The organism is Nonomuraea sp. NPDC004702 (genome assembly GCF_053601695.1).
In genome coordinates, this window is the sequence record NZ_JBSGCE010000011.1 from 1 (window position 1) to 112079 (window position 112079).

General features: G+C 72.0%; 103 protein-coding genes (1 of these 103 running past the window's edge). 54 read left to right on the plus strand and 49 right to left on the minus strand.

Features of this window, described 5'->3' with window-relative positions; translation table 11 throughout:
- The 9 genes from ACWEJ6_RS16110 to ACWEJ6_RS16150 all read left to right on the plus strand — a co-directional run.
- The coding region (locus ACWEJ6_RS16110; protein ID WP_452424330.1) for a hypothetical protein at positions 1 to 184 on the plus strand (184 nt) is incomplete at its 5' end.
- A complete protein-coding gene (locus ACWEJ6_RS16115; RefSeq protein ID WP_452424332.1) occupies positions 142 to 1047 on the plus strand; it encodes a TIGR04222 domain-containing membrane protein in 906 nt (301 codons plus the stop codon). The genes ACWEJ6_RS16110 and ACWEJ6_RS16115, both read left to right, overlap by 43 nt.
- A 1-nt stretch (position 1048) precedes the next feature.
- Entirely contained in the window at positions 1049 to 1888 is an 840-nt protein-coding gene (locus ACWEJ6_RS16120) for a DUF692 domain-containing protein (protein WP_452424334.1), read from the plus strand.
- A 19-nt stretch (positions 1889 to 1907) separates the two neighbouring features.
- Complete coding sequence (locus tag ACWEJ6_RS16125) at positions 1908 to 2279, plus strand: hypothetical protein (RefSeq protein WP_452424336.1); 372 nt, start codon at positions 1908 to 1910, stop codon at positions 2277 to 2279.
- A gap of 36 nt (positions 2280 to 2315) precedes the next feature.
- Positions 2316 to 3194 (plus strand): DUF7064 domain-containing protein, encoded by an 879-nt coding sequence (locus tag ACWEJ6_RS16130; RefSeq protein ID WP_452424338.1) that lies wholly within the window; start codon positions 2316 to 2318, stop codon positions 3192 to 3194.
- Between the two features lie 27 nt (positions 3195 to 3221).
- Positions 3222 to 4049 (plus strand): amidohydrolase family protein, encoded by an 828-nt coding sequence (locus tag ACWEJ6_RS16135; RefSeq protein ID WP_452424340.1) that lies wholly within the window; start codon positions 3222 to 3224, stop codon positions 4047 to 4049.
- 25 nt (positions 4050 to 4074) lie between these two features.
- Complete coding sequence (locus ACWEJ6_RS16140) at positions 4075 to 4623, plus strand: hypothetical protein (protein WP_452424342.1); 549 nt, start codon at positions 4075 to 4077, stop codon at positions 4621 to 4623.
- A 55-nt stretch (positions 4624 to 4678) separates the two neighbouring features.
- A complete protein-coding gene (locus tag ACWEJ6_RS16145; RefSeq protein WP_357974621.1) occupies positions 4679 to 5440 on the plus strand; it encodes an isoprenyl transferase in 762 nt (253 codons plus the stop codon).
- A 207-nt stretch (positions 5441 to 5647) separates the two neighbouring features.
- On the plus strand, positions 5648 to 6967 hold the full coding sequence (locus ACWEJ6_RS16150; RefSeq protein WP_352352966.1) for a PhoH family protein: 1320 nt from the start codon (positions 5648 to 5650) through the stop codon (positions 6965 to 6967).
- Between the two features lie 12 nt (positions 6968 to 6979).
- Here the strand turns inward: ACWEJ6_RS16150 and ACWEJ6_RS16155 are convergent, their stop codons facing one another.
- Genes ACWEJ6_RS16155 through ACWEJ6_RS16165 form a run of 3 tightly spaced genes read right to left on the minus strand, consistent with a single transcriptional unit; the run spans position 6980 to position 9620 of the window.
- Positions 6980 to 7513: a hypothetical protein gene (locus ACWEJ6_RS16155; protein ID WP_452424344.1), complete on the minus strand. Its 534-nt coding sequence runs from the start codon at positions 7511 to 7513 to the stop codon at positions 6980 to 6982.
- A 20-nt stretch (positions 7514 to 7533) separates the two neighbouring features.
- Complete coding sequence (locus ACWEJ6_RS16160; RefSeq protein ID WP_358294469.1) at positions 7534 to 8949, minus strand: HAMP domain-containing sensor histidine kinase; 1416 nt, start codon at positions 8947 to 8949, stop codon at positions 7534 to 7536.
- Positions 8946 to 9620: a response regulator transcription factor gene (locus tag ACWEJ6_RS16165; protein ID WP_125636689.1), complete on the minus strand. Its 675-nt coding sequence runs from the start codon at positions 9618 to 9620 to the stop codon at positions 8946 to 8948. Before ACWEJ6_RS16165 ends, ACWEJ6_RS16160 begins: the two co-directional genes overlap by 4 nt.
- 371 nt (positions 9621 to 9991) lie before the next feature.
- Between ACWEJ6_RS16165 and ACWEJ6_RS16170 the strand changes: the two genes are divergently transcribed.
- Together ACWEJ6_RS16170 and ACWEJ6_RS16175 are read left to right on the plus strand one after the other, a co-directional pair.
- The gene (locus ACWEJ6_RS16170; protein ID WP_452424347.1) at positions 9992 to 10600 is read left to right on the plus strand and encodes an aggregation-promoting factor C-terminal-like domain-containing protein; all 609 of its coding nucleotides are present in this window, start codon (positions 9992 to 9994) and stop codon (positions 10598 to 10600) included.
- Between the two features lie 72 nt (positions 10601 to 10672).
- Positions 10673 to 12673 (plus strand): glycosyltransferase family 2 protein, encoded by a 2001-nt coding sequence (locus tag ACWEJ6_RS16175; protein ID WP_452424349.1) that lies wholly within the window; start codon positions 10673 to 10675, stop codon positions 12671 to 12673.
- Here the strand turns inward: ACWEJ6_RS16175 and ACWEJ6_RS16180 are convergent.
- The 9 genes from ACWEJ6_RS16180 to ACWEJ6_RS16220 form a co-directional block, all read right to left on the minus strand.
- Positions 12663 to 13814 (minus strand): alpha/beta hydrolase family protein, encoded by a 1152-nt coding sequence (locus ACWEJ6_RS16180; RefSeq protein WP_452424351.1) that lies wholly within the window; start codon positions 13812 to 13814, stop codon positions 12663 to 12665. The two genes, ACWEJ6_RS16175 and ACWEJ6_RS16180, sit on opposite strands and share 11 nt — an antisense overlap.
- On the minus strand, positions 13814 to 14815 hold the full coding sequence (locus tag ACWEJ6_RS16185; RefSeq protein WP_452424353.1) for an alpha/beta fold hydrolase: 1002 nt from the start codon (positions 14813 to 14815) through the stop codon (positions 13814 to 13816). Before ACWEJ6_RS16185 ends, ACWEJ6_RS16180 begins: the two co-directional genes overlap by 1 nt.
- Positions 14812 to 16086 carry an MFS transporter gene (locus ACWEJ6_RS16190; protein ID WP_352352960.1) on the minus strand — a complete coding sequence of 425 codons (1275 nt, stop codon included), beginning with the start codon at positions 16084 to 16086 and terminating at the stop codon, positions 14812 to 14814. Before ACWEJ6_RS16190 ends, ACWEJ6_RS16185 begins: the two co-directional genes overlap by 4 nt.
- Before the next feature lie 31 nt (positions 16087 to 16117).
- Positions 16118 to 18076: a helix-turn-helix domain-containing protein gene (locus tag ACWEJ6_RS16195; RefSeq protein WP_452424355.1), complete on the minus strand. Its 1959-nt coding sequence runs from the start codon at positions 18074 to 18076 to the stop codon at positions 16118 to 16120.
- 242 nt (positions 18077 to 18318) lie between these two features.
- Positions 18319 to 19071, minus strand: a complete 753-nt coding sequence (locus ACWEJ6_RS16200; RefSeq protein WP_397161308.1) for a 3-hydroxybutyrate dehydrogenase — start codon at positions 19069 to 19071, stop codon at positions 18319 to 18321.
- Positions 19072 to 19146: 75 nt separating this feature from the next.
- Positions 19147 to 20544 (minus strand): class II fumarate hydratase, encoded by a 1398-nt coding sequence (locus tag ACWEJ6_RS16205; RefSeq protein ID WP_452424357.1) that lies wholly within the window; start codon positions 20542 to 20544, stop codon positions 19147 to 19149.
- Positions 20545 to 20632: 88 nt separating this feature from the next.
- Positions 20633 to 22354, minus strand: a complete 1722-nt coding sequence (locus ACWEJ6_RS16210) for a protein kinase domain-containing protein (RefSeq protein ID WP_452424359.1) — start codon at positions 22352 to 22354, stop codon at positions 20633 to 20635.
- A gap of 35 nt (positions 22355 to 22389) precedes the next feature.
- Positions 22390 to 23499, minus strand: a complete 1110-nt coding sequence (locus ACWEJ6_RS16215; RefSeq protein WP_387677091.1) for a serine/threonine-protein kinase — start codon at positions 23497 to 23499, stop codon at positions 22390 to 22392.
- Between the two features lie 70 nt (positions 23500 to 23569).
- Positions 23570 to 24178, minus strand: a complete 609-nt coding sequence (locus tag ACWEJ6_RS16220) for a superoxide dismutase (protein WP_352330694.1) — start codon at positions 24176 to 24178, stop codon at positions 23570 to 23572.
- Between the two features lie 340 nt (positions 24179 to 24518).
- On the opposite strand from ACWEJ6_RS16220, the gene ACWEJ6_RS16225 reads away from it, so the two are divergent.
- Both ACWEJ6_RS16225 and ACWEJ6_RS16230 read left to right on the plus strand, forming a co-directional pair.
- Positions 24519 to 25190: a CHAP domain-containing protein gene (locus tag ACWEJ6_RS16225; RefSeq protein ID WP_452424361.1), complete on the plus strand. Its 672-nt coding sequence runs from the start codon at positions 24519 to 24521 to the stop codon at positions 25188 to 25190.
- Between the two features lie 463 nt (positions 25191 to 25653).
- Complete coding sequence (locus tag ACWEJ6_RS16230; protein WP_358294619.1) at positions 25654 to 25842, plus strand: DUF5999 family protein; 189 nt, start codon at positions 25654 to 25656, stop codon at positions 25840 to 25842.
- A 79-nt stretch (positions 25843 to 25921) separates the two neighbouring features.
- Here ACWEJ6_RS16230 and ACWEJ6_RS16235 read toward each other — a convergent pair whose 3' ends face one another.
- Complete coding sequence (locus ACWEJ6_RS16235; RefSeq protein ID WP_452424363.1) at positions 25922 to 27571, minus strand: fumarate hydratase; 1650 nt, start codon at positions 27569 to 27571, stop codon at positions 25922 to 25924.
- 31 nt (positions 27572 to 27602) lie between these two features.
- Positions 27603 to 28469, minus strand: coding sequence for a DMT family transporter (locus tag ACWEJ6_RS16240; protein ID WP_387677100.1), 867 nt, complete (start codon positions 28467 to 28469; stop codon positions 27603 to 27605).
- 68 nt (positions 28470 to 28537) lie between these two features.
- Here ACWEJ6_RS16240 and pdxR point away from each other — a divergent pair, with 68 nt between their 5' ends.
- Together pdxR and ACWEJ6_RS16250 are read left to right on the plus strand one after the other, a co-directional pair.
- Positions 28538 to 29914, plus strand: coding sequence for a MocR-like pyridoxine biosynthesis transcription factor PdxR (gene pdxR / locus ACWEJ6_RS16245; protein WP_387677102.1), 1377 nt, complete (start codon positions 28538 to 28540; stop codon positions 29912 to 29914).
- A gap of 25 nt (positions 29915 to 29939) precedes the next feature.
- Positions 29940 to 30878, plus strand: coding sequence for a Gfo/Idh/MocA family protein (locus ACWEJ6_RS16250; protein WP_452424366.1), 939 nt, complete (start codon positions 29940 to 29942; stop codon positions 30876 to 30878).
- Positions 30879 to 30891: 13 nt separating this feature from the next.
- Here ACWEJ6_RS16250 and ACWEJ6_RS16255 read toward each other — a convergent pair whose 3' ends face one another.
- Positions 30892 to 32055, minus strand: a complete 1164-nt coding sequence (locus tag ACWEJ6_RS16255) for an MFS transporter (RefSeq protein WP_358294453.1) — start codon at positions 32053 to 32055, stop codon at positions 30892 to 30894.
- A 105-nt stretch (positions 32056 to 32160) separates the two neighbouring features.
- Between ACWEJ6_RS16255 and ACWEJ6_RS16260 the strand changes: the two genes are divergently transcribed.
- On the plus strand, positions 32161 to 32775 hold the full coding sequence (locus ACWEJ6_RS16260; protein ID WP_452424368.1) for a TetR/AcrR family transcriptional regulator: 615 nt from the start codon (positions 32161 to 32163) through the stop codon (positions 32773 to 32775).
- Here the strand turns inward: ACWEJ6_RS16260 and ACWEJ6_RS16265 are convergent.
- Positions 32750 to 33412 (minus strand): DUF998 domain-containing protein, encoded by a 663-nt coding sequence (locus tag ACWEJ6_RS16265; RefSeq protein WP_452424370.1) that lies wholly within the window; start codon positions 33410 to 33412, stop codon positions 32750 to 32752. The two genes, ACWEJ6_RS16260 and ACWEJ6_RS16265, sit on opposite strands and share 26 nt — an antisense overlap.
- Before the next feature lie 249 nt (positions 33413 to 33661).
- On the opposite strand from ACWEJ6_RS16265, the gene ACWEJ6_RS16270 reads away from it, so the two are divergent.
- Positions 33662 to 34312, plus strand: coding sequence for a DUF1707 SHOCT-like domain-containing protein (locus ACWEJ6_RS16270; protein WP_387677115.1), 651 nt, complete (start codon positions 33662 to 33664; stop codon positions 34310 to 34312).
- Positions 34313 to 34318: 6 nt separating this feature from the next.
- Here the strand turns inward: ACWEJ6_RS16270 and glpX are convergent, their stop codons facing one another.
- Positions 34319 to 35353 carry a class II fructose-bisphosphatase gene (gene glpX, locus ACWEJ6_RS16275; protein ID WP_352325444.1) on the minus strand — a complete coding sequence of 345 codons (1035 nt, stop codon included), beginning with the start codon at positions 35351 to 35353 and terminating at the stop codon, positions 34319 to 34321.
- Between the two features lie 248 nt (positions 35354 to 35601).
- On the opposite strand from glpX, the gene ACWEJ6_RS16280 reads away from it, so the two are divergent.
- From ACWEJ6_RS16280 to ACWEJ6_RS16290, 3 genes are read left to right on the plus strand one after another with little or no spacing between them, the layout of a single operon-like run.
- Positions 35602 to 36210: a TetR/AcrR family transcriptional regulator gene (locus ACWEJ6_RS16280; RefSeq protein WP_387677121.1), complete on the plus strand. Its 609-nt coding sequence runs from the start codon at positions 35602 to 35604 to the stop codon at positions 36208 to 36210.
- Positions 36211 to 36221: 11 nt separating this feature from the next.
- Positions 36222 to 36752, plus strand: coding sequence for a DUF4245 domain-containing protein (locus ACWEJ6_RS16285; protein ID WP_452424373.1), 531 nt, complete (start codon positions 36222 to 36224; stop codon positions 36750 to 36752).
- A gap of 36 nt (positions 36753 to 36788) precedes the next feature.
- Complete coding sequence (locus ACWEJ6_RS16290) at positions 36789 to 37016, plus strand: exodeoxyribonuclease VII small subunit (RefSeq protein ID WP_352325447.1); 228 nt, start codon at positions 36789 to 36791, stop codon at positions 37014 to 37016.
- Between the two features lie 4 nt (positions 37017 to 37020).
- On the opposite strand, the gene ACWEJ6_RS16295 is transcribed toward ACWEJ6_RS16290, so the two are convergent.
- Entirely contained in the window at positions 37021 to 37434 is a 414-nt protein-coding gene (locus tag ACWEJ6_RS16295) for a nitroreductase family deazaflavin-dependent oxidoreductase (RefSeq protein WP_387677126.1), read from the minus strand.
- Between the two features lie 83 nt (positions 37435 to 37517).
- Here ACWEJ6_RS16295 and ACWEJ6_RS16300 point away from each other — a divergent pair, with 83 nt between their 5' ends.
- A complete protein-coding gene (locus tag ACWEJ6_RS16300; RefSeq protein WP_452424375.1) occupies positions 37518 to 38141 on the plus strand; it encodes a TetR/AcrR family transcriptional regulator in 624 nt (207 codons plus the stop codon).
- Here the strand turns inward: ACWEJ6_RS16300 and xseA are convergent.
- Both xseA and ACWEJ6_RS16310 read right to left on the minus strand, forming a co-directional pair.
- Positions 38119 to 39321: an exodeoxyribonuclease VII large subunit gene (gene xseA, locus ACWEJ6_RS16305; protein WP_452424377.1), complete on the minus strand. Its 1203-nt coding sequence runs from the start codon at positions 39319 to 39321 to the stop codon at positions 38119 to 38121. The two genes, ACWEJ6_RS16300 and xseA, sit on opposite strands and share 23 nt — an antisense overlap.
- A 26-nt stretch (positions 39322 to 39347) precedes the next feature.
- The gene (locus ACWEJ6_RS16310; RefSeq protein ID WP_452424379.1) at positions 39348 to 40421 is read right to left on the minus strand and encodes a hypothetical protein; all 1074 of its coding nucleotides are present in this window, start codon (positions 40419 to 40421) and stop codon (positions 39348 to 39350) included.
- Positions 40422 to 40521: 100 nt separating this feature from the next.
- Between ACWEJ6_RS16310 and ACWEJ6_RS16315 the strand changes: the two genes are divergently transcribed.
- Positions 40522 to 41487 (plus strand): 4-hydroxy-3-methylbut-2-enyl diphosphate reductase, encoded by a 966-nt coding sequence (locus ACWEJ6_RS16315; RefSeq protein ID WP_387677138.1) that lies wholly within the window; start codon positions 40522 to 40524, stop codon positions 41485 to 41487.
- Here ACWEJ6_RS16315 and ACWEJ6_RS16320 read toward each other — a convergent pair.
- Together ACWEJ6_RS16320 and ACWEJ6_RS16325 are read right to left on the minus strand one after the other, a co-directional pair.
- Entirely contained in the window at positions 41484 to 41993 is a 510-nt protein-coding gene (locus tag ACWEJ6_RS16320; protein WP_358294442.1) for a DUF6542 domain-containing protein, read from the minus strand. The genes ACWEJ6_RS16315 and ACWEJ6_RS16320 overlap by 4 nt on opposite strands.
- 14 nt (positions 41994 to 42007) lie before the next feature.
- Positions 42008 to 43264 carry a DNA recombination protein RmuC gene (locus ACWEJ6_RS16325; RefSeq protein ID WP_387677142.1) on the minus strand — a complete coding sequence of 419 codons (1257 nt, stop codon included), beginning with the start codon at positions 43262 to 43264 and terminating at the stop codon, positions 42008 to 42010.
- A gap of 95 nt (positions 43265 to 43359) precedes the next feature.
- On the opposite strand from ACWEJ6_RS16325, the gene ACWEJ6_RS16330 reads away from it, so the two are divergent.
- Both ACWEJ6_RS16330 and ychF read left to right on the plus strand, forming a co-directional pair.
- Positions 43360 to 44085, plus strand: a complete 726-nt coding sequence (locus ACWEJ6_RS16330; protein ID WP_452424382.1) for a hypothetical protein — start codon at positions 43360 to 43362, stop codon at positions 44083 to 44085.
- Between the two features lie 11 nt (positions 44086 to 44096).
- On the plus strand, positions 44097 to 45173 hold the full coding sequence (gene ychF, locus ACWEJ6_RS16335; RefSeq protein WP_352352936.1) for a redox-regulated ATPase YchF: 1077 nt from the start codon (positions 44097 to 44099) through the stop codon (positions 45171 to 45173).
- Between the two features lie 14 nt (positions 45174 to 45187).
- On the opposite strand, the gene ACWEJ6_RS16340 is transcribed toward ychF, so the two are convergent.
- Positions 45188 to 45487: a hypothetical protein gene (locus ACWEJ6_RS16340; protein ID WP_452424384.1), complete on the minus strand. Its 300-nt coding sequence runs from the start codon at positions 45485 to 45487 to the stop codon at positions 45188 to 45190.
- Between the two features lie 197 nt (positions 45488 to 45684).
- Here ACWEJ6_RS16340 and ACWEJ6_RS16345 point away from each other — a divergent pair, with 197 nt between their 5' ends.
- The 10 genes from ACWEJ6_RS16345 (at position 45685) to ACWEJ6_RS16390 (ending at position 62171) form a co-directional block, all read left to right on the plus strand.
- Positions 45685 to 45984 (plus strand): hypothetical protein, encoded by a 300-nt coding sequence (locus tag ACWEJ6_RS16345; protein ID WP_352352934.1) that lies wholly within the window; start codon positions 45685 to 45687, stop codon positions 45982 to 45984.
- Between the two features lie 623 nt (positions 45985 to 46607).
- Complete coding sequence (locus ACWEJ6_RS16350) at positions 46608 to 47360, plus strand: conjugal transfer protein (protein ID WP_352352933.1); 753 nt, start codon at positions 46608 to 46610, stop codon at positions 47358 to 47360.
- Between the two features lie 81 nt (positions 47361 to 47441).
- Positions 47442 to 47687, plus strand: a complete 246-nt coding sequence (locus ACWEJ6_RS16355; RefSeq protein WP_352325464.1) for a hypothetical protein — start codon at positions 47442 to 47444, stop codon at positions 47685 to 47687.
- Positions 47688 to 47742: 55 nt separating this feature from the next.
- The gene (locus ACWEJ6_RS16360; protein ID WP_452424387.1) at positions 47743 to 51189 is read left to right on the plus strand and encodes a TcpE family conjugal transfer membrane protein; all 3447 of its coding nucleotides are present in this window, start codon (positions 47743 to 47745) and stop codon (positions 51187 to 51189) included.
- A 47-nt stretch (positions 51190 to 51236) separates the two neighbouring features.
- The gene (locus ACWEJ6_RS16365; RefSeq protein ID WP_387677154.1) at positions 51237 to 53714 is read left to right on the plus strand and encodes an ATP-binding protein; all 2478 of its coding nucleotides are present in this window, start codon (positions 51237 to 51239) and stop codon (positions 53712 to 53714) included.
- Positions 53711 to 56020: a type IV secretion system protein gene (locus ACWEJ6_RS16370; protein ID WP_452424389.1), complete on the plus strand. Its 2310-nt coding sequence runs from the start codon at positions 53711 to 53713 to the stop codon at positions 56018 to 56020. The genes ACWEJ6_RS16365 and ACWEJ6_RS16370 overlap by 4 nt, the downstream gene beginning before the upstream one ends.
- A gap of 2 nt (positions 56021 to 56022) precedes the next feature.
- Positions 56023 to 56646 (plus strand): hypothetical protein, encoded by a 624-nt coding sequence (locus ACWEJ6_RS16375; protein WP_352352929.1) that lies wholly within the window; start codon positions 56023 to 56025, stop codon positions 56644 to 56646.
- Positions 56647 to 56648: 2 nt separating this feature from the next.
- The gene (locus ACWEJ6_RS16380; RefSeq protein WP_452424391.1) at positions 56649 to 57746 is read left to right on the plus strand and encodes a C40 family peptidase; all 1098 of its coding nucleotides are present in this window, start codon (positions 56649 to 56651) and stop codon (positions 57744 to 57746) included.
- Positions 57747 to 57759: 13 nt separating this feature from the next.
- Positions 57760 to 58152 carry a (deoxy)nucleoside triphosphate pyrophosphohydrolase gene (locus ACWEJ6_RS16385; RefSeq protein WP_358294435.1) on the plus strand — a complete coding sequence of 131 codons (393 nt, stop codon included), beginning with the start codon at positions 57760 to 57762 and terminating at the stop codon, positions 58150 to 58152.
- 2609 nt (positions 58153 to 60761) lie between these two features.
- On the plus strand, positions 60762 to 62171 hold the full coding sequence (locus tag ACWEJ6_RS16390) for a hypothetical protein (protein ID WP_452424394.1): 1410 nt from the start codon (positions 60762 to 60764) through the stop codon (positions 62169 to 62171).
- Between the two features lie 54 nt (positions 62172 to 62225).
- On the opposite strand, the gene ACWEJ6_RS16395 is transcribed toward ACWEJ6_RS16390, so the two are convergent.
- The 7 genes from ACWEJ6_RS16395 to ACWEJ6_RS16425 form a co-directional block, all read right to left on the minus strand.
- Positions 62226 to 62978 (minus strand): succinate dehydrogenase/fumarate reductase iron-sulfur subunit, encoded by a 753-nt coding sequence (locus ACWEJ6_RS16395; RefSeq protein ID WP_352324162.1) that lies wholly within the window; start codon positions 62976 to 62978, stop codon positions 62226 to 62228.
- The gene (locus ACWEJ6_RS16400) at positions 62975 to 64861 is read right to left on the minus strand and encodes a fumarate reductase/succinate dehydrogenase flavoprotein subunit (protein ID WP_358294433.1); all 1887 of its coding nucleotides are present in this window, start codon (positions 64859 to 64861) and stop codon (positions 62975 to 62977) included. The genes ACWEJ6_RS16395 and ACWEJ6_RS16400 overlap by 4 nt, the downstream gene beginning before the upstream one ends.
- Before the next feature lie 13 nt (positions 64862 to 64874).
- Positions 64875 to 65660 (minus strand): hypothetical protein, encoded by a 786-nt coding sequence (locus ACWEJ6_RS16405; protein ID WP_352324159.1) that lies wholly within the window; start codon positions 65658 to 65660, stop codon positions 64875 to 64877.
- A gap of 195 nt (positions 65661 to 65855) precedes the next feature.
- Positions 65856 to 66305: a response regulator gene (locus ACWEJ6_RS16410; RefSeq protein ID WP_352352922.1), complete on the minus strand. Its 450-nt coding sequence runs from the start codon at positions 66303 to 66305 to the stop codon at positions 65856 to 65858.
- Positions 66302 to 67444, minus strand: coding sequence for a sensor histidine kinase (locus ACWEJ6_RS16415; protein ID WP_452424397.1), 1143 nt, complete (start codon positions 67442 to 67444; stop codon positions 66302 to 66304). Before ACWEJ6_RS16415 ends, ACWEJ6_RS16410 begins: the two co-directional genes overlap by 4 nt.
- Positions 67441 to 68580 (minus strand): PP2C family protein-serine/threonine phosphatase, encoded by a 1140-nt coding sequence (locus ACWEJ6_RS16420; protein ID WP_452424399.1) that lies wholly within the window; start codon positions 68578 to 68580, stop codon positions 67441 to 67443. The genes ACWEJ6_RS16415 and ACWEJ6_RS16420 overlap by 4 nt, the downstream gene beginning before the upstream one ends.
- 31 nt (positions 68581 to 68611) lie before the next feature.
- Positions 68612 to 69541 (minus strand): LysR family transcriptional regulator, encoded by a 930-nt coding sequence (locus ACWEJ6_RS16425; protein WP_452424401.1) that lies wholly within the window; start codon positions 69539 to 69541, stop codon positions 68612 to 68614.
- Between the two features lie 132 nt (positions 69542 to 69673).
- Here ACWEJ6_RS16425 and ACWEJ6_RS16430 point away from each other — a divergent pair, with 132 nt between their 5' ends.
- From ACWEJ6_RS16430 to ACWEJ6_RS16450, 5 genes are all read left to right on the plus strand, one after another.
- Complete coding sequence (locus tag ACWEJ6_RS16430) at positions 69674 to 70432, plus strand: succinate dehydrogenase cytochrome b subunit (protein WP_352352918.1); 759 nt, start codon at positions 69674 to 69676, stop codon at positions 70430 to 70432.
- Positions 70429 to 72354: a fumarate reductase/succinate dehydrogenase flavoprotein subunit gene (locus tag ACWEJ6_RS16435; protein WP_352352917.1), complete on the plus strand. Its 1926-nt coding sequence runs from the start codon at positions 70429 to 70431 to the stop codon at positions 72352 to 72354. The genes ACWEJ6_RS16430 and ACWEJ6_RS16435 overlap by 4 nt, the downstream gene beginning before the upstream one ends.
- Positions 72351 to 73091, plus strand: coding sequence for a succinate dehydrogenase/fumarate reductase iron-sulfur subunit (locus tag ACWEJ6_RS16440; RefSeq protein WP_352352916.1), 741 nt, complete (start codon positions 72351 to 72353; stop codon positions 73089 to 73091). Before ACWEJ6_RS16435 ends, ACWEJ6_RS16440 begins: the two co-directional genes overlap by 4 nt.
- Before the next feature lie 135 nt (positions 73092 to 73226).
- Positions 73227 to 73757 (plus strand): RNA polymerase sigma factor, encoded by a 531-nt coding sequence (locus tag ACWEJ6_RS16445; protein ID WP_452424404.1) that lies wholly within the window; start codon positions 73227 to 73229, stop codon positions 73755 to 73757.
- The gene (locus tag ACWEJ6_RS16450; RefSeq protein ID WP_452424405.1) at positions 73754 to 74893 is read left to right on the plus strand and encodes a CU044_5270 family protein; all 1140 of its coding nucleotides are present in this window, start codon (positions 73754 to 73756) and stop codon (positions 74891 to 74893) included. Before ACWEJ6_RS16445 ends, ACWEJ6_RS16450 begins: the two co-directional genes overlap by 4 nt.
- Positions 74894 to 74914: 21 nt before the next feature.
- On the opposite strand, the gene ACWEJ6_RS16455 is transcribed toward ACWEJ6_RS16450, so the two are convergent.
- The gene (locus ACWEJ6_RS16455) at positions 74915 to 75853 is read right to left on the minus strand and encodes an anti-sigma factor RsbA family regulatory protein (RefSeq protein WP_452424407.1); all 939 of its coding nucleotides are present in this window, start codon (positions 75851 to 75853) and stop codon (positions 74915 to 74917) included.
- A gap of 266 nt (positions 75854 to 76119) precedes the next feature.
- Here ACWEJ6_RS16455 and ACWEJ6_RS16460 point away from each other — a divergent pair, with 266 nt between their 5' ends.
- Complete coding sequence (locus tag ACWEJ6_RS16460; RefSeq protein ID WP_387677191.1) at positions 76120 to 77307, plus strand: RtcB family protein; 1188 nt, start codon at positions 76120 to 76122, stop codon at positions 77305 to 77307.
- A 53-nt stretch (positions 77308 to 77360) separates the two neighbouring features.
- On the opposite strand, the gene ACWEJ6_RS16465 is transcribed toward ACWEJ6_RS16460, so the two are convergent.
- Positions 77361 to 77750: a VOC family protein gene (locus ACWEJ6_RS16465; protein WP_358294425.1), complete on the minus strand. Its 390-nt coding sequence runs from the start codon at positions 77748 to 77750 to the stop codon at positions 77361 to 77363.
- Between the two features lie 72 nt (positions 77751 to 77822).
- Between ACWEJ6_RS16465 and ACWEJ6_RS16470 the strand changes: the two genes are divergently transcribed.
- Together ACWEJ6_RS16470 and ACWEJ6_RS16475 are read left to right on the plus strand one after the other, a co-directional pair.
- Positions 77823 to 78503 (plus strand): phosphotransferase, encoded by a 681-nt coding sequence (locus ACWEJ6_RS16470; protein WP_452424410.1) that lies wholly within the window; start codon positions 77823 to 77825, stop codon positions 78501 to 78503.
- 159 nt (positions 78504 to 78662) lie between these two features.
- Positions 78663 to 79082, plus strand: coding sequence for a spore-associated protein A (locus tag ACWEJ6_RS16475; protein WP_452424412.1), 420 nt, complete (start codon positions 78663 to 78665; stop codon positions 79080 to 79082).
- A 54-nt stretch (positions 79083 to 79136) separates the two neighbouring features.
- Here ACWEJ6_RS16475 and ACWEJ6_RS16480 read toward each other — a convergent pair whose 3' ends face one another.
- From ACWEJ6_RS16480 to ACWEJ6_RS16500, 5 genes are read right to left on the minus strand one after another with little or no spacing between them, the layout of a single operon-like run.
- Positions 79137 to 79757 carry a phosphotransferase gene (locus ACWEJ6_RS16480; RefSeq protein ID WP_352352909.1) on the minus strand — a complete coding sequence of 207 codons (621 nt, stop codon included), beginning with the start codon at positions 79755 to 79757 and terminating at the stop codon, positions 79137 to 79139.
- A 48-nt stretch (positions 79758 to 79805) separates the two neighbouring features.
- Entirely contained in the window at positions 79806 to 80486 is a 681-nt protein-coding gene (gene narI, locus ACWEJ6_RS16485) for a respiratory nitrate reductase subunit gamma (RefSeq protein ID WP_452424414.1), read from the minus strand.
- Positions 80483 to 81037: a nitrate reductase molybdenum cofactor assembly chaperone gene (gene narJ, locus ACWEJ6_RS16490; protein ID WP_452424416.1), complete on the minus strand. Its 555-nt coding sequence runs from the start codon at positions 81035 to 81037 to the stop codon at positions 80483 to 80485. Before narJ ends, narI begins: the two co-directional genes overlap by 4 nt.
- Positions 81034 to 82635, minus strand: coding sequence for a nitrate reductase subunit beta (narH, locus tag ACWEJ6_RS16495; RefSeq protein WP_452424418.1), 1602 nt, complete (start codon positions 82633 to 82635; stop codon positions 81034 to 81036). Before narH ends, narJ begins: the two co-directional genes overlap by 4 nt.
- Complete coding sequence (locus tag ACWEJ6_RS16500; protein ID WP_452424420.1) at positions 82635 to 86147, minus strand: nitrate reductase subunit alpha; 3513 nt, start codon at positions 86145 to 86147, stop codon at positions 82635 to 82637. Before ACWEJ6_RS16500 ends, narH begins: the two co-directional genes overlap by 1 nt.
- Before the next feature lie 45 nt (positions 86148 to 86192).
- Here ACWEJ6_RS16500 and ACWEJ6_RS16505 point away from each other — a divergent pair, with 45 nt between their 5' ends.
- The 3 genes from ACWEJ6_RS16505 to ACWEJ6_RS16515 are packed head-to-tail and all read left to right on the plus strand — an operon-like array spanning position 86193 to position 90869.
- Positions 86193 to 87368: a nitrate/nitrite transporter gene (locus tag ACWEJ6_RS16505; RefSeq protein ID WP_397218513.1), complete on the plus strand. Its 1176-nt coding sequence runs from the start codon at positions 86193 to 86195 to the stop codon at positions 87366 to 87368.
- A gap of 55 nt (positions 87369 to 87423) precedes the next feature.
- On the plus strand, positions 87424 to 89112 hold the full coding sequence (locus ACWEJ6_RS16510; protein ID WP_387677210.1) for an ABC transporter ATP-binding protein: 1689 nt from the start codon (positions 87424 to 87426) through the stop codon (positions 89110 to 89112).
- Between the two features lie 2 nt (positions 89113 to 89114).
- On the plus strand, positions 89115 to 90869 hold the full coding sequence (locus ACWEJ6_RS16515) for an ABC transporter ATP-binding protein (protein ID WP_452424423.1): 1755 nt from the start codon (positions 89115 to 89117) through the stop codon (positions 90867 to 90869).
- Here the strand turns inward: ACWEJ6_RS16515 and ACWEJ6_RS16520 are convergent.
- The gene (locus tag ACWEJ6_RS16520) at positions 90866 to 91741 is read right to left on the minus strand and encodes an MBL fold metallo-hydrolase (RefSeq protein WP_452424425.1); all 876 of its coding nucleotides are present in this window, start codon (positions 91739 to 91741) and stop codon (positions 90866 to 90868) included. The genes ACWEJ6_RS16515 and ACWEJ6_RS16520 overlap by 4 nt on opposite strands.
- Positions 91742 to 91805: 64 nt before the next feature.
- Between ACWEJ6_RS16520 and ACWEJ6_RS16525 the strand changes: the two genes are divergently transcribed.
- Both ACWEJ6_RS16525 and ACWEJ6_RS16530 read left to right on the plus strand, forming a co-directional pair.
- Positions 91806 to 92234 (plus strand): MarR family winged helix-turn-helix transcriptional regulator, encoded by a 429-nt coding sequence (locus ACWEJ6_RS16525; RefSeq protein ID WP_452424427.1) that lies wholly within the window; start codon positions 91806 to 91808, stop codon positions 92232 to 92234.
- Positions 92235 to 92282: 48 nt separating this feature from the next.
- Positions 92283 to 93146: an ABC transporter permease subunit gene (locus ACWEJ6_RS16530; protein WP_358294413.1), complete on the plus strand. Its 864-nt coding sequence runs from the start codon at positions 92283 to 92285 to the stop codon at positions 93144 to 93146.
- Here the strand turns inward: ACWEJ6_RS16530 and ACWEJ6_RS16535 are convergent.
- On the minus strand, positions 93143 to 95209 hold the full coding sequence (locus ACWEJ6_RS16535) for a prolyl oligopeptidase family serine peptidase (RefSeq protein WP_452424429.1): 2067 nt from the start codon (positions 95207 to 95209) through the stop codon (positions 93143 to 93145). The genes ACWEJ6_RS16530 and ACWEJ6_RS16535 overlap by 4 nt on opposite strands.
- Positions 95210 to 95253: 44 nt before the next feature.
- Between ACWEJ6_RS16535 and mshB the strand changes: the two genes are divergently transcribed.
- The 3 genes from mshB to ACWEJ6_RS16550 are packed head-to-tail and all read left to right on the plus strand — an operon-like array spanning position 95254 to position 97126.
- A complete protein-coding gene (mshB, locus tag ACWEJ6_RS16540; RefSeq protein WP_352325601.1) occupies positions 95254 to 96183 on the plus strand; it encodes an N-acetyl-1-D-myo-inositol-2-amino-2-deoxy-alpha-D-glucopyranoside deacetylase in 930 nt (309 codons plus the stop codon).
- 11 nt (positions 96184 to 96194) lie between these two features.
- Positions 96195 to 96614: a DUF6113 family protein gene (locus tag ACWEJ6_RS16545; protein ID WP_358294410.1), complete on the plus strand. Its 420-nt coding sequence runs from the start codon at positions 96195 to 96197 to the stop codon at positions 96612 to 96614.
- A 17-nt stretch (positions 96615 to 96631) separates the two neighbouring features.
- Positions 96632 to 97126, plus strand: a complete 495-nt coding sequence (locus tag ACWEJ6_RS16550) for a flavin reductase family protein (RefSeq protein WP_352325598.1) — start codon at positions 96632 to 96634, stop codon at positions 97124 to 97126.
- Between the two features lie 8 nt (positions 97127 to 97134).
- On the opposite strand, the gene ACWEJ6_RS16555 is transcribed toward ACWEJ6_RS16550, so the two are convergent.
- Positions 97135 to 97746 (minus strand): TetR/AcrR family transcriptional regulator, encoded by a 612-nt coding sequence (locus ACWEJ6_RS16555; protein ID WP_452424431.1) that lies wholly within the window; start codon positions 97744 to 97746, stop codon positions 97135 to 97137.
- A 53-nt stretch (positions 97747 to 97799) separates the two neighbouring features.
- Here ACWEJ6_RS16555 and ACWEJ6_RS16560 point away from each other — a divergent pair, with 53 nt between their 5' ends.
- Positions 97800 to 98141 (plus strand): hypothetical protein, encoded by a 342-nt coding sequence (locus ACWEJ6_RS16560; RefSeq protein WP_452424433.1) that lies wholly within the window; start codon positions 97800 to 97802, stop codon positions 98139 to 98141.
- Between the two features lie 15 nt (positions 98142 to 98156).
- Here the strand turns inward: ACWEJ6_RS16560 and ACWEJ6_RS16565 are convergent, their stop codons facing one another.
- The gene (locus tag ACWEJ6_RS16565; protein WP_452424435.1) at positions 98157 to 98435 is read right to left on the minus strand and encodes a hypothetical protein; all 279 of its coding nucleotides are present in this window, start codon (positions 98433 to 98435) and stop codon (positions 98157 to 98159) included.
- A 59-nt stretch (positions 98436 to 98494) separates the two neighbouring features.
- Here ACWEJ6_RS16565 and ACWEJ6_RS16570 point away from each other — a divergent pair, with 59 nt between their 5' ends.
- Positions 98495 to 98749, plus strand: coding sequence for a hypothetical protein (locus ACWEJ6_RS16570; RefSeq protein ID WP_452424437.1), 255 nt, complete (start codon positions 98495 to 98497; stop codon positions 98747 to 98749).
- A 27-nt stretch (positions 98750 to 98776) separates the two neighbouring features.
- Here the strand turns inward: ACWEJ6_RS16570 and ACWEJ6_RS16575 are convergent, their stop codons facing one another.
- The gene (locus ACWEJ6_RS16575) at positions 98777 to 99259 is read right to left on the minus strand and encodes a VOC family protein (RefSeq protein ID WP_452424439.1); all 483 of its coding nucleotides are present in this window, start codon (positions 99257 to 99259) and stop codon (positions 98777 to 98779) included.
- A gap of 52 nt (positions 99260 to 99311) precedes the next feature.
- On the opposite strand from ACWEJ6_RS16575, the gene ACWEJ6_RS16580 reads away from it, so the two are divergent.
- A complete protein-coding gene (locus tag ACWEJ6_RS16580; protein ID WP_452424441.1) occupies positions 99312 to 99974 on the plus strand; it encodes a TetR/AcrR family transcriptional regulator in 663 nt (220 codons plus the stop codon).
- A gap of 199 nt (positions 99975 to 100173) precedes the next feature.
- Here the strand turns inward: ACWEJ6_RS16580 and ACWEJ6_RS16585 are convergent, their stop codons facing one another.
- A complete protein-coding gene (locus ACWEJ6_RS16585) occupies positions 100174 to 101160 on the minus strand; it encodes a hypothetical protein (RefSeq protein ID WP_452424443.1) in 987 nt (328 codons plus the stop codon).
- Between the two features lie 75 nt (positions 101161 to 101235).
- Between ACWEJ6_RS16585 and ACWEJ6_RS16590 the strand changes: the two genes are divergently transcribed.
- Positions 101236 to 101658, plus strand: a complete 423-nt coding sequence (locus ACWEJ6_RS16590) for a hypothetical protein (RefSeq protein ID WP_387677249.1) — start codon at positions 101236 to 101238, stop codon at positions 101656 to 101658.
- A 15-nt stretch (positions 101659 to 101673) separates the two neighbouring features.
- Here ACWEJ6_RS16590 and ACWEJ6_RS16595 read toward each other — a convergent pair whose 3' ends face one another.
- The 6 genes from ACWEJ6_RS16595 to ACWEJ6_RS16620 form a co-directional block, all read right to left on the minus strand.
- The gene (locus ACWEJ6_RS16595; protein ID WP_452424445.1) at positions 101674 to 102525 is read right to left on the minus strand and encodes a hypothetical protein; all 852 of its coding nucleotides are present in this window, start codon (positions 102523 to 102525) and stop codon (positions 101674 to 101676) included.
- A 224-nt stretch (positions 102526 to 102749) separates the two neighbouring features.
- The gene (locus ACWEJ6_RS16600; RefSeq protein ID WP_452424447.1) at positions 102750 to 105236 is read right to left on the minus strand and encodes a penicillin acylase family protein; all 2487 of its coding nucleotides are present in this window, start codon (positions 105234 to 105236) and stop codon (positions 102750 to 102752) included.
- A 119-nt stretch (positions 105237 to 105355) separates the two neighbouring features.
- A complete protein-coding gene (locus ACWEJ6_RS16605; protein ID WP_452424449.1) occupies positions 105356 to 106666 on the minus strand; it encodes a CysS/YqeB C-terminal domain-containing protein in 1311 nt (436 codons plus the stop codon).
- 16 nt (positions 106667 to 106682) lie between these two features.
- On the minus strand, positions 106683 to 108527 hold the full coding sequence (locus tag ACWEJ6_RS16610) for a sigma factor-like helix-turn-helix DNA-binding protein (RefSeq protein ID WP_352352886.1): 1845 nt from the start codon (positions 108525 to 108527) through the stop codon (positions 106683 to 106685).
- Positions 108528 to 108575: 48 nt separating this feature from the next.
- Positions 108576 to 110396, minus strand: a complete 1821-nt coding sequence (locus ACWEJ6_RS16615) for a UvrD-helicase domain-containing protein (protein WP_452424451.1) — start codon at positions 110394 to 110396, stop codon at positions 108576 to 108578.
- Between the two features lie 6 nt (positions 110397 to 110402).
- Positions 110403 to 112079, minus strand: partial view of a hypothetical protein gene (locus ACWEJ6_RS16620; RefSeq protein ID WP_452424453.1) — the 3' portion only. Its footprint extends 513 nt past the window's final position; 1677 of the gene's 2190 nt are visible here — the last part of the coding sequence; its start codon lies beyond the right edge, outside the window — the gene reads right to left on this strand; it ends in the stop codon at positions 110403 to 110405.

Genomic DNA, 112079 nt, shown 5'->3' on the forward strand with positions numbered 1-112079 from the left:
GGCACCCCTGATCGGCATGGCGATCCTGATCTTCGTGATCGTCAACGCCAACATCCTGGCCCAGCGGGTGGCGGAACCTTTATGCCTTGCTTATACGTCTTCTCGGTACGCGGCCCGACGGGCCGCACGAGGGGAGGGCGTATGGATCTGTTCCTTCTCATCCTCGCGGTGGCGCTGGCCGTGACGGCCGGGGTCACCGTTCTGGCGGTCCGGCGCGAGCACGCCGCCATCCGGGGGGCCGCCGTCGAGCCCCGGCCGCATGATCTCGGCCCCTACGAGCTGGCCTTCCTGGCGGGCGGATCCAGGCGCGTGGCCGACACCGCCGTCGGGCTGCTGGCGGCGTCAGGGGCCGTACGCGTGTCCCGCGACGGACGGGTGCACCGGGTGGCCGGCGCCCGGAGCACCGGCGAGCCGGTCGAGGACGCCGTCCTGGACGAGGTCGAGCGCAACCCCGGCGCGTGGGCGAGCACGATCAGGGAGCGCGTGAGCCAGGGCGAGACCCTGGACGCCCTCAGGTACCGGCTGGGCAGGATCGGCGCGGTCCACCCCACCGGCTCCTTCACCCAGGTGGACCGGCTGATCGTCCGGTTACGGGTGCTGGCGGTGCTGGCGCTCGCCGGGGCGGCCGTGGAGGCGCTGTCGGTGGCCGTCGAAGGCACGTCGCCGCTTCCCCTGGCCGCGCTCGGCGTCCTGGCCGGGACGGTCGTGGGCGCGCCGAGCGCCATCGCCGGACACCGGCGTACGTTCCCCACTGATCTCACCGCTTCCGGGCAGGCCGCGCTCGACCGGGCCAAGCTGGACCACCCGCCGGGCACCTCCAGTGGCCCGGTGGCCGTCGCGCTGTACGGCCTCGGCGAGCTGAACGACGCCAACCTCGTCCTCGCGCTCGACGGCTCCCCGGCCCGTACGGTCGCCACCAGGCGGCGGCGCGGCGGCGACCAGTCGCACAGCGCCGGCGCGGGCGGTTGCGGCACGGCGGGGTGCGGCGGCGGGAGCGGCTGCGGAGGCGGCGGCTGCGGGGGCGGCTGCGGCGGCGGGGGGAGCTGACATGCCGGACCTGCCGGACCTTGGGGTGGGCATCGGGTGGCGGCCGGAGCTCGACCTGACGATCGAGCGGATGGCGGGCGTCGGGTTCGTCGAGGTGGTCGCCGAGAACATCGACCCCGGCGACCTGCCCGAGTCGCTGCGCGTGCTGCGGGCCAGGGGCGTGCCGGTGATCCCGCACGGCGTCTCGCTGGGCGTGGGCGGCGCCGAGCCGCCGGACCCGGCCCGGCTCGCCCATCTCGCGGCCTGCGCGCGGGCCCTGGACTCGCCGCTGGTCAGCGAGCACCTGGCGTTCGTCCGCGGGGGCGGCGTGGAGGCGGGGCACCTGCTTCCGGTGCCGCGGACGCGGGAGTCGCTGGAGATCGTCGTGGAGAACGTGCGGCTGGCCCAGGAGGCGCTGCCCGTGCCGCTGGCCCTGGAGAACGTGGCGGCGATCTTCGGCTGGCCGGACGACGAGCTGACCGAGGCCCGCTTCCTGGCCGAGGTCGTGGAGCGTACCGGGGTGGGGCTGCTGGTGGACGTCGCCAACCTGTACGCCGCCCAGGTCAACCTCGGGCTGTCGGCCGTGGCCGCGCTGGACGCGCTGCCGCTGGAGCACCTGGCGTACGTGCACGTGGCCGGCGGGCACGAGCACCACGGGATCTGGCACGACACGCACACCGCCGCCGTGCCGCCGGCGGTCCTCGGCCTGCTGACCGAGCTGTGCGCCCGGACCAGGCCGCCCGGGGTGCTGCTGGAGTGGGACGACGACTACCCGGGCGACGCCGCGCTCGCCGGCGAGCTGACCCGCATCCGAGCCGCCATGTCCTCAGTGGAGCAGACCGTGGGCGGACGCGGTGAGTGAGGAGGCGCGGGCTCGGCGTGTGGACGCGGTGAGTGACGGGGCGCGGGCGCGGCTGGCGGAGGCGCAGGGGCGGGTCGTCGCGTGCCTGGTGGCCGGGGCGGATCCGCCGGTCGGCTTCGACGCCGGACGGCTGCGCGTGCAGGCGTCCGCGCTGCTCGCCAAGCGGCGCGGTGTGGTGGCCAGGCTCCGCCCGGACGCCGCCCGTGCCGCCGGGCCCGCCCTGGCGACGGAGTTCGCCGCCTACACGGCGGCCCGTGCCGTCCCGCCGTCCGGTTACCGTGCCGACGCCGACGACTTCGCCGCCTGGCTGCGCGCCCGCGGCCTCATGCCGGCCGCGAGGCCGCGCGGGTGGGCCCGCCTGCTCTTCGTGTTCCGGCGTGATCGCCGCTAGGCTTGCTCGTAGCAAGCGCTTGGGAGGCGGTACGGCATGCGCATCGTCAACATGGGCGACTGGCCCCTCGGCGAGCAGGACGAGCAACTCCACCCGCCGGGCGACGACCCGCTGTGGAACGAGTCCTACTACCTCGACTTCGTCGCCGACGACGGCGAGCTGGGCGGATACGTCCGCATCGGGCTGTACCCCAACTGGCAGCGCACCTGGTTCTGGGCCCGGCTCGTCCGGCGCGGCGGCGGCCTGGTGGAGATCACCGACCACGAGGCCCCGCCGACCGGCCTGACGATCTCCGCCGACGCCTACGAGGCCGACCTGGCCGCGACCGAGCCCCTGCGCACCGCGCGGCTGCGCCTGGCCGCCCCCGGCCTGTCGCTCGACCTCGAATGGCACACCCGCGGTGGCGTGTACGGCTACCAGCTCACCCCCCGATACGAGGTCCCCTGCGAGGTGACCGGGACGGTCGACGGCCGCCCCTTCCACGGCCACGGCGAGCGCGACCACAGCTGGGGCGTCAGGGACTGGTGGTCGCTGTCCTGGACGTGGAGCAGCGGCCGCCTCTCCGACGGCACCCACCTGCACGGCACGCAGGTCAACCTGGGCATGCCGCTGCCGTGGCCGGCGTTCACGGTGCCGCCCGGCGGCGGGATCGAGCACGCGGACGGCTTCGCGGCCGGCACCCGGTTCGACGGCGACCGCCCGGCGCGGACGCGGCTGAGCTTCCCGGGCCGCGCGGTGACCGTGCGGCCGGTCGCGTTCGCCCCCGTGAGGCTGGTCTCGCCCGACGGGGCGGTGGCCGAGTTCCCGAGGGCGCTGTGCGAGCTGGAGTCCGACGACGGCGGCACCGGCTTCGGCTGGACCGAGTGGCACCAGCCGCCGGGCTGGCGTCAGCACGGCTGGCACCCCTTGCTCTGAAATATCGAGACATCCTAGGTTTGGGGGGTGATTGTCGATGCGCACCAGCATTTCTGGGACCTCGAAACCGGCGACTACCCCTGGCTCACCCCCGAGGCGGGCGTGCTCTATCGGACGTACGCGCCGCACGACCTGGCCCCTGAGCTGGCGCAGGCCGGTGTGAACCGGACGGTGCTGGTCCAGGCCGCCGACTCCTGCGCCGAGACCGACGCCCTGCTGGCCCTGGCCGACGCCCACGAGTTCGTCGGCGCGGTGGTCGGATGGATCCCGCTGCTGCGCCCGGACGAGGCCGCCGAGGCGATCGCCCGGTACGCCGCCCGTCCGAAGTTCCGCGGCGTCCGGCACCTGATCCACGACGAGCCCGACCCCGACTGGCTGGTCCGCGACGAGGTGCTGGAGTCGCTGGGCCTGCTCGCGGCGGCCGGGCTGACGTTCGACGTGGTCTCGCTGCTGCCCAGGCACCTCGACCACGTGGTCACGCTGGCCGGGCGGCACCCGTCCCTGAAGATCGTCATCGACCATCTGTCCAAGCCGCGCATCAGGGACCACGAGTGGGAGCCGTGGGCCGGCGGGCTGGCCCGCGCCTCCCGCTTCCCCAACGTGTACGCCAAGGTCTCCGGCCTGGTCACCGAGGCCGACCACCGGAACTGGACGGTGGAGGACCTGCGGCCGTACGTGGAGCACGCCGTCGAGCTGTTCGGCCCGGACCGGCTGATGGCCGGCAGCGACTGGCCGGTGGCCCTGCAGGCGGCCGACTACCGGACGGTCTGGGAGGTCACCGGCGCGCTGCTCGGCGGAACCGACCGGGACCTGGTGCTCGGGGAGACAGCCAGGGGTTTCTACGGGTTTAGCTGACTTGGGGCCGGAAACGGGGAAGGGCGTGGGGGGACTACGCTGTGTCGATGGATCGTACCTGACCGTCACGCCAGTCGCGTGCACGGACACCGTCGGCACGCCGTACGAGATCACCCTTGAGCTCCATCGCGACGGCACGCCGTACGGCAGCGTGGGGGAGCGGTGCGGCTGGCTGCTCGCGCGCCTGGCGCGCGGGGTCGACGAGGCGCGGCAGGGAAGGGGGGCGGCCCGGCGGTGGAACGACCCCGACGACCGCTTCCCCGACGAGGAGCCGGAGAGCGAGCTGTTCTCCTTCCGCTACCGCACCCGCTCGGGGCTGGTGGGCGGCGGCGAGTTGCGCTGCCAGCTGCGCACCATCCCCATCTGGCAGCCCGCGCCGGGTCAGTGGCGGCTGACCCGCAGGGCCTACGTCGAGGCGTGGGGGGCCTCCGGCGTGGGCATGAGGGCCGTCCTGACGTCGGCGGAGTTGTCCGAGTTCGTCCGCGAACTGGTCCATGAAGCCGAGGGGTGTCTCGGTGGAAGAGATCTCGCCAGGAATCCCATTGGGGGAGCAGGCACGGGCGAAACGCGGTGATAATTGCCTGTTGGGTCATTCGACCAAAGGCACAGCACCGCTGGGGAGGCACTCCGTGGGCCTGCGCGACCTGGTCTACCGGCTGTACGAACACAGGCTGGAGACCAAGCTGTCCAAGGACAGCGTTCCCCGGCATGTCGGGGTCATCATCGACGGCAACCGCCGCTGGGCGCGCGCCATGGGCATGCGCGACGTGGCGACCGGCCACCGCAAGGGCGCGGACAAGATCTCGGAGCTCCTCGGCTGGTGCCGGGAGACGGGCGTCGAGGTCGTCACCGTCTGGATGTTGTCCAACGACAACCTCAACCGGCCGCGCGAGGAGCTGGAGCCGCTGCTGCGCATCATCGAGGACGTGGTCCAGGAGCTCGTGGACGAGGGGTGGCGGATCAGCCCGGTGGGCGCGCTCGACCTCCTCCCCGACCGCACGGCCAATGTCCTGAAAAATGCAAAAGAAGCGTCATCACACCGTCCGGGCCTGATTGTGAACGTTGCAGTTGGGTATGGAGGAAGACGTGAGATTGCCGATGCGGTGCGCTCACTCCTCCAGGAGCATGCGAGTAAGGGCGCCAGCATCGAGGACCTCGTGGAGGTCCTCGATGTCGAACACATCGCGGAGCATCTCTACACTCGCGGCCAACCCGACCCGGACCTCCTCATCCGTACGTCGGGCGAGCAGCGTCTGTCCGGATTCATGTTGTGGCAGAGCGCTCACTCCGAGTTCTACTTCCACGAGGCTTACTGGCCGGACTTCCGCAGGGTCGATTTCCTGCGGGCGCTGCGCGATTACGCTGCGAGACACCGGCGTTACGGTTCTTGATGCGACATTCGGGTATCCAGGACGTAACGTTGAAAGTGTCCGGCCACAGGCCGGGCATCCCGGAGAGGGCCCGCCTTTGCACCGACATCTGCTGAGGGGGGCCGGAGTCCGGCTCCGCCGGCAGGTTGCGGTCGGGGACGCGGGTCCGGTCCGGTTCCCACCTCGTCTGCAGGGTGCCCGCACCTATGGGCGCCCGGGGGAGAACGTGTGGCAGTGTCCTCGAGCAACCCTACTCACCAGCCGGCCAAGCGCACGTACGTGCTCGACACCTCGGTCCTGCTGGCCGACCCGGCGGCATTGACGCGCTTCGCCGAGCACGACGTCGTCCTTCCCATCGTGGTCATCACGGAGCTGGAAGGTAAGCGGCACCATCCCGAGCTCGGCTACTTCGCGAGGAAGGCCCTGCGCTACCTCGACGACCTGCGGGTTCAGCACGGCAGGCTCGACGAGCCGATGCCGACAGGGGATGGAACGATCAGGGTTGAGCTCAACCACAGCGATCCGTCCATCCTGCCCGTCGGGTTCCGCCTGGGCGACAACGACACGCGCATCCTGACCGTCGCGCGCTCGCTCGCGGCCGAGGGCTGCGACGTCGTGCTGGTCTCCAAAGACCTGCCCATGCGGGTCAAGGCGGCCTCGATCGGCCTGGCGGCCGAGGAGTACCGCGCCGAGCTGGTGGTCGAGTCCGGCTGGACCGGGATGGCCGAGCTGCAGGTGACGGCCGAGGACGTCGAGACCCTCTTCGACAAGGGCGTGGCCGACCTGGAGGAGGGCAGGCAACTGCCCGCGCACACCGGCCTGCGGCTGTTGTCGGCCAAGGGATCGGCGCTCGGCAGGGTGGCGCCGGACAAGTCCGTCCGCCTGGTCCGCGGCGACCGCGAGGTCTTCGGCCTGCACGGCCGCTCGGCCGAGCAGCGCATCGCGCTGGACCTGCTGATGGACCCGGAGATCGGCATCGTCTCGCTGGGCGGCCGGGCCGGCACCGGCAAGTCGGCGCTGGCGCTCTGCGCGGGCCTGGAGGCGGTCCTGGAGCGCCGCCAGCACCGCAAGGTGGTCGTCTTCCGCCCCCTGTACGCCGTCGGCGGCCAGGAGCTCGGCTACCTGCCGGGCACCGAGGGCGAGAAGATGGGCCCGTGGGCGCAGGCGGTCTACGACACGCTCGGCGCGATCACCTCGCCCGAGGTGATCGAGGAGGTGCTCGACCGGGGCATGCTGGAGGTGCTCCCGCTGACGCACATCCGCGGCCGGTCGCTGCACGACGCGTTCGTGATCGTGGACGAGGCCCAGTCGCTGGAGCGCGGGGTGCTGCTCACGGTGCTGAGCCGGATCGGCGCCAACTCCCGGGTGGTGCTCACGCACGACGTCGCCCAGCGCGACAACCTGCGGGTCGGCCGGCACGACGGCGTGGTGGCGGTGGTGGAGAAGCTGAAGGGCCACCCGCTCTTCGCGCACGTCACGCTCACCAGGTCCGAGCGTTCGCCGATCGCCGCCCTGGTGACGGAGATGCTGGAGGACATCACGATGTGAGCCGCGGCGGGCTCACCTGAGCTCGCGGCAGGTGTACGGCCGCCCCTCCGCCTTGGCGGGGCGGCCGTCGTTCTCCCGGACGATCTTCACTTGCTCGAACGCGAAGTCCTGCTGCGCGGTGCAGACGATCTGGGCCTTGCCGAGCCTGCTCAGCGGCCGGTCGCCCTTGAAGTACACGGTCAGCGTGGAGGTGCGCGGGAGCTGCATCTCGTCGCGCTGCACGGGGTCGAGCGAGTCCTTCATGCCGACGTACTCCAGGCCGTGCAGCTCGGTGGTGCGGTCGCCGAGCGGCTGGTCGGAGGCGGCGAAGAGGGCGCCGAGCAGGCTGCCCACGGTGCCGCTCTCGACGTCGGCGGGTTCGAGCGTGAGCTGCTTGTTCTTGATCAGGTAGATGGTCTTCGAGGGCGGCGGGAGCTTGATGGTGGGCGCGGCGCCCTTGGTCTGGACGTCGGTCGGCGAGATGCCGCAGGCCGCTACAGCCAGCAGGGCCGCGGCGGCGACGAGGACCCGGCGCCCGATCATCGGTGTGGTCGTCGGTGCCTTCATCGGTGCCTTCATCGGTGCCTTCATCGGTGCGGCAGCCAGACCGTGAACAGGGTGCCCGGCTGCTGGGCGCGTACGGAGATCGTGCCGCCGTGCAGGTGCACGTTGGCGCGGGCGATGGCCAGGCCGAGGCCGCTGCCCTGGCTGCGGGCCCGGCCCGCGCCCGCCTTGAAGAACCGGTCGAAGACGTGCGGCAGCGCCTCGGCGGGGATGCCCTTGCCGTGGTCGCGCACCTTCACCTCCAGGCCGTTCTCGGTGCCGCGCGCGGTGACCTCCACCGGGGGCAGGCCGTGCTTGAGCGCGTTGCCGACCAGGTTGGCCACGATGACGTCGAACCTCCTCGGGTCGAGATTGACGGTCAGGCCCTGGGAGGCGGTCACGTCCACCTCGTCGCTCCAGCCGCGCACCTCCAGGCAGTCCAGGATGGCGTCGGCGACGTTCACGGGCTCGACGTTGAGCGTCGCGGTGCCGGCGTCGAACCTGCTGACCTCGATCAGGTGCTCGACCAGCTCGCGCAGGCGCCCGATCTCGCGCAGCACCAGCCGCACGGCCTCCGCGGGCGCGTCGGGCAGCCGGCCGGCCTCCTCCGAGAGCATGTCGGCCACGGCCGTCATGGCGGTGAGCGGCGTGCGCAGCTCGTGCGAGACGTCGGCCACGAACCTGCGGGACATGGCCTCCAGCGAGCGCAGCTCCGACACGCTCAGCTCCAGCGCCGCCGCCGCGTCGTTGAACCTGGCGGTCAGCTCGGCCAGCTCGTCCTGGCCGTGCACCGGCAGGCGGGTGTCCAGCCGGCCCTGGCCGAGCGCCTGCGCCGCCGCGCTGAGCCGCCGTACGGGCAGCAGCACCTGCCGGGCCGACAGCAGCGCCACCACCAGCGCGATCAGCACGATCACCGCGCCGCCCTGGGTGAGCGTGTTGCGCAGCGTCGTGAGCTGGCTCTCCTCGTCGTGCAGCGGGAAGAACACGAACGCCCGCAGCCCGGTGGCCTCGGGAGCGACGCCGGGCTCGAAGCGGTGGACCTCGGCGCCGACGATGAGCCACAGCTCGTTGCCGATCACCTTGCGCTGGGTGACGACGTTCTGCTTGGCCCGGCCGTAAAGCTCGTTGGGGACGTCCTTCATGGTCATCGGGCCGTCGGCGGACAGCAGGTTGCCGTACTCGACCAGGACGCTGCGGCCGGGGCTGGACAGCGTCCGGACGACCTGGTCGAGCTCCTTCATGGACGGCGCCGCCTCGCCCGGCCTGAGCTTGCCCACGGGGAAGGTGATCCGGCCGAGCTCGCGGGTCACCAGGTCGAGGGAGGTGGTCTCGGCCCTGGTCACGAGCGCGGTCTTGGCCAGCTCGAAGCCGATGGTGGCGACCAGCGTCGACGCGGTGACCGCGACGAGGGTGAAGGTGATGACCAGGCGCGCCCGCAGCCCGGTGGGCAGCGGGATCACGGAGGGCTGAACCGGTAGCCGAACCCGCGCACGGTGTGGATGAAGACGGGCTCGGCCGGCCTCGGCTCGATCTTGGCGCGGACGCGCTGGACGCAGGCGTCCACCAGCCGCGAGTCGGCGACGTGCGTGTGGTCCCAGACGACCCGCAGCAGGTAGCGGCGGTTGAGCACCTGGCCGGGATGCCGGACCAGCTCCAGCAGCAGCCGCAGCTCGGTCGGCGTCAGGTGGATCTCCTTGCTGGCCAGCGTCACCTTGAGCGCCCCCCGGTCGATCACGAGGTCGCCGAAGGTGATGCGGTCGGAGGTCGCGGACTCGGCCCTGCGCAGGATGGCCCGGATGCGGGCGTCGAGCACCCGCGGCTCGACCGGCTTGACCACGTAGTCGTCGGCGCCCGCCTCCAGGCCGACCACCACGTCCAGGTCGTCGCCGCGGGCGGTGAGCAGGATGACGGGGAGCTGGTCGAGCTTGCGGATGCGGCGGCAGACCTCGACGCCGTCGATGCCGGGCAGCATGACGTCGAGGATCGCGATCTCGGGGCGGCGGGCGCGGATGTGGTCCAGAGCCTCCTCGCCCGTCGCGTAGGACGTGACGGAATGTCCCTGTCGCGTCAACGCCAGCTCCAGGGCTGTGCGGACGGAGGGATCGTCTTCTACAAGGAGGATGCCGGCCACGCGCACATTATTATTCCATGTCCCCTATACCCGGGTTGTGTCATCAAACTGTGACCGGGTGCGGATCAGATCCTGAAGATGGGGCGGAAGCCTGAAAGCGGCCTCCCTTCGGTGCGGGCGCTCGAAGGGAGGCGCCAAACACCTGTGACGAAATTCACAATTTTTCGTGAAAAAGGTTGTTACCTGCTGGTTGGCCAAGAGAACGTCAACCGAATCCCGCGTTCCGGTTGCGGACCACCCCCCATGACAGGGCAAGCTCATGGATCGTGAGCCCCGGTCCGCAGTTGAGTGAGCGCCCCCCGAAGGATGACCTTCGCTCGGCGCGCCGCCGGCCTTCGCGTTTCACCCCCAAGCGCATCGCCGTCGCCGTCGTGTCCTTGGTGGTGGTCGTGGGCGGTGGCGGTTACGTCGCCTACCGCGCCGTCGACAACGCGAACAAGCCGCCGGTCGACCCGTTCACGGCCGAGCAGCTCGGCGCGCTCGCCGGAGGCAACCTGTTCGCCCCCGACCCCGAGACCGACGCGCTGAAGAACGCCGCCGAGCAGGCGTACCGGGCCGACCAGCTCAAGAAGGGCCGCGGCGGCACCGCCAAGAAGCTCGACTGGGTCGTGCCGAAGAAGGCGCCGGGCGGCAGCGGCTTCCCGCCGGCCAACTTCCCGCCGGGCAGCAACCCCTCGCCGGGCAGCAACAAGGCCGTCGCCAGGTCGATGCTCGCCGCCAAGGGCTGGGGCGCCGACCAGTGGGGCTGCCTGGAACTGCTCTGGCAGAAGGAGAGCGGCTGGAACGAGCGGGCGATGAACCGCTACTCCGGCGCGTACGGCATCCCGCAGGCACTGCCCGGCAGCAAGATGGCCAGCGCGGGCGGCGACTGGCAGACCAATGCGGCCACCCAGATCGCGTGGGGCCTCGGCTACATCAAGGGCCGTTACGGCACGCCCTGTGGCGCATGGGGGCACTCGCAGTCCACAGGATGGTACTAACAGGTCAAACTCTTCTTCTGTAATCGGCAAGCCGTCTCACCCGATCGTGTATGAGCGGCGCACGCTGGCCGCATGGGTGTGAAGGTCAGTGTGATCGTCAATGTCCACAACCCGGGTGACACCGCGGACGCGTGCATCCGCTCCGCGCTGGAGCAGACGTTGCCCGCCGCCGACTACGAAGTGATCTTCGTGGACGACGGGTCCACGGACGGCATCGGGGAACGACTGGACACCATCGCCGGTCTCCGCGAGAACGTCCGCGTGCTGCACCTGCCGCACACCGGATCGCCCTCTCGCGGCCGCAACATGGGCGTGGCCGCGGCGGAGGGCGACTACGTCTACTTCCTCGACCAGACCGACCGGCTGGCCCGCGACGCGCTGGCCCGCATGCACGAGCGCGCGGTCGAGACCGACGCCGACGTGCTGATCGGGCGGCTGGCCCGCGACTACGGGCCGCCGATGGTGGCGTTCGAGCGCAGCAGCGCCCGCGCCGACATCCTGCGCGAGCGGCTGATGACGCTGCTCGTCCCGCAGCAGCTCTACCGCCGGGCCTTCCTGGAGGAGCACGAGCTGGGCTTCGGGATGCCCGGCGGCCGGCTGGCCGAGCAGGCGTTCGTGATGCGGGCCTACCTCGCGGCCAAGGTGATCGCCGTCCTGGCCGAGGAGGTCTGCTGCCAGCTCGGGCCGCGGCCCGAGGCGCCCGAGGAGGACCCCCGGGTGATCGTGGCCGGGCTGCGCACGCTGCTCACCGACATCGACACCTACGTCGGCGCCGGCCGCCAGCGCGACCGCATGTACGCCTACTGGTTCCGCTCGGCCGTGCTCAGGCCGCTGCTGACCGCCAGGTTCGCCGACTCCTCCGTGGACCGGGGCATGCACTTCCGGGTCGTCCAGGAGCTCGTCGGCGAGCGTTTCCCCGAGCGGATCGACCGCTACCTGCCCGTCCAGCTACGGGCGGTGGCCGCGTTCGTCCGGCGCGGACGCCTGGACCAGATCGTCATGTTCGCCAACTCCACCCGGCGCGCGGGCCTGCGCGCCGAGCTCACCGAGATGCGCTGGGACGCCCACATCCTGGTGCTCGGCCTGACCGTGGAGGTCATGTCCGGCGACGGCCTGCCCGACCGCTACCGCGTGGACGGCGAGCGCCTGCACTGGATCCCGCCGCGCTCGGCCGACACCAAGCTGCTGTCGGACGACGTCACCGACATCACGGCCGACGTCGAGCGGGCCCGCATCGACGTCTACGTGCGGCACAGCACGACCGGCGTGGTGCACTTCCTGCCGGTCACCCAGCACGTCGAACGTCTCCCCGACGGCCGCCGCCGGGTCCGCGTGCAGATCAGGGGCGAGGCCCGCCTGGACGTGACCAGCGCCGCGATGGGCCAGCCGCTCAGCCCCGGGCAGTGGGAGGTGCACGTCCGCATGTTCAGCGGCGCCAACCAGGCCAGGAGCCGGGTCGGCCGGGCCGAGGGGCCGCTCAACTGCCTGGGCGTGCTGGCCCAGCGGCCCAGGATGCGGCTGGTGGTGCCGTGCTGGTCGGACAAGGGGGAGCTGGGCCTGGCGGTCGAGCCGCGCTCGTTCTCGGAGTCGATCGCGCTGGTGTCGCCGGGGGTGACCGTCCGCCAGCTCGACGGCCACGTGTACGTCGTGCTGCCGGTCCCGTACGTGCCGCCGAGCGGCGGGCCGCCCCTGGAGCTGGTGCTGCGCAGCACCGGCCGCCGGGAACGCGAGGTGTGCGCGCCCGCGCTGGTCGAGGCCGGGGTGCCGGGCAAGCTCGCCGGCCAGCTCGTCGCCAAGATCCCGGTCAGGCGGCACATGCCGAGCGAGGAGCAGCTCGGGCCGGGCGCCTGGCTGTCGTCGCTGCGCTCGTCCGACGAGGAGATCGGGCTGCGGTTCGGCCTCCAGGTGCGCCGCGGCCGGGTCGAGACGCGCCCGGCCGTCGCGGTGGACCCCCAGCGGCGCTCGCCCATGGGCCGGGACACCGCGCTCCACCGCCTCGGCAGGCGCCTGCCCGGGGCGCGGCACATCGTGCGCTGGGCGCGCGCGGGCAGGCATCGCTACCTCAAGGAGTGACCCAGCCCTCCAGCTCCTGGAAGGCGTCCCTGAAGGCCGGGAGCATGGGCCTGAGCCGGTCGGGATAGACGTCGACGAGGCTGTCGAGGTGGTTGCCGCCCTCGATCCGGTGGTAGCGGAACGGGCGGTGCGGGCCGACCATCCTGGCGTAGACGTCGGAGTCGCGGGAGATCGGCAGCAGCGAGTCGAGCGTCCCGTGGATCGTGATCAGCGGCTTGGTGATCCTGCCGGTCAGCCCGATCCTGGCCAGCGCGGCGTACGGCCGGCGCGCGTCGTAGTCGTAGTCGGCCGCCGCGCCCGCGTAGGACGGGTCCAGCTCCTTCTGGTAGAGCTGCTGGGTGAGCTCCCAGTAGTACTGCCGGTGGAAGGGCCACAGGAACTCAGACCCCGGCGCGAAGCCGGCCGCCCGCACGCCCGCCTCGTCCGGGTACGCCTTCAGCGCGGGCGGCAGGAAGTTCAGCAGATTGTCGCCCTTGACCCGGAAGAGCGTGCCCTCCCAGTCCACGCCGCCGTCGTAGAGCCAGCCGCGGTTCTCCAGCTGCCACCTGACCAGGTAGCCGCCGTTGGACAGGCCGGCCATGAACGTACGGGCCGGCGGGCGGCCGTAGCGCTGCCTGACCACGGACCTGGCGGCCACGGCGACCTGGGTGACGCGGTCGTTCCACTCGGCGATGGCGTCGCCGGGGCGGCGGCCGTCCTCGTGGAAGGTGACGCCCACGTTGCCCTTGTCGGTGGCGGCGAACGCGTAGCCCTTGGACAGCACCCAGTCGGAGATCGTGTAGTCGTTGGCGTACTGCTCCCGGTTGCCCGGGGTGCCGCTGACGACCAGGCCGCCGTTCCACCGGTCGGGCAGCCTGATCACGAACTGGGAGTCGTGGTTCCAGCCGTGCGTGGCGTTGCCGGTGGAGGTGTCGGGGAAGTAGCCGTCGAGCTGGATGCCGGGCACGCCGGTCGGGTTGACGGTGGCCTTGGAGTGCAGGCCGGCCCAGTCGGCCGGGTCGGTGTGGCCGGTGAGCGTGGTGCCGGCCGTGGTCAGGTCGTCGAGGGTGGCGCTGATCAGCTTCTCCGCGCCGGGCACGGTCAGCTCGCCCGCGGCGGGGGCGGTGAGCAGGCTCGCGACCAGGGTGAGGGCGACGAGCATCAGACCTCCTCCAGGTGCTCGGCCAGCAGGCGGCCGAACTCGGCGGGCCGCTCCAGGTGGGGGCTGTGGCCGCAGTCGTCCAGCACGACCTCGCGGTAGCGGCCGTAGCGGTCGAGCACCGCCCTGGTCTGGGTCACCATCGGCTGGGCCGGGGTGCCGGGGGAGCCGGGCACGACGCCGATCGCGCCCAGGTGGGCCAGGTCGAACAGCGAGGTGTCGGAGACGATCACGTCGTCGGCGCCCCTGATCCACAGGACGGGCGGCCTCGGGCCGATCTCGTGCAGATCGTCCAGGCGGAAGTGGATGGGGGCGCACGCGTTGAGCACGCCGTGCTTGCCGGGGGCCACGCCGGGCCAGGCCGGGGAGCCGGCGGCGTCGCCCGGGTAGTTGGCCTCGCCCACGCGGGTGGTGAGCATGGACCGCAGGTAGAAGTCCTCGTCGGAAATCCGCGGGTGCTTGACGTAGCCGGTGCGGAGCACGTTGCGGGGGGACGTGGGAGATTCATCCGACATGTCGCCCGCCTTGAGCCGGGCCACGAAGTCCGGGTTCGCCGCTCCGGCGCCCGATCCCGCGCCGTCGGGGTGGGTGAGCGTGCCGTCCGGGCCTTCGGTGCCGCCGAAGCCGTACGGGGAGATCGGGTTGACCAGCGTGACGCTCCTGACCAGCTCCGGACGGTCGCGCAGGAGCTGCAGGACGACGCCGCCGCCGAGGCTCCAGCCGACCAGGTGCACGCCGTCGAGCCCGAGGGCCTCGACCAGCTCGGCCAGGTCGTCGGACCAGTCGCGCAGGCCCCTGGTGGCGTCCACCGGCTCGGGGTCGGTGTCGCCGAAGCCGCGCAGGTCGGGGGCGAGCGGGCGGTAGCGGGCGGGCAGCGCGGCCATGCTGTCGCGCCAGAAGGCGCCGGAGGAGACGTTGCCGTGCACGAACAGCACGGGCTCGCCGGACGTCCGGCCCTCGACGGTCAGGACGTGCTGCGTGAGGCGGGGGGTGGTGACCTTCATCGCGCGTGGATCCTCTCGGCCAGGTCGCGTCCCTGGGTCTCGCGGGCGGTGTAGACGGCGACCAGCGTGAGCACCGCCGCCAGGCCAAGGTAGACCGAGATGGGCACGCTGCTGGAGTAGCTCTTGAGCAGCGCCACCGCGATCAGCGGGGCCAGCGCGCCGGCCACGATCGCCGAGAGCTGGGCGCCGATCGACACGCCGGTGTAGCGCGTCCTGGTGCCGAACAGCTCGGAGAAGAAGGCCGCCTGCGGGCCGTACATCATGCCGTGGAAGAGCAGGCCGACGGTGACCGCGAGGGTGATCGCCAGGAAGTTGCCGGTGTCCACCAGCGGGAAGAAGGCGAAGATCCACACGCCGATCCCGGCGGCCCCGGCCAGGTAGATCGGACGGCGGCCGACCCGGTCCGACAGCGCGCCCCACATCGGGATCGTGACGAAGTGGATCGCCGAGGCGACCAGCACCGCGGTCAGCACCGTCGAGTTGTCGATCTTGGCGTTCTTCGCGTACGTGATGACGAACACCGTCAGCAGGTAGAACGAGATGTTCTCGGCCAGCCGGGCGCCGATGGCGGTGAGCACGTCCTTCCAGTGGTGCCGCAGCACGCCCACGATCGGCGCGGTCGGCTCCGGCTCGGCCTGCTGGAACACCGGCGACTCGCTGATCGTCAGCCGGATCCACAGCCCGACCATCACCAGCACCCCCGACAGCAGGAACGGGATCCGCCAGCCCCACGACAGGAACGCCTCGTCGGACTGCCAGGCGGCCAGCACCGCCAGCACGCCCGTGGCCAGCAGGTTCCCGCCGGGCGCGCCCGCCTGCGGCCAGGAGGCCCAGAACCCGCGGCGCTTCGTGTCGCCGTGCTCGGACACGATCAGCACCGCGCCGCCCCACTCGCCGCCGAGCGCGAAGCCCTGCACGAGCCGCAGCGCGGTCAGCAGCAGCGCCGCCGACGAGCCGAGCGTGGCGTACGTCGGCAGGCAGCCGATCAGGAACGTGGCGGCGCCCATCATCAGCAGGCTGACCACCAGCAGGGTCTTGCGGCCCACCCGGTCGCCGAAGTGGCCGAAGACCAGGCCGCCGAGCGGGCGGGCGACGAATCCGACGGCGTAGGTGAGGAACGACAGCAGCGTGCCGGTCAGCGGATCGGACTCGGGGAAGAAGAGTTTGTTGAACACGAGAGCGGCTGCCGAGCCGTACAGGAAGAAGTCGTACCACTCGATGGTGGTGCCGATCAGGCTCGCGGCGACGATCCTCTTGATGGAAGTGGCCATGCCGGTCACGGTAAAGAGTGACCGGCGTCACTTATATGGGGCCGGGACCCACAGTCTGCGGGGAGGATGTGTGGCCGAGCCGGTGCAGGCGGAGGGCGAGCTGGATCTCCAGCGCGCGCTCGGGCTCCAGCCAGCCGTCGCCCAGCAGCTTGCCGATCCGGTCGAGGCGCTGGGTGACGGTGTTGACGTGGATGTGCATGGCCTCGGCCGTACGGGAGGGTGAGCCGCCCGTGCCGAAGTAGGCCGACAGGGTGTCGGTGAGCGCGGTGCCGCGGCGGGCGTCGTAGTCGATCACCGCGCCGACCACGCGGCCGACGAAGCCGCGCACGTCGCGGCCGTCGCCCACGAGCAGCCCGACGAAGCCCAGCTCGGCGGGGCTCGCGCCGTCGCCGGCCCGGCCGAGCGCGAGCAGCGCCTCGGCGCACCGCCGCGCCTCCTGGTACGCCTCCGCGACGTCCCGCGCGCCCGCCGATCCGCTGGTCGCGCCGCCTCCTGAGCCGCCCGCCGAGCCGCCTGCCGATCCGCCCGGCGGGCCGCCGGGTGAGGCTTCGGGGAGGCGGGCGGGGGAGGCGCCCGCCGTCGCCGGGCTGTGCAGGGACGCGCTCAGCTCGGCCGCCACCCGCTGGGCCAGACCGCCCGCGTCCACGCCCGGCAGCAGCAGCACCACCTCGTCGCCGCGCCCCGCCGCCAGCCCGTGCCGGACCGTGGCGTGCGAGGAGGCCCAGAACGCCGCCCGCTCCCGCTGGCCGCCGTGCCTGGCCACCACCACGACGTGCGGCGCGCGCAGGTCCACGCCGAGCCGCCGGGCCCGGTCGGCCAGGCCCGGCGAGTCCGGCCGCGAGATCAGGTCCTCCAGCAGCTCGCCCCTGACCCGGCCCTCGGCCTCGGCCACGCTCCGCCTGAACAGCAGCAGCAGCGCGCACACCAGCGCCGCCCGCTCCAGGATGCGCTCGTCGGCGTCGTCGCTGCGCAGGACGAGCGTGCACAACGGCTCGCCGCCGACGTCCACCGACGCGATCAGCTGGTCGCCCCTGCGCACGGTACGCCCCAACGCCCTGGACGCCTGCGCCGCCTCGAACACCCCCGCGTCCAGCTCGCCCACGTCGCCGGTGATCGGCCGGCCCAGGTCGTCGAGCACGGCCAGCGACCCGCCGAGCACCTCGGTCACCACGGCGGCGACGTCCTCGATGCCGCCGCCGCGCAGCACCAGCGAGGTCATCCGGTCGTGGGCCAGCGCGGCCCGCTCGACGGCCTCGCCGTGCGCCCTGGCGGTGCGGTGGGCCTGGGAGAGCTCCTCCAGGGCGTTCCTGGTCTCCTGGAGCAGCCGGGCGTTGTCGATGGCGACGGCGGCGTGCGCGGCCAGGCTCGCCAGCAGCGAGACCTCCTCCTGGTGGAAGGGCCTGGCGCTGCGGTTGGCCGCCATCAGCACGCCGATCACCCGCTGGCCCAGCCGCAGCGGCACCCCCAGGATCGCGACCAGGCCCTCCTCCTTGACGGCCTCGTCGATGTGACCCTTGTGCCGGAACCTGGCGTCGGCGAAGTAGTCGGCGGTCGCGTACGGGGTGGCCGTCTGCGCGACCAGCCCGCCCAGCCCGGCGCCCATGGCCAGCCTGAGCGCCCGGAACTTGGCCGAGATCGACCCGTCGGTGACCCGCATGTACGTGTCGCCCTGCTCGGGGTCGTGCAACGTCATGTACGCGATGTCGGTCGCGAGCAACTGCCTGGCCCGGTGGACGATGGCTTCGAGCACGGCGTCGAGGTCGCGCAGCGCGGCCAGGTCGCCGGCGGTGTCGTAGAGCGCCGACAGCTCGGCCTCGCGCCTGGCCCGCCGCCTGAGCAGCGCCCTGACCTTCAGCGCCTCGACCTTGGCCTGCTCCAGCTCCTCGATCGTGGCCGGATCGGCGCCCTGCGCCCTGGCCTCCACGATCGGCCCCTCGAACTCGACCGCCGACGCCTCCCGCGCCAGAAGCTCCAGGAAACGCGTGCTCATGGCCTCACTCCGTGAGGCGGGCTCGGTCGCCAGACGCCGGTGGCTTCCCCCGCTCTGGTCGCTCCGCTCCCGCCGCTCCTCCAGCCACCGGCACTCCCTAGCCTGCTCATGGCCTCACTCCGTGAGGCGGGCTCGGTCGCCAGACGCCGGTGGCTTCCCCCGCTCTGGTCGCTCCGCTCCCGCCGCTCCTCCAGCCACCGGCACCCCCTCGCCTGCTCATGGCCTCACTCCGTGCGGGCTCACTAATGGGCCGTCCAGCCGCCGTCTACGGGGAGGGAGGTGCCGGTGATGAAGGAGCCGTGCGGGCCGCAGAGGTAGGCGACCAGTTCGGCGACCTCCTCGGGCTCGATCAGCCGCTTGATCGCGGCCGGCTGGAGCATGATGTTCTCGACGACCTCGTCGCTGCCGATGCCGTGCACCCGGGCCTGGTCGTCGATCTGCGCCTCGACCAGCGCGGTGCGCACGTACGCCGGGCACACGCAGTTGGACGTCACCCCGTGGGCCGCCCCCTCCAGCGCGACGACCTTGGAGAACCCCTCCAGCGCGTGCTTGGCCGTCGTGTACGCCGACTTGTACGGCGAGGCCCGCAACCCGTGCACCGACGACATGTTCACGAACCGTCCCCACCCCCGGGCGTACATGCCGGGCAGCACCCGCCGCGCGATCAGGAACGGCGCCTCCACCATCACCCGCATCATGGCGGAGAACACCTCCGGCGGGAAGTCCTCGACCGGCGCCACGTGCTGGAACCCGGCGTTGTTCACCACGATGTCCACCGGCTCGTCGGGCAGCGACGCCGCGAAGGCCGGATCGCTCAGATCGGCCACCACCGCGACCCCGCCGACCTCCGCGGCCACCTTCCCGGCCGCCTCGCCCTGCCTGTCGACCACCAGGACCTTGGCCCCCGCGGCGGCCAGTCGCCGGGCGCAGGCGGCGCCGATGCCGCCCCCAGCCCCCGTCACCAGCGCGGTCCGCCCAGTCAGCTCCTTCGCCATACTCCGAACCCTAGGCGCTCGCCGCGCCGGGACGCATGGGTGCGGCCGACATAGATCCGAGCCGACCTATGTGGATCACCCCTCCGTCGGCGGCCGGGTCATGGACAGCACGTCGAGGGCGGCGTCGAGCTGCTCCTCGGTCAGGGTGCCGTCGGCGACGTGGCCGCGCTCGACGACGACCTCCCTGATGGTCCTGCGCTCGGCCAGCGCCTGCTTGGCTATCTTGGCCGCCTCCTCGTAGCCGACGTGCCTGTTGAGCGGGGTGACGATCGAGGGGGAGGACTCGGCGTACTCGCGCAGGCGCTCGGCGTTGGCCGTGATGCCGGCCACGCAGCGGTCGGCCAGCAGCCTGGACACGTTCGCCAGCAGCCTGATCGACTCCAGGATGTTGCGGGCGATGACCGGGAGCTGCACGTTCAGCTCGAAGCTGCCCGAGGCCCCGGCGAAGGTGATCGCCGCGTCGTTGCCGATGACCTGCGCCGCGACCATGGCCGTGGCCTCGGGAATCACCGGGTTGACCTTGCCCGGCATGATGGACGAGCCCGGCTGGAGGTCCGGCAGGTTGATCTCGCCGAGCCCGGCGCGCGGGCCCGAGCCCATCCAGCGCAGGTCGTTCGCGATCTTGTTGAGCGACACGGCCACCACCTTGAGCTGCCCGGACAGCTCCACGATGGAGTCCTGGGCGCTCTGGGCCTCGAAATGGTCGGCGGCCTCGCGGAAGGGGATGCCGGTCGCCTCGGCCAGCTTCGCGATCGCCCGCTGCGCGAAGCCGGGCGGCGTGTTGATGCCCGTGCCGACCGCCGTCCCGCCCAGGGGCAGCTCCAGTACGTGGTTCAGCGCCGTGCGCACGCGGGTGCCGCCGTGGTCGATCTGGGCGGCGTACCCGCCGAACTCCTGCCCGAGGGTCACCGGCGTGGCGTCCATCAGGTGGGTCCGGCCCGACTTGACCACCTGCGCGAACTCGGCTTCCTTGGCGTGCAGCGTCTCGGCCAGGTGGGCGAGCGAGGGCAGCAGGTGGAAGGTCACCTCGATCGCGGCCGCCACGTGGATCGAGGTCGGGAAGACGTCGTTGGACGACTGGGAGGCGTTCACGTGGTCGTTGGGGTGCACCGGCCGTCCCAGCCGCTCCTCGGCCAGCGTCGCGATCACCTCGTTGGCGTTCATGTTGGACGAGGTGCCCGAGCCGGTCTGGAAGACGTCGATGGGGAAGTGGGCGTCGTGCTCGTTGTCGGCGACGTCCGCGGCGGCCTGCGCGACGGCCTCGGCCAGATCTTTGTCGATCACGCCCAGCTCGCCGTTGACCTCGGCGGCGACCGCCTTGATCAGGCCGAGCGCGGCGATGTGGGACGGTTCGAGCGGCCGTCCCGAGACCGGGAAGTTCTCCACCGCCCGCTGGGTCTGGGCCCGCCACCGCGCTCCCGCCGGCACCCGGACCTCGCCCATCGAGTCATGTTCGATTCTGAACTCGCTCATGACTCCAGTCTGTCCCACGGCCGGGCGATCAGTCCGGGGCCGGCCCGCCCCGGGCGGGGACGGGCCGTCGTACCGGAGACGGGCTCGCTCAGCTGGAGATGAGCGCCACGATGAGGACGGCGATCACGACCGCGGCGGCCGCCGCCACGGCCATCAGCACGAGCATGCCGTTGCGGTTGCCCGCCTGCGGCTTCTCGGGCGGCCCGGCGATGGCGAACAGGTCGGTCCCGAGGCCCTGGCCCTGGTGCGGGCCGGCGGCGGGCGGCACCGGCTGCCCGGGCCGGTTCTGCCCGGGGCCGCCCGGCACCGGGCCGCCCTGCTGCGGGCCCCCCGGACCCTGCTGTCCAGGACCGTGCTGCCCCGGACCCTGCTGTCCCGGGCCCTGCTGCCGCGCGGCGTGCGGCGGTTGCTGCGCCGGCGGGTAGACCTGCTGGCCGGGGGAGCCGCTCCGCGGCGTGGCGATGTGCCTGGTCGTGACGGTCCCCTCGTCGTCGGGGCGCTGCGGCGGACGGTCGCCGCCCTGCTCGGGCCCCGGCGGGAACGGCCCCTTGGGACGCATGACGCTGACAGTCCGGTCGGGGTCGAAGCCGCCCTCGTCGCCGGCGTCCCCGGTCTGCGGGGGCTGCGCCGGGCGCGCGGCCTGCGGCGGCCGGCCGGGTGCGGTGCTCTGGGGCATCGTCGGCGCCCGCAGCGGGCTCCGGGCGGGCTCCTGCGGCCCTGAAGGCCCCTGCGGCGCCGCCGCACGGCCTCCGGCCGCGCCGGACGGCACGGGTCCCGCCCCCTGAGCCCCTGAAGGCCGCCCCCCGGCGGGACGCGTCGGCTGCGGGGCCGAGACGGGCGGCGCGCCCGCCCCGTACGCCTCCTGAGCCCCTGAAGGGCGCCCCTGAGGGCCGGCGGGACGCCGTGGGCCGGAGTCGGTGAAGGGGTCGGGCAACGCGGCCTCCTGGGCCATCAGGGCTTCCGCCGTGAGCGCCGGCATCTCGCTCGTGGGCGTGTCGGCGACCATCCGCATGAGGGTCTCCGCCTTGGCGGCGCTGAGCCGCTGCCGGTAGTCCTTGTTGAGCAGCCCGTTCAGCACCGGCCGCAGCCGACCGGCCTGCGTGGGCGGGTCGGCGCTCTCGCTGAGCAGCGCCGCCAGCGTCTCGGCGATCGTGGCCCGCTCGTACGCCGGCCGCCCCTCGACCGCGAAGTACAGCGTCGCCCCCAGCGACCAGATGTCGGACTCGGGCCCGGTGTACTCGCCCCTGGCGCGTTCCGGGGCCGTGTAACCGGGCGAGCCGATCACCATGCCCGTCTTGGTGAGCCGCGAGTCGCCCTCGGCCTTGGCGATGCCGAAGTCCGTCAGGACCACCCGGCCGCTCTCGGTGATGAGCACGTTGCCCGGCTTGACGTCGCGGTGCGTGATGCCCTGGGAGTGCGCGGCGCGCAGCGCGCCGAGCAGGTCGACGCCGATCTCGGCCACGAGCCGCGGCGGCAGCGGGCCCTCCTCCTCGATCACCTGCTCCAGGGAGCGCGCCTCGATGAGCTCCATGATGATCCAGGGGCTGTCGTCCTGGATGAGCACGTCGTGGATGGCGGCGACGGACGGGTGGTTGATCCGCGAGGCGATGCGGCCCTCGCGGACCATGCGCTCGCGTAGCTCGGCCCGCTGGTCCTCGGTGAGCCCCTGGTCCTGGCGGATCTCTTTGACCGCCACCTCGCGCCCGAGCGCGCGGTCGCGGGCGCGCCACACGGTCCCCATCGTGCCCCGGCCGAGCGGGGCGATGAGCTCGTAGCGCTCCGCGAGCAGGCGTGTCTGCTGTTCCGGCATGAGAAGAAGATATCGATTCTCGCTTGGGAAGTGCTTTACCCTCGCTTGCGAAGTTCTCTTGGCCAGAACCGCCGAGGAAGGAACAACTTTATCACCGCAGCCTTGAAACGGACATAAGTGGACGGACTTGGACGTGGTTCGACCCGCTTGCGGTGGACGCCCTCACCCGGCCTGCGCTCCTGGCGCGGCGGCGGGACCGACAGCGCGGCGGCGGTGGCCTCCGCCCTGTGCAGCCCGCGGTGCGCGGGCCTGCGCGCGAAGGGGGGTGAGGTGACCACGGGAACCGGGCGCACGGGCCGGCGCGGGGCCAGCGGCTCCTCCGCCGAGCCGCCCGCGGCCACCCGGGCCAGCATGAGCGAGGCCCGCACGGAGTCGAGCCGGGTCTGTGGATCGATCCTGAGCAGCGCGTCGAGCACGGGCGCCAGCGGGCCCGCCTTGCTCATCGGGATCGGCTCGCCGCTGGTCAGCGCGGCCAGCGCGGCGGCGGCCGTACGGCGGCCGTGCAGCCCCCGGCCCTCGACGGCGGTGTAGAGGGTCGCGCCGAGCGACCACAGATCGCCCGCGGGGCTGGCCTTGGAGCCGAGAACCCGTTCGGGGGCGATGTACCCCGCCGAGCCGAGCACGATGCCGGCCTGGGTGATGGAGACGTCGCCTTCGAGCGCGGCCAGGCCGAAGTCGGTGAGCACGGCGCGGTCCTCGGTCACCAGGACGTTGCTGGGCTTCACGTCGCGGTGGAGGATGCCCTTGGCGTGGACGGCCCGCAGCGCGCCGAGGATCTGCCGGCCGATCTCGGCGGCCCGGCGCGGATGGAGCGGTCCGTGCTCCTGGATGAGCTGCTCCAGGGACTTGGCCCGGAGCAGCTCCATCACGATCCAGGGACGGTCGTCCTCGGTCACGACGTCGAAGACGGTGATGACCGACGGATGGGCCACCATCGCGGTCGCCCTGCCCTCGCGCTCGGTGCGGGCGCACAACTCCGCGCGCAGCTCCTCGTCGAGGACGGTGGGCAGCCGTACTTCCTTCACCGCCACGTCGCGGTCGAGCAACTCGTCATGCGCCCGCCAAACGGTGCCCATGCCGCCGCGACCAACCGGCTCCACAAGCCGATAGCGCGCGGCGAGAAGGTAACCGGAGGGCGCACGCATGCCAGGCAGCTTACCTATTTGTGTAAACCGACCAGTAGAGGCGGGGCCGATAAATTGTTGCGAACTTAAGTCAACCCGCCTGACTCGTTACGTCAGCGAACCTCCGGGCCACATCTGCCCAGTTGACGAGGCCCCACAGTTTCTCGACGTAGTCCGGACGCACGTTGCGGTACTGCAGATAGTAAGCGTGCTCCCACGCGTCGAACACGAGAAGCGGTGTGGTGTTCATTCCGACGTTGCCGTGGTGGTCGTAGATCTGCTCGACCACCAGCCGGCGGCTCAGCGGCTCCCAGGCCAGCACGCCCCAGCCGGAGCCCTGGACCGACGCCGTGGCCGTGGTGAGCTGCTTCTGGAACGCCTCGAACGTGCCGAAATGCTCGTCGATGGCGGCCCTGAGCGCGCCGTCGGGGCGGTCGCCGCCGTCCGGGGAGAGGTTCTCCCAGAAGATCGAGTGCAGGACGTGGCCGGACAGGTTGAAGGCGAAGGTCTTCTCCAGGCCCACCAGGCCGGCGAAGTCGCCGCCGTCGCGGGCCTCGGCCAGGCGGTCGAGCGTGTCGTTGGCGCCCTTGACGTAGGCCGCGTGGTGCTTGGCGTGGTGCAGCTCCAGGATCTCGCCGGTGATGGCGGGCTCCAGCGCGCCGTAGTCGTACGGCATGTCGGGAAGGGTGTAGTCCCCCATGGGTCCGTCCTCTCGAAGTAGATCTCTGGAGGACACTATTGCAAGTAGTTCGCAAGTGCATCAGACTTGCGACCTAGGTCTCGCCTTGGCATCGTGGCGAGAGTCAGTTGGGTCCAGTTTGTGCGCGGACGGCATGAGCCGTCCGCGCACAGGCGTCCTGTGGGGATTTCTTGGGGTGGGAATTACCCAGGTCAGGGCGCTGTTGTACCTGTTTGTACGCGACGGCAGGGCAGCCGTGTCGAGGCGCCCCCGCAGATCTGTCGTCATCACCCATCGCAGGATTCACACCTGTGACCCGCCGTGCCTCATGCGCGGACGGTGAGCAAAGGAGCACCCCCCGATGGCCAAGCACGCCATGATGACCACGTCCCATATCGCCAAGCTCGCTCTCGGCGCGACCATCGCCGTGACCGCGCTGGGCACCAGTGCCGCCGTCAGCGCCGCCACCGCGCACCGGACCGACGCCCAGACCGCCGCGCAGCGGTCGGCCGCGCAGGGTTCGGCCCAGGGCCGGGTGAACGTCACCGCCGCCCAGGTGCTGGCCACCGCCCGCGCCCAGGTCGGCACCTCCGAGGACGCCAACGGCGGCGGCACCAAGTTCCAGAAGTGGTACGCCGACTCGCAGCGCGCCGGCGAGACCGTCGCCCGCGACGGCGGCAGCCGCCAGGACTACCTGAACGCCGCCTGGTGCTCGATGTTCGTCTCCTGGGTCGGCGAGCAGACCGGCGCCCGCCCGCAGGTCGGCTGGGACGCCTACACCGTGACCCACGCCAAGTGGTTCGCCGCCAACGACCGCTGGGGCACCGAGGCCAGGCCGGGCGCCGTCGTCTTCTTCTCCTGGAGCGGCAGCAAGAGCCTGAGCGACATCCAGCACGTCGGCTTCGTCGTCAAGGACAACGGCGACGGCACGATCTCCACGATCGAGGGCAACACCGGCAACGGCAAGGTCGAGGAGCGCGTCCGGCCGACCTCGCAGGTCGTCGGCTACGGTTACCCGTCCTACGCCGCCTGACACATCGACACAGCGCGCATTCCTGCCCGGGATGCGCGCTTTGTTGTATTACCGCACGTCAGAGCGACTGTGACGCTCGGCACACCCCTCTCCCCGATAAATGTGCATGATGCCTAGTAGGGCACTTTCCCGCGTACGGCAGGCTGATTGACAGGAACCACGGCACGCCGTCAGCAAGATGTAAGGGTGCCGAAAGGGGACGGGGGCATGGTTAGGACATGAGAGCAGGCGAGAACCCGCGAGCAGCTGAAACTGTCGGTGCCGGCCCCGAGACTGGGTAGGACGCCGACGTTCCACCACTGACGACAGAAGTTGAAGGACGTGATGGAGATGCGCCAGACACAGGTTCGCCGCCGGCCGAGGAAGCCGGTCGGCGCCACCCTGGACCTTCGCACGCCGTCGGGGCGACAGTTGCCCTTTTGAACATCAGGAAGCAGGAGCGCCATCTGAGAGGTGCGCGATGATGTGCAGTCACTTTCCCGTATGCCCCAGTGCGGACTCGCCCGACCGTGAGCGTTCGCACGTGATCTCGGCCCACCCCGACCAGGGCTGGAGCCTCCTCTGCAACGGCGTGGTGCTGTTCGAGGACACGGGTCTGCTCCTGCCCGACGGCAGCGTCGTCGCCCCCCACCGAGCCGCCGTCGCGGCCTGAGACGCCCGGGGGCACCCCCCCGTCGTCCGGTGCCGAGGGGCTTCGACCGCCGCCCGGCACCCTTCGACGCGCTCGGGCCCTACCTGCGCCCGATGCTCAGCACCGGCCCGGTGCGGTCGGTGAAGAAGTCGTCACCCTTGTCGTCGACGACGATGAAGGCGGGGAAGTCCTCGACCTCGATCTTCCACACCGCCTCCATGCCCAGCTCGGGGTATTCGAGCACCTCCACCTTCCTGATGCAGTCCTGGGCCAGCCGGGCCGCCGGGCCGCCGATGGAGCCCAGGTAGAAGCCGCCGAACTTCTGGCACGCCTCGGTGACCTGCCGGGACCTGTTGCCCTTGGCCAGCATGACCATCGAGCCGCCCGCCGCCTGGAAGCGCTCGACGTAGGAGTCCATGCGGCCGGCCGTGGTGGGGCCGAACGAGCCGGAGGCGTAACCCTCGGGGGTCTTGGCCGGGCCGGCGTAGTAGACCGCGTGGTCCTTGAGGTACTGCGGCATCTCGCCGCCGTCGTCGAGCAGCTCGGCGATCTTGGCGTGCGCGATGTCGCGGGCGACGACGAGCGGGCCGGTGAGGGAGAGCCGCGTCTTGACGGGGTACTTCGTCAGCTCGGCCAGGATCTCCGGCATCGGCCGGTTGAGGTCGATGCGGACGACGTCGTCGGACAGGTGCTCGTCGGTGGTCTCCGGCAGGAAGCGGGCCGGGTCGGTCTCCAGCTTCTCCAGGAACACGCCCTCGGCCGTGATCTTGGCCAGCGCCTGGCGGTCGGCCGAGCACGACACCGCGATGGCCACCGGACAGGACGCGCCGTGCCGGGGCAGGCGGATCACGCGCACGTCGTGGCAGAAGTACTTGCCGCCGAACTGGGCGCCGATGCCGAGCTTCTGCGTCAGCTCGAAGACCTTGGCCTCCAGCTCCAGGTCGCGGAAGCCGTGCCCGGAGGGCGAGCCCTCGGTGGGGATGGAGTCGAGGTAGCGGGCGCTGGCGTACTTGGCGGTCTTGAGCGCGAACTCGGCGGAGGTGCCGCCCACCACCACGGCCAGGTGGTACGGCGGGCAGGCCGCGGTGCCCAGCGAGCGGATCTTCTCCTCCAGGAAGGCCAGCATGCGCTTCTCGTTGAGCACCGCCTTGGTCTCCTGGTAGAGGAACGACTTGTTGGCCGAGCCGCCGCCCTTGGCCATGAACAGCAGCTTGTACTCGTCGGCGTGGCCGTGGGGGTCCTCGGCGTAGAGCTCGATCTGGGCGGGCAGGTTGCTGCCGGTGTTCTTCTCCTCCCACATGGTCAGCGGGGCCATCTGGGAGTAGCGCAGGTTGAGCTTGGTGTAGGCGTCGTACACGCCCTTGGAGATGTGCTCGGCGTCGCGGCCGTCGGTCAGAACGTGGCGGCCGCGCTTGCCCATGACGATGGCGGTGCCGGTGTCCTGGCACATCGGCAGCACGCCGCCGGCCGAGATCGAGGCGTTCTTCAGCAGGTCGAGGGCGACGAACCGGTCGTTCCCGCTGGACTCGGGGTCATCGACGATCTTGCGCAGCTGCGCCAGGTGCGACGTGCGCAGGAAGTGGGAGATGTCGTGGACCGCGGTCTCGGTGAGCAGCCGCAGGGCCTCGGGGTCGACCTCCAGGAACGTACGCCCGGCCGCTTCGACCTTCCGCACCCCCTCCGACGTGATCAGCCGGTACTCGGTCTCATCGGCGCCCAGGGGAAGCAGATCGGTGTAGTCGAAGTCCATGTCCATAGAGGGTACGCCCCCCGTCAGGTGGTCATCCCGGGGCCGGCACGGGCTCTGGCGAGCGCCGCGCGGTGAGCCCCACCAGGATGCCGACGATCACCAGACCGGCCCCCGCCAGGTCGTAGACGCTCGGCGTCGCGATGCCGAGCGCGAGCCCCGTCACGATCGCGCCGACCGGGATGAGCCCGGCGAACAGCCCGGCCGTCCCGGGGCCGAGCCTGGGCAGCGAGGTGTACCAGAGGAAGAAGGCCACGACCGTGACCACGACCGCCAGGTACACGAAGCCCAGCGTCTCGGCCGCGGTCGGCGTCCTGAACATGGCCGAGCCCTCCTGGACCAGGCCGACCACGGCCAGCATGGGCACGGCCAGCGCCGTCGAGTACGCCGACACCCGGATCGCCCCCAGCTTCGGCAGCAGGGGGATGGCCAGCATGGAGAAGCTCACCTCGCCCGCCAGCGCCCCGAGCGCCCACAGCAGGCCGGTCGGGTTCCCGCTGCCCAGTCCGGTCGCCAGCGTCGCGCCGGCCACCACCACCGACGCCCCCACCAGCAGCCGCGGCGCCGGACGCCCGCCGGCCAGCGCCAGCGCCAGCGGCACGGTGCCGAGGACGGTGCCCACCAGCGCCGGCCCCGAGGCCCGGGTGGACTCGACGACGCAGATGTTGAAGACCACCAGCCCGAGCAGGGTGAGCCCGCCCAGGTACAGGGTCTCCCGCCCGGTCAGCCGGACGAACCGCAGGCCGAGCGCCCTGGTGACGACCAGCAGGATGACCGCCGCGGCGAGGTAGCGCACGGCCTGGCCGCCGTACACGGGATAGGAGCCGATCAGGCCGGACACTCCGGCCAGGGTGCCCACCAGGAACATGGCGGTGGCGGCTCCGGCGATTCCGTTTCTCATGTGCAGGATCGTAGGGAGACAATGGTTCGGGCAAACAGTCCAATGGGCCGCTATATGACAGGACCAATATGGCCGACCTGCACATCCAGATCAATCGGGATGCGGGAGGGATCGCCGGGCAGATCGCGGCCGAGCTGCGCGAGGGCGTGCGCCTCGGGCGGCTCGTGCCCGGCACCCGCCTGCCCGCCACCCGCGACCTCGCCGCCGACCTCCAGGTCTCCAGGGGCGTGGTGGTGGAGGCGTACGAGCAGCTGGTGGCCGAGGGGTTCCTGGTCTCGCGGGTGGGGGCCGGGACGGAGGTGGCCCCGCTGGGCGCCGTCCGGTCCGCCCGTCCGTGGCCGGTGGCCGACGGCGGCGCCTGCGGGCCGTACCAGGGGCACCGGGCCACGTCTCCCGACCTGGGGCACTTTCCCCGGGAGCGGTGGTCGGCGGCCGTCCGGCACGTGCTGGCCACCGTGCCGTCCGACGCGCTCGACTACGGCGACCCCGGCGGCGTCCCGGAGCTGCGCGAGGAGCTGGCCGGTTACCTGCGACGGGTCAGGGCGGCCGACGTCCATCCCGACAACCTGGTCGTCGTGGGCGGCGTGGCGCAGGGGCTGAGCCTGGCGCTGCACGTCCTGGCCCGGCGCGGCGGCCTGCGCCTGATCGTCGAGGACCCCACCAGCCGCCGCCAGGTCCCGCTGCTGGAACGGGCCGGGGCCCGCCTGGTGCCGGTGCCCGTGGGCTGCGAGGGCCTGGTCACCGGCGCCATGGAGGGCGAGGCGGCGCTGGTCACGCCCGCACACCAGTACCCGACGGGCGTCGTGCTCTCCCCGGCCAGGCGGGCCGCGCTCATGGAATGGGCCTGCGCGGGCGACCGCACGATCCTGGAGGACGACTACGACGCCGAGTTCCGCTACGACCGCGACCCGGTCGGCTGCCTCCAGGGGCTGGCCCCCGACCGGGTGATCCTGACCGGCAGCGTCAGCAAGTCGCTCGCGCCCGGCCTCCGGCTCGGCTGGGTCGCCGCCCCCGCCCACCTGGCCGAGGCGATCCGCCGCGCCCGGAGCGAGCTCGACCTGGGCTCCCCGGTCATCGAGCAGTACGCGCTGGCCCACTTCCTGCGCACCGGCGGCTACGACAAACATTTGCGGCGCATGCGCAGGGAGTACCGCCGCCGCCGGGACGCCCTGGTCAGGGCGCTGGCCGAGGAGCTGCCGGAGATCCGCGTCCGGGGCATCCAGGCCGGGCTGCACGTCTACCTCGACCTGCCGGACGGCTGGGACGAGCTGCGGGTCGTCCGCGCGGCCGAGGAGGTCGGCCTGGCCGCCGAGCCGGTCGCGCCGATGCGGTTCTCGCCCGGCCCGCCGGCGGTCGTGGTCGGGTTCGCCCGGCTGCCGGTGCATCAGGCGGCGGAGGCCGTACAAGGCTTAAAAGTCCGTATGTCCGGACATATCAAGGACTGAGGCGGAATGCGGCATTGGAGGCGGCATGCGGGTGGGACTGCTGGGCCTGGGCCGGATCGGCGCGTTCCACGCGGCGAACCTGGCCGCGCACCCCCTGGTCGACGAGCTGATCGTGGCCGACCCGGTCAGGACCTCGCCGTACGGCAGGCCGGGGGACCCGTTCGAGGCCGACGCCGTGGTCATCGCCACGCCGACGAGCACGCATGCCGAGCTGCTGATCAGGGCGTGCGAGCGGGGCGTTCCCGTCCTGTGCGAGAAGCCGGTGGCGGGCACGGTCGCCGAGACGGTCAAGGTGCTGGAGGCGAGCGCGGGCCGGCGGGTGTGCATCGGGTTCCAGCGCAGGTTCGACCCCGGCTACCGGGCCGCCCGCGCCGCGCTGCGGGCCGGCGAGCTGGGGGAGCTGCACCGCGTCCACCTGGTGACGGCCGATCCCGCGCCGCCGCCCGCCGGGTACGTCCCGCTGTCCGGCGGCCTCTTCCGCGACTGCCACGTCCACGACTTCGACGCCCTGCGCTGGGTGACCGGGCGCGAGGTCGTCTCCGTCCACGCCGTCGGCGCGAACCGGGGGGCGGCGTTCTTCAAGGAGGCCGGCGACGTGGACAACAGCGCCGCGCTGCTCACCCTCGACGACGGCACGCTGGCCACCCTCCAGGGCTCCCGCTACAACGGCGCCGGCTACGACGTGCGCATGGAGCTGGCCGGCACCAAGGGCACCCAGGTGGCCGGGCTCGGGCCGCGCGCCCCGCTGCGCAGCGCCGAGGGCCTGCAGCCGCCCGGCCCGTCCTGGCCCGACTTCGCCGCCAGGTTCGGCCCCGCCTACGCGGCCGAGATCGACGCCTTCCTGCGCGGCGGCGAGGGCCTGTGCTCGGTCGAGGACGCCCTGGCCGCCCTGTACGTCGCCGAGGCCGCCGACCTGTCGCTGCGCGAAGCGCGTCCCGTCCAGGTGGCCGAGGTGCGCGGCTGAGGAGGCTCGCGGATCACGCCTGCGCGGCGGCCCGCCGGGGCGCGAAGCCCGGCGCGAGCGCGATGATCACGCCGGCCAGCAGCAGCGGCGCGACGAACGCCACCCGCCAGTCCGTGGCGTCGGCGATGCCGCCGATCAGCGCGGCTCCCACGATGAAGCCCACGTAGTTGAAGAGGTTCACCCGGGCGATGGCCACCCCGGTGCCCGCCGGGTCCAGCTTGCCCGCCGCCGAGAACGACTGCGGCGCGACCACCGACAACCCCAGCCCGGTCAGCCCGAACGCGACGATCGCCAGCGGCTGGTTCGGGGCCACCACGACGCCGAGGAAGCCCAGCGTGGCCAGCGCGCCGCCGAGCCGGACGATGGCGGCCGGGCCGTAGCGGCGGACCGCGACGTCGCCGGCGAGCCGCACGGCCAGCGTCGCGCCCTGGTAGACGCTGTAGGCCAGCTTCGCCACGCTGTCCTGGGCCAGCAGGGCCTTGCCCATGAAGACGGTCGCGAAGTTCGACACCGCCGCGTCGCCGATGTACAGGAAGCCCATCGCCAGGCAGAGCGGGATGATCGGCCGCCAGGGGAACTTGCCGGTCGCGGCCTCGACGACGTTCTCGACCTTCTCCTCGGCGATCGTGCACAGCTTCGGCCCGGCGTAGATCGACCCGGCCACCGCCAGGACCATGGGGATCGCCATGGTGACCGCCAGCGAGACCCGGCCGGCCGCGAACACCGCCCACAGGGCGCCCGCCAGGCTGAGGACGCTCCACACGCTGTGGAAGCCGTTCAGCACGGCGGTGCCGTACCGGCGTTCGACGGCCACGCCCTGCATGTTCATGCCCGCGTCCACCGCGCCGACCGCCAGGCCGAACAGCAGCAGCGCGGGCACGGCCAGCGGCACCGAGGGCGCGAGGCCGGTGAGCACCACGGCGAGCGCCACCGCGGGCTGCGCGACCCGCAGGAGCAGCTTGCTGCCGTACCGGGCGGCGAACGTGCCCGCGCCGACGCTGCCCACGCCGGCGAAGACGGGCACGATCAGCAGCAGGAGCGTGAGCGCCCCGTCGGTGAGCTCCAGCTCGGTCTGGAGGCTGGCCACCTGGACGAGCAGGGTGGCGAAGGAGAGGCCCTGCACGCCGTACACGACGTACGTGGCGGTACGGGCCTGGCGATCACGCGGGGACGGCACGATGGCCTCCTGATCGGGGGGGAATCAAACGTGAGGCGGAGTCAGGTTAGCGGCTGCTCAGGGCCGTACGCCAGGGTCGGATCCGCCGGCGGATAGGGTGCCTGGGTGAGACGGGGCTACGCGACCGGCGAGGCACGCAAGGAGCGCATCCTGGCGGTCGCGCTGCTGGAGTTCGCCGAGCACGGCTACCGCGGCGCCTCGCTGGCCCGCATCGCCGACCGGGTCGAGCTCTCCCAGGCCGGGCTGCTCCACCACTTCAGGAGCAAAGAGCGTCTGCTCGTCGCGGTGCTCGACTACCGCGACGAGCTCGACCGGCGCAGGTTCGGGCCAGGGCGCGACGGCCACGACGGCGGCCACGACGGCGGCGCCGCCGCGCTGCGCGCCCTGGCCGACGTCGTCGACCACAACGCGCGGGTGCCGGGCCTCGTCCAGCTCTTCTCGGTGATCAGCGGCGAGGCGGTGACCCCCGGCCACCCCGGCCACGAGTGGGCCAGGCGGCGCTACCGGCGGCTGCGCGCCGACGTGGCCGCCGCGCTGCGCGCCGGCGTCGAGCGCGGCGAGTTCCGGGCCGGCCTCGACGCCGAGGCCCACGCCGACCGCCTGATCGCGATGATGGACGGCCTGCAGACCCAGTGGCTGATCGACCCCGGCCAGGTGGACATGGCGGCCGTCTTCCGCGGTTACGTGGAGGACCTCATCGCCGCTCTACGGCCCGCCTGACCGCCCGCACGGGCTCGGCCTCCGCCAGCCGTCCGGCCGCCCACACCCCGAGGGCCAGCAACGCGGCCACCTCGGTCACCGCCAGCCCCCGTTCGACCAGGCCGAGGGGCATGACCCGGTACCACGGCAGCCCGTGGCGGGCGCCGATCAGCACCGCCGCGCCGATGCCCACGACCCACAGCGCCGAGCACACCCCCAGCCCGAACGCCACCATCGCCGACCTGCGGCGTTCCCGCTGCCGCCAGGGCCGGGCGATGACCAGCGCGGCGAGCGGCAGGCTGAGGAAGGCCACGAAACTGCCGACCCGGTGGATGCTGCCGCTGGTGCTCGGCCCGACCGCCCAGTCGTGCTTCTGGAAGGACGCCGTCAGCAGCAGCCCCACGCTCCAGGCCATGAGCGCGACCGTGCCGACCGCCCCGGCCAGCCGCTTGCGCGCCAGCGAGACGCCGATGGCCGCCGACCCGGCCGCGAGCAGCCCCACGGCGAGCCCGAAGATCCACCCGTCGGGGCCGAGGCCGTGCTCGCTGATCGTGCGCCTGAACGGGTTCGTCTCGTCGAGGCTGGTCAGATCCAGGCCCGCGATCACGGCGATGCCCACCCCCGCCGCACCGAGCCCCCATCGCGCCGGTTGGTGCACGCCCGCCTCCCGGGATCAGCGGTCAGAAGCCTGTCGCGTGGATCAACGGCGGGAAACGCCGGACGATTCCGGCGTACGGCCATCGGCACGCCGATCGGACGATTCCGGCGCACGGTCACCGGCACGCCGAGGGGAACGGAGAGCCAGGTCGGGAGATCGGCGCGTTGCTCGGGCGGATTCGCCGATGTGCGCCCTGTTGGTCCGTTCTTGGGCGAGCGAATACCCGGGCCGCCGGATATCGTCAGAAGTGTGAACGAACGCGCGGGATCGTGGTTGCCGAAGCTGCAGGAAGTCGGAGAGCGGCTTGCTGAGGAGTTCGTGACGTCCCGGCGCGCACCGGCCGCGCCCGGCCTGCCGCAGCCGCACGAGCTGCGCGCCTCCGACGCCGACCGAGAACGCATCGCGCAGGTGCTCCAGGACGCCCACGCCGACGGCCGGCTCGACCTCGTCGAGCTGGAGGAGCGGCTCGGCGTCGTCTACTCCGCGCGCACGCTCGGCGACCTCGCCGGGCTCACCGCCGACCTGCTCCCGGCCGAGGAGCAGCCGCTGAACCTCGACGGCCGGCCGGTGTCGGCCATCTTCAAGAAGGAGCAGCGCGGCGGGCGCTGGGTGGTGCCCGCCGAGCTCGACGTCACGGCCATGTTCGGCACGACCAAGCTGGACTTCCGCGACGCGATCCTGCAGAACAGCCGGATCGTCATCAACGCCACCCTGGTCTTCGGCGGCCTGGAGATCCACGTGCCGGAGGACCTTGAGGTGATCAGGGTCGCCAAGGGGGAGACCGTCCGCCTGACCAGGCAGCCGGTCGAGCCCGGCGGGCCCGTGGTCGAGGTGCGCACCACGAACTTCGCCGGCGACATCAAGATCAAGGAACCGCCCAGGCGCAGACGCCGCCGCTGAGCCGGGTCAGCCGGCCGTGTCGAAGTTGATCGCGCTGTAGGCGCGCAGCTTCCAGAGCTGGTGCTCGCTCTCGATCTTCCTGATGGTCCCCGACCGGCCGCGCATCACCAGCGAGCTGGTCACCGCCGCGCCCGACCTGAACCGCACGCCCTGCATCAGCTCGCCCTGGGTGATGCCGGTCGCGGCGAAGAACACGTCGTCCGACCTGACCAGGTCGTTCGTGGTGAGCACCTGGCTGAGGTCGTGCCCGGCGTCGACGGCCTTGGCGCGCTCGGCGTCGTCGCGCGGCCACAGCCGGCCCTGGATCACACCACCAAGGCACTTCAGCGCGCACGCGGCCACGATGCCCTCGGGCGTGCCGCCGATGCCCAGCATCAGGTCGATGCCGGTGCCCGCGCGGGCCGCCATGATCGCGCCGGCCACGTCGCCGTCGACGATGAACTTGATCCGCGCGCCCGTCTCCCTGATCTCCTTGACCAGCTTCTCGTGCCGCGGCCGGTCCAGCACGACCACCGTGACGTCGGACGGCGAGCAGTGCTTGGCCCGGGCCACGGCGTTGATGTTGTCGGCCACCGACGCCTCGATGTTCACCACGTCGGCCGCCTCCGGCCCGGTGACCAGCTTCTCCATGTAGAACACCGCGGACGGGTCGTACATCGAGCCGCGCTCGCTCACCGCGATCACCGACACCGCGTCCGGCATGCCGAGCGCCGTCAGCCTGGTCCCGTCGATCGGGTCCACCGCCACGTCGCAGTCGGGGCCGCTGCCGTCGCCGACGCGCTCGCCGTTGTACAACATCGGGGCGTGGTCCTTCTCGCCCTCCCCGATGACCACCACGCCGTTCATCGACACCGTGTTGATCAGCTGGCGCATGGCGTTGACCGCCGCGCCGTCGGCGCCGTTCTTGTCGCCGCGGCCCACCCAGCGGGCCGCGGCCATGGCGGCCGCCTCCGTCACGCGTACCAGCTCCATCGCCAGGTTGCGGTCGGGGGCGTGCTCGCCCGTCGCGAGCGCTGCCGGTACCGACGTCTGATCGGACATGATGAGCCTCCTCGTTGAGAACTCTCTCGATCGTAGTTGCCGGTCTATTCCCGGTCAGAGGGGGATAATCTGCCCAGTCCGGCTCAGCTCTCTGCACAAGGGCCGCCACGCGATGGTCAGGGACCGGCGAAAAGGGATATCTATATGGGTGCCCCGCATGACGGAGACCGGATTTTGCGCCATATCGCGTGCGCGTAGGAGATCTCGCCTCCACCATGGACATGCGCCCCCGCCGTGGAGGAGATCGAATGAGCGAAGTGGAACACGCGGTGACCCAGCCTCGCACGTCCGAGCGGGGGGCTGCGACGCGGAGCTCGCTGCTGGCCGCCGCGCGGGAGGTCTTCGTCTCCAAGGGGTTCGCCGAGGCCGGCGTGACGGACGTCGTCGCCAGGGCCGACGCCAGCGTGGGCAGCCTCTACCACCATTTCTCCGGCAAGGCCGACCTCTACCTCACGTTGTGGGAGGAATGGCAGGCCCGCCAGGCCCAGCGCACCAAGCAGGCCGCCCGTACGGCCCGCGCCGCCGCCGAGGGCGACCCCATGCGGGTGTTCATCGACGCCGCCCGCGCCTACCTCGAAGGCTGCCTGGAGGAACGCGAGCTGGCCGCCCTGTTCCTGCGCGGCGACGGCCCGCCCGGCTTCGAGGTGGTCATGCGCGACCGGCTGCGCACGTGGGCCCAGCGCAACGCCGCCCTGTTCGAGGACGAGCCCGCGCTCGTCGTCGTGGTCACCGGAGCCCTGGCCGCGGCCGTCAGCGAGATCGTCTTCTCCGGCGACCGCGCGATGGTCGACGACGTGCTGGCGATCATCGGCCAGATCAGGCCCGCCGCTTCGGCGACCGCGCCCTCCAGCGGGTAACCTCGCCAAGTGTGCGACGGTTCAGCCAAAGTTTCTACGGCTACGCGGTAGCCCTCTTCGTGTGCCTGGCGGGCGTGGGGCTCTTCATGCTCGTCGCCCCGCAGAGCCGCGAGGAGCACATCCCGCGGCTCGACTACTCCATCACCGTCGCCAACTTCGGGCACGACGTGCCCTACCAGGTGTGGTCCCCGCAGAAGGACCCGGCGGGCTGGGTGCCCAACAGCAACAGGATCGCCAAGGGCGAGAACGGCGCTCAGGTGCTCTACCTGGGCTACGCCACCGCCGAGCGGCAGCACGCCATGTTCGCCCAGAGCGACGAGAAGCCGGCCGCCGAGTTCGCCAACCGCATGACCGGCATCGCCAGGCCGTCCGGCAGCCAGCAGGTGGGCGGCGTGACGTGGGAGAGGCGTTTCCGCGAGGACAAGAACCAGCGCTCGCTCGTGCGGGTGCTCCCCGACGTCACCCTCGTCATCACCGGCACGGCCGACTGGCCCGAGCTGACCGAGCTGGCCGGGCTCCTGCAGCAGCGCGCCAAGGGATGACCCTGGCCGGGCGCGGCGGCGTCTAGGGTGGTGGCCGTGGCAGACGAGAAGACACCTTCGTACGAGCAGGCCCGCGAGGAGCTGACCGAGGTGGTGCGCCGCCTGGAGACGGGCGGGCTCACCCTGGAGCAGTCGATCGAGCTCTGGGAGCGCGGCGAGCGGCTCGCGGCCGTCTGCGAGGAGTGGCTGCAGGGCGCCCGGGTCAAGCTCGCCGCCGCCATGGCGAGGCGCTCGGAGCCGGGCGCCGACGACGCCCCCTTCTGATCCGTCAGGAGGCGGTGCGGTTGAGCGCCACCACGGGGATGCGGCGGCTGGTCTTGGCCTCGTACTCCGCGAAGCCGGGGGCGATCTCGACCATGCGGGCGTAGAGCCGGTCGCGCTCGTCGCCCTCGATGAACTCCGCCTTCACCTCGAACGTCTCGGTGCCGATCTCGGCGGTCGCCGCGGGGTTGGCGCGCAGGTTGTGGTACCAGGCCGGGTGGTTGTCGGCGCCCGCGTTGGAGGCGATGATCACGTAGCGGTCGCCGTCGGCCAGGTACATCACCGGCGTGGTCGTCGGCTTGCCGCTCTTGGCGCCCGTCGTGGTGAGCAGCACCAGCGACGCGCCCTCGAACATGCCGCCCACCCGGCCCTCGTTGGCCCGGAATTCGTCAATGACCTGCTGGTTGAACGAGTTGGTCATCCTCAGCTCCTCATAATCGGAGAGTTCTCCGATTCGGAGAATACCGGAGAGCTCTCCGTTCACAAGGGAGTTATGCTCCAGGCGTGTGCGCACGTCCCCTGCTGCCCGTCGTCGGGCAGCCCCAGCCCGAGCGGGCCGACGCCGCGCGCAACCGCCGGAAGATCATCGAGGTGGCCGCCGCGATGATCGCCGAGCGCGGCGCCGACGAGCTCTCGCTCGACGAGGTGGCCAAGGCCGCCTGCGTCGGGGTGGGCACCGTCTACCGGCGCTTCGGCGACCGCGTGGGGCTCGTCCTCGCGCTGATCGACGAGCGGGAGCGGCGCTTCCAGGCGGCGTTCCTGAACGGCCCGCCGCCGCTCGGGCCCGGCGCGCCGCCCACCGAGCGGGTCACGGCGTTCCTGCACGCGCTGGTCGATCGCATCGTCGAGCAGCAGGACCTGTTCCTGCTGCTGGAGAACGGGCCGGGCAAGGTGCGCTACAGCGGGCCGTACAAGGTGCATCAGGTGCATCTGGCGAGCCTGCTCGCCGCGGCCCGGCCGGGGGCCCACGCCGCCTATCTGGCCGACGCGCTGCTCGCGCCGGTCACCGCCTGGCTGATCAAGTTCCAGCGGGAGGAGCGCGGCATGACGGTGGAGGACGTCAAGGCCGGCCTCGCCGACCTGGCCGCCGCCGTCGTGCGGGGCCCTAGTCCTCCGTACGGACCGTGAGCCGGTCGTCGCTCAGCCTGATCGTCAGCGGGGAGCCCGGCGGCACGTCCTTGGCCAGGCGCACGACCTCGCCCGACGGATGTTGCACGATCGCGTAGCCGCGCTCCAGCGTGGCCGCGGGCGACAGCGCGACCAGGCGGGCCCGCAGGTGCGTGAGGTCGTCGGCGGCCCGGTCAAGCGAGCCGGTCAGCGACCGCCTGGCCCGCTCCCGCAGCGCGTCGACCTGCTCGGCACGGCGTTCGAGCTCGCGCACCGGATCGGCCAGCGACGGCCGCGAGCGCACCGACGTCAGCCAGGACATCTCGCGGTCGAGCCAGCCGTTGAGCACCCGCCGCCCGCGGTCGCGCAGCTGGCGGACCAGCGCGAGCTGCTCGCCCACGTCGGGGACGACCTTCTTGGCGGCGTCGGTGGGCGTGGAGGCGCGTACGTCGGCCACCAGGTCGAGCAGCGGGCTGTCCTGCTCGTGACCGATCGCGCTGACCACGGGGGTGCGGCAGGCGGCCACCGCGCGCACGAGCGTCTCGTCGGAGAAGGGCAGCAGGTCCTCCAGCGAACCACCGCCGCGGGCCACCACGATCACCTCGACCTCGGGGTCGGCGTCGAGCTTGCGCAGCGCCTCGGTGACCTCCCCGACCGCGTACGGCCCCTGGACGGCCACCTCCTCCACCTTGAACCGCACAGCCGGCCAACGGCGGCGGGCGTTCTCCAGCACGTCGCGCTCGGCGGCCGAGTCGCGCCCGCAGACGAGCCCGATCGTGCCCGGCAGGAACGGCAGCCGCCGCTTCCTGTCGGCGTTGAACAGCCCCTCGGTGGCCAGCAGCCGGCGCAGCCGCTCCAGCCTGGCCAGCAGCTCGCCCACGCCGACCGGCCGGATCTCCATCGCCGTGAAGGCGAACGAGCCCTTGTTTACCCAGAAGTCCGGCTTGACGTGCACCACGACCCGCGCGCCGTCGGAGGGACGCGGCTCGGCGGCCTCGTAGACGCCGCGCGGAGCCGTGACCCGGGCCGAGACGTTGGCCACCGGGTCACGCAGGGTCAGGAACACCGTGCCGCCGCGCGCGCTCAGATCGGTGATCTGGCCCTCGACCCACACCGTGCCGAGCCTGCCGATCCAGCCGCCCACCATCTGCAGGACCGTGCGGATCGGCAGCGGAGACTCGGGTGTGGTCTTCGAGGTCATGGCGGAAGACTACGGGTTCGCTACGACTACTCCCCGGTCTGCAGCTTGGCCAGCCGGTTCTCGAACATGCGGACGACCTCGTCGCGGGCCTGGGTGGCGCGCTCGTAGGCGAGGTAGTCGCCGATCTGCTGGGCGGACTTGCCGCGCATCCTGGCCCGCAGCGAGGCCACGGTCAGCTCGGAGTAGCCGGGCAGCGGCTCGGCCAGGTCGTCGGGGACGACCTTGGGCTCCGCCACGGGGGCGGCCGGCTCGGTGACGGCCTCCGCGGCGGCCTTGAGCACGCCGTCCTGGGGCGCGGCGGCGGGCGTGGGCTCCTCGGTGACCTCGGTGACGGCGGCGGGCTCGGCGGCGGCCTTGGCGGCCTTCGTCGCCTTCGCGGGCTTGGCCGGCTTGGCGGTGGTGGTGGTCGCGGCGGCCTTCGTGCTCTTGGCGGTCTTCGTGGCCTTGGCGGTCCTGGCGGGCTTCGCGGCGGGCTCGGCCGCGGGCGCGACCTCAGCCGCGACATCCGGCTCGACCTCTGCGGCCTTGACCTCTGCGGCCTTGGTCTCGACGGCCTTGGTCTCGGCGGTCGGCTCGACCTCGGCGGCGGGCTCGGCCTCCGTCGGCGCCTCGGCCTTGACCTCGGCCTTCGCGGGCGCCTCCGCCTTGACCTCGGCCTTGGCCGGCGCGTCGGCCTTCGCCGGGGCCTCCGTCTCGGCCGCGGCTTCCGGCTCGGGCTCGGTCTCCGGCTTGGTGGCGGTCTTGCCCGCGGGGGCGAAGATGACCGGGTCCGGCTTGCTCTTGGCCGACCCGTTGGGCGCGGCCTCCGGACGCGGCGTGAAGATGACCGGCTCCTTGCGCGCCGGCTTCTCCTCCTCGGCCGGGGGAGCGGCGACCTGCGCGGCGGCGGAGGGACGGGACTCCTGCTCCTCCTCCTGCTCCTCCTTCGTGCCGAGCCCCTTGATGGAGTTCTTCACCCGGTCCACCACCAGCAGCGCCTGCCCGGCCGCGCTGAGCGTGGTCTGGACGACGAGCAGCGGCAGATCCTTGGCCTTCTCCTTGAGTTCGTCCTTGTTGGTAACGGTTCTGGCGATGTTGCGTATCACGTCGCTGAGGGACATGACGTCTCCCTGGGAGGTCTGTATTGGACGGCCAGTCTGGCAAACGGCGGGCGACCACGCACGCGCAGCCCTGATGGCCGCTCCACGTAGCATAAGAAGTATGGAGCCCCAGACCCCCACTTCCCGCCGAGTACTCGTAGCCAAGCCGCGCGGCTACTGTGCCGGAGTCGATCGAGCCGTGGTAGCGGTCGAGAAGGCTTTGGAGCAGTACGGCGCGCCGGTCTACGTCCGCAAGCAGATCGTGCACAACACCCACGTCGTCAAGACGCTGGAGGCCAGGGGCGCCATCTTCGTCGAGGAGACCGAGGAGGTGCCCGAGGGCGAGATCGTGGTGTTCTCGGCCCACGGCGTCTCGCCGGCCGTGCACGAGGAGGCCAGGCAGCGGGGCCTGCGCACCATCGACGCCACCTGCCCGCTGGTCACCAAGGTGCACAACGAGGCCAAGCGGTTCGCCGCCCAGGACTACGACATCCTGCTCATCGGGCACGAAGGCCACGAGGAGGTCGAGGGCACCTCGGGCGAGGCCCCCGACCACATCCAGCTCGTCGACGGCCTCGACTCGGTCGAGAAGGTCCAGGTGAAGGACCCCGACAAGCTCGTGTGGCTGTCGCAGACCACCCTGTCGGTCGACGAGACCACCGAGACGGTCGCCCGCCTCAAGGAGCGCTTCCCCACCCTGATCGACCCGCCGAGCGACGACATCTGCTACGCCACCCAGAACCGGCAGGTCGCGGTGAAGGAGATCGCCGCTGAGGCCCAGCTCGTGATCGTGGTCGGGTCGGAGAACTCGTCCAACTCCAAGCGCCTGGTCGAGGTGGCCAAGGACTACGGCGCCGAGGCCGCGTACCTGGTGGACAACGCCGGCTTCATCCAGGACGAGTGGCTCGACGGCGTCACCACGGTCGGCGTGACCAGCGGCGCGTCGGTGCCGGAGGAGCTGGTCGACGAGGTGCTCGCGCGGCTGGCCGGGCACGGCTTCGGCGACGTGCGCGAGGTCGAGTCGGTGCCGGAGAGCATGCGCTTCGCGCTCCCGCACGAGCTGCGCAAGGACCTTCGCGCCGGCTAGTCGTCGCCGCGCGGGGTGCCGTAGACCTTGGGCTCGAAGTAGCCCTCCGGCTCGGGCACGAACGGCTGGCGCGGGCGCGGCATCTCCGCGCCCGCCTTCAGCTCCTCGCGCAGCTCCCGCACGTTGTCGCGCAGGCCGCGCCGCCAGGCGACGGCCAGCACGACCGCCGAGCCGGCGAACAGCCAGGGAGCGCCGCGGGTCAGCGAGCCGTACAGGCCGAGGGCCAGCGACTGCATGATCGACACCGAGCCGAACGCCCGCCCGAGCTCGACGAAGAGCGTCGCGCAGAAGAACACCAGCGGCGGCGTGACCACCAGCGACAGCAGCTCGCGCTTGTTGACCAGGAGCACGCCGAGCAGGCTCGACACCACGAACGCGGCCCCCACCAGGTAGGACAGGCCGAGCACCGCGGTCAGGACATAGCCCGCCAGGGTGGCGACCAAGGTGAGCGCGATGGCGCCGCGAGCGGTCAGCCTGACGCCAGAACGCCTGCCCTTCTCTGCCACTGTCCCACCCCCGTTTACGGCGACCCGCCTGCCAACTTACCGTTCGAGTGCGAAATCAGAGACGTGGTTTCGAGCAGTTCGGGCGAGGCCAGGGGTCTCGGCAGCCCTTCGAGCATGTCCGGGGCGTCCAGGTCGCCGTCCACGACGCCCAGATCGTTGAGTTTGCGTGCGGTGACCAGGACGCGGCTTTCGAGCGAACCGACCGACTTGTTGTACGCCTCCACCGCCCGCGTCAGCGCCTTGCCCAGCGACTCCACGTTCCTGCCGAGGGACGACAGCCGCTCGTACAGCTCCTTGCCCAGCTCGAACACCGCCCGCGCGTTCTCGCTCAGCGCGGCCTGCTGCCAGGCGTAGTGGGCGGTGCGCAGCATCGTGATCAGCGTCGTCGGGGTGGCGATGTGCACCCGCCGCGCCATGGCGTACTCCAGCAGCGCGGGGTCGCGTTCGAGCGCGGGCGCGAGGAACGCCTCGCCCGGGATGAACAGCACCACGAACTCCGGCGAGGGGTTGAACCCCTGCCAGTACGCCTTGGCCGCCAGCCGGTCGACGTGCTCGCGCACGTGCCTGGCGTGCGCGTCGAGCCGGACGGTGGCCAGCGACTCGTCGCCCGCCTCGGCCGCCTCCAGGTAGGCCGCGAGCGAGACCTTGGAGTCGACCACGATGTTCTTGCCGCCGGCCAGCCTGATCACCATGTCGGGACGCATCGCGCCCTCGACGACCTGCTCCTCGAAGTCGCAGTGGCGCTGCATCCCGGCGATCTCGGCCACCCGGCGCAGCTGCAGCTCGCCCCACCGCCCGCGCGCCTCGGGCCGCTGCAGGGCCCTGACCAGCGCGGTCGTCTGCGAGCGCAGCTGCTCGTTGCTCTGTTGCACGAACTCCATCTGCTTGGCCAGCTCCGCCCGAGCCGCCCGCTGCCCGGCCTCGGTGTCGCGAAGCTGCGACTCGACCCGCGCGAGCGCGTCCTTCAGCGGCTCGACCAGGTGCTCGACGGCCTGCCTGCGCTGGTCGAGATCGCCGGCGGCCTCGGCGCGGCTGGCCGACAGCCGGGTCTCGGCCAGTTCGAGGAAACGCACGTTGTTGACGTCGAGGGCGCGCGTGGACAGGGCCTGGAACCGTTCGGCGAGCTGTTCCTCGACGTAGACCAGCTTCTCGGCGGCCGACCTGGCCCGCGCGTCGGCCTCGGCCACCCGCACCGCCGCGCGGGTCCTGGCGACCAGGAAGCCGACGAGGAGTCCGAGGGCGAGTCCGATGAGCAGCGAGACGACATCCACTCCAACGATGATTGCAGCACATCGCGTCTGGATCTTCCCGACACGCTTGCGGAATCCGCTTGTGCGCCGACTGATCCGTCACGCACAGTATTGGGATGGCTACCGGTACGAGGCTCGCCGTCGCCGTGTCCGCGGTGTCGGTCGCCCTGATCGCCCTGGCCGGAGCCGTGATCACCGGTCCCGGGGCCGAGGGGCCGGCGGCCACCCGCCCGACCCTGCGCTGGACGCCCGGCGCCTGCGTCACCGACCGCTACGCGCTGATCCCCTGCAACGGCGGCGACTTCGAGGTGCTGGCCATCGCCCACGACCCGCCGCGGCCCGCCGACTGCCCCGACGACACCGACGACGTGCTGCGCATCGGCCTGGGCCGCACGGCCTGCGTGCGGTCCTTCCTGGCCCCGCACGCCGGCGTGCCCGGCGGTGGCGGCGGCCTGCTCAGGCCCGGCGACTGCGTGGCCCTCGACGGGCGGGAACGCCCGTGCGCGGGCGCCGGCTGGTACGGCAGATCCGTCGCGATCGCCTCGACCGCCGACGAATGCCCCTCGTCCACCCTCGACACGCTCGAAAGCGGAGCGAACGTCGTCTGCCTGGGCCCCGGCGGTCAGGTGCTCGCCGAGGGCGCGTGCGTGGCCAGACCGCCCGCCGACGTCGTCGCCAGGTCGGCCGTGACCAGGGCCGCCTGCGACTCGTCGGCGGCCTGGGCCCGCGTCGTCTCCTTCGAGAGCACGCCAGCGGCCTGCCCGGCCGGCGTCCAGCGCTACCTGCGCGCGGCGCCCGGGACCTACCGTCCGGTGACCTGCCTGCACCTGCTCAGCAAGTAAACTCGCTGTCCGTGAGCCTTTCCATCGGCATCGTCGGCCTGCCCAACGTCGGTAAGTCCACGCTTTTCAACGCGCTGACCAAGACCGGCAACGCACTCGCGGCGAACTACCCGTTCGCCACCATCGAGCCCAACGTGGGGATCGTGGGCGTGCCCGACGACCGCCTGCCCAAGCTGGCCGAGATCTTCGGCTCGGCCCGCATCCTGCCCGCCAAGGTGGAGTTCGTCGACATCGCGGGCCTGGTCAAGGGCGCCTCGGAGGGGCAGGGCAGGGGCAACCAGTTCCTCGCCAACATCCGCGACACCGACGCGATCTGCCAGGTCATCCGCGTCTTCGGCGACCCCGACGTCACGCACGTCGACGGCGAGATCTCCCCCAAGCGGGACATCGAGACCATCAACACCGAGTTGATCATGGCCGACCTGCAGACGGTCGAGAAGGCCGTGCCGCGCCTGCAGAAGGAGGCGCGCAACAACAAGGACAAGAAGGCCGCGCTGGAGGCCGCCGAGGCCGCGCTGGCCGTCCTGGAGACCGGCAGGACCATCTTCGAGAGCGGCCTCGACCGGGAGGAGCTGCGCGAGCTCCACCTGCTCACCGCCAAGCCCTTCCTCTACGTCTTCAACCTCGACGCCGACGAGCTGACCGACACCGCGCTCAAGGAGCAGCTGTCGGCCATCGTCGCGCCGGCCGAGGCCGTCTTCCTCGACGCCAAGATCGAGTCCGAGCTGGTCGAGCTCGACGAGGAGGAGGCCCTGGAGCTGCTCCAGTCGGTCGGCCAGGAGGAGTCGGGCCTGCGCCAGCTCGCCCGGGTCGGCTTCGAGACGCTGGGCCTGCAGACCTACCTGACCGCCGGCCCGAAGGAGACCAGGGCCTGGACGATCCGCAAGGGCGCCACGGCGCCCGAGGCGGCCGGCGTGATCCACACCGACTTCCAGCGCGGCTTCATCAAGGCCGAGGTGGTCTCCTTCGACGACCTGGTCGAAGTGGGCTCCATCGCCAGCGCCCGGTCCGCGGGCAAGGCCCGCATCGAGGGCAAGGACTACGTCATGCGCGACGGCGACGTGGTGGAGTTCCGCTTCAACGTCTGATCCGCCGGCCCGCGCTATCCGAGCAGCCCGCCGAGCAGGGCCGCGGGGCCGCCGCTGAGCGGGCCGCCGCCCCCGCTGAGCGGGCCCCCGCCGCCGTTGCCGGCGGGCTTCTTGTCGAAGTGGATCATCTCGTTCGCGTACGTGCCGCCCTGGCACACGGCCTTGCCGCGGCCGACGGGGGAGACCTTGCCGCCCGCCTCGGTGCACTCGCTGTCGGTGACCCAGGAGGGCGCGGCGGCGGCCGGGGAGGGCGCGCAGAGGGCGAACGCGGCGAGCGCGGCGGCGGGCAGGAGGGCGGCGGCGAGGCGACGCATCACATCAGTCCAATCACGGTGGGCTAACTTTCGCTACGCTAGGTTACCGGCGGATCGCCGTCGAAAGCCCATCGTCCGGATGACGAACGCGCAGGCCCCTCCGGGATTATGTGATTCCGGGACAACTGACGCGTCAACCACTTTGGGTCCCTACGCGTCGAATCGTCACGGCGTTCACGCTGACTCGGGAGGCCCTCATGATCCGACGCATCATCCGGAAACGACGTCCGGCGCCCACCCTCGCGGGCATCAGCCTGGAGGAGGAGCTGGCCCTGATCAGGGTCGAGCTCATGTACGGGCTGCGCGTCAACCGTGAGGCGTACCTGCGCAGGAAGGTCGACGAGCGCAACGAGCTGGCCAGCCGCATGCGGGAGCGGGACGCCGCCTCGATGCTCGCCGACCTGCGGGGGTCGCTGGAGCGCGCGGTGTCGCCCACGGTCGTCGACCTGCACAGCCGTCGCCGGGCACGCACGAGCCAGGACCCCGAGCCCGCCTGAGCCGAGACTGTCGTACCCCCAGAAGTGGTGCGTAACACCCTCTGTCCTCCTCTCATGCCAAATGCGCAGGTCGTGAGCATCTATGCCTGTTTTGGACAGGAATCCATGTCTGCCGCGCTAGGCGGAAATGGGCGTCTGGCCTGGTCAAATGGTGATTCCGCCAGTAAGTGACGGGAACCGGCGCTGACGTCTGCCATACGGATCCGGTTTGCCGTCAGGGCGGTCATGCCTGCAGCATGGGCGTGGCTTTCCTGGAAGAATGGCGGGACCGGATAGGGTGACTACTTCACCGCGGATGATGGGGATCGGCAACGGACGACACCGCGCCAACCGGGGGGATCGGCGCGAGCGGAGGCGTGATGGCTCGTAGGTCTACCGTCCAGCACGATCCTCGGATCGCTGGCGAGCCCGAGCTTTCCGCGCGCCCGGACATGGCTGACTTCGACGCGCCGCCCTCGCGCAGGCCGCGTCGGGGCGGCTGGTCCGGTGGCGGCGGACGGTGGCTGGTCTGGGCCGGCCGCATCATTCTCTGGGCGCTTATTGTGGTTATCGTGGTGAATGGGATTCGTGCCCCATTTGAGCGGTATACCCAGCAAGAGCCCACGACGACGAATGGCGCCGCCGTGGCGCACAAGGGATTCCCCGCTGACCAGGGCATGGCTTTCGCCGCCCAGTTCGCAGGGGTCTATCTGAATTTCAGCCCGGAAGACGCGGCCAGCCGCACCAGGAAGCTCGCCGCGTTCCTGGCCGAGGGCATGGACGCGCAGATGTGGTGGGACGGCTTCGGCAAGATGGCCGCCGTCGCGATCCAGCCGTACGACATCGAGGCGACCGACGCCCAGAACGCCGTGGTCAGCGTGGCCTTCCAGTCCGGGCCGCGCCGGCTCATGCTGTCGGTCCCGATCTACTACTCCGGCGACGACAACGGCAGGCGGTTCGTCATCGCGGGCCGTCCGGCGATCCTTCCCGCGCCGGCCCCGGCCGACCTGCCGCAGCTCGCGAAGCCGGAGACCGACGACGCGGCGGCGGCCGAGCTCAAGCCGCAACTGGAGGGCTTCTTCAAGGACTACGCCTCCGGCGACACCGCCGGGCTGCAGCGCTACGTGGCCGCCGGGAAGACCCTGCCGAGCTTCGGCAGCGCCTTCACCTTCGCGGAGCTGAAGGACATCGTGGTGCCTGTGGGGGGTGCCACCCGAGAGATCCAGGCGGTCGTGGTGTGGATCGTGCCCAACGGCGACGCTCCGGCCACGCCGAGCGCCACCGACCCGGCCGCCGTCGGCGGGCGGCTGGAGCAGGCCTACCGCCTCACCGTGGAGAAGCAGGGCGACAAGTGGTACGTCGCCGACATCCGCGGCGCTGGTCGGGCCGTTGGATAGACGCACGACCGCGCTGTTGTTCGGTACCCCCCGGGAGGACAAGAAGTGACGTTGAAGACCGTAGTGCTCACCTTGATCGAAATGTCGCCGTCGCCGTCGCCGACCGGCATTGACACCGGAGGGCTCGCCAACTTCCTGCGTGCCTTCTTTGCCCCGTTGTTCCTGGTAGTCGTCTCCGTGGTCGCGCTCTTCTTCCTCTTCACCCGCGAGATCACGCGTTTCGTCCAGTTCCTCATCCTGGCTGTGGCCATCGGAGTGATCTTCTACGTGCCCAACATCATCGAGGTGACGGCGAAGGCGATCGCGGGCGCTCTCGGCATCAAGTAAAGGGTTGAGACCGCTCCAGGGCGGTCATGTACGAGCGGGTGGAGAGGAGGACTGCGTGGACCTGCCCACGTATACGAACATCTGGCGCATCGAGAAGCGGCTCTACAAGCTCTACGACCTTCGCCTCCCGATGCCGCTCCCCATCGTCTGGATCGGCGTGTTCGTCGGGGTGTTCGTGCCGTGGTCGCTCCTGCTGATCCTGGTGGGCGTGCCGGTGGCCATGCCGTGGCACGTGTTGTTCCTGGTCCCGCCGGGGATCGTGACGTGGTTGTCCACGCGTCCCGTCATCGAGGGCAAGCGGCTCACCGAGCTTCTGGAGTCCCAGCTGCGCTACCTGGGCCAGCCCAAGGCCTGGTACCGGCTCGCGCCCACCTCCGAGCCCGAGGCGGTCACGTTCTCGGGGCGCATCTGGCGTACCACTCCGGTGCGGGTCAAGGCCAAGGCGGCGCGCAAGTCCCGCCAGCCGCAGCGCAAGCGTGAGGGTCAGCGGATCACGGGTCCGCGCCAGGTCCGTCCGGCCGTGGCCGCCGCGGCGGCGGCCGCCCAGCAGGCGCCGGTGGCGGAGGCGCGTACCGGGTGGGGGTCGCGTACCAGGCGGGGCATCGCGCCCGCGCTGGCGCCGCAGGCCCGCCGTCCCGCCCCCGCCTTCGGCCGGGACGTGCCGCTGGTCCTGGTCCCAGGGGATGAGAACGGACCGGCGCTGCCGCCGGTCGAGCACGACGTCGCCGCCGGAGAGCTGGCCAGCCGCGAGCTCACCGGCGGCGCCCTCCCGGCCCGTCCCCGCCGCGCCGCCCCCGACCGCCGCGCCGAACGCGACGCGCCCGGCCACGAGGCCGTGGGTTCCGAAGCCGCCGTACCCGAGGCCGCCGTTCCCGAGGAGCGGGACGCCTCTGAGACGGCGCAGCCGAGCGCGCGCAGGGGCTCCACGAGCAGGGCGTCGGGCGAGCGTACGGAGTCCGGCAGGGCGTCGGATCAGCGTGCGGACTTCGGCAGGGCGTCGGGCGAGCGTACGGACGCCGGTGCGGGTGAGGTACAGAGTGGTCGTGGGGCCGTCGTGCCGATCCGGTCGGCGGAGGGGCTCAGGCCCGTGGCCGGCAAGCCGATCGACACCGAGGCCCTGCGGCGGCTGCGCCGGCTCGCCGCCACCGCCGACGCGCCCGGTGAGGCGGCGGGTCGCGCGGAAGGCGAGCGCGGCGTCGCAGAGCGCCGCGACGACCTCACCGGACGTCGTGAGAGCACGGACGAGCGTCGCCAGGGCGTCGCCGGCCGTCCCGAAGGCGTGGGCCGCGAGGACGAGAACACGATCGCCCGCGACCAGCACAGGAAGGGACAGCCGCCGCGGGTCGCGCCCGGGACGGTGATCCTGGGCGCCCAGCGTTCCTGGCCCCCGGTCGACCCGGACGCCAAGCCCCTCTCCGGCCCACCCCTCCGCCTCGAAGACCAGATCCCCACCCCCCACCCTCCCGCCGACAACCCACCGGCAGCCGAAGCCGGGCATGTGGATGAACCCGACCTCGTGGGCGAAGCCGGGCATGTGGGCGAGGGCGCGCACGTGGGAGAAAGCGCGCCCCTGGCGGAAAGCGCGCACGTGGGAGAAAGCGCGCATTCGGGTGAGGGGGCGCGGACCAGCGCAGATGTCCCGACGGCCGAGGACGAGTCGGCAAGCGAAGGCGTTTTCGTCGAGGAGACCACTCCCGCCGCCGGCACAGACGCTCCGAGCCCCGACGCACCCCACGCCGAACGGTCCTTCGAGACCGCGCACGAGACCGCGCACGAGGCTGCCACCGAAGCCTCCGCCGAAGCCGCACCCCCGGCCGAAGTCCCCGCCCGAGGCGACGCCTCGGCCCGCAGCGAAGCGCTCTCCGGCAGCGAAGTGCCCGTTCACAGCGAAGCCTCGGCCCGCAGGGAAGCCTCCCCCCGCAGCGAAACGCCCGCTGGCGGCAAAGCCTCCGCCCGTAGCGAAGCCCGCGCCGACCGCGAAGCCGCTGCCCGCGCGGAAGCCTCCACCCGCAGCGAAGCCTCCGTTGGTGGCGAGGATGTTGCCGAGCGGCCGGTCTCCGGCGAAGGGCACGTGTCCTCCGGGCCGGTTGTCACCGGCGAGGAGGATGTCCCCGCTGGGCAGGGCACTCCCGACCGGAGGGCCGGTGCCGGGAGGCGGGCCGTTTCCGAGGGTGAGCATGCCGTCACCGAGCAGGGGGCTGCCGTAGGGGTGTCCGCCGACGCGGGCGCGGTCGTCGAAGGGGCTGGGGTCGGACGTACGGAGGTGCCGGCCGATCGGTCCGAGGGCGATGGGGGCGTACCGGACGAGCAGGCCAAGCCTTCCGAGGCGTACGGCGAGCCCGGGCGGGACGTGGCGGCGCGACGGCGGCCCGCCGGCGGCTCGCCAGGTGACAGGGCCGGCGGCTCGCCAGGTGACAGGGCCGGCGGCCGGCCAGGCGACAGGGCGGGCGGACGGCCAGGGGACAGGGCGGGCGGGCTCGTGGCGCCCGTGCCGGTTCCCAGGCCCGGTGAAGGCGGCAGGCCCGCCGAGGGACGGGTGCGCAGGGTCGAGTCCGTGGTGGGCCGGGACTCCGGCGGATGGCGCCGGATCGCCCAGGTCGTGGTGGGCGGAGGCGGCGTACGCACCGACGGGTCCGAGATCGACGAGGCCAGGGCCAGGGCCGTGTTCGGCGGCAGCAGGCGGATCGTGGTGCTCGGTTGCACCGGCGGCGCGGGCCAGTCCACGACGGCGCTCATGCTCGGCCACACCTTCGCCACCTACCGCGACGACCGGATCGTGGCCGTCGACGCCAACACCGGCGGCACCACGCTGACCAGCAGGATCGAGCCCGAGACGCCGGAGACCCTCACGTCGCTGCTGTCCGGCCTCGACCAGGTCAGCGGCTACCTGACGATGCGGGGCTTCACCACCCGCACCGCCTCCGGCCTTGAGGTGATCTCGGCCGACACCGACGCGGGCGCCGAGCAGCGGCTCGCCGACCGCAGCTTCTTCTCCGACCACCGACTGGGCGAGTCGATGCGCCTGCTCGACCGCCACTACAAGCTGTCGGTCATCGACCCGGCCGCCGCGCTCGCCGCCCGCATCCTGCCGTACGCCGACCAGCTCGTGCTGGTGGTCCCGGCGAGCGAGGAGGCGGCCGAGGCGGTGGCGATGACGTACGAATGGCTCGACGGGCACGGCTGCGGCGAGCTGCGCAGGCGGGCGGTGATGGTCGTCAACGGCGTGAGCAGGCGGTCGATGGCCGACGTCGAGCAGGCGGAGGCGGTGGCCAGAGGCAGATGCCGGGCCATCGTCAGAGTCCCGTGGGAGGACGGCCTGGCGCCCGGCGGCGCGGAGATCGTCGACCCCGGTCAGTTGCGCGCGGCCGGACGGCGGGCCTACCTCGCCCTCGCCGGCGTCGTGGTTGCAGGCTTCGCGGTACAGGCACACGGACAGGCCGTCCGACCGAGCGAAGAGGAGTTGGCGAGTGACCCCCCGGGCACGAGAATCGGTGAGCGTTAAGTGAACATGCGAGCAGGTCTGGCCCGTTCATGCGCCGAGGGGGCGGCATGAGCAGGGCGTCCCGAGCGCACCAGCGTCTCGCGGTCCGCTACTTCGACGACCGCATCCTGCTCACGGACACCTGCGCGTGGGCGTACTTCCGGCTTCCGACGGTCAGCTACGAGTTCGTCACGCCGGAGGAGCGCGAAGCGCTGGCCACCAACGTCACGATCGCGCTGGCCGCGATCAGGATGCCCGACGCCGAGGTCCACCTGCGGGTCGCGCACCGCACCTACCCGGCGGCCGAGTGGGCGATGGCGCTCAACGCCACCTCCGACGAGGGGCCGGGCTGGCGCGACTACCTGGAGGAGATGTACCGGCACGTCTGGGCGAAGGACTTCTGGTCGAAGGAGGTCTACCTGGGCGTCCGCCTAGGGCCGCGCGGCAAGCAGCTCGGCAGCGGCGTGCTCGCCCAGCTCCTCGGCTTCTACCAGAAGACCGAGAAGGCGCTCGGCATGGAGGACGACCACGTCCCGGACAGCGAGATCGGCCGCTGGACGGAGTCGGCCGAACGGCTGGGCCGGGCTCTGGCCTCCAGCGCCCTGTACGCCAGGCACGCCACGTCCGTCGAGGTGGCCTGGCTGTTCCAGCACGCCGCCGCGGGAGCGGTCGGCGACCCGCCGCCTTCGGCCAGCCCGAAGCGGCGCTGGGGCAAGGGCGAGATCGAGTCGCTGGTCGAGGGCGAGATCCACAACGGCAGGTCGCTGCTGCGGATCGTGCAGCCGCAGGGCGACTCGTACGTGGCCCACCTGTCCTTCGCCCGCTTCCCCGACCTCATGCCGTTCCCCGACGGCGAGCCGTGGATGCACTTCGCCGACCAGCTGCCCTTCCCGGTGGAGATCTCGTCCAGGATGCGGCTGATCCCGCCGGTCAAGGCGTCGAAGGACGTCGCGCGCAAGCTGGCCCACGCCCGCGACATGGACCACCACATCCGCGAGGCGGGCGCCGAGGCGCCGATCGCGCTGGCCGAGCAGATCGACGCGGCCCGCATGCTCGAACACGGCATCACCAAGGAACGACTGCCCTTCGTGTACGGCTGGCACCGTCTGATCATCTCGGCCCCCACGGAGGACATCTGCGTGCAGCGGGTCGAGGCGGTCGTCGAGCACTACCGCGACATGGGCATCGACGTGGTGAACTCGACCGGCGACCAGTTCTCGCTGTTCTGCGAGACGCTGCCGGGCGAGAAGGTGCGCGTCAACGCCTACGCCCAGCGTCAGCCGCTGCGGACGATCGCGGGCGGCATGGCCACGGCCACCGTCGACCTCGGCGACCGGCTCGACGACGGCAGCGAGGGCTGGCTCGGGCCGTACATCGGGGAGACCGTCGGCAGGGCGCGCAGCATCGTGCACTTCGACCCGCTGCTGGCCGCGAGCCGCAACCGGCCGACCGCCATCGCGATCACCGGCGAGCCGGGCGGCGGCAAGACCACGCTCGCGCTGCTGATGATCTACCAGATGGCGCTGCGCGGGGTCACGGTCGCGGTGATCGACCCGAAGGGCGACGCCGAGTCGCTGGTCCAGCTCCTGGAGAAGCGCGGGCGCAAGGCCAGGGTGATCCCGCTGGGCTCGGCCGCGCCGGGGCTGCTCGACCCGTTCTCGTTCGGCGACGACATCGCGGCGAAGAAGACCATGGCGACCGAGACGCTGCGGCTGCTGCTGCCCCGCATGTCGGAGGAGCGCGAGTCGGCCATGATCCAGGCCGTGGCCGCGGTGTCCAACGGCCCCGACCCGTCGCTGGGCAAGGTGGTCGACTACCTGGAGCAGGCCGACGACCCGGCCTCCAAGAACCTGGGCGCGGTGCTGCGTTCCATGTCGGAGATGCACCTGGCCAGGCTCTGCTTCGACCCCTCGGGCGGCGACCAGATCGACAGCGAGGGCTGGACCACCGTGTTCACCCTGGGCGGCCTGACGCTGCCCGACGTCGCCACGACCAGGGACGACTACTCCTACGAGCAGCGGCTGTCGGTGGCCCTGCTCTACCTGGTCTCGCAGTTCGCCCGCAGGCTGATGAACGGCCTCGACCGGCGGGCCCCCAAGGCGATCTTCCTGGACGAGGCGTGGGCGATCACCTCCACGCCGGAGGGCGCCAAGCTGGTCCCCGAGGTCAGCCGCATGGGCCGGTCCAGGAACACCGCGCTCGTCCTGGTCTCCCAGAACGCCGGGGACCTGCTGAACGAGCAGGTGACCAACTGTCTGTCCTCGGTGTTCGCGTTCCGTTCCACCGAAAGGGTGGAGGTGGACCACGTCATGTCGCTGCTCGGCGTGGAGCCGTCGGAGGAGCACAAGGCCGTGCTGCGCTCGCTGGGCAACGGCGAATGCGTATTCCGTGATCTGGATGGCAGAGCCGGGCGCATCGGAGTAGACCTGATCTCCGAAGAACTGCTCCGCTGGCTCGACACGAACCCGACACACGACAAACCAGACGGTGGCGGGCATGATGATCTTCGAGGGGGCGTGGGCAGGGCGCAGGAGGTACGGTCATGAAGATCCGACTATCCCGACGACTGGCGCTGGTGCTCGCGCTCGTGAGTGCCGTCCTCGTGGTTCCGCTGGTGGTGGGCGGTCTCTCCACGCCCGTCGCCGCGGCGCCCTGTGACCTGTCGGGGCCGCTCAACCCCGAGATGATCGGCGGCGGCACCGACGGCATGATCCAGCCGCCGCCTCCCGCGGGCGGCGTCCAGGCCCCGACGACGAACTACGGCCAGTTCGGCATGGCCGGCCAGTTCTGGCAGACCCACGGGCTCGGCTGCTCCGACTACGTCGCCGTGCTCGGCAACATGTGGGCCAACGGCGTCTTCACCGCGGCCAAGGCCATCGACCGGCTGACGATCACGACGTACCAGGCGGCCGCGACGGAAGGACCGCTCCAGTCGATCAAGGACGTCGTCGACGACATCGTCCAGAACCTGTCCGAGGCCATGTACTGGCCGTTCCTGCGGCCGATCGTGATCCTCGGCGCGATCTGGCTCGCCTGGTACGGCCTGATCCGCAAGCGGGCCACCACCACCGCCGAAGGCGTGATCTGGATGGTCCTCGCGGTCACCGTGGCCGTGTGGTTCTTCAGCAGGCCCGGCGACTTCACCGGGCTCGGCAAGGTCGTGACCGACAAGACGGGCGAAGTGGTCAACTCCGCCTTCTCCGGCCTGCCGGGCGCCGGCGGCGCGTCCTGCCTGCCGCCACCCGGCCAGACGAACCCGCAGGTCAAACCGGGCGGTTACGGCCAGGTCGGCACGGCCGGCGTCGACCAGAACGCCGACGCCCTGTGGTCCACGCTGGTCTGCAAGCCGTGGCTGGTGGGCATGTTCGGCACCGCCGACCCGCAGCAGCCGATCGTGCGCGACTTCGGGCGCAAGATGCTGGAGACCCAGTCGATCGCCCCCGCCGTGGCCGGCCAGCCCGCCCCCGACATCGCCGCCCACCAGGCCGAGTACGCCAAGGTCGCCGAGCTGCTCAAGAACGACTCCCGCTACACCGTCTTCTCCGGCCGCGACTGGTCGAGCAGGCTCGGCGTGGCCGTCGGCGCGCTCATCGCGGCGGTGGTGGCCGGGTTGCTGATCTTCCTGGTGGCGGTCTCGCTGCTGGTGCTCAAGGTGGGCTTCCTGCTGCTGCTGATACTCGGGCCGGTGTTCCTGCTGGTCGGCGTGCATCCGGGCAGCGGGCGCATCATCGCCATGCGGTGGGTGGAGATGCTCGTCGGCACGCTGCTCAGGCAGGCGGTGCTGACGCTCGTGCTCAGCGTCCTGGTCTACGGGTACGCGCTGATCATCTCCACGGCCATGCCCTGGGGGCTCCAGGTGCTGTTCATGGCCCTGCTGACGATCGCGGTGTTCTTCTACCGGCGTCCGTTCCAGCACCTGTTCGCGTCCTTGAGCGGCCACACGGTCACCACCCGCATGCTCGGCGACGCCGCGAGCTCGCCCGTCCTGGAGCGGGCCGCGAACGTGTTGCCGCCGGTCGCCGGCGCCAAGCTCGGCCGGTGGGGCCTGCGCAAGGCCGAGCCGCTCATCAGGGCGGCGGCGGCCGGCAGCGGCGCGGGCGCGGCGGCCGGCGCCGCGGTCGCCCAGGCCCGGATGCGCGGCGAGGAGGGCGAGGGCGTCTCGGCCGGCACCCGGATGCCGGTGGCGGCCGCGCCGCTCGACACCGACCAGCACGGCGGCAAGGCGGGGGCCCGGCCCCCGCTCGAACCCCGCAGGGGCACCGCGCCCCCGCTCAACCTCGGCGGCCAGGCCGGCCGGACGCGCCCCGCGACGGCCGGCGGCGCCCGCGGCGGCTCCGGTGGCGCGGCGGCGGGCGGCACCGCGTCCGGGGGCATGGCCGCCGGAGCCACGACCTCCGGCGGCGGTTCCGGCGGCGGTTCCAGCAGTGGCGGCGGTGGCTGGTTCGGCGGGCGGTCGGGCGGCGGATGGGCCTCGCGCGGTGGTGGTTCCGGCGGCTCGCGCAACGGGTCGTCGGGCGGCTCGCGGGGCTCCCGGTTCGGCGGGTCCGGCGGGTCGGGTGGCTCGCCGTCCGCGGGGTCGCGTGGCTCCGGCGGCGGGCTGTTCGGCGGCGGCGGATCCAGGAACGGTGGGTCCGGGAACGGTGGGTCCGGGAACGGTGGCGGGTCCAGGTCCGGAGGGGCCGCGTCCCGGCCGTCCGGCGCGTCGTCGGGGTCGAGGATCTTCGGCTCGGACGAGCCGTCGTCCCGCTCGTCCGAGGCGCCGCCGTTGTGGCTGCGCGGCAGCGGCAACGGCGGTTCGGGTGACGATCCGTCGGTGCCCTTCTGGCTCAAGCCCAACCGCGGCAAGGACTGACCATGGCTCAGTCCGGTGACAAGCGCGGGCTGGCCTTCGCCGCCATCGTCGTGGTCATCGCCGCGGTCGGCGTCTACCTCACGATGTGGCCGAGCTCGGACGATCCGCCCGAGCAGGCCCCGGCCACGGGCACGACGTCCGCGTCCGCGCCCACGGCGGCGAGCAAGCCGCTGGCCACGGCCAGCGCCGCGCCGTTCGACGTCTACTCGTACCTGCCGATGAAGAAGGAGCAGCTGGCCGCCGCGGCGGACCTCGCCGAGCGCTTCACCGCCGTCTACGGCACCTTCAGGTACGACGAGGACCCGGCGGCGTACGCCACGAGGGTCAAGACGTTCACCACCGCCGAGCTGGGCAACATCCTCGCCCGGACGCTCACCTCGGCGGGCACCGTCCAGCAGAACCGCGACGACCAGATCGTCTCCCAGGCCACGGCCAGGCTGAAGGAGATCAGGCAGATCGAGAAGACCTCCATCGTGTTCGTCGTGACCGAGACCAGGCAGGTCACCGCGAAGAGCGGCAACCGGCAGGACGTCGAGGACCTGGCGGTCACGGTGAGCCAGCTCGGCGCCGACTGGCGGATCTTCGACGTGCTGCCCGCCACCGAGGGCCAGGACGGGGACAGCTAGCGGTGAAGTCCTCCCGAACCCGCCTGGCGCTGCTGCTCGGTCTCGCCGGGATCCTGCTGCTGGCCGCGATCATCATCTCGCCGATGCTGCTCGTCACGATGCCGTCCTTCCTGAACGGCGGCGGCGAGGGCTCGGTCGACTGCGAGGGCGGCACCCAGGTGCAGGAAGTGTCCGACTCGGGCGCCGCCGACATCCCGGGCGAATACCTCGACCTGTACAAGAAGTGGGGCAAGAAGATCGGCGTCCAGTGGACCATCCTGGCCGCCGTGGGCAAGCGCGAGACCGACCACGGCCGTTCCGACCTGCCCGGCGTCAAGAGCGGCACCAACTACGCGGGCGCGGCCGGGCCGATGCAGTTCCTGATCTCGACCTGGGGCGGCAAGGCGCAGATCCCGATCTCCTCGACGTTCAACGGCTACGCCTCCGACGGCGACGGCGACGGCGTGGGCGACGTCTACAACCCCGCCGACGCCATCCTCGGGGCCGCCAAGATGCTCAAGCGCAACGGCGCTCCCGAGAACGTCCGGCGGGCCCTGTTCACCTACAACCGCGCCTGGTGGTACGTCGACCAGGTCGAGGAGATCGCCAGGAAGTACGCCAAGTCGGGTGAGGTGGAGGTGCCGCCGCAGGCCGCCGAGGAGTGCGACGACCCCCTGGTGGCGGCCGCGCCCAGCGACGTCGTGGCCAAGATCCTGCAGTTCGCGCTGGCGCAGCGCGGAAAGCCGTACCTGTGGGGCGGCACCGGGCCGGACGCGTTCGACTGCTCGGGCATCATCTACGCGGCCTACCGGGCCGCCGGGCTGAGCATCCCGCGCACCACGTTCACGCAGTGGCCGTTCGGGGTGAAGGTGTCAGCGGGTGAGGAGGAGCCCGGTGACCTGGTGTTCTTCAACGCCGGGCCGGGCACGTCGGCAGATAATCCCGGTCATGTCGGGCTGGTCGTGTCGAAGGGCAAGATGCTGGAGGCCCGGTGCACGCTCTGCGGGCCGATCAAGGTCACGAGCTACCAGGCGCGCGACAACAAGGTGGGCTTCACCCGTCCCCTGCAGAACCCCGATGTGCTCGACCAGCTCAAGAAGCTGCAGAATCCCGCACTATGAGGATGACGAACGCATGAGCACGATCGTGGTCGCGGCGGTGATCGTCGCCCCCGGCGGCAGGGTGCTGGCCGCGCAGCGCGCCGCGCCCGCCGCGCTGGCCGGGGGCTGGGAGTTCCCCGGCGGCAAGGTTGACCCGGGGGAGAGCGAGGTGGCCGCGCTGGTCCGGGAGTGCCGCGAGGAGCTCGGCGTGGAGATCGCGGTGGGCGCGCGCGTGGGCGAGGACTGGGCGCTGTCGGACGGGTACGTCCTGCGCGTCTGGCTGGCCACGCTCACCTCCGGCACGCCCGAGGCCCGTGAGCACCTGGCTCTTCGCTGGCTGGGGCCGGGGGAGTACTACGACGTGGAGTGGCTGGGCGCCGACCTGCCGATCATGAAGACCGTGGAGAGTCTGCTTCAGCAGGATTAGACCGTCTCTCTCTGTGACATAACGATTACTACACGTGATTTGTCGCAGTGGGGGAGTGGAGTGATGCGGCGTGGCTGGATCCTTTCTGGAGCGCTGATCCTGGTGGCGTTGCCCTCCGTCCCCGTGGCGGCGGCGGGGGTGACGCTCGTGCTCGAACGCGTGAGCGGCCCCGAGGGTGTGGGTCAGTGGATCAGGACGGGTGACGTCCAGCGTTTCAGGGTCCGGCTCAACGGGATGGGCAAGGGGGCCAGAGTCGCGGTGGCGACCAGTCCGGCGGCGGCGTTGTCGGGGTTGGCGTGCCCGTCGCCCTCCGGTGCTTCCCGGCTGACGGCCGGTGGGGTTGAGGGGTCTGAGGGTTCCGAGGCTTTTGGTGGGGTTCCGGCGTCTGGAGGGGATCCCGTGTCGGGGCCGTGGAGTGCCGGAGGCGCGACGGATCCGGATGCCGGGGCGTTCCAGGAGGAACCGGAGGGCTCGGACGGCCCGGATGGCCCGGAGGCGTGGCGGCCGGCGCCGGGCCGGCGCCTGACCCGCGCGGAGGCCGGTCGCGGCACGCCGCGGGCCGAGGCCGGTCGGAACGCGCCGCAGATGGGTGCGGACCAGGAGGCGGCACAGGTCGGCCCGGGCGCGCCGGGCGCGCAGGACGCCCCGCCGGTCAGGGCCGGTCAGTGGATGCCGCCGGGTGGCGCGGCTCAAGGGATGCCGCGCGCCGAGGCCGGTCACAGGATGCCGCACGCCGAGGACGGTCAGAGGACGCCGCGCGCGGAGGCAGGACAGGGCGCGCCGTGGGCCGAAGCCGGTCAGGGCGCGCCGTGGGCTGCGGGCGGGCGAGGAGTGTCGCGGGCCGAGGACGGTCAGGGCGTGTCTCGGGCTGAGGACGGTCGCGGGATGTCCCGGGCTGAGAGTCGTCGGGGCGTGCCTCGCGTTGACGGTGGTCGGGGGATGTCCCGAGCTGAGGGCGGTTGGGGTGTGCCGCGGGCCGAGGGTGGTCAGGGGATGTCTCAGGCCGAGGGTGGTCGAGGGATGTTTCCGGCTGAGGGTGGGCCGGGTGGGGGGCAGGTCGGTGGGGGGCGGCAGGCGGCCGGGGTGCTGGCCGCGCGGGCGCTGGCCGGCGTGGAGGGCTCGGCTTCCGATGGCGGTACGCTGCCCGGCGCGCGGGTCTGCGCCCTTGGGCCGATCTTCGGGGAGCGGGCGCTGGACGTGACCTTCCAGGCGCCCGAGGGGGCCAAGGAGGTGGTGCTCGCGGCGGTGGCCAGGATGCGGACGCCCTCCGGTGGGCTGACCACCATCAACAGGACCACGTCCATGCAGGTCGCCGAGGAGATGCCGCGCGAGACCGCCACGATCAGCGGCCAGGCGGTGCCCGTTCCGGCCACGGTCCCCCACAAGCGGAGACGGCCGGGCCGACAGGTGGCAGGCGGACAGGGGCAGCAGGCGGGGACGGGCGGAGGCGTCGCCGGGCTGGCGCCGGGGGCGGGCGGAAAAACGCGAGGCGGCCTCCCCGGCCTGACCGGTACGACGGCGGGAAGAGGTGTCCTCGCCGGAGGGGCCGGTACGACGGCGGGAAGGGGCGGCCTCCCTGGAGGGGCCGCGGGCCTGCCGATCACCGGTGGAGTCCGAGGGGCGCTCCCGCGCGTCGGCGGCGGGGGCGTGGCGCGGGCGCCGCGTCAGGGAGGCACGGGCGGAACCCTGGGGGCGTTCCCGCGTGCGGGAGGCGTGGGCCAGGGCCTCGCCCCTGGAACGACCGGCCGGGCGCCCGCCGGCGCCCGGGGGACGGCACGAAACGGCCTCCCCGGCGGCCTGACGGCGGGCAGCCTGCCTGGCGGCGCGGCGGGCGGCTTGTCGAGCGGACTGACGGGGCGTCTGCCTGGCGGTGCCGCTGGCGGCTTGCCGGGTGGACTGGCGGGGAGTCTGGCGGGCGGTGCGACAGGGGGTGTGCCGGGCGGCGTGAGCGGGAGTCTGCCTGGTGGCGTGGCGGGAAGCGTGCCCGGTGGTGCCGTCCAGAAGGGACTGCCTGGTGGTGTGGCGCACGGAGGGCTGCCTGGTGGTGCGGCGCACGGAGGGCTGTCCGGTGCGGCAGGGCTGGCGCAGGGCGGGGTGCCGGGGATGACCCATCAGAGCCTGCCCGGCGGTATGCCGCCAGGGAGTGTGGCCGGAGGGGTGGCGCCGGGGAGCGTTGCCGGGGGTGTGGGGCCGGGAGGCGTGGCCGGGGGCATGGTGCCCGGGGGTGTCGCCGGGGGCATGGCCCCGGGAGGTGTCGCTGGGGGTGTGGCGCCGGGGGGCGTCGGTGGCGGGGTGCAGGGGGGAGTGGTTCCCGGCGGCGGGGCGGTGAGTCTGGCGCCGGAGTCGGGGGCCGGGGCGCCGTGGCCGGTGCAGGTGGTGGAGGCGCGGAAACCGGTTCGTCCGGTCGCGTACACCAGCCCGCTGGAGGGGTCGCGCGGCTTCTCGCTGGTCATCGGGGCGATCGGCGTTCTGCTGGGGGCCTTGTGGCTGGTTACGCGAGCAAAACGCCGCCATAAGCCGCGAAACGTATGGTAATTCCGTCTTTACTGTTGCTTTGACCCGACTAGTATTCCCTTGACCATGGTTCCGGGACTATGCGGAGGGCTCCGGTGGCACGCACGCGAGCGACGGCCGTGTCCGCGATCGTCCTAGCGCTCGGGCTCACGGGCGTCGGCGTGGCCCCCTTCGTCGGTCAGAGCGCGAGCGCCTCGGTCAGCCGCGCGGCGTTCGACCCGGCGGTGGAGCCGTGCGACGCGGGCCAGACCTGTGATCCGCAGACCACGGTCACGGTCACGACGACGTTGGGCACGCCCACGCCGGAGGAGGCTCCGGAGACGACGATCACGCACACCGTCACCGCGAGCCCGACGAAGACCACGAAGGCCCCGAAGCCGCCCAAGACCACCACGGCCCCCACGCCCCCGCCCGTCCAGGAGACGACGCAGCAGCCGCTGGCGCCCCTGCCCACCGCGCAGACCACGGCCGGTCCGCTGCCCACGGAGCAGACGACGGAGCCATCCGTCGAGATGCCGTCCGTCGCGCCGACGGACTCGGCCACCACGACCGCCCCGCTGACCGCCGACACCGCCCCGACCACGGACTCGGTCCAGCTTGAGGTGCGCGCGGCCGCGCCGGAGTTCGACCAGAAGTCGCTGACGCAGAAGCTCAGCATCCCGGCGCTGGTGCTGGTCCTGCTCGCGCTGTTCGCGGTGCTCATCTTCGAGGGACGGCTGCGCCGCATGGCCCACGCGGCGGCCGTGCGCAAGGCGGGCCCCCCGATGGCCTCCCCGATGGGCCGCCCGGACGCGCCCCCGCCCGGCTACCCCGCCGGACCCGGTTACGCCACGGCGTCCTTCCCCGCCCCCGGCTACCCGGGAGGCACGGCGTACGCGCCGATCATCAGCTTCGTCCCGATCCAGACCTACCCGGCCGGTCAGCCCGGCTACGGCCCGGCCCACCACGACCCGGCCTACCACGACCCGTACGGGCCCCAGGGCGGCTACCCGCCCGAGCCGGCGCCGACCGTGCCCGCCAACATGCCCGCCACCATGCCCGCCACCATGCCGGCGACCGCGCCCGAGCCCGTCGTGCTGCACCCGGACGAGTTCGACTCCTACAACGAGCCGCCGCAGCCCGCCCAGGACTACCGTGACCCGTTCGAGCCGCTGATCCCGGCCGAGCAGCCGCCCGCCGAGATCCCGCCGGGCGGCGGGAAGCCGTACGAGGACGAGCGCGAGTTCCCGCTCGCCCCGGCGGCGGCGGCCGAGAGCGGCGACTCCGAGCCCTGGCAGCAGGGCCCGTCCCTGTTCGAGCCGAAGCAGCCGGTGCAGCCCCGCCCGCCGGTGCGACCGCAGGCCGAGCCGCCGGAGCCGCCGGAGGGCTACCGGCCGCCGCCGTACCTGCCGCCGGAGGGGGACGCCGCGACGGTCGTCCAGCCGTTGCCGCCGCAGCCCCCCGAGGGCGCCACCAAGGAGATGCAGGACCCCAAGCACCGGAAGAAGCGCTGGGGCCGCAAGTAGCACAAAGCGGAAGCGGGGGCCGGATCCGTCCGGCCCCCGCTTCCGCTTTTCCGCCTACTTGGCGCGCTTGAAGATCTTGTTGCCCAGCCAGACCAGCGGGTCGTACTTGCGGTCGGCCACGCGCTCCTTCATCGGGATCAGCGCGTTGTCGGTGATCTTGATGTGCTCGGGGCAGACCTCGGTGCAGCACTTGGTGATGTTGCAGTAGCCGAGCCCGTGCTCCTCCTGGGCGGACTCCTGCCGGTCGGCCACGTCGTACGGGTGCATGTCCAGCTCGGCGATCCGCATGAGGAAACGCGGACCGGCGAAGGCCGGCTTGTTCTCCTCGTGGTCGCGGATCACGTGGCAGACGTTGTTGCACATGAAGCACTCGATGCACTTGCGGAACTCCTGCGAGCGCTCGACGTCGACCTGCTGCATGCGGTACTCGCCGGGCCGGACGCCCGCCGGCGGGGTGAACGAGGGGATCTCGCGGGCCTTCTGGTAGTTGAAGGACACGTCGGTGACCAGGTCTTTGATGACGGGGAAGGTCCGCATCGGGGTGACCGTGATGGTCTCGTCCTCGGAGAAGGTGGACATCCGGGTCATGCAGCCCAGGCGCGGCTTGCCGTTGATCTCCATGCTGCAGGAGCCGCACTTGCCGGCCTTGCAGTTCCAGCGCACCGCCAGGTCGGGGGCCTGCGTCGCCTGCAGCCGGTGGATGATGTCGAGGACGACCTCGCCCTCGTTCACCTCGACCGTGAAGTCCTCGAGCTTGCCCTCGCCGCCCTCACCACGCCAGACCTTGAACTTCGCCTTGTAACTCATTTGGCAATCCCGTCGAACTCGGCCATCTCTTCGTCGGTGAGGTACTTCTTCAGCTCGTCCCGGTCGAACAGGGTGATCAGGTCCTCGCGCATGGACGGCTGGACCTTCTCCACGACCTGGACGTCGTTGCCGTCCGCGGTGGAGCAGACGAGCAGCTTGCGGCGCCATTCCGGGTTCATCCCGGGGAAGTCGTCGCGGGTGTGGCCGCCGCGGCTCTCCTCGCGCAGGAGGGCGGCGCGGGCCACGCACTCGGAGACCAGGACCATGTTCCGCAGGTCGATGGCCAGGTGCCAGCCCGGGTTGTAGATCCGCGAGCCGGCCGCGCCGACCTGGCGCACCCGCTCCTTGAGCTTCTCCACGACCTCCATGGCCTCGGAGACCTCCTCGGCCTTGCGGATGATGCCGACCAGCTCGTTCATCGTCCGCTGGAGCTCGTGGTGCACCTCGTACGGGTTCTCGCCGTCGCGCTGGAGGGGCGCCAGGGCCTCCTCGCGGGCCGCGTCCACGAGCTCCTGGACGACCTTGGGACGGGCCTTGAGCCCGTCGACGTAGGCCGCCGCGCCCGCGCCCGCGCGCCGCCCGAACACCAGCAGGTCGGACAGCGAGTTGCCGCCCAGCCGGTTGGACCCGTGCATGCCGCCGGACACCTCGCCCGCCGCGAACAGGCCGGGCACGGCCGCCGCGCCGGTGTCGGCGTCGACCTCGACGCCGCCCATGATGTAGTGGCAGGTCGGGCCCACCTGCATGGGCTCGGCGGTGATGTCGACGTCGGCCAGCTCCTTGAACTGGTGGTGCATCGACGGCAGCCGCTTCTTGATCTCCTCGGCCGGCAGGCGGGTGGAGACGTCGAGGAAGACGCCGCCCTGGGGCGATCCGCGGCCCGCCTTGACCTCGGCGTTGATCGCGCGGGCCACCTCGTCACGCGGCAGGAGCTCCGGCGGGCGCCGGTTGTTGGCCTGGTCGGTGTACCAGCGGTCGCCCTCCTCCTCGGTGGTGGCGTACTTGTCCTTGAACACCTCGGGGATGTAGTCGAACATGAAGCGCTTGCCCTCGGAGTTGCGCAGCACGCCGCCGTCGCCCCGGACGGACTCGGTGACGAGGATGCCGCGCACGGACGGCGGCCAGACCATCCCGGTGGGGTGGAACTGGATGAACTCCATGTTGATCAGGTTGGCGCCGGCGAGCAGGGCCAGGGCGTGGCCGTCGCCGGTGTACTCCCAGGAGTTGGAGGTGACGACGTACGACTTGCCGATGCCGCCGGTGGCCAGGACCACGGCGGGGGCGTCGAACAGCAGGAAGTTGCCGGTCTCGCGCCAGTAGCCGAACGCGCCGGAGATGCGGTCGCCGTCCTTCAGCAGGCGGGTGACCGTGCACTCGGCGAAGACCTTGATGTAGGCCTCGTGGTCGCCGTGCGTCTCGAAGTCCTCCTGCTGCAGCGCGACGACCCGCTGCTGGAGGGTGCGGATCAGCTCCAGGCCGGTACGGTCGCCCACGTGTGCGAGCCGCGGGTACTCGTGACCGCCGAAGTTCCGCTGGCTGATCTTGCCGTCCTTGGTGCGGTCGAACAGCGCGCCCCACGCCTCCAGCTCCCAGACGCGGTCGGGGGCCTCCTTGGCGTGCAGCTCGGCCATGCGCCAGTTGTTGAGGAACTTGCCGCCCCGCATGGTGTCACGGAAGTGCACCATCCAGTTGTCGTCGGAGTTGACGTTCCCCATCGCGGCGGCCGCGCCGCCCTCGGCCATGACGGTGTGGGCCTTGCCGAACAGCGACTTGCAGACGATCGCCGTGCGCTTGCCCTGCTGACGGGCCTCGATGGCGGCCCGCAGCCCGGCGCCGCCCGCACCGATGACGACGACGTCGTATTCGTGACGCTCGATTTCCACTGGAAGAAGTCCTTTATGCGAACGGGAAGGCGATGACGCCCTTGGCGACCATGCGGACGTAGAAGTCGGCGATCATGACCGAGAACATCGAGGCCCAGGCGAGCTGCTGGTGCTTGGCGTTGAGCTTGGAGACGAACGTCCAGGCCTTGTAGCGCAGCGGGTGACGGGAGAAGTGGTTGAGCCTGCCCGCGGTGATGTGCCTGCAGGAGTGGCACGACAACGTGTACGTGTTGATCAGCACGGCGTTGACGACCAGGATCCAGGTGCCGAGGCCCTGCGGCTTGTGCACCAGCGCCAGGACGGCGTCGTAGGCCAGCACGAGGCCGATCACGATGGCCGCGTAGAAGAAGTACCGGTGGATGTTCTGCAGGATCAGCGGGAACCGGGTCTCACCGGTGTACTTGCCGTGCGGCTCCTGGACGGCGCACGCGGCCGGCGACAGCCAGAACGACCGGTAGTACGACTTGCGGTAGTAGTAACACGTGAGCCGGAAGCCGCCCGGCAGGCCGAGGATGAGCAGCCCCGGCGGCAGGGTGAACCAGTCGCCGATCGGCGCCCACCCGAACAGCCGCGCGCCCTCGGGGCACGCCGTGGTCAGACAGGGCGAGGCGAACGGGGCGATGTACGGATCGACGAAATAACTGCCGTCGATGATCGCCCACACGCCGTAGACGAGGAACGAGCTGAGCCCGAGGAAGGTCAGCAGCGGGACCAGCCACCACCTGTCGGTGCGCAGCGTGCGCACCCTCACCTGGGCACGTTGCCTTCTGAGCGGGGCTTCGGGCGTCGTCTGGGTCATCGCGGACCTCTCCACCTCCCGCGGACCCTGCACACAGGGGGGTCCGGGTCGTTTCACTGGGCGCGCGTACGGCGGGTGCGGTACCGCTCTGGGCGCGCATTGGTGGGGGATACGTTACGACGACCGCATACGATTTTGTGAGCGGGGTCACTCACTTTTTCGATGACCTACTGTGATTCCTGTCACGTATACGCGTCAGGGCCGCGGGCCGGGGGCCGGCAGCTTCACGACGGTCACGAAAAAATCATCTATTTGCCGGACAACACGGATAAATTGCTCGAAATCCACCGGCTTCGCGACATAGGCGTTGGCGTGCAGCCGGTAGCTGTGCAGGATGTCCTCCTCCGCCTCCGAGGTCGTCAGGATCACCACGGGGATCGTCCGCAGGGCGGCGTCGGCCTTGACCTCGCTCAGCACCTCCAGGCCGTTCATCCGGGGCAGGTTGAGGTCGAGCAGGATCAGGTCGGGCCGCGGCGCGCCGGCGTAGGCGCCCTCCCGCCGCAGGTACGCCATCGCCTGCTCGCCGTCGTTGACCACGTTGAGCCGGTTGCGCACCTTGTTGAGGTCGAACGCCTCCCTGGTGAGCAGGATGTCCCCCTGGTCGTCCTCCACGAGAAGCACGTCGATCGGGCGCCAGTCCGTCATGCGTCGCCTCCGGCCGCCGGCAGCGTCCAGCGGAACGTCGTGCCCTGATCGGCCGGTTCGGCGTCGAGCCAGAGCTGCCCGCCGTGGTACTCGACGATCTTCCGGCAGAGCGCCAGGCCGATGCCGGTGCCGGGGTACACGTCCCGGGGGTGGAGCCGCTGGAAGATCAGGAAGATGCGGTCGGCGTACTTGGGGTCGACGCCGATGCCGTTGTCGGAGCAGCTGAACTCCCACATGTCGCCCTTCCGCTCGGCCGTCAGGCGCACGCGCGGCGGGTCCTCGGAGCGGAACTTGATCGCGTTCTCGACGAGGTTCTGGAAGAGCTGCGTGAGCTGCATCCGGTTGCCCTCGACCACGGGCAGGTCGTCGCGGGTGACGGTGGCGCCGGTGTCCTCGATCGTGGCCGACAGGTTCTCCAGGGCCCGGTCCAGGGCCCCGCCCGAGTCGGTCGGCAGCCGCTCGCCGCTCACCCGGCCCACCCGGGAGAAGTCGAGCAGGTCGTTGATCAGGAGCTGCATGCGCTTGGCGCCGTCGACCGCGTAGTGGATGTACTGGCGGGCGCGGTCGTCGAGCTGCGGGCCGTACCGCTGCTCCAGCATCTGGGTGAAGCTGGCGACCTTGCGCAGCGGCTCCTGCAGGTCGTGGCTGGCGACGTAGGCGAACTGCTCCAGCTCGCCGTTGGACCGGCGCAGCTCGTCGGCCTGGTCGGCGGCCCCGCGCCAGGCCGAGACGATGCGGCGGCGCATGGAGTCGACGTGGCTGGACAGCTCGCTCAGCTCGGCCGGCCGGTCGACGCCGAGCCGGTGGTCGAAGTCGCCGGCGGCCACCGTGCGGACCTGCTCGGTGAGCTGGTCGATGGGCTTGAGCACGGCGTACCTGATCACGAACGCCAGGCCCGCCCCACCCGCCAGCAGCACCGCGAACAGCACGATCAGCGCCACGTTGAGCCGGTCGAGCTGGGCGGCGATCTCCGGCCTCGGCCCCAGGGCCCGCGTATGCGTGATCATCGACATGGTGACCACCACGCCGGTCGCGAACGCGAACCCCGCCAGCACGCCGATGGCCAGGAACCAGCGGGCCACCGGCAGCCTGCCGAGCCTGGTCGGCGCCTTCGGCGGCGGCAGCGGGTGGATGCTCATGCCTTCCTCCTCGACACCAGGACCACCGCGAGATCGTCGCTGAGCGTGCCCGCGTGCCTGATCAGCCGGTCGAGGTCGATCACGCCGTGCTCGCGCACCAGGCCGACCAGGCCCTCGACGCCGAGCAGCTCCTTCTGCCCGCCGACGGCCGCCTCGATCAGGCCGTCGGTGTAGAGCATGATCGACCAGTCCGCGCCCAGGGGCACGTCGATGACCGTCCATTCGGCGTCGGGGAAGATGCCGAGCGGCGGCCCCGACGGCGTGCCGGCCAGCACCGCGGGCACGCCGTCGCGGACCAGCACCGGCGGCGGGTGCCCGACCACGCGCATCCGGGCCTGGCGCAGGTCGGGCGTGAAGGTGGCCATGCAGAGCGTGGTGAAGATCTCGGGCGCCTTGCGCTCGGCGCGCAGGAGGGCGTCCATCGTGCGCAGCAGCGTGTCGTCGGTCTGCCCGGCCAGCACCAGCGTGCGCCAGGCGATGCGCAGCGCCACGCCGAGCGCGGCCTCGTCGGGCCCGTGGCCGCAGACGTCGCCCACCACGACGTGCACCGCGCCGTCGGCGGTCTGGACCATGTCGAGGAAGTCGCCGCCCAGCAGGGTTCCCTGGTTGCCCGGCAGGTAGCGGATCTGGTGCGTGATCGCCTCGGTGCGCAGCAGGGGCACGGGCAGCAGGCCGCTCTCCAGGCGGGCGTTCTCCTTGGCGGTCAGCTCGGCCTCGAACAGCCTGAGCTGGGCCAGGTCGGCGCGCTTGCGCTCCATGGCGTACCTGATCGACCTGGCCAGCAGGCGGGCGTCGATGTCCTGCTTGACCAGGTAGTCCTGGGCGCCCGCCTGCACGGCGGCCACGCCGACGTGCACGTCCCTGAGGCCGGTGAGGACCAGGACGGCCGCGTGCGGTGCCAGCGCCAGCACCTCCTCCAGCGCCTCCAGCCTGCTGGCGTCGGGCAGGGTGAGGTCGACGAGAACGCACTGGATCGTCGGGTCGAGCTTGGCCTTGGCCTCCTGGAGGCTGCGCGCCCAGAAGATCGTCGGTGGCGCCTCGGCCTGGTTGAGCAGTTCTTCGACGAGGAAGGCGTCGCCGTCGTCGTCCTCGATGAGGAGCAGTGTCAGCGGCTCGTTGAGGTTGCCGTCACACAATGCCTTCCCGGGGGAGTCGGGCTGTTGCTGCTCATTCTGCGATGAGCTCGACCCCTTGCGGAAGCGTGCCTTCCTGTCCGGCCTCGACCACGAAGGCGAGCAGGGTCTCCCGGAACGCCTGCGCGGCCCTGGTGGGCTCGACGTCCTTGCGGTGGGCCAGGGCGATCGTCCGGCTCAGGCCGGGCGGGGCCAGCGGCGTGCCGGACAGTCCCGGCCGCCCGTCAAGCACCATCGACGGCACCACGGCCACGCCGAGCCCCGCCTCCACGAAGCGCAGCACCGCGTCCATCTCGCCGCCCTGCACCGAGAACCGGGGCTCGAACCCGGCCTGGCGGCAGGCCGTGAGGGTGGCCTCGCGCAGGTCGTAACCGCGCCGGAACATCACCATCTGCCGGCCGCGCAGGTCCTCGATCCGCAGGTACGGCCCCCGCGCCCGCTCGTGCGAGGGCGCGACCACCACCAGGTTCTCCCGCAGGATCTCCTCGGTCACCAGGGAGGGGTCGTCGCTCTGCAGCGGCATGATGATCAGCGACAGGTCGAGCTGCCCCCTGGCCAGCGCCCTGACCAGGTCACGCGAGCCGCCCTCCTCCACCAGCAGCTCCACCCCCGGGTAGGCCCGGTGGAAGCGCGCCAGCGCGTCGGCCAGCAGGCCCGCGCACAACGACGGCGTGGCCCCCAGCCGCACCCGGCCCCGGCGCAGCCCGGCCAGCTCGGCCACCTCCTGCCGGGCGGTGTCGGCGTCGGCCAGCATCCGGCGGGCCAGCGGCAGCAGCGCCTCGCCCGCGGCCGTCAGCGTGACGTTGCCGCGCGCGCGGGAGAACAGCGGGGCGCCGAGGTCGTTCTCCAGAGCCTTGATCTGCTTGCTGAGCGAGGGCTGGGCGACCCGCATGCGCTCGGCCGCCTGGGTGAAGTGCCTGGTCTCCGCGACCGCGACGAAGTAGGCGAGCTGCTGCAACTGCATGTGATTTTCCTCGCACCGGCCGAGCATTTTTCCTTATGCCGACCGTATAAACCAAGCATCATAGCCGGAAGCTATGGAAACCAGATCCGCGATGACTTGGACGGATCATTGCTGGATACCTAGCGTTCAAACGTGACTGCCACGATAGAGCGCGGCGCCGCCACCGCGCCTGTTAACGCCCCCAAGGGTGCCTCGCCCGCACCGACGTCCAAGAAGCCGAGCCGGTTCCTGAGCTCGTCGAACGGCAAGAAAGTCGTCATGGCCGTCACGGGCGCCGTGATGGTGTCCTTCCTCGTCCTGCACATGCTGGGCAACCTGAAGATCTTCCTCGGCAAGGACTCGTTCAACGAGTACGCCGTCGCCCTGCGCACGCTTCTTGAGCCCATCGCGCCGTACCGGACGGTGCTGACGATCCTGGAGATCGGGCTCGTCGTCTCGGTCGTGCTGCACATGTGGGCCGCGATCTCGCTGGCGCGCAAGGCGGCCAAGGCCCGTCCGGTGAAGTACGTGGCCAAGAAGTCCCAGGCCAACGGCTACGCCACGCACATCATGCGGTTCGGCGGCCTGACGATCCTGCTGTTCGTGATCTGGCACCTGCTCGACCTGACCTTCGGCGTCGTCAACCCCAAGGGCTTCGACTCCGAGCCCGCCGACCGCATGGTCGCCGGCTTCGACCCGTCCCGCTGGTGGGTGACCCTCATCTACCTCGTGGCCGTCGTCATGGTCGGCCTGCACCTGCGGCACGGCATCTGGAGCGCCTTCCAGACGCTGGGCTGGGCCAACCGCAGCCGCTACCGCGGCCTGCGCCTGACGGCCGCCCTCGTCTCGGCGGTCCTGGTCGTCGGCTTCCTGGCCCCGCCCCTCGCCATCACGTTCGGAGTTGTGAAGTGAAGTACACCGAAGGCTCGGAGATCCGGGACACCAAGGCGCCCGCCGGTCCCATCGAGGAGCGGTGGGAGAAGCGGAAGTTCAGCGCCAAGCTGGTCAACCCGGCCAACAAGCGCAAGCTCAACGTGATCGTCGTCGGCACCGGACTGGCGGGCGGCTCGGCCGCGGCGACCCTGGGCGAGCTGGGCTACAACGTCAAGTCGTTCTGCTACCAGGACACGCCCCGGCGCGCCCACTCCATCGCCGCCCAGGGCGGCATCAACGCCGCCAAGAACTACCGCGGCGACGGCGACTCGATCTACCGGCTCTTCTACGACACGGTCAAGGGCGGCGACTTCCGCGCCCGCGAGTCGAACGTCTACCGCCTGGCCCAGGTGTCGGTGAACATCATCGACCAGGCCGTGGCCCAGGGCGTGCCGTTCGCCCGCGAGTACGGCGGCCTGCTGGACACCCGCTCGTTCGGCGGCGCCCAGGTCTCCCGCACGTTCTACGCCCGCGGCCAGACGGGCCAGCAGCTCCTGCTGGGCGCCTACCAGGCGCTGGAGCGGCAGATCGCGGCCGGGACCGTGGAGATGCACACCCGCCACGAGATGCTCGACCTGATCGTCTCCGACGGCCGGGCGCGCGGCGTCATCGTGCGCGACATGGTGACCGGCGAGATCGAGCGGCACCTGGCCGACGCCGTGGTGCTGGCCACCGGCGGTTACGGCAACGTGTTCTTCCTGTCCACGAACGCCAAGGGCTGCAACACGACGGCCATCTGGCGGGCGCACGAGCGCGGGGCGTACTTCGCCAACCCGTGCTACACGCAGATCCACCCGACCTGCATCCCGGTCTCCGGCGAATACCAGTCGAAGCTGACGCTGATGTCGGAGTCGCTGCGCAACGACGGCCGCGTGTGGGTGCCGCTGCGCAAGGACGACGACCGGGCCCCCGGCGACATCCCGGAGGAGGAGCGCGACTACTACCTGGAGCGCATCTACCCGGCCTTCGGCAACCTCGTCCCGCGTGACATCGCCTCCCGCGCCGCCAAGAACGTCTGCGACGAGGGCCGCGGCGTCGGCCCCGGCGGGCTGGGCGTCTACCTCGACTTCCGCGACGCCATCGGCCGGCTCGGCCGCGACGCCGTGGAGAAGAAGTACGGCAACCTCTTCGAGATGTACGAGCGCATCACCGGCGAGAACCCGTACGACGTGCCGATGCGCATCTACCCCGCCGTCCACTACACGATGGGCGGCCTGTGGGTGGACTACGACCTGCAGTCCACGATCCCCGGCCTGTTCGTGATCGGCGAGGCCAACTTCTCCGACCACGGCGCGAACCGGCTCGGCGCCTCGGCGCTGATGCAGGGCCTGGCCGACGGGTACTTCGTGCTGCCCACCACGATCGGCGACTACCTGGCCAACGGCCCGTACGGCGAGGTGGACGAGGAGGCCGTGGCCGAGGCGGAGATCAAGGTCCGGACCCGGATCGACCGCCTGATGTCGGTGAACGGCACCCGCACCCCCGACTCCTTCCACCGCGAGCTGGGCAAGCTCATGTGGGACTACTGCGGCATGGAGCGCACCGAGGAGTCGCTGCGCAAGGCCCTGGAGCGCATCCCCGAGCTGCGCGAGGAGTTCTGGAAGAACGTCAAGGTGTCCGGCACCGCCGAGGAGCTGAACCAGGTCCTGGAGAAGGCCGGCCGCGTCGCCGACTTCTTCGACCTGGCCGAGCTCATGTGCCTGGACGCCCTCGTCCGCACCGAGTCCTGCGGCGGCCACTTCCGCGCCGAGTCGCAGGACCCCGACGGCGAGGCCCTGCGCGACGACGAGCACTTCGCGCACGTCTCGGCCTGGGAGCGCACGCCCTCCGGCGAGACGGTGCTGCACAAGGAACCGCTCGAGTACGAGTACGTCAAGATGACCCAGCGGAGCTACAAGTGAACCTGACCCTCAAGGTCTGGCGTCAGAGCGCCCCCTCGGACGCCGGGCGCATGGTGACGTACCGGGTGGAGGACGTGTCCCCGGACATGTCGTTCCTGGAGATGCTGGACGTGCTGAACGAACGGCTGATCCTGGAGGGCGACGACCCGATCGCCTTCGACCACGACTGCCGCGAGGGCATCTGCGGCATGTGCGGCATGGTCATCAACGGCGTGGCGCACGGCGAGCAGCGCGCCACGACGACCTGCCAGCTGCACATGCGCCACTTCGAGGACGGCGCCGAGATCACCATCGAGCCGTGGCGCGCCGCGCCCTTCCCGGTGGTCAAGGACCTGGTCGTGGACCGCAGCGCGTTCGACCGCATCATCCAGGCGGGCGGCTTCGTCTCGGTCCCGGCCGGCTCGGCCCCGGACGCGCACAGCGTTCCGGTGCGCAAGGAGGACGCCGACGCCGCGTTCGACGCCGCGACCTGCATCGGCTGCGGCGCCTGCGTGGCCGCCTGCCCGAACGGCTCGGCCTCCCTGTTCACCGCCGCCAAGATCACCCACCTCAGCCTGCTGCCCCAGGGCCAGCCCGAGCGCCTGACCCGCGCGAAGGCCATGGTGGACCAGATGGACGCCGAGGGCTTCGGCGGCTGCACGAACACCGGCGAGTGCACGGCGGTCTGCCCCAAGGGCATCCCGCTGGACACCATTGCCCAGATGAACAGCGACTACCTCAAGGCCAACGCCAAGTAGGCCAGGTCGAGCAGGCCCCGTCCCGGAACGCCACCGGGGGCGGGGCTTCTGCTTTTCCGGCGAGCTGTAACAACAGGGACGTTCCCACCACTTCCCGGTGTCAGAAGAACGCATCAGGGACGAAGGGGCTGCGCGGTGACGGATGATTCCCGCCGTTTCACCGGCATGTACGACGAATGCCGACAACGGGTGTGGGCCTACGCGGTCAGTCGTGCGGGCCGGCAGGTGGCCGACGAGGTGGTGAGCGAGACGTTCGCCATCGCGTGGCGGCGGCTGGACGACGTGCCGGAGCCGCCGCTGCCGTGGCTGCTCGGCGTGGCGCGCAACCTCCTGCGCGACGACGCCCGCTCGCAGGCGCGCAGGGACGCGCTGGCCGCCGAGCTGAGCTCGTGGACCGAGGACGGCCGCCCGGACGTGGCCGAGCAGGTGACCGAGCGCATGGGCGTGCTGCGCGCGCTGGCCGAGCTGCACGAGGACGACCGGGAGGTGCTCATGCTGGTCGCCTGGCACGGGCTGTCGCCCAGGGAGGGCGCCCGGGTCGTCGGCTGCTCGTCGGCGGCCTTCCGCGTCCGGCTGCACCGGGCCCGCAAGCGGCTCACGCGAGCCATGGAGTCCGCCGAACCGTCCCGTCCCTACGTGCGCAACCTCAGCGAGGAGTGGTCATGAACCCGATGGACGAACTCCGGGCCGCGCGGCCCGCGCACCTCGGCGACCGGCCGGTGGACGAGCACACCAGGGCTGCCGAGCTCGCGCACGCCATGTCCGGGCCGCGCGGGTCCCGGCGCCGGCGCACGGCCGTACGGCCGGTGTGGGGGCTCGCGGCCCTGGCGGCGGGGGCGACCGCGGTGGCCGTCGTGGTGGCGGGGAACGCGGCTCCGGCGCCCAGGAAGCAGGCTCCGCAGGCCGGGCAGAGCGCGTCGGCGACGCCGCGCAAGGTCACGCTGTCGGCCAGGGAGGTGCTGCTGGCCGCCGCGGAGAAGGCCGACCGGCAGCCCGACCGTACCGGCGACTGGTGGTACACCGTGACGGTGAGCAGGCACGCCTACCCCGCCGTCAAGGGCGGGTACCTGGTGCTGGACCGGCAGCGCAACGAGGAGTGGACGCCGCGCGCGACCGGCGGCGAGCAGTGGAGCCGCACCCGCCGGCTCGGCGCGCTGCCCGCGAGCGAGGCCGACCGGCTGGCCTGGGAGCAGGCGGGCTCGCCCGCCGGGATCGAGGTGGTCGTGCCGATGAAGAAGGTGGCCCCGCTGACCCTGCGGACCTCCCCGGACAAGGCCACGACCTCGCACAGCCCCCTGGTCGACGGCGACAAGGTGTTCTGGCTCGGCCGCAACGTCACGATGAAGGACCTGCGCGGCCTGCCGGACGAGCCGGCGAAGCTGAAGAAGTGGCTGCTCGACTCCTACGACGGGCATTCCACCGAGTCGTCCAGCGTGGAGATGTCCGCCGACACCTGGCTGTTCACGGTCAGCGTCGGGCTGATCGTCTCCATGCCGGTGACGCCGCAGGTGCGCGGCGCCGCCTTCCGCATGCTGGCCGGGCTCGACTCCGTCAAGGTCATCGAGAACGTCACCGACGCCGAGGGGCGCACCGGCACGGCCGCGGCCATCCAGCAGAGCGACGAGCGCACCGGCGTGCGGGAGAGCCGCCTGCTCTTCGACGAGGCCACCGGGCGGGCGCTGGGCACCGAGAGCGTCGTGGTCGAGCCGCGCGGCCTGTGGAAGAGCTTCGAGCCGGGCACGGTGTCCAGCTCCGAGGCCGTCCTGGAGGCCGGCTGGACGGACGCCGGCCCCCAGCGCTGAGCCCTGCGGCGGTCCGCGCCGTCAGTCGCGCAGCAGGTGCAGGCGGAAGCGCGTCCCGGCCGGCTCGGAACGCACCTGGAGCAGGTCGCAGAGCTGGCGCACCACCCACAGGCCGTGCCCGCGCAGGGCGGTCGGGGCGGGCGGCAGGTAACCGGGCAGGACGGCCGTCAGCTTGCCCGGGTCGGTCACGTCGCACACGACGGCGCTCCCGTCGGTCCAGATCGCGAGGTCGCCGTGCCCGCCGCCGTGCTCGACGGCGTTGGCGGCGACCTCGTTGACGGTCAGCAGCAGGCGGTCGGTCAGGGCGCGGGACAGGCCGAGCCGTTCGGCGGTCGCCCGCACGTGCCGGCGCACGCGGTGCAGGTCGCCGTCGAAGCGCAGGCCGGCGGCCCCGGGCGGCGGAGGCGGCAGCGGGTCGTGGTCGGAGGCGTGGCTGAAGGACTCGGGCTCGACGTAATCGGTGCTGGCACGGGGGCCGTCACCGGTCAGCAGCCCCGGATGGGTCCGGCGGGCGCCGCCGACGACCCGGTCCGGCACCGCGCGCGCGTCGAAGGCGCAGACCATCCAGGCCGCGCGGGCGGCGAACGCGGCGTTGAGCACCGACTCGTACCGGGTCCACTCGGCCTCCTCGACCGGGGTGCGGCCGTGCCAGACGGGCTCGCCGATCACCCTGACGCGGGGATGGGCGTCGAGGTAGCGGCCGTAGGCGGCCAGGGTGCGGCCCGGAGCGTCGTACCAGCCGCCGGCCTCGGCGAACTCGACCTCGCCCGCGTCGCCGCCGAGGGCCCGCGAGAGCAGGCCGATGTTGGCGGCCGTGGTCACCACGAGCACCCTGTCCCGCGCGGCCAGCCCGTCGCGGCAGAAGGGCACGGCCGCGGCCAGGAAGCCGGCGTCGGTGGAGTAGACGAGCGCCTGGTGGACCAGCGGATGCTCGTCCGGCTGGCCGGCGACGGCGATCATGTGCGCCCCGTTTTCTCCGCGACGGCGAGCTGCTGCCCGGCCACGATCGGTTGGAGGGGTCGGGCCGTTCTCAACGGTATATCTCCCGGGTGCGCGCATACAGGGTGTATGTCGGCACACCACGGTCACCATAGCCAATGGAGCGCGGACCCGGACCGGGCTTGCCAAGATCTTCGGGGGCGGGGGCCGGACTAAATCGGTTGCAGGGGGTATGTCGTGTCTGGCCAGATAGATCGTGTTCATGAAGGCGGCCGGGAGGAGGCGACATGGCGTACAACGAGGTGAGCGGGACCAGGCATCCGCTGCGGATGTGGGCGGAGCCGGAGACGGTGGAGCCGCAGGCGATGCAGCAGTTGCGGAACGTGGCCAACCTGCCCTGGGTCCATGGCGTCGCCGTCATGCCCGACGTGCACCACGGCAAGGGGGCGACGGTCGGGTCAGTCATCGCGATGAAGGACGCGGTGTCGCCGGCGGCCGTCGGGGTGGACATCGGCTGCGGGATGACGGCCGTGAAGACGTCGTACCAGGCGTCGCAGCTTCCCGACAACCTGGCCTACCTGCGGGGGAAGCTGGAGCAGGCGGTCCCCGTCGGCTTCCAGCACCACAAGCGGCCCGTCGATCCCGGCAAGGTGCACGGGATGCGGACGGCCGGGTGGGCGGAGTTCTGGCGCGAGTTCGACGACCTGGCCCCGGCCGTCCACGCCCGCCGCGAGCGGGCCGAGGCGCAGATGGGCACGCTCGGCGGCGGCAACCACTTCCTGGAGGTGTGCGCCGACGACGAGGGCTGGGTGTGGGTGGTCCTGCACTCGGGGTCGCGCAACATCGGCAAGGAACTGGCCGAGCACCACATCGGGGTGGCCCGCCGCCTCTCCCACAACCAGGGCCTGGTGGACCGGGACCTGGCGGTGTTCCTCGGCCACACCCCGGAGATGGACGCCTACCGCCGCGACCTGTACTGGGCCCAGGACTACGCGCGCCGCAACCGGGCGCTGATGATGGGCCTGGTCTGCGACGTCCTGCGCCGCCACCTGCCGGGCATCGGCTTCGACCAGCCCATCTCCTGCCACCACAACTACGTGGCCGAGGAGCGCTACGACGGGGTGGACGTGCTCGTCACCCGTAAGGGGGCGATCCGGGCGGGCAGCGGGGACCTGGGGATCATCCCGGGCTCGATGGCCACCGGCACGTACATCGTGAAGGGGCTGGGGAACCCGCGGGCGTTCAACTCGGCCTCGCACGGGGCCGGCCGGAAGATGAGCAGGACCAAGGCCAAGAAGACGTTCACGGTCAAGGACCTGGAGGAGCAGACGTTCGGGGTCGAGTGCCGCAAGGATCCCGGGGTGATCGACGAGATCCCGGGGGCGTACAAGGACCTGGAGTCGGTGATGGCCGCGCAGCGGGACCTGGTGGAGGTCGTGGCGCACCTGCGGCAGCTCATCTCCATCAAGGGCTGAGGCCCGCACGGCCCTGAGACGGGCCGTGCGGGTGCGCGGTCACGCGGGACGGCTCAGGGGTGCGGGGCCGTCCCGGCGCGCTCCGCGGCGCTGCGCAGGACGCAGAACTCGTTGCCCTCGGGGTCGGCGAGCACCGCCCAGCCGGTGCCGTCCGGCTCGCGCAGGTCGGCGATCAGGGTGGCGCCCCGGCGCACCAGGCGCTCGACCTCCTCGTCGCGCGTGGAGTCGGGACGCAGGCACAGATGCAGCCGGTTCTTGGCCGCCTTCGGCTCCGGCACCTTGTTGAAGTGCAGGATCGGGCCCTCCTTCAGCATCACCCGCGTCTCCTCGTCACCCGGGCGGTCCTCCGGGTGGACGGGACAGCCGGTCACCTCGCTCCAGAACCGGGCGAGCTCGTACGGATCCGCGCAGTCGATCGCGACATTCTGCAATACCGACACCATGCTGGGATCCTGCCCCAAAGCAGGGCGCATGTCGCAGGAGACTTGCCCGGCGCCACCAGAAGGGCGGACCCGATGGAGATCGGCGAGTTGCTGGGATCGGGCCGCACGGCCGACGTGTACGCGATCGGGGAGGACCGGGTGCTGCGGCGCAACCGGTTCCCGGCGGACACGCGCCGGGAGGCGGAGGTCATGGCGCACGTGGCGGCCCGCGGCTATCCCGTCCCGCGGGTGCATCCGGGCGGTCACGGGCCGGCCGACCTGGTGATGGAGCGGCTGGCCGGGCCGACGATGTTGCACGCGATGCTCGACGGCCGGATGGAGCCGCGGGAGGCGGGCACGATCCTCGCGCGCCTGCTGCGCGGGCTGCACGAGATCCCGGCGCGGACGGCGGCCGATCCCGGGCACCGGGTGCTCCACCTCGACCTGCATCCCGACAACGTCATGCTGACCCCTCGGGGGCCGGTGGTGATCGACTGGTCCAACGCCGAGGACGGGCCGCCCGCGCTCGACCGCGCGATGTCCGCGGTGATCCTGGCCGAGGTCGCGGTCCAGCCGGCGACCGGGATGGCGGACGCGGCACGGGCCGTCCTGGACGGGTTGCTGGCCGGGCTCGGCGACGCCGTCCCGGGGGCGGAGCACCTGGCGGCGGCCAGGGCCAGGCGGGCGGCCAACCCGACGCTCAGCGCGGCGGAGATCGCCGGTCTCGGCGCCGCTGTGGCGGAGATCACGCGGCTCGCCGCGGCGCTGGGATGACCCCGTCGCACCTGCGCGGTCGGCCCCGGGACGAGCCGGAAGGCCGTGGATTACGGGGGAACCGAAATCGCATTTGTGTGTTGTTCGCCTGCTGTTCGCTTTCTTGATCACTCGCTGCGCGAAGCTGACGGGCGTTCAAGAGCGACAGTAAGGATGAACATGCGCACGATCACCAAGACGCTCTTCGCCGCGGGCGTGCTCGCCTGCGGTCTGGCCGCCGTCCTGCCCGCACAGGCCGCCGTCGCCGCCGTGGACCCGGCCGGCGTGTGCGGGTCCGGGTTCCGCGTCATCGACTCGCACCCGTTCAAGTCCGGCAGCACGGCGCTGGGCACGATCTACCTGTCCTACAACTCCGGCACCGGCAAGAACTGCGTGGTGACGGTCAACAAGACGCCGTACACGCGGTGGATGCGGGCGACGCTGAGCGTGCAGGGCGGCGCGACCAAGACCGACGCCGGTGAGTTCAAGTCGTACGCCGGGCCGGTGATCCTGTCGGCCGTGGACACCTGCGTCAAGTGGGGCGGCGCCTGGGACGAGTCGCCGTACGTGTGGACCAGCGGCTGGAGCCACTGCGGCTGATCCCCGTCAGGACGTCCGGGCCTCGCTCCCGGGGCTCGGGCACCGCGGGACGCGTCAGGCGCTCCAGGCGGCGGTGCGGTCGAGGCGCTCGCGCCACAACTTCTCGCCGCCCCCGCCCGGCTCCCACCGGCCGCAGAACTCCAGCAGGTCGCGGCAGCGCGCCACCATCGACGCCTGCCGCTCGGCCCAGGACGGCACCGGCCCGCCGTAGGCGTCGAAGAAGCGCGGCAGCAGGGAGACGTGCTCGGGGTGGTGGCTGCGGACGATCCACTCGCACCAGGCGAGGTCCTCCACCGGGCGGCCCGGATGGGCCCACTCCCAGTCGAGGATCGCGGTGGTCTCGAACGTGGCGGGGTCGAACAGCAGGTTCTGGGGCCCGTAGTCGCCGTGCACGATGCCGAGGCGGTGGATGCGGGCCAGGACGCGGCCGCACTCGGCCAGCACCTCGGCGGCGCGGCCCTCGTCCAGCAGGTCCTGGCCGTGGGCGCCGGCCACGAAGCGGGTGGTCAGGCTCGTGGCGGTGATCTGGTGCACGCGCGGAACCGGGAGCCGGCCGCGCAGCCGGCGCAGGTATCTGCTCTCCGTGCCCAGCCTGAAGGCGGCCTCCGGGCCCTGGTAACACTTGACGACCAGAGCGCCGTCGCCGACCGTGCTGTTGGTGTACCCGTGCTCCACAGCCAACGATTCTGACGCACCGGCCCCCGTTCCGGGCGGCGCGGCGCGCTATCGGGACCGGGCCCGATACACGATGTAAGGGCGGAACAAATAGGTGATCGGCGCCGAAAGGGCGTGCACGAGGCGGCTGAACGGGAAAAGCACGAACAACGCCATCCCGATCACGGTGTGCACCTTGTAAAGGATGCTCGCGTGCCCCATCGCGGTGGCGTCCGGGTTGAGCACGAAGACGCCGCGGAACCAGGGGGCGACCGTCGTCCGGTAGCTCACCTCGCTCGGCACGAACCCCGCCACCGTCGTCACCACGCCCGCGACGATCGACGCGGCGAGCACCACGTACATGGTCTTGTCGTTCTTCGTCGTGGACAGGAAGACGGGCCCGTTCGTGCGGCGGCGGTAGATCAGCAGGGCCAGCGCCACCAGTGTGGCCAGCCCGGCCAGGCCGCCCCAGATCAGGGCGTTGGCGTGGTACGCCTCGTTCGACACGCCGATCGCGTCCGTCCAGGAGAGCGGGACGAGCAGGCCGGTCACGTGCCCGATGATCACGAAGATCAGGCCGTAGTGGAACACCGGGCTGGCCACGCGCAGCAGCGGGCTCTCGTAGAGCTGCGACGACCGGGTGGTCCAGCCGAACTTGTCGTACCGGTACCGCCAGATCAGGCCGCCGATGAAGATCACCAGGGTGACGTACGGCGCGACCACCCACAACATGCTCTCGCCCCAGCTCACCGGTACCCTCCCACGGTCTCGGCGGGCGGCCCCCCGGCGGCCAGGCGGTGCGCCGCGGCGCGTTCGGCGGCCGTGGGCGGCGGCAGGGCCGCGCACACCACCCCGACCACCTCCGCGTACGGCGAGCCCAGCTCGGTCAGGGCGGACAGCAGCAGATCGAGCCCGACGCGGTGCTCCCGCAGCAGCGCCACGCCGGACGGGTCGAGCGCCGCGAACTCCAGCACGACCGGCAGGAAGTCGGGCAGCTCGTCGTCCATCAGCTCCCAGCCGGCCACGCGGTAGCGCTGCTTGAGCGCGGCCAGGGACGCCCCGCGGCGGCGGGTGTCGCCGTCGGTGTAGTAGGTCAGGTAGAGGCAGCAGCGCCGGTGCAGGTCGAACGTGTCGACGTAGTGCGCGGCCAGGTCGCCCGCGTCCATGTCCGCGATCCGCGCCAGGAACGCCGCGAAGTGCGGCTCGGCGGCCTCCCTGATCAGCGGCAGGCGGCGGTGGAAACGTTCGTCGGGGTAGGCGAGCAGGTGCGCGGCGGCCTGCCAGATCACGGCCTTGTTCATGATTTTCCCTTTTTCGGCGGGAAGAGTCCTGCTGGGATGCCCCGGCCGTCCCAGTTAAGGAGGTTCACCCGGTCGTGGGTGATCTCGTCGCTGGTCTGGCGGTCCTTGAGGCCGTGGAAGGACTCGACGGAGACCGGCAGCGGCTTGCCCGACGCCTCCCCGAAGGGGGCCTGCATGCCGGGGCCGCCGTAGTAGTCGAGGCTGCAGCCGGCCTCCTCGACCACGCCGGGCACGTTGCCGTACGCGGTCGGGATCACGTACCGCTCCTCGTACTTGGCCAGGGCCAGCAGGCGGTACATGGACCTGATGTCGTCCTCGGTCAGGCCGGTGTCCGGCAGGACCGGCTCCTGCCCCAGGTTGACCCCCCGCATGTACGAGCGCATCGCGGCCAGACGGCGCAGCGCGGCCGTCACCGGGACGGGATCGCCCGCGGTGAACAGCTCGGCCAGGTACTCCACGGGGATGCGCAGCGACTCGATGGCGGCGAACAGGTTGTCCGCGTCCTCGCCGTCGTGCCCGGTGTTCGCCAGGGCGTCCACGACGGGGGAGAGCGGCGGGACGTACCAGACCATCGGCAACGTCCGGTACTCCGGATGCAGGGGGAGCGCTATGCGATATTTCATGATCAGGTCGTAGACCGGGGACCTGCGGGCCGCCTCGATCCAGTCGACGGGCAGCCCCGACGCGGCCACGGCCGGGTCGTCGGGGTCGACGAAGACGCCGAGCTGGGCCTCGTACAGGTCCCGCTCGTCCGCCACCGAGGCGGCCTGGCTCACCCGGTCGGCGTCGTAGAGCAGCACCCCGAGGTAGCGCAGGCGGCCCACGCAGGTCTCCGAGCACACCGTCGGCAGCCCCACCTCGACCCGCGGGTAGCAGAACGTGCACTTCTCGGCCTTGCCGGTCCGGTGGTTGAAGTACACCTTCTTGTACGGGCACCCCGTCACGCACATCCGCCAGCCCCGGCAACTGTCCTGGTCCACCAGGACGATCCCGTCCTCGGCCCGCTTGTACATGGCCCCCGACGGGCACGAGGCCACGCAGGACGGGTTCAGGCAGTGCTCGCAGATGCGCGGCAGGTAGAACATGTACGCCTGCTCGAACTCCAGCCTGACCTGCTCCGACACCTTCCCCAGCACCGGGTCGGGGGACGGGTCGCCGCCCAGGTTGTCGTCCCAGTTCGCGCTCCAGCGGATCTTCATGGGCTCGTTGCTGATCAGCGACCGCGGCGGCGCCACCGGGACGTCGTCGGACAGCGGGGCCCGGGTCAGGTTCTCGTAGTCGTAGGTCCAGGGCTCGTAGTAGTCCTGGATGGAGGGCATGAGCGGGTTGGCGAAGATGCCGGCCAGCTTGCGGAACCGGCCTCCGGCGCGGAGTGTCAGCCGGCCCCTGCGGTCGAGCTTCCAGCCGCCCCGCCAGCGTTCCTGGTCCTCGTACCGGCGGGGGTAGCCCTGGCCGGGGCGGGTCTCGACGTTGTTGAACCAGACGTACTCGACGCCGGGACGGTTGGTCCAGGTCTGTTTGCAGGTCACGGAACAGGTGTGACAGCCGATGCACTTGTCCAGGTTCATCACCATGGCGATCTGAGCCATGATCTTCATCAGTAGCGCACCTCCTGCGACCTGCGGCGAATGGTGGTGACCTCGTCCCGCTGGTTGCCCGTGGGGCCGAGGTAGTTGAAGGCGTACGAGAGCTGGGCGTAGCCGCCGATCATGTGCGTGGGCTTGATCAGCACCCTGGTCAGCGCGTTGTGGATGCCGCCGCGGCGGCCGGTCTCCTCCGACTTCGGCACGTCGATCAGGCGGTCCTGGGCGTGGAACATGTAGACCGTGCCCTGCGGCATGCGGTGGGACACGATGGCCCTGGCCACCACGACGCCGTTGCGGTTGACCGCCTCGATCCAGTCGTTGTCGGCGATGCCGAGCCGGGTGGCGTCCTCGGTGGACATCCAGATGGTCGGGCCGCCGCGCGACAGCGACAACATGAGCAGGTTGTCCTGGTACTCGGAGTGGATCGACCACTTGGAGTGCGGGGTCAGGTAGCGCAGGGTGGCGCTCTCGCCGAAGAGCTCGGCCATGTCCAGCGGCGGGCGGTAGACCGGCAGGGCCTCGCCGTACTCGTGCATCCAGTCGTGGTCGAGGAAGAAGTGCATGCGGCCGGTGAGCGTGTGCCAGGGCTTGCCGTTCTCGACGTTGATCGTGAACGGCGAGTAGCGGCGGTCGTGCGCCTCCTTGCCCGACCACTCCGGGCTGGCCGCGACGTGCGTGGGCCGGGCCTGGGTGTCGGCGAAGACGATGCGGTGGCCCTCGTCCATCAGGTCGTCGAAGCTGCGGCCGGTGCGCCGGGCGAGCTGGCGGAAGCCCTGGGCGGCCAGCCTGCCGTTGCTCACCCCGGACAGCGCGAGGATCGTCTCGCACGCCTTGGCGTCGGTGTCCAGCTCGGGGCGGCCCTTGGCCACGCCGCGCGGCACCAGGCCGCAGCGCTGGCCGAGCCAGGTGACCTCCTCGTCCGGCATGAAGGTCACGCCCTTGACCTGGAGGCCGAGCCGCTCGGTGAGCGGGCCGAGCGCGGCCAGCTTCTCAGCGACCGCGCCGTAGTCGCGCTCGACCACCTTCAGCGTCGGCTCCGGCGCGCCGGGCGCGCGCCCGCCGGGCTGCCCGGTCTCGCCCGGCGTGTCGTGCTGGTACGGGACCACCACGACGTCCTTGCGCACCCCCAGCCGCTCCTTGGCCAGCGCGCTGAAGGCCCTGGCGATGGCGTGGAAGGCGGCGAAGTCCGTCCTGGTCTCCCAGGGCGGCGAGATGGCCGGGTTGAACGCGTGCACGAACGGGTGCATGTCCGTCGAGGACAGGTCGTACTTCTCGTACCACGTGGCGGCGGGCAGCACGATGTCGGAGTAGACCGTCGAGGACGTCATCCGGAAGTCCAGCGTGAGCAGCAGGTCCAGCTTGCCCCTCGGCGCCTCGGGGTCGGGCTGCTCCAGGTTGGACGTGGCGCCGAGCAGGTGGTGCAGGAAGTACTCGTTGCCCTTGGCCGACGAGCCGAGCAGGTTCGACCGCCACAGGGTCAGCACCCGCGGCCAGTTGGCCGGGTCGTCGGGGTCCTCGGCGGCGTGCCGGAGCCTGCCCCGCCGCAGCTCCTCCAGCGTGTACGCCACGGGGTCCTCGTGCTCGCCCAGCTCCAGCGGGTTGCGGTCGAAGGCGGGCGACATGGGCATCCAGCCGTTGCGCACGGCCTCGGCCACCAGGTCGGCCGTGTGCCTGCCGCGGAACGCGCCGGGCCCGAGCGGCGAGGTCAGCGCGCCCGCGTCGAACCGGTCGTAACGCCACTGGTCGGTGTGCAGGTACCAGTACGGCGTGCCGGGCGCCTGCCGCGGCGGGCGCGACCAGTCGAGCGCGCCGGCCAGCAGCGCCCAGCCGCTCTGCGGGCGGCACTTCTCCTGGCCGACGTAATGGGCCCAGCCGCCGCCGTTGCGCCCCTGGCAGCCGGTCAGCAGCAGCAGCGACAGGAAAGCCCGGTAGATGGTGTCGCCGTGGAACCACTGGGTGGCGCCCGCGCCCATGATGATCATGCATCGGCCGCGGGTCGTCTCGGCCGTCCTGGCGAACTCACGGGTGATCTTGACCACCCGCTCGGCCGGGACGCCGGTGACCGGCTCCTGCCAGCCCGGCGTGTACGGCTCGGCCGCGTCGTCGTACCCGCCGGGCCAGATCCCCGGCAGGCCGGGCCTGGGGACGCCGTACTGGGCGAGCAGCAGGTCGAACACCGTGGTCACCAGCCGTCCGCCGACGCGGGCGACCGGCACGCCGCGGCGCAGGGAGCCCTCGCCGTCGAAGCGCGGCAGCAGGAGCTGGGCCGACTCGCCGCCGTACAGGGTGAGCTTCGGGTCGACGTCCAGGTCGAGGTTCCAGCGGCCCTCGCCCGAGTCGGTCCAGCGGAAGCCGACCGAGCCGTTCGGGACCACCGGCTCGCCGGACCCGGCCATGAGCACGGTCTTCCACTCGGCCGCCTCCTCCGCCGAGCCCAGGTCCTTGGCCGTGAGGAACTTGTCCGGCACGTACGCGTCCTCGTGCTCGCGCAGCGTGACCAGGAAGGGCAGGTCGGTGCAGCGCTTGACGTAGTCGGTGAAGTAGGGCACCTCCCGGTCGACGAAGAACTCCTTCAGCAGCACGTGGCCCATGGCCATGGCCAGGGCGCCGTCCGTGCCGGGACGCACGCTCAGGAACTCGTCGGCGAACTTGGCCGCGTCGCTGTAGTCGGGCGAGACCACCACGACCTTCTGGCCCCGGTAGCGCGCCTCGGCCATCCAGTGGGCGTCCGGCGTGCGGGTGACCGGGACGTTGGAGCCCCACATCACCAGGTACGCGGCGTCCCACCAGTCGGCCGACTCCGGGACGTCGGTCTGGTCGCCGAACACCTGCGGCGAGGCCACCGGCAGGTCGGCGTACCAGTCGTAGAAGGAGAGCATCGTGCCGCCGATCAGCGACACGAACCGGGAGCCGACGGCGTGCGAGACCATCGACATCGCCGGGATGGGCGAGAACCCCGCGACCCGGTCGGGCCCGTACGCCTGGATGGTGTGCACGTGCGCCGCGGCGACCATCTCGACGGCCAGGTCCCAGGTCACCCGGACGAGCCCGCCCCGGCCGCGCGCCCCCTGGTAGCGCGCCCGCTTCTCCGGATCGGTGGTGACCTCGGCCCAGGCGGCCACCGGGTCGCCCAGCCGCTCCCGTGCCTCCAGGTAGAGCTGGACCAGCACGCCCCGCGCGTACGGGTAGCGGATCCGGGTCGGCGAGTAGGTGTACCAGGAGAAGGCCGCCCCGCGCGGGCAGCCGCGCGGCTCGTACTCCGGCCGGTCGGGGCCCACGCCCGGGTAGTCGGTCTCCTGCGTCTCCCAGGTGATGATGCCGTCCTTGACGAACACCTTCCACGAGCACGAACCCGTGCAGTTCACGCCGTGCGTCGAGCGCACCACCTTGTCGTGGCTCCACCGGTCGCGGTAGAACGCGTCGCCTTCCGTGCCGCCTTTCAGGTAGAGAGTCCGCAGGTCACCACTGGTGGCCGATCTGCGGAGGAACCGACCGGTCTTCAGCAGGAGATCCTCGGCGCTCATACCCCCACTCCATCACAGAAGGTGACCCTCTGTTACACAGGGTGTATGTCTGCGCTTCGTAAAGGTCAGGTGCGGAACCTGGCGCTGGCCACGGCGGCCTTCGCCGTGACGTTCTGGGCCTGGAACCTCATCGGTCCCCTGTCGGGCAGTTACAGCAGGCAGCTGCACCTGTCCGCGACACAGACCTCGCTGCTGGTCGCGATCCCGGTGCTGGTCGGCTCGCTCGGCCGCATCCCGGTGGGCGTGCTGGCCGACCGGCTCGGCGGGCGGCGCATGTTCGCGGTCATCTGTTTCGTGTCGATCGTGCCCGTCCTGTTCGTGGGCTGGTCCGAGTCGTACGGGTGGCTGCTGTTCTGGGGTTTCCTGCTGGGCGTCCCCGGCACGTCGTTCGCCATCGGCATCCCGTTCGTCAACGCCTGGTACGAGCCCGCCCGCAGAGGGTTCGCCACCGGCGTGTTCGGCGCCGGCATGGGCGGGACCGCGCTGTCGGCGTTCTTCACCCCCCGCCTGGTGGAGGAGTTCGGCCGGTTCGCGACTCACCTGCTCATGGCCGCGGTGCTCGCCCTGATGGGCGTGATCATGATCGGCGGCAGCCGCGACTCGCCCGCCTGGTCGCCCGCCACCGCCCCGGCCCTGCCCAGGATGCGCGAGGCCACGAAGCTCAGGGCCACCTGGCAGTGCGCCTTCCTGTACGCCGTCACCTTCGGCGGCTTCGTGGCGTTCTCGACATACCTGCCTACCCTGCTCCAGAACGTCTACCACTTCGCCCAGACGGGCGCCGGGCTGCGGGCGGCCGGGTTCTCGATCGCCGCCGTCGCCGCCCGGCCGATCGGCGGCACGTTGTCCGACCGGATCGGGCCGGTCAGGGTGCTGCTGATCTCGCTGGCCGGGACGGTCGTGATGGCGGTCGCGCTGTCGTTCCGGCCGCCCGCCGAGGTGCCCGCCGGGGCCTGCTTCGTGCTCATCGCCTTCTTCCTCGGGCTGGGCACGGGCGGCGTCTTCGCCCTGGTGGCCGAGCTCGTCGAGGCGTCGAAGGTGGGGACGGTGACGGGGCTCGTGGGCGCGGCCGGCGGGCTCGGCGGGTACTTCCCGCCGCTGGTGATGGGGGCCGTCTACGGCGCGTCCGGGTCGTACACCGTGGGCTACCTGCTGCTCGCGCTGACCGCCCTGGTCACCTTGCTCTACACCGTGCGCACGTTCCGGCACGTGCCCGATCGTTAGCCAGGCGAAAAACCGTTTGCCGGGCCGGGCGCCGGCTTGTCAACCTTGTCAGACCATGCGCTCCCTTCCTGAGGCTGATCCCGGCCTGCCCGACATCCGCAGCCCGCTCCGCTACCTGTGGTGGAACGCGCGGCGTCAGGCGCGTGCCCTGCTCGCCGGCATCGGCTTCGCCACCCTGTGGTGGCTGGTGCAGGCGCTCGTGCCCGCGGTGCTCGGCAAGGGCATCGACGCGGTCACCGCCAAGGACACCCGGGCGTTGCTGACCTGGGCGTCGATCCTGCTCGGGCTGGGGCTGCTGCAGGCGTTCACCGGGATCATGCGGCACCGGATGGCGGTGTTCAACTGGTTGTCGGCCGCCTACCGCACCGTCCAGCTGACCGCGCGGCAGGCCGCCAGGCTCGGGGCGACGCTGCCCAAGAAGGTCTCGACCGGTGAGGTCGTCAGCGTCGGCAACTCCGACATCGCCCACATCGGCAGTTCTATGGACATCCTGCTGCGCGGCACCGGGTCCGTCGTGGCCATCGTCGCGGTCACCGTGATCCTGCTGACGACCTCGGTCCCGCTCGGGCTGCTCGTGCTGTTCGGCGTGCCGCTCATGGCGCTCGCCGTCTCGCCGCTGCTCAAACCGCTGCACCGGCGGCAGAAGCGGCAGCGCGAGCTGACCGGCGACCTGTCCACCAGGGCCGCCGACATCGTGGCCGGCCTGCGGGTGCTCCGCGGCATCGGCGGCGAGCAGGTGTTCGCCGGTCGCTACGGCGAGGAGTCCCAACGGGTGCGGCACGCCGGGGTGGGCGTGGCGCGGGTCGAGTCGCTGCTCGAAGGCGCCCAGATCCTGCTGCCCGGCCTGCTCATCGCGGTCGTCACCGGCATCGGCGCCACGTTCGCGGTCGGCGGCGAGATCAGCACCGGCGACCTCGTCGCGCTCTACGGCTACGCCGCCTTCCTCATCGGCCCGCTGCGCACCTTGACCGAGGCGGCTGACAAGCTCACCAAGGGCCACGTCGCGGCCCGCCGCGTCATCCGCATCCTGGCCATCGAGCCCGAGGTCGCCGGCGGCACCGAGACCAGCGGCGGCGGCGTGCTGCGCGACTGCTACAGCGGCGTCACCCTCCAGCCCGGCATGCTCACCGCCGTCGCGGCCGACGCGCCCGAGGAGGCCGCCGCCATCGCCGACCGCCTCGGCCGGTACGCGCCCGGCGACGTCACCTTCGGCGCCGTCGAGCTGGCCTCGCTGCCCATGGCCGAGATCCGCGCGCGCATCCTGGTCGCCGGCAACGACGCCCGCCTGTTCACCGGCAGGCTCAGGAACGAGCTCGACGTCCGCGACGCGGCCACCGACGAAGACGTGCGCGCCGCCCTGCACGCCGCCTGCGCCGAGGACATCGTCGAGGCGCTGCCCGACGGCCTCGACGCCCAGGTGTCCGAGGCCGGGCGCGAGTTCTCCGGCGGCCAGCAGCAGCGGCTGCGCCTGGCCCGGGCCCTGATCGCCGACCCCGAGGTGCTCATCCTGGTCGAGCCCACCAGCGCCGTCGACGCCCACAGCGAGGCCCGCATCGCCGAGCGGCTGGCCAAGGCGCGCGCGGGCCGCACCACCATGATCTGCACGACCAGCCCGCTGGTGCTCGACCGGGCCGACCACGTGGTCTACGTGGCCGGCGGCCGGGTGCTGGCCGAGGGGACACACCGGCACCTGCTGGACGCGTCCCCCGAGTACGCCGCGACCGTGACCCGAGGGGAGGGCTGACCGTGGCCCGCGAGATCCTGCCGGTCGCCGACCGGAAACAGGTGCGCGCCTACGCGCGCAGGCTGACGCTGAAGTACCCGCGGCAGCTCACCGTCGCCCTGGCCCTGCACGGCCTGGCCGCCGTCGCCGGGCTCGTCGTGCCGTGGCAGCTCGGCAGCCTGGTCCAGACCGTCCAGGACGGCGGCGAGGTCGACGGGCTGCTCGTGGCCGTCGTCATCGGCGCGTTCCTGTTCCTCCAGGGCCTGCTGGTCCGCTTCGCCGTGCTCGCCTCGGCCAGGCTGGGCGAGAAGGTGCTGGCCGAGCTGCGGGAGGAGTTCGTCGACCGGGTGCTCGGCCTGCCGCTGTCCACGGTCGAGCGGGCGGGCGCCGGCGACCTGATCACCCGTACCTCCCGCGACGTCGACTCGTTGTCCAGGACCGTCCGGCACGCCGTGCCGGAGACGCTCATCGCGCTGGTCACGTTCGTGATCACCATGGGCGCGCTGGTGCTGGTCAGCCCGCAGCTCATGCTGCCGATGCTGGTCGCCGGCCCGCTGATCTGGTTCGCCACCCGCTGGTACCTCAAGCGGGCGCGCGACGGCTACCTGCGCGAGAACGCCGCGTACGCCGACATGACCGAGGGCCTGGCCGAGACGGTCGAGGGCGCGCGGGCCGTGGAGGCGCTCGGCCTGCAGGAACGCCGGCGCGAGCGCACCGACGGCGACATCAGCCGCTCCTACGCCGCCGAGCGCTACACCCTGGGCCTGCGGACGCTCTGGTTCCCCGCGGTCGAGCTCGGCTACGTGATCCCGGTGGTCTCCACGCTCCTGGTCGGCGGCCTGTTCTACACCAACGACTGGGTGACCGTCCAGCAGGTCACCGCCGCCCTGGTCTATGCCCAGCAGCTCATCGACCCGCTCGACCGGTTCCTCATGTGGATCGACGAGCTCCAGGTGGGCGGCGCGGCCATGGCCCGGCTGCTCGGCGTGGCCAACGTGCCCGACGACCGCGAGCCCTCCGCGGCCCGCCCGGCCGGCGAGCTGCTGCGGGCCGACGACGTCAGGTACGCCTACCGCGAGGGCCGCGACGTGCTGCACGGCGTGTCGCTGACCGTCGAGCCGGGCGAGCGGCTGGCCATGGTCGGCCCGTCGGGGGCCGGCAAGTCCACGCTCGGGCGGCTGCTGGCCGGCATCCACGGGCCGCGCACCGGCGAGGTCAGCGTGGGCGGCGTGCCGCTGGTCGACCTGCCGCTCGACGACCTGCGCGGGCACGTCGCTCTGGTCACCCAGGAGCACCACGTCTTCAAGGGCACCGTCCGCGACAACCTGCTGATCGCCCGCCCCGGCGCGGACGACGCGGCGGTGCGCGCGGCGCTGGCCGCCGTCGACGCGCTCGACTGGGTGCGGGCGCTGCCCGAGGGGCTGGAGACCGAGGTCGGCTCCGGCGGCGCCGCCGTGCCGCCCGCGCAGGCCCAGCAGCTCGCGCTGGCCCGGCTGGTCCTGGCCGACCCGCACACGCTGGTGCTCGACGAGGCCACCTCGCTGATCGACCCGCGGGCCGCGCGCCACCTGGAACGCTCGCTGGCCGCCGTCCTGGAGGGCCGTACGGTGATCGCCATCGCCCACCGGCTCTACACCGCGCACGACGCCGACCGGGTGGCCGTCGTGGAGGACGGCCGGATCACCGAGCTGGGCCCGCACGAGGAGCTGGTCGCCGAGGGCGGCTCGTACGCGGCCCTGTGGGCGAGCTGGCACGGCACCCCCGCCGCCACTCCCTAGGCCACGGGCTCCCAGACCGGCCCTTCGGCCGTGTCCCGCGCGCGGCCGAAGACCACGTCGGCGAAGTGGATGCCGAAGCCGATCGTGTCCGGCCGCAGCAGCTCCTCGACCAGCCGCCGCCGGTGCACGGTCGACTCCACGCGGTCCAGGTCGGAGCCGGCCGGCCACTCGGGACGGCGCACCTGCACGGGGGAGTGCAGGGCGTCGCCGAAGGCCAGCAGCCGCTGTCCGCCCGAGGTGATCGTGTAGGCGGTGTGCCCGGCGGTGTGGCCGGGCGCGAACGTGGCCCGCACGCCGGGGAAGATCTCCTCGCCGTCGCCGAACGTCCTGACCCGGGGGGCCATGGTCGTCAGGGCCTCCGCCGGCGTGCCGAAGTCGAGCGTCCGGTGGCGCTCGGTCCATTCGGGCTCGGCGAACAGGTACTCGGCGGACGGGAACGCGGGCCCGCCGGCGGCCGGGTGCCAGGCCCAGCCGATGTGGTCGATGTGCAGGTGGGTGAAGGCCACCGCCTCGACGTCCTCGGGACGGCGGCCCACCCGGGCGAGGTTGTCCAGCAGGTCGCCGCCGCGCAGCTCGCCGATCAGCGGGTCGGCCGGGTCGTCCGGCTGGTGCACCGGGCCCACGCCCGCGTCGATCAGCAGGGCCCGCTCGCCCGCCTCCACCAGCAGGCCGCCGATGCCGGCCACGAGGTTGCCGGTCTCGTCCAGGTGGTCGGCGTTCTCGGCCCAGTCGCGCTCGGTCGTGCCCGGCAGCCAGCCGTACGGCTTGAGCCGCACGCTCCCGTCGGGCACGAACGTGACCTTGAGATCGCCGACCCGCAACGACCGGAGGATGGACGGGCGGCGCAGACGAAGGCTCTCAGAAGTGCTCATGGCGGAAACTTATAGCCAGAACCTTTCAAGTTGCAAACATCCAAGCTTGAGGTAGTTTTGCGGTATGACAACGTCCGAAGCCGAAGCGCGGGCCGCGGCCGAGCGGAACCTCTGCGGCCTGGTGGGCGCGCTCGCCAGGCAGATCGAGGGGCACGTCAGGGAACGCGCGGCAGCGCTCGACCTCACCACCGCCCAGGCGGTGGCGCTGCGCGAGCTGACCGGCCCGATGACCATGGGCGACCTGGCGGGGCGCATGGGGTGCGAGCCCTCCAACGCCACGTTCGTCATCGACCGGCTGGAGCAGCAGGGGGTGGTGGAGCGCCGCCCCCATCCCAGCGACCGCCGGGCCAAGCTGCTGGTGCTCACCCAGGAGGGCGCCGGCCTGCGGGAGCGCCTGCTGGGCCTGCTGACCGAGGGCTCGCCGCTGGCCGCGCTCACGCCCGACGAGCAGTCCGTGCTCCAGGAACTGCTGGAGCGGGCGGCGCCGCGGTAGCGCCTGCCGGGGTTGCGATGATCGTCCGGCGGTGTCAGCATCGTCGGAGTGAGCACCTGGCAGCGCGCCTGGGAAGGCGTGCTCGGACTCCTCGCCCTGCTGGGCCTGGCACTCGTCCTGATCACTACGGTCAGTGACCGCCTGCTCGACATCCTCGCCCACGCCGGGCAGCTCGGCCTGATCGTCATGGGGTTCGGCCTGTCGCTGCGCACCGGCACGCCCAATCTCGCCGTGGGCGCGGTCGCCGCCGCGAGCGCCGCCTTCGTGGCGTCCACGGCGGGCGCCGGGGTGCCGCTGCCGCTGGCGATGCTGCTCGCGCTCGTGCTCGCCGGGCTCCTGGGGGCCGCCATGAGCGCGTTCACGATGCTGCTGACGGCCCCGGCCTGGGCCGTCACGCTCGGGGTCGCCGTCGTGTGCGAGGCCGTGGCCGTCGCGCTGCTCGGCGACGGGACGATCCCGCTGGAGACCGCCGCGCTCTATCCCGGCCCGCTCGGGTTCGCCGTGTTCGCGGTCGTCTCGATCGCCGGCGGCCTGCTGTGGAACCGGCAGGAGGTGCGCAAGGAACTCGGCGCCGGATGGCCCGGCGCGGTGCTCGGCCTCGCCGGGTCGAGCATGCTCGCCGCCGCGGGCGGCATCGCGCTGCTCCTGCGCCTCGGCGCGGCGCCCCCGGGCGACCAGGGGCTCTACAGCACCGTGTTCGCGCTCGCCGCCGTCCTGCTGGGCGGCACCAGCCCGTACGGCGAGCGCGCCGGCGTGGCGGGCACCGTGCTCGGCGTGCTGATCCTGGCCGTGGCGCAGGGCCTGCTCGCCTACCTCGGCGCCCCCCTGTGGGTGTTCCTGCTGGTCATGGGGCTGGTCGTGCTGATCGGCCTGGGGGCGTCGAGGCTGCTCGACGCCCTGCGCACCGCCTAGCCCAGCGCCTTCTTCAGGAAGTCGACCTGGAGCAGGAGCAGGTTCTCCGCCACGACCTCCTGGGGCGTCATGTGCGTCACGCCCGACAGCGGCAGCACGCTGTGCTGGCGGCCGGCCGCCAGCAGCGCCGAGGACAGGCGCAGCGTGTGGGCGGCCACCACGTTGTCGTCGGCCAGGCCGTGGACGAGGAGCAGCGGGCGTTCGAGCTTGGGCGCGTCGGCGAACAGCGAGGAGTTGTCGTAGACCTCGGGCTGCTCGTCCGGGTGGCCCAGGTAGCGCTCGGTGTAGCAGGTGTCGTACAGCCGCCAGTCGGTCACCGGCGCGCCGGCCACCGCCGCGTGGAAGACGTCGGGACGCCGCAGCACGGCGAGCGCGGCCAGGAAGCCGCCGAACGACCAGCCGCGGATGGCCACCCTCGACAGGTCGAGGTCGTCGGGGTACTGCTCGGCCACGCCCTGCAGGGCGTCGATCTGGTCCTCCAGCGCCGGGGTCGCCAGGTCGCCCAGCACCGCCCGCTCGAACGCCGGACCGCGGCCCGGTGTGCCGCGGCCGTCGGCCACGATCACGGCGAAGCCCTGCTCGGCGAACCACTGGCTCTCCAGGAACGCGCCGCGCCGGTTGAGCACCCGCTGCGCGTGCGGGCCGCCGTACGGGTCCATCAGGACCGGCAGCCGGCCCGAGCCCTGCTCGTACCAGGACGGCAGCACCACGGCCGTGGCCAGCTCCCGCCGGCCCGAACGCCCCAGCGACACCCGCAGATCGAGCCCCGGACGCTCGGCGTACGACGGGATCGGGACCGCCATGCCGTCGCGCCGCACCACCGTGGTCGAGACGCCCTCGGCGTCGAGGCTCTGCTCCGACAACACGCCGACGCCGCCGGACATCCGCCCCGAGAACACCCCGGACCGGGTCGAGACCGGCAGCAGCGAGTGGCCGTCCCAGGTCCACAGGTGGATGTCGGTCGGGTCGCCGCCGCTGGCGCTGAACAACACGCTGTCGTGGTCGACGTCGAGCACCGACCGGACCTGGAGGGTGGGCGGCGTGACCGCGCGGTCGCCGACGAACAGCCGGTGGCCGCCCTCCGACGTGGCCACCCAGACCAGCGAGCCGTCGTCGAGGTGCGCCGGCACGCCGGTCACGATGTCCACCCAGGCCGGGTCGGTGTCCTCGCGGACCAGCGTGGACACGCCGGTCGCCGGATCGACGGAGAACAGCCGCAGCGTCTTCTGGTCGCGCGTCATCGTCACGATCGACAGCGCGTGGTCGTCCCAGGCGGCCGTCGTGAGGTACTCCTCCTCGAACGGCACCGCCACCCGCGAGCCGTCGAGCCCGAGCACGAACAGCTCGGTGCGGGCGTTGGGCGTGCCGGCCGCCGGGTAACGCTGGGCGATGGCCGGGCGGGACGGGTTGGCCGGGTCGGCGATGTACCAGGTGTCGACCGGCTCCTCGTCGGCCCGCTCGACCAGCAGCGCGTCGCCCGACGGCGACCACCAGTAGCCGCGCATCCGGTCCATCTCCTCGGCGGCGATGAACTCGGCCAGGCCGTAGGTGACGGTCGGCGACTCCGGCGTGGCGAGCACCTCGCCGCGCCCCGAGTCGAGGTCCTGGACGTGCAGGGCGCCGCCGGTGACGTAGGCGACCTGCCGCCCGTCGGGGGACAGCCGGGGGTCGATGACCGCGCCCGGCGTCTCCAGCCTGCGGGTCTCGCCGCTCGCCAGCTCGACGACGTAGAGCGCGCCGGACAGGGCGAAGGCCGCCCTGGTCAGCGCGGCGTCGGCGCCGTAGGCCACCACGCCGCCGGCCGCCTCACGGCTGCGCTCGCGCCGCGCGCGCTCCTCCGGCGGCAGGTTCTCGTCGTCGGCGTGGAGGGTGCGGGGATCGACCACCAGGCGTTCGACGTGGGTTTCGGTGTCGAGCTCCCACAGGCAGGTGACCGGGTCGGTGCCGGACCTCGTCCGCAGGAAGACCACTCGTCCGCCGTCGGGGGAGATCGTGAAGCCCCTGGGCACTCCCAGGGTGAACCGGCGGGTCCGTGCCGACAGTCGCGGGAAGCTCTCACTCATGGGCTCAATCCTGCCAGTATCCAGCCATTGTTACGCTCATGACTATGACTGATCGCCGCCTCCTGCTCGTGCACGCCCATCCGGATGACGAGTCGATCGGCACCGGCGCGACCATGGCCAAATACGTCGCGGAAGGCGCCCACGTCACGCTGGTGACCTGCACGCTGGGGGAGGAGGGGGAGGTCATCCCCGCCGACCTCGCCCACCTGGCGGCCGACCGCGACGACCTGCTCGGGCCGTACCGGATCGGGGAGCTGGCGGCGGCCTGCCAGGCGCTCGGCGTCGAGGACCACCGCTTCCTCGGCTCGCCCGGACGCTGGCGAGACTCCGGCATGATGGGCGTGGCCACCAACGACCGCCCCAACGCCTTCTGGCAGGCCGACCTCGACGAGGCGGCCGGCGAGCTGGTGAAGGTCATCCGCGAGGTGCGCCCGCAGGTGCTGGTCACCTACGACGCCAACGGCTTCTACGGCCATCCCGACCACATCCAGGCCCACCGGGTGGCCCGCCGCGCCTTCGAGCTGGCCGCCAAGCCCGACTACGTCCCGGGCGGCCGGCCCGCCCCGCGCCAGGACGAGCCGTGGCAGATCGCGAAGTTCTACCACACGGCCGTGCCCAGGTCCGTCATGCGGCGCACGGCCGAGGCGCTGCCCGGCTCCGGCACCGGCTTCCTCGTGGAGGACGTCGACGACATCCCCTTCGGCAGCCCCGACGAGGACATCACCACCGAGATCGACGCCCGCCCCTGGGTCGGCAACAAGCGGGAGGCCATGCGCGCCCACGCCACCCAGATCACCGTCGACGGCCCCTGGTACGCGCTGTCCAACAACATCGGGCAGGAGGTGCTCGGCGTGGAGCACTTCGTCCTGGCCATCGGCGTGCCCGGCCGGCCGGTGCCCGGGCCGCCGGTCGACGCCGGTGGGCTCGGCGAGCCGCACAACCGCGAGAACGATCTCTTCGCGGGCATCCACTAACCTCGTTCCCCATGGAGCATCGCAGCCAGGCGGAGTCGGCGCTGGGCGGGGCGGCGTACGGCATGCTGTTCGTGCTGGGTGTCGTGCTCGGCGTCGTCGGCGGGTTCACGCACGCGCTCGACCAGCTGGGCGCCGTTCCGTGGGTGGCGATCGGGTGGGTGCTCGCGCTGTTCCTCCTCCCGCTGGGGGCGGCCAGGCTCATGCGGACGAAGCTCGCCGCGTTCGCGGTCGGGCTCGGCTGGCTGCTGGTGACGATGCCGTTCACGCTCGAACTCAGTGCCGGAGATCTGGTGATCTCTCAGGGTGCGGCGGGGTACGTCTACCTGTATGGCGGATTGCTGGCTCTCGTGGTGGCGTTCCTGTGCTCGCCCTCATCCGGTGGGGGTTCGTGGTTGTTGCGGGGATACCCACCTCCAAAGAATCCGACGTAGAGGCATAAAGTAACGTCGTGCATTCCATAGAGCGGCATGTGGACCCGGGAAACTACCGTAAGGTCGTCGGCCGCTTCGCCACGGGAGTCGCGATCGTCACGACCCGGCTCGGCGGTGTGGACCACGCGATGACCGTCAACTCCTTCACGTCGGTGTCGCTCGACCCCCTGCTCGTGCTCTTCTGCGCCGAGAAGGTGGCCCGTTTCCACGACGCCGTGATCGAGGCCGGGGTGTGGGGCGTGTCGGTGCTGCACGCCTCGATGGAGGACGCCTCCCGCTTCTTCGCCCACCGCGGCCGTCCGCTGAACGGGCAACTGGCCCGGTGGGAGCACCATCGCGGGGAGTCGGGGGTGGCCCTGTTCACCGGCGCCCTGGCCACGGTCGAGGTCGCCACGACGGCGGTGTACGACGGCGGCGACCACTCCATCGTGCTCGGCCAGGTGACGGCCCTCGGCACCCCCGCGGACGGCTCGCCGCTGCTCTACCACGACGGCCGCTACAAGAACCTCTGACTCCGCGGCTACGCCTGCCCCGTGCGGCGGTCGTGCCGGTCGAGGGCGGCGACCAGGAGCGCCCGCGCCGACGAGCACATGGTGTCGGCCGCCTGCTGCCGGGTGTATCCGGCGATGTCGGTGAGCCAGACCAGCGACTCGATGCCGGTCGCGGCGCGGATGGCCACCGCCAGGTGGTGCAGGTCCAGGCCGGGGTGGGTGTCGCGGAGCGGGGCGAGGGCGTCCTCGATCCAGCCGACGGCCCGGCCGCCGCGCAGGTGCGGCTGTTCGGCGCCCGGTCGCAGGGACAGGCGCAGCGAGGTGCGCAGCTGTGGTTCCCAGTCGAGGGTGAGCCGGGTGAAGGCGGTCATCACCAGGTCCAGGCGCGCCGCGGGGTCGGCGGGCGGGTCCGGGGGGAGCAGGGAGGTCTGCTCGATCTGCGGGTGCGCGGCGGTCAGCAGGGCGTTCTGGTTGGGGAAGTAGCGGTAGGCGGTGGTGCGCGAGATGCCGGCCGCGGCGGCGGCGTCCTCGACCGTGGGGTCCGTGCCGTCGGCCAGCAGGCGGCGGGCGGCCTCGACCAGGGCGGCGCGGGTGCGGGCCTTCTGCCGGTGACGGCCGGTCTGCTCATATGGTACCGACATGCCCATCATGGTACCGTCGTCCCATGTAGCTGACTCGCCTTGTGAGGTGGTCCATGAGCGCCGATCCCGTGGTCACGAACCCCGGTCTGTACACGGTGATCTTCGAGAACGAACGGGTCAGGGTGCTGCGCTACCGCGACCGGCCCGGCGACTCGACCAGCCCGCACGGCCATCCCGACAGCGTGATGGTCACGCTGTCGTCCTTCAGCCGCCGTCTCACCTCGGGCGCGCGAGAGGTCGAGCTTGACCTGGTGGCGGGGCAGGCGCGATGGGTCGGCGCGCAGGAGCACGCGGGGCGGAACATCGGCGACACCGAGTCGCACGCGATCTTCGTCGAGCTGAAGGAAGAGCCGGGCGGCGTTGCGTCCGAAGCGCCGCTCGGTCCCGCTGTGTGAGGTGACCGGCCGGGTTCAGAACTCGCGGAAGCCCGGGCCCAGGGCGCGTACCGACCAGCCTTCGAGGCTCTGCCACTTGGCCCAGTCGCCGTTGGGCTCGTGCTGCCAGGAGTGCACGGGGCTGCGGCCGTTCGAGGCGATCACGATCGTCTCCAGCCTGCCGTCGTGGTTCTGCCCGACGGTGGGGAAGGTGCCCAGCGGGCGGTGCCAGCCCTCCGTCCGCGAGCGGTTCCCACTGCGACCAGCCGCCCTCGTGCCGCTGCCGGCTGTGCCACAGGCGGGTGTCCTGGCCACGGGCGAAGACCTCCAACCGGCCGTCGGCGTTGCGGCCGGCCGCCGGGTGGTCGACGAGCATGAGGCCGTGCACCGAGGCCCAGTCCGACCAGCCGTTGTCGGGGGCGGTCTGCCAGATGTGCCAGAGCGCGCCGTCGGCGGTGACGGCGAAGACCTCCAGCCGGCCCTCGTCGTTGCGGGCCAGGACGGGGCTGGTGGTCAGCGTCCCGCCGAGCGAGGCCCAGTCGGACCAGGGCCCGTCCGGCCACTTTTGCCAGACGTGGATCAGGGCGTCGTCGGTGCCGCGGGCGAAGACCTCCAGGCGCCCGTCCTAGCTGCGGACCACGGTCATGGCGCGCTCCTCAGGAGGTCTCGGCCGGACGGGTGCCGCTGCTGCGACGCTCCTCGTCCGCGTCGGCCGCGGTGGGGGCGGGCCGCTCGCGCGGGGGCAGCGGCTGCGTGGTGTAGAAGCGGATCTCGTGGCCGTCCGGGTCGTGCAGGCCGGGCAGGATCCAGCCGATGGTCGCCTCGTGCACGCCGGCGTGGCTGTCGCCCAGCGTGGTCAGGTGGGCGGCCAGCTCCTCGATGGCCTGCCTGTCCGGGACGCCGATGGCGAAGTAGTCGAAGCCCGCGGCGGCCTTGGCCCGCTCCGGGTCCAGCCGCAGCGCCAGTACGGGACCGCCGGCCGGATGGGCGAGCGCGTAACCCATCGGCACGCCCTGCTCGACGAACTCGATGTCGATCTCGTACCCGAACCGGGAGCGGTACCAGGCCAGGGAACGCTCCAGGTCGGTGACCGGGAGCTTGAGGTGGTGCACGCCGTCCAGGCGCGGGAGGTGCGACACGGCAATCCCCTCCTTGCAGTTGCACTGCATCGATGCAGTTATACTGCATTTTATGTCGGAGCCCGTCAAGCGTGATCTGCGCGCCGCCCGCATCGCCGCCACCGAGGAGAAGATCCTGGCCGCCGCCACCGAGCTGTTCCTCCGCAACGGCTACGCGGCCACCACCCTGACCGCCGTCGCCCAGTCCGCCCAGGTCGGGGACCGTACCGTCTACCTGCGCTTCGGCACCAAGGCCGCGCTGCTCAAACGCTGCGTCGACGTCGCCTTCGCCGGTGACGGGGCCGCCGTCGACGTCACCGGCCGCGACTGGTACGTCCGCGCCGGCACCGCCCCCACCGCCGAGGAGCGCATCGCCGCCCTGGCCGGGGGCAGCCGCCAGATGGCCGAACGCGCCGGCGACCTGCTGGCCGTCGCCCTGCAGGCCGCTCCCACCGAGCCCGACCTGGCCGCCGCCACCCGGGCCGGACGCGAGGCCACCCGCGCGAACATGCGCGCTTTCTGGGACAAGATGGCCGCCGACGGGCTTCTGGCAGGCGGGCACGATCTCGACTGGCTGACCGACACCACCGCCGTCCTGGTGCACACGGAGACGTACCTGCTGGGGCGGGGGATGCTGAGCTGGGACGCCGACGCCTACGAACGCTGGCTGACCGACACCCTCACCCGCCTGCTGACCCCGACCCCACCACCCCACCCCACAAACGCCCCGCACTGACCCACCCGGGGCGTACCCGGTCACGACCCGGAGGGATGGGAGCGGTGACGCGGCGTCTCGACGGGGTTGGCGGCCTGGTTCAGCGGTGGTGCGGCGTCCCGGATGTGAGAGGGCGGTCGCGGTGGGTTGTGGGGCGGGCGGACATGATTCAGGCCAGGCGCTGGGCCTGGCCTGAATCATGCGTTGTGTCGGTCGGGGGTTACTGAGTGGGGGACTCCGGCGGGGTGGGGGTGTCGGTGGGGGTGCCGGTGTCCGTGGACGTCGGGGTCGGGGTTGGGGTCGGGGTCTCGGAGGGGAGATCCGTGGGCGGCGCGCACGTCGGGATGTCCGTGGGGACGTCGGTCGGGGCGCCGGTGGGGGTGTCGGTCGGGATGTCCGTCGCGGTCGGCGTCGGCGTCGGCGTCGGGGTGGGGGTCGGGGTGTCGCTCGCCGGTGGGGCGGGGGCCTGGGCCGGGGCGTCCGGGACTTCCGGGACGTCCGGGGATTCCGAGACCGAGGGCGACGGCGTGGCGGTCGGCGGTTCGGACGGCGGAAGCGGGGTCGTCGGCGGGGCGGGCTGACAGGTGTACGTCACCGTCTCCGTCGGCCCCGGCACGGTCACCGTCGGGCCGGGCACGGTCACGGTCGGGCCGGGCTGGGTCACCGTGGCGGTCACCGTGGCCTGCTCGGTCACCGTGGACGTCACGGTCGCCGTCGCGCTCGGCGCGGCCGTGGCGGTGGGCGTGGCGGTCGGCGAGACCGTCACGGTGCGGGTCGGCCAGGGGAGCGGCTTGACCTTGACGGCCGGCTTGCCCCGCGCCTTGTACGTGCCCTTGCCCAGCTTCTTCGTGGTCTGCCCGGCCCCGGTGGTGACGGGGAACTGGGCGGTGGCGCTCCTGCAGGACTTGCTCCTGCACACCTTCTGCTTCACGGTGAAGCGGGCCGCTCCGTCGTACTTGACGGACACATTCAAGTACGAGACGCCCTTCTTCTTGACCACCTTCGTCGTGGCGGTGTAATCCCCGACCGTGGGCGTCGCCGTGGGCGTCGCCGTCGGGGTCGCGGCGACGGGTAACGCCACCTGCGCGCCGGAAGGAGAATCGGTGGAACGTAGGGGATCGGTGGCTGATGTCTGGGTGATCGCGACTCCGCCGGCTCCGGCCAGTGCAACAGCGCCGAGCAGCGCGCCCAGGATGGAGAATCTCATAATCCTGCTCTTGTGGGAGATTTCAGGACGCAGATCATTATTCCGACTTGTCAAGATTGGTCAAGACTGAGACGCATGAACAGGCGCTATCGGTTCCGGCGGGCGGTGAACTATGTGAACCTCGCCACCCCGCTCGGCCTCCTCATCTCGATCGTCGGCGGCGCGGCCCGCCGGCCCGGCCCCGACGGGCTCATCCTCGCCTTCGGCTACCGCTACCGCTTTCCCATCGCAGGCGCGTTCACGGTGGGGAACGTCGTCCTGACCAGGCAGGACGACCTCGACGACCGGCTCATCCGGCACGAGGCACGGCACGCCACCCAGTGGGCCTGCTGCGCCGGACTGCCGATGCTCCCGCTCTACCTGCTGGCCATGCTCGTGTCGGTGGTCGTGTGCGGGCATCAGGCGTCGTACAACGTGTTCGAGCGGCTGGCCGACCTGGACGACGGTGGTTACCCGCGCGCGCCCGTGTGGTGGCGGCGGCGACGGCATAACGGCTGACCCATTACCCCGGCCTCAATGCTTCGCCCGGCCGAGGCGGGGGCTGAACCGGCCCAGCGCGATCGCCGCTATGGCCAGGGCCGAGATCGCCCCGGCCGACAACACCGACGCCGTGGACGGCCCCACGACCGCCACCCCCGCCACGGCCAGGCCGGACACCAGCGCGGCCACCGCGACGTACGCCCAGGTGGCCAGGCGTACGGCTCGCAGCCGCGCGCCCTCGGACGGGAGCGTGCGGGACAGCAGCCAGGACAGGGCCGGCAGGAGGAGCACCCCGTGCATGAGCACGGCGTGGGCCGGTTTGAGCGCGGTGGCCACCGTGTAGGCGAGCTGCTGGTTGCCCGTCATCACCGCCACGACACCACGGGCGATCATCACGCCGCCGAAGACCATGGACGCCAGCAGCGTGGCGAAGCCGGCCCGTACGGCCAGACTGGTGTTCGGGGCGACCTCCGGCGCCGGGCGGAAGGCGGCGATCGTCATGGTGATCGCGAGGACGATGAGCGTGATGCCGAACGCGGCCAGCGTGCGGGCGATGGCCGTGTCGAGGGGGGTCTCCATGTTGAAGTGGGACGGCACCCCGCGCCACGCCTGAAGGGTGATCAGCGCCACCTCGACCGTGGAGGCCACCGCGAACGCCCCGAGGACGAACGCGCGGGCACGCAGCCGTAACCACTGGGACACCCAGGTCAGGGTCAGCACGCTCAACCCGAACGACACCCCGAACGTGAACGGCTTGCGCCACGACACGGCCCCCTCCCACGGGCCGCCGGCCACGACGAGCACGCCCAGGTGCGCCAGGCCCACGAGCAGGAGGAAGATCCCGACGGAGTACCAGAGGCGATCGGAGTACCGGAGGCGAGTCATGCGGCCATGCTGACAGCGGCCGGGGGCCCGGCGCGTCGGACCACGGTCTGGCCTTCGACTACAACCACGGTCGTACGCCGGGCGGGTCCGCCCTACCCTCGACCAGACCGTCCTCCAGGGAGGACGCGCCCTCAGAGAGGAATGACGCATCCTCAGAGCGGCCCAGGGGGCAGGGGGCGGCGGGTCAGGAATGAGAGGGAAGGGGGCGGCAGGCGGCGGGAAGGTCAGGGCGTCAGGGTGAGGGTGTGGATGGCGGCGTTCTTCACCGACTCGGGCTTGGAGTACATCGGGAGCAGATCGCCCCGCGCCCACGCCTCGGCCTGGTCCCAGTAGTTGTCGTGGAAGGCGTGCCCCGAGGCGCCCGTCAGGTTGATCCAGCGGGATTTGTCCAGGTCCGCCAGGTCGACGACCATGCGCATCGACGGCACCGCCGTGACCCCGTACCCCTTCTGCACGTTCCACCCGGTCGCGTTCACCGCGTCCTTGTTGCCGGGCACGGCGAACGGGCCGCGGTTGAACAGCGCCTCCACCGGCGCGAGGCCCGACGTGCCGAGCGTGCCGTTGACCAGTTCGAGCTGGTGCAGGTCGCCCCACTTCCAGGACCTGACGTCGGTGCCGAACAGCTCCGACAGCTCGTGGTAGGCCGAGGCCATCGCCTGCCGCAGCATGTCGTCGCGGGTCTCGGTGAGGTTCTTGGTGGTCACGTCGTCCCAGAAGGGGTCGTCGGGGGCGGTGAGCAGGTTGGCGACCACGTCGTACCAGCGGTCGCCGCCGCCGGGCCACACCTGCTCGGGCAGGTCGTCGTCGAACGTGAGCATGAGCAGGTGCCGCCACACCGCGTTGTAGTAGGCGGCGGGGGCGGAGCCGAGCCCCTGGGAGTGGTCCCACGTGCGCAGCAGCTCGCGGGCCTGGCGGGCGGGCCCGGCCAGGTCCACCCGCAGCAGCGCGGGCACCAGCGTTTCGGCGAACTCGTTGGAGGTGTCCTGCTGGATGTCCGACATCGTCCCGGCGTCGATCTTGCCCTTGGCGATCGCGGACTCGATGAGCTCGCGGATGCGCTGGGAGCGGTAGCCGTAGGACCAGTCCTTGGTCAGCAGCGGCTGGTAGCGGCGGGGGTCGATGACGGCGTTGTTCGCCGTGACGACGAACCCCTCGGCCGGGTCCTCCACCGTGGGCAGCTGGTCGTAGGGGATGGGCGCGGCCTTCCAGTCGTACTCGCCGGTCCAGCCGGGCACCGGCCAGGCGCCGTCGCCCTTCTCCCGTACGGGGATGCGCCCGGGCGCCTGGTAGCCGATCTTGCCGCTGGTGTCGGCGTAGATCAGGTTCTGGGACGGCACCTCGAACAGCGCCGCCGCCGAGCGGAACTCGGGCCAGTCGCCCGCCTTGTTGAGCGCGAAGATGGCGTCCACGGTCCTGCCGGGGGTGAGGGCGGTCCATTGCAGGGCCACGGCGTTCGCCTCGCCGCTCGGCCGGGCGTCCGCCATCACCTCGTTGATCAGCGGGCCGTGCCGGGTGCTCTTCACGGTGATCGTGACGGGGGCGCCGCCGGCGACCTTGATCTGCTCCTGCCGCGTCTCCAGCTTGACCTGCTCGCCCTTGTACAGGTACGTGTCGCCGTCCACCTTCTCCAGGAAGAGGTCGGCCACGTCCGGCCCGAGGTTCGTGAACCCCCACGCGATCTTGTCGTTGTGCCCGATGATCACGCCGGGCACGCCGGAGAAGGTGAACCCCGTGACGTCGTAAGGGCACTGCTCGGACAGCTTCCTGCAGTGCAGCCCGGCCTGGTACCAGACGGACGGCATCTGCGGGGACAGGTGCGGGTCGTTGGCCAGCAGCGGCTTGCCGCTGGTGGTGTGCGCGCCGGAGACCACCCACGAGTTGGAGCCGATGCCCTCGCGCTCCTCGCTGCTCATCGTGCTCGGCACGGCGTCGAGCGTCGCGGCGGCCTGGGAGAGCGCCCGCACACCGCCGATCCGCGGCTCGGCCTGCTGGTCGTAGCGGCCCTGGGAGAGCGCGCCCTCGCCGACGATCGGGGAGTGGCGGTCGTACGGGTAGCCGGGGTAGAGCTGCTCGACGCGCTCCTTGGGCAGCTTGGTCAGCGCCAGGGCGCGGTCGATCTCGTCCTCCATGTTGGAGCGCAGGTCCCACGCCATGGCCTTCAGCCAGGCGACGGAGTCGACCGCGGTCCACCGCTCCGGCCGGTACTCGCCGTTCTGCAGCTTGAGCACCGAGTATTCGAGGCTGCGGTCGGAGGCGTTGGGGTTGGCGTCCAGCCAGGCGTTCACGCCCTTGGCGTACGCGGCCAGGAAGTCCTGGGTCTGCCGGTCGAGGGCGGGCAGCTCCTGCTCGGCCACCCGGCGCCAGCCCATGGTCCGCAGCGCCTTGTCGTTGCCGAGCGTGGCCTTGCCGAACAGCTCGGAGAGCCGTCCGGCGGTGGTGTGGCGGCGGAAGTCCATCTCGAAGAACCGGTCCTGGGCGTGGACGAAGCCCTGCGCCATGAACAGGTCGGCCGCAGTGTCGGCATAGATATGCGGAATCCCCGATTTATCGCGATAAATCTCGACCTTCCCGGCCAGACCGGGCAGTCGCAGCGTCCCGTCCACCTGCGGGAACGACTTCCGCACCGTGTACACCAGGACCCCGGCCAGCACGAGCGCCAGCACGAGAAGCACGGTCAACACCCGGGCGAACCACCGGAAAGGCCACGGCATCCACGCAAAGGGTCTCACCGATACCTCCATCTTGCCGAACTGGAACAAGTCTGGCAGTACCGGCTCACTGCTCCAGCCGTTTCAGACGGCCGGAGCGGCCTCGCGCGGAGGGCTTCCGATCAGAGGGCCCAGCTCTGTCCCTCCGGGGTGTCGGTGACGCGAACCCCCAGGTCGGCCAGCTCGTCCCGGAGCCGGTCGGCCGCCGCCCAGTCGTTGGCCGCCACCGCCCGCTCCCGCTGCGCCAGCAGCTCGCCGGCCCCGGCGGGCGGCACCCGCGGCTTGCCGATCTCCGTGGACAGGTCGAGCGCCAGCACCTGGTCCAGGTGCAGGAACGTCTCGAACTTCGACCCGGGCGCCACCGACTCGTCCAGCTCCAGCTCCCGCAGGACGGCCAGCGCCGCCGGGGTGTCCAGGTCGTCGTCGAGGGCCGCCCCGACGCGCTCGGCGTACGACGCGGCCATGGGCGCGCTGGGCGACTCCGACCACTCGGCCACCCGCGCCCGCCACCGCCGCACCGTGCGGTCGGCGGCCCGCAGGACGTCCCAGGAGAGGTCGAGCCGCTCCCGGTAGCGGTGCCCGAGGAAGGCCAGGCGCGCCGCCAGCGGGTCGAGCCCGGCCGCCACCACGTCGGACAGCAGCACCGCGTCGCCCGCCGACTCAGCCATCTCGCGCCCGTCGAACAGCGGGCGCTCGCCGTGCACCCAGTGGCGCACCACCTCGTGGCCGGTCGCCGCGTCCGACTGGGCGCGCTCGGCCTCGTGGTGCGGGAAGCACCGGGCGGCGTCGCCGACGTGCAGGTCGATCCGTTCGCCGAGGAAACGCAGCGACAGCGCCGAGCACGCCACGTGCGGGCCGGGCAGGCCCCGGCCCCAGGGCGCGTCCCGGCCCTGGTCGCCGTCGGCGGGCCGCCACAGGGCCCAGTCGGCGTGGAAACGCCGGTGCGGGTCGGCGGCGACCGGGTCGGCGGGCTTGAGGTCGTCCAGGCCGGTGCCGGAGATCTCGCCGTACGCCGGGAACGTCCGTACGTCGAAGTACACCGAGCCGTCCGGCGCCGGGTAGGCGTGCCCGCGCTCGACGAGCCCGGCGATCAGCTCGATCATCAGGTCGACCGTCTCCCCGGCGCGCGGCGCGTGCTCGGGCGGCCGCAGGTTGAGCGCGGCCGCGTCGTCGACGAACGCGTCCTCGTGGGCGCGGACCGTCCCCCCGGCCTCACCGCCGGGACGCCCGAGGTCGGCGACGTGCCGGCAGGCCACGACCCGGGTACGCCGCCCCTCCAGGACCCTCCTGACCAGGTCGGACAGCACGTACGTGCGCAGGTCGCCCAGATGGACGCGGCGGTGCAGCGCCGGCCCGCACGTGTACACGCGCACCGCCCGCCCGCCCGAGATCTCCTCGACCTGCCTGGCCCGGGTGTCGTGGATCCGCAACATCACCCGAGCCTAGCCCTCACCCGCCGAGGAAGCCGAGGATGTCCCTGTCCCCGCGCTCGCGCAGCCGGGCCAGCACCTCCTCGCGGGTGGCCGTGTCGGGCAGCCCGATGCGGGCCCCGATCAGCCGCAGCCCCTCCATCTCGGAGTGCACCGGTGCGGTGTAGCCGATGAGGTAGAGCGCCCGGTTCAGCGGCGGCATCGCCACGGCGGCCGCGGGCAGGTAGCGGGTCAGCAGCTCGCCGCCGTCGGAGACGGTCAGGAACACGTGGTCGCCCTCGCTGGCCTTGAAGTCGGCCAGCACGTTGCGGATCGACCCCATGGTCGGCTGGTTGTGCCAGCTGATCACCACGTCGCCCGAGGGCGTCGAGGCGGTCAGCGACCCGCCGGGAGCCATGCCCAGGTAGGCGGCGAACCCGGTCGGCAGGGGCGAGCCCGACCCGCGCAGGTGCTCGGCGTTGACGTCCACGCGGTGCCACCACCGTCCGTCGCGGGAGCGGAAGCTGCGCCGCGTCTCCGAGACGTCCTTGCGCGGCTGGTACGGCTCCGACTCCCCGGTCGGCGACGTTCCGGCCACCCTGATCCAGCCCCGCTGCGTGCGCTCGAACCCGGGGCCGCCCGAGTAGGCGCGCACCGAGCTCTCGCTCACGTCGTAGCGGGAGGTCAGGTTCGTCACGATCGTGCTCACCGAGGCCTCGCCGCCGGCCCGCTCGATCTCCCTGGAGATCATCTCCCTGATGCCCAGGTACTCGTCGCCGCCCCACCTGGTCAGCCCGTACTTGTTCCGGTCCACCCGGCGGAAGCGCTCGTCGGCGGTGAGCTGGTTGCGGATGCCGACCAGGCTGTAGTCCTCGCCGATGCGTTCCTGGATCTCCTCGGGCGACAGCGGCGTGCCCGCCACCGCCAGCACCGCCTCGGCCTTCTCGTTGATGCTGCGCGGCCAGGGCACCACGTGCCGGCCGAGCACCCGAAGCTGCGGCACGGCGAGGATCCACCGCTCGGCGACGTCCTCGCGGACGCCGAGCTGGGCCACCATGGACACCGCCTCGTCGAGCGGCCGCGGCCCGTCGGTGAACAACTGCCGCGTCTTCTCCCGCAGCTCGTCGGCCCCGCCGGAGACCAGCCACCCGTCGGCCTGCTCGTAGCCGGTCAGCAGCGTGCGGACGAACCGCCACGCGGGGATGCCCAGCGTGCGCAGGTCGCCGCGGTGCCATGGCACGGCGGCCGCGAGGTCGTCGGCCGGGACCGCCGACCCCAGCCTGCCCCTCAGCCACGTCACGTGCGCCACCAGCCCCGCCGCCTCCGGCGAGCCCAGCCAGGCCTCCACGTGGTCGCGCAGGTCCCGCTCGATCTGCCTGATCCGCTCGCGGGTGACCGAGAAACGCTGCGCCAGCTCGTCGAGCGTGGCGCGCTGCGCCGCGTAGAGCCGGTCGCGGGCGATGGCGCGCTGCCGGTCGTCGAGCGCGGCGAACACCGCGTCGATCAGCTCGGGAAGGGGTTTGTCGGGCCGGGCCGGGACGGGCAGGGCGGCGGGCGCGGGTTCGAGCAGCCGCTCGAACACACCGGTGAACAGCTTCTGCACCACGTCCTTGCCCAGCGACTCCGGCGTGCGCTCGGCCTCGGCGGGGTCGGAGAAACGCAGCAGCGGCAGGATGTCGCCGAGCAGCAGGTGCCCCCAGCAGGCCACGGCCAGATCGGCCAGGTGACCCGCCACGGTCTGCGTCCCGACGATCGCGCACGCGCGGTCGAGGGGGATCGCCTGCCACCAGGCCTCGGGCAGCTGGGGCTCCTCCACGATCGGCGCGATCTGACCAGGGGAGGTCCAGCGCAGGGGTGGCGCGAGGTCGCTCAGGCTGAGGTTCATTGAGGTCCAACCGGCAAAGGGAAGATATCCGCAGTTCAGACTATGTGATCAGGGGGACAGAAATGGGCTCCCCCTTCCGGAATGCGAGATATAGAGCATCGTTCGGGCCCGTGTGCAGGCGACGAACAGTATGCTCCGCTCGCGTTGCAGCGCCCGAGCCCGCGCGGCCGGCTCCGCGGGCAGCGGTCCGGGCACCACGCCCTCCGCCACGCCGACGAGCGCCACCCGTTCGAACTCCAGGCCCTTCAGATGCTGGAAGGTCGCCACGCGCACGTCCAGCCCGTCCAGCGCCTCCCGGGCGGACCGGACCAGCGTGGGGGTGCGCGCCCCGACGGCGATCTCGCCCTCCGGCACGCCGTCCGCCAGCCAGCCGCCGACCGTGGCCCGCAGCCCGGCCAGTTCGGACTCGGGTGTGTCGTACGCCCGGACCACCGGCCGCCGGCCGTTGTGCGTGGCGCGGTAGCCGAACAGCTCGGCAACGCCCTTGACCAGGCCGTTCGCCGGGCCGCCGCCGCGCAGCCGGACCACGTAGGACAGGATCTCCTGCGGCAGCCGGTAGGAGATCCGCAGGTCGTGCTGGACGGCCGGGATGCCCACCGCGCCGAGCGCCACCCGCGTGTCGGTCACCCGCTGGTGCGGGTCGCCCACCACGAACAGGTCGTCGTGCGCGTGCGGCGCCGCCGCCCGCAGCAGCCGCCACTGCGCCGGGCTGATGTCCTGCGCCTCGTCCACCACGATGTGCCGGTACGGCTTGCGCCCCGGCTCCACGTCGTCCAGCAGGTCGCCGGTCGTGATCGACAGCAGCCTGATCGCCTCGTCGGTGAGCTGGGCCAGCGACCGGGCCCCCGGGCCGACCAGGGCGGGACGGCGTCCCTCCGCGTCGGCGACGATCCGCACGGCCAGGCGCTCGGCGTTGTCCACCTCGACGCGCTTGCGCACGGTCTCGTCGTCGATCAGCACGTCCAGCCGGCCGGCCAGCTCCTCGGCCAGGCTCTGTGAGAACGTCACCAGCAGCACCGGGCCGCTGCCCCGCGCCGCCAGGTGGGCCGCCCGGTGCAGGGCGATGATCGTCTTGCCGGTGCCCGCGCCGCCCACGACCAGCACCGGCTGCTCGTACCGTCCGGCCCTGGCCAGCCGGTGCTGCGTCGGGTGCAGGAACGTGCACCAGTCCGGGGCCCCCAGCACCCGGTCGAGCTCCACCTTGTCGGCGGCGAACACCGCGCGGTCCGGGCTGCGCAGCAGCGCCGCGTGCAGGTCGTCGGGGTCGATCGCGCCCGTCTCCTCGTCGCGGGCGCGCCAGTTGTCCAGCTCCCGCCACGCCTCCGACAGCGTGCCGCCCCTGGCCAGGACGGCCAGCGGCGCATACTGGGTGGGCGGCAGCAGCGGTTCCAGCGCGGCCACGTCGGCCTCGGTGGAGATCAGCCGGACCAGGGGCAGCGCGTGCACGTCGATGCCGAGTGCGAGCAGGTCGCCGTCGCAGATCTGCTCGAACAGCCGCGAGGGGCGGGCCGACCTGCGTAAGGCGGGCTCGACCCGTTCCAGGGTCTCGGCGTCCCACTCCTCGACGACGCCGATCACGGGGTTGACGCCGTACCGGTGACGCTGGGCGTACGACCACGCCTCCGGATCGGGCCGCACGGCGAGCAGCCAGTAGACGTCGCGCTGCCGGACCACCACGCCGCGATGCCCGTCGGCCAGGCGCAGCGTGGCGACCTTGGCGTCCCGGCAGCCCCGCACCCGCTCGGGGTGTGGGGCTCCGGACACGTTCAGCAGGAACCGGCGCAGCGCGACCACGGCGTCCCTGCGCACCGGCTGAGCCAGTGCGCCGAGCTCCCCTGGAAAGTCAGGGCCGATCGCGAGCCGCGGCACGGGCGGTCAGTCCAAGAGGGCGAGCAGGTCGCGGTCGCCGCGTTCGCGGAGCCTGGTGAGCAGGTCGGGCAGCCCGACGGGGCCGGTGAGCCCGATCCTCGTCGCGATCACCCTGGCCGCCTGGTCCCGGGTGCCGCCCGGCGCCGTGTAGCCGACCAGGCGCAGCGCCTTGGTGATGCTCTCGGCGTTCTGGGCGGCGACCGGCAGGTGACGGGCGCGCAGGACGCCCTCGTCCGACAGCGTGAGGAACAGGTGTCCGCCCTCCTTGGCGCCGACGTCAACGAGCAGGCGCTCGATGGACTCCAGCACCGGCCTGCCGTGCCAGGTCATGGTCAGCTCGCCAGCCGCGCTCCTGACCGCCCGGCTCTCGCCGGGGGACAGGCCGAGGTAGGCCGCGAAGCCCGTCGGGAGCGCGCACTCGCCGCCGGCCAGCTGCTCGGCGGTCACGTCGATCCGCAGCCACCAGCGGCCGTCCGGCTGGCGGAAGCAGCGCCTGGTCTGGGAGACGTCCTTGAGCGGCTGGTACGGCTTGTTCTGCTCCGCCCCGCCGTTGCCCTCCGCGGGCGGCGGCGGGACCGGCGTGAACGCCTGGAACTGCGGCGGACCGGCCGGACCGGCCGGACTGACCGGAGCGGGTGGACTGGCCGGACTGGCCGGCGGCGGTGGCATGGGCGGTGGCGGCAGGGGAGGCGGCGGCTGCATCGCGGCGAACGCCGAGTGCGGCTGCTGGAACTCCACCGGCTGCTGGAACTCCGCCGGCTGGTTCGGCTGCGCGGGCAGCGTGGCCAGCACGAACTGCCAGGCCGGCACCTCCAGCGCGCGGATCTCCCTGGCGTGCCAGTCGGCCGCGCCGATCAGCTGCTCCTTGGGCGCGGCCGGGCCCAGCGTCCTGCGCAGCTCGTCCAGGTGCGCGCGGTACGGCGCGGCCTCCTCGCTGGCCAGCCACTGGTCGAGACGGACGCGCAGCTCCCGCTCGGTGGCGGAGATGTCGGCCGGGGGGACGGCGAACAGCTTGGCCAGCTGGTCGACCGCCGAGGGCTCGTCGGTGAAGACACGGTTCTGCGCCACGGCCCAGCTCTTGTCGTCGAGCCCGGCGAACGCGGCCTCGATCAGCTCGGACAACTCCGCGCCGCCCTCGGCGGGCTCGTCGTGCGGACCCGCGGCGGCCTGCCCCTGCTCGGGGTGCGCGACAGGCGCCTCCGGCTCGGGCCGCTCAAGGAGCGCCTCGTGCTCGGAGTCCGCCTCGCCGGGTTCGGCGTGCTCGGGTTCCGCGTGCTCGGCGTCGGCCTCGGGCTCCGCGTGCTCGGCCTCGGGCTCCGCGTGCTCGGCCCCGGGTTCCGCGTGCTCGGCCCCGGGCTCCGCGTCGGCCTCGGAGTGCTCGAAGTCGGCCTCGCGCTCGGGCTCGGCCTCGGGCTCGGGTTCAGTTTCGGTGTCGTGCTCGGCGTGCGCCTCGGGCTCGGCGTGCGCCTCGGGCTGTGCGGCCTCGGCCCGCTCCTCCTCCCGCCCCTCAAGGATCTCAGGGACGTCGGCGGAGCCGTCGAGGTCGGCGGGTTCGCGCCGTTCAGCCTCTTCGTCGTGATCGTCCGACGAGAAGGGCTCCGGCTCGCCGCCGACCCCCTGCGCTTCCAGCGCGGACGCCTCCGCGGCGGCGGGCTCGGGCGCGGGCTCCTCGGCGGCGTCGAG

What these genes read in the sequence shown, in the direction of transcription:
- ACWEJ6_RS16115 (WP_452424332.1), top strand. Translation starts at nt 142, where the DNA reads ATGGATCTGTTCCTTCTCATCCTCGCGGTGGCGCTGGCCGTGACGGCC.
- ACWEJ6_RS16120 (WP_452424334.1), top strand. Translation starts at nt 1,049, where the DNA reads ATGCCGGACCTGCCGGACCTTGGGGTGGGCATCGGGTGGCGGCCGGAG.
- ACWEJ6_RS16130 (WP_452424338.1), top strand. Translation starts at nt 2,316, where the DNA reads ATGCGCATCGTCAACATGGGCGACTGGCCCCTCGGCGAGCAGGACGAG.
- ACWEJ6_RS16155 (WP_452424344.1), bottom strand. Translation starts at nt 7,513, where the DNA reads ATGAAGGCACCGACGACCACACCGATGATCGGGCGCCGGGTCCTCGTC.
- ACWEJ6_RS16175 (WP_452424349.1), top strand. Translation starts at nt 10,673, where the DNA reads ATGGGTGTGAAGGTCAGTGTGATCGTCAATGTCCACAACCCGGGTGAC.
- ACWEJ6_RS16180 (WP_452424351.1), bottom strand. Translation starts at nt 13,814, where the DNA reads ATGCTCGTCGCCCTCACCCTGGTCGCGAGCCTGCTCACCGCCCCCGCC.
- ACWEJ6_RS16185 (WP_452424353.1), bottom strand. Translation starts at nt 14,815, where the DNA reads ATGAAGGTCACCACCCCCCGCCTCACGCAGCACGTCCTGACCGTCGAG.
- ACWEJ6_RS16190 (WP_352352960.1), bottom strand. Translation starts at nt 16,086, where the DNA reads ATGGCCACTTCCATCAAGAGGATCGTCGCCGCGAGCCTGATCGGCACC.
- ACWEJ6_RS16195 (WP_452424355.1), bottom strand. Translation starts at nt 18,076, where the DNA reads ATGAGCACGCGTTTCCTGGAGCTTCTGGCGCGGGAGGCGTCGGCGGTC.
- ACWEJ6_RS16200 (WP_397161308.1), bottom strand. Translation starts at nt 19,071, where the DNA reads ATGGCGAAGGAGCTGACTGGGCGGACCGCGCTGGTGACGGGGGCTGGG.
- ACWEJ6_RS16205 (WP_452424357.1), bottom strand. Translation starts at nt 20,544, where the DNA reads ATGAGCGAGTTCAGAATCGAACATGACTCGATGGGCGAGGTCCGGGTG.
- ACWEJ6_RS16210 (WP_452424359.1), bottom strand. Translation starts at nt 22,354, where the DNA reads ATGCCGGAACAGCAGACACGCCTGCTCGCGGAGCGCTACGAGCTCATC.
- ACWEJ6_RS16215 (WP_387677091.1), bottom strand. Translation starts at nt 23,499, where the DNA reads ATGCGTGCGCCCTCCGGTTACCTTCTCGCCGCGCGCTATCGGCTTGTG.
- ACWEJ6_RS16220 (WP_352330694.1), bottom strand. Translation starts at nt 24,178, where the DNA reads ATGGGGGACTACACCCTTCCCGACATGCCGTACGACTACGGCGCGCTG.
- ACWEJ6_RS16225 (WP_452424361.1), top strand. Translation starts at nt 24,519, where the DNA reads ATGGCCAAGCACGCCATGATGACCACGTCCCATATCGCCAAGCTCGCT.
- ACWEJ6_RS16230 (WP_358294619.1), top strand. Translation starts at nt 25,654, where the DNA reads ATGTGCAGTCACTTTCCCGTATGCCCCAGTGCGGACTCGCCCGACCGT.
- ACWEJ6_RS16235 (WP_452424363.1), bottom strand. Translation starts at nt 27,571, where the DNA reads ATGGACTTCGACTACACCGATCTGCTTCCCCTGGGCGCCGATGAGACC.
- ACWEJ6_RS16240 (WP_387677100.1), bottom strand. Translation starts at nt 28,469, where the DNA reads ATGAGAAACGGAATCGCCGGAGCCGCCACCGCCATGTTCCTGGTGGGC.
- pdxR (WP_387677102.1), top strand. Translation starts at nt 28,538, where the DNA reads ATGGCCGACCTGCACATCCAGATCAATCGGGATGCGGGAGGGATCGCC.
- ACWEJ6_RS16250 (WP_452424366.1), top strand. Translation starts at nt 29,940, where the DNA reads ATGCGGGTGGGACTGCTGGGCCTGGGCCGGATCGGCGCGTTCCACGCG.
- glpX (WP_352325444.1), bottom strand. Translation starts at nt 35,353, where the DNA reads ATGTCCGATCAGACGTCGGTACCGGCAGCGCTCGCGACGGGCGAGCAC.
- ACWEJ6_RS16280 (WP_387677121.1), top strand. Translation starts at nt 35,602, where the DNA reads ATGAGCGAAGTGGAACACGCGGTGACCCAGCCTCGCACGTCCGAGCGG.
- ACWEJ6_RS16295 (WP_387677126.1), bottom strand. Translation starts at nt 37,434, where the DNA reads ATGACCAACTCGTTCAACCAGCAGGTCATTGACGAATTCCGGGCCAAC.
- xseA (WP_452424377.1), bottom strand. Translation starts at nt 39,321, where the DNA reads ATGACCTCGAAGACCACACCCGAGTCTCCGCTGCCGATCCGCACGGTC.
- ACWEJ6_RS16310 (WP_452424379.1), bottom strand. Translation starts at nt 40,421, where the DNA reads ATGTCCCTCAGCGACGTGATACGCAACATCGCCAGAACCGTTACCAAC.
- ACWEJ6_RS16315 (WP_387677138.1), top strand. Translation starts at nt 40,522, where the DNA reads ATGGAGCCCCAGACCCCCACTTCCCGCCGAGTACTCGTAGCCAAGCCG.
- ACWEJ6_RS16330 (WP_452424382.1), top strand. Translation starts at nt 43,360, where the DNA reads ATGGCTACCGGTACGAGGCTCGCCGTCGCCGTGTCCGCGGTGTCGGTC.
- ACWEJ6_RS16340 (WP_452424384.1), bottom strand. Translation starts at nt 45,487, where the DNA reads ATGCGTCGCCTCGCCGCCGCCCTCCTGCCCGCCGCCGCGCTCGCCGCG.
- ACWEJ6_RS16345 (WP_352352934.1), top strand. Translation starts at nt 45,685, where the DNA reads ATGATCCGACGCATCATCCGGAAACGACGTCCGGCGCCCACCCTCGCG.
- ACWEJ6_RS16355 (WP_352325464.1), top strand. Translation starts at nt 47,442, where the DNA reads ATGTCGCCGTCGCCGTCGCCGACCGGCATTGACACCGGAGGGCTCGCC.
- ACWEJ6_RS16365 (WP_387677154.1), top strand. Translation starts at nt 51,237, where the DNA reads ATGAGCAGGGCGTCCCGAGCGCACCAGCGTCTCGCGGTCCGCTACTTC.
- ACWEJ6_RS16370 (WP_452424389.1), top strand. Translation starts at nt 53,711, where the DNA reads ATGAAGATCCGACTATCCCGACGACTGGCGCTGGTGCTCGCGCTCGTG.
- ACWEJ6_RS16375 (WP_352352929.1), top strand. Translation starts at nt 56,023, where the DNA reads ATGGCTCAGTCCGGTGACAAGCGCGGGCTGGCCTTCGCCGCCATCGTC.
- ACWEJ6_RS16385 (WP_358294435.1), top strand. Translation starts at nt 57,760, where the DNA reads ATGAGCACGATCGTGGTCGCGGCGGTGATCGTCGCCCCCGGCGGCAGG.
- ACWEJ6_RS16395 (WP_352324162.1), bottom strand. Translation starts at nt 62,978, where the DNA reads ATGAGTTACAAGGCGAAGTTCAAGGTCTGGCGTGGTGAGGGCGGCGAG.
- ACWEJ6_RS16405 (WP_352324159.1), bottom strand. Translation starts at nt 65,660, where the DNA reads ATGACCCAGACGACGCCCGAAGCCCCGCTCAGAAGGCAACGTGCCCAG.
- ACWEJ6_RS16410 (WP_352352922.1), bottom strand. Translation starts at nt 66,305, where the DNA reads ATGACGGACTGGCGCCCGATCGACGTGCTTCTCGTGGAGGACGACCAG.
- ACWEJ6_RS16415 (WP_452424397.1), bottom strand. Translation starts at nt 67,444, where the DNA reads ATGAGCATCCACCCGCTGCCGCCGCCGAAGGCGCCGACCAGGCTCGGC.
- ACWEJ6_RS16425 (WP_452424401.1), bottom strand. Translation starts at nt 69,541, where the DNA reads ATGCAGTTGCAGCAGCTCGCCTACTTCGTCGCGGTCGCGGAGACCAGG.
- ACWEJ6_RS16450 (WP_452424405.1), top strand. Translation starts at nt 73,754, where the DNA reads ATGAACCCGATGGACGAACTCCGGGCCGCGCGGCCCGCGCACCTCGGC.
- ACWEJ6_RS16455 (WP_452424407.1), bottom strand. Translation starts at nt 75,853, where the DNA reads ATGATCGCCGTCGCCGGCCAGCCGGACGAGCATCCGCTGGTCCACCAG.
- ACWEJ6_RS16460 (WP_387677191.1), top strand. Translation starts at nt 76,120, where the DNA reads ATGGCGTACAACGAGGTGAGCGGGACCAGGCATCCGCTGCGGATGTGG.
- ACWEJ6_RS16465 (WP_358294425.1), bottom strand. Translation starts at nt 77,750, where the DNA reads ATGGTGTCGGTATTGCAGAATGTCGCGATCGACTGCGCGGATCCGTAC.
- ACWEJ6_RS16470 (WP_452424410.1), top strand. Translation starts at nt 77,823, where the DNA reads ATGGAGATCGGCGAGTTGCTGGGATCGGGCCGCACGGCCGACGTGTAC.
- ACWEJ6_RS16475 (WP_452424412.1), top strand. Translation starts at nt 78,663, where the DNA reads ATGCGCACGATCACCAAGACGCTCTTCGCCGCGGGCGTGCTCGCCTGC.
- narJ (WP_452424416.1), bottom strand. Translation starts at nt 81,037, where the DNA reads ATGAACAAGGCCGTGATCTGGCAGGCCGCCGCGCACCTGCTCGCCTAC.
- narH (WP_452424418.1), bottom strand. Translation starts at nt 82,635, where the DNA reads ATGAAGATCATGGCTCAGATCGCCATGGTGATGAACCTGGACAAGTGC.
- ACWEJ6_RS16500 (WP_452424420.1), bottom strand. Translation starts at nt 86,147, where the DNA reads ATGAGCGCCGAGGATCTCCTGCTGAAGACCGGTCGGTTCCTCCGCAGA.
- ACWEJ6_RS16505 (WP_397218513.1), top strand. Translation starts at nt 86,193, where the DNA reads ATGTCTGCGCTTCGTAAAGGTCAGGTGCGGAACCTGGCGCTGGCCACG.
- ACWEJ6_RS16510 (WP_387677210.1), top strand. Translation starts at nt 87,424, where the DNA reads ATGCGCTCCCTTCCTGAGGCTGATCCCGGCCTGCCCGACATCCGCAGC.
- ACWEJ6_RS16520 (WP_452424425.1), bottom strand. Translation starts at nt 91,741, where the DNA reads ATGAGCACTTCTGAGAGCCTTCGTCTGCGCCGCCCGTCCATCCTCCGG.
- ACWEJ6_RS16525 (WP_452424427.1), top strand. Translation starts at nt 91,806, where the DNA reads ATGACAACGTCCGAAGCCGAAGCGCGGGCCGCGGCCGAGCGGAACCTC.
- ACWEJ6_RS16535 (WP_452424429.1), bottom strand. Translation starts at nt 95,209, where the DNA reads ATGAGTGAGAGCTTCCCGCGACTGTCGGCACGGACCCGCCGGTTCACC.
- mshB (WP_352325601.1), top strand. Translation starts at nt 95,254, where the DNA reads ATGACTGATCGCCGCCTCCTGCTCGTGCACGCCCATCCGGATGACGAG.
- ACWEJ6_RS16545 (WP_358294410.1), top strand. Translation starts at nt 96,195, where the DNA reads ATGGAGCATCGCAGCCAGGCGGAGTCGGCGCTGGGCGGGGCGGCGTAC.
- ACWEJ6_RS16555 (WP_452424431.1), bottom strand. Translation starts at nt 97,746, where the DNA reads ATGTCGGTACCATATGAGCAGACCGGCCGTCACCGGCAGAAGGCCCGC.
- ACWEJ6_RS16560 (WP_452424433.1), top strand. Translation starts at nt 97,800, where the DNA reads ATGAGCGCCGATCCCGTGGTCACGAACCCCGGTCTGTACACGGTGATC.
- ACWEJ6_RS16570 (WP_452424437.1), top strand. Translation starts at nt 98,495, where the DNA reads ATGAGGCCGTGCACCGAGGCCCAGTCCGACCAGCCGTTGTCGGGGGCG.
- ACWEJ6_RS16580 (WP_452424441.1), top strand. Translation starts at nt 99,312, where the DNA reads ATGTCGGAGCCCGTCAAGCGTGATCTGCGCGCCGCCCGCATCGCCGCC.
- ACWEJ6_RS16585 (WP_452424443.1), bottom strand. Translation starts at nt 101,160, where the DNA reads ATGAGATTCTCCATCCTGGGCGCGCTGCTCGGCGCTGTTGCACTGGCC.
- ACWEJ6_RS16590 (WP_387677249.1), top strand. Translation starts at nt 101,236, where the DNA reads ATGAACAGGCGCTATCGGTTCCGGCGGGCGGTGAACTATGTGAACCTC.
- ACWEJ6_RS16595 (WP_452424445.1), bottom strand. Translation starts at nt 102,525, where the DNA reads ATGACTCGCCTCCGGTACTCCGATCGCCTCTGGTACTCCGTCGGGATC.
- ACWEJ6_RS16600 (WP_452424447.1), bottom strand. Translation starts at nt 105,236, where the DNA reads ATGCCGTGGCCTTTCCGGTGGTTCGCCCGGGTGTTGACCGTGCTTCTC.
- ACWEJ6_RS16605 (WP_452424449.1), bottom strand. Translation starts at nt 106,666, where the DNA reads ATGTTGCGGATCCACGACACCCGGGCCAGGCAGGTCGAGGAGATCTCG.
- ACWEJ6_RS16610 (WP_352352886.1), bottom strand. Translation starts at nt 108,527, where the DNA reads ATGAACCTCAGCCTGAGCGACCTCGCGCCACCCCTGCGCTGGACCTCC.